This window comes from Maribacter litopenaei (genome assembly GCF_025244665.1).
Classification (GTDB): Bacteria; Bacteroidota; Bacteroidia; order Flavobacteriales; family Flavobacteriaceae; genus Maribacter; species Maribacter litopenaei.
Map to the genome: position 1 here is coordinate 806,908 of NZ_CP104205.1, position 115,343 is coordinate 922,250.

Consider the following 115,343-nt stretch of genomic DNA (forward strand, 5'->3'; position numbering starts at 1 on the left):
AACTGAACATCCTCAACGGGCTGTACCGTACCAGTGGCTACGATTACCGGCTCAAAGGTTCCTTGCTCCACTTCAGTGACATCGACCAACATAGCCGTTTCTACGGTGGCACCCTCCGTCCGGGCTTCAGGTTCGGTAGAAAAAATGAGCATTGTTACTGCCACCCCTGCCAGCAATATTCCCAAACATATCCACAGTATTTTTTTATTAGTCATATCTATCTCGTTTTTTCCATTTCAATTTCACGGTATGTTTCAAACCCGCCGGCCAAAGCGCGGTATAAGTCTATTCTAATCTGTATCTGTTGTAATTGTGCTGCCGAGATAATCCCTTCTCAGTTGCTGCTCCGCATCCAAGCCCAGCAGGACGTCCAAATAGGGACTAAAACCATTAAGGAACTCCACGCGTAACTGTTTGTTACTTTTCTCTGCCAATTCCAACTGCCTTGCTATGTTTTCTAAGCGTTGTTTTTGCATAATGTCCCTAGTGACCCCATTTTCTACTTCTTGGAATGCAGTTAAGGTAGTTTGACCATATTCATATAGTCTTTGGCGTTTGATGGCTTCGGTTCTGTCTACCTCGGCACTTAATTGACCACCATAAAATAGGGGACCAGTAAATTTCCGGCGATGGAGTAGGCCCAATTCTCAAAGAGATTGTCAAAGTTGTTGGAACGTAATTGCCCACGTGCACTTAGGGAAAGTCTTGGGTATTTGCTTTTGACCGCTGAAGCCATATCACGATCCGCGGCTAACAGTAGGGCATACGACCTCTGTATATCGGGACGGCGTCTTATTAATTCCAGTGGCAATCCTGTTTCAGGTAAATCAGTGAGTTTTGGTAAAGAGGAGGTTTCTAGTTCAAGGTTTTCTTGTGGTTGTCTACCTAGGAGCACGGCCAATTGATTTTCGAGCAATTCTACATTGGTCTGAAAAATGATGCGCTGCTCCTTGGTGCTTTCCAATAATTGCGCCTGCCGTAGTATATCCACAGCCCTAATTTGACCCCCAACAAATCTGGAACGAATCAACTTAATAATGTCTTCATTAACTGCTATCTGTTCTTCCGTAATCTGCAATTGTTTTTTGGCTATTACCAGCTGATACCACGTAGAGGCGATTTGGGAGGACAATGTTATGGCTGCTGTCCGATAATCGAATAAACTGGCATCCGCTCTAAGTTTTTCTGCCTGCACAGCGGTACGTATCCTTCCCCATAAATCCACTTCATAGGAAGTGGAAAGTCCTAATTGGGTATTTTCACCACCCACAAAATCAGGCTCCGGGAAGTTTCTTGCCGTTTGTGCGGAGGCGTCGATTTGGGGCCATTTATTGGAAGCCTGTCTGCGAACGACAGCTTTGGAAGCCATAAACTGCTCCCAAACTGCCGCCAAATTCATATTGGACTGTAGTGCACTGTCAATTAATGTATTCAGTTGTTCATCCTCAAAAGTCGTCCACCACTTTTCCTCTATAGCCAAGTTGCCGGAGGAGGAAAATTCCTGGACATTTTCAATAGGGAGGGAAACATTCGTATACTTGGGCGAACATCCAAAAAAAAGAAGTAAAGTAAATAGTAAATATGCAATGGTTTTCCCTTTACTGCTTACTAGTTTTAAGGGTATATTTTTAAGGAATTTTTGGATAGTTGGTTGAGGTATTTTTACCATATCCCATAAAATACCCCATTTTCACGAATTTGTCTATTAACAAAAACTTAAAAATCAATCCTATACGCAGATGGATTTTGAAAGAGCTAAAGATTAAATTAATATAGCACCATTTGTCTTTTCTTAACGCTCTTGAGGGTTTGTATTCTATTCATAAACCCTAATCATAATAACTGATGCGGTCACGAATCTCTCCGTTCTCACGATGAATGATCACATCGGAACTATATCTCTTTGCCAATGTGGTTGCTTTGTTTATGGCCGTGCTTTGTTTTCTGTGTTTACTGGTTATCCTTTTATTGCCTTCACGACGAACGGCCCACCCATCTTTATACGGAACTACATGTTGATGCCAGGTCCGTCCTCGGTTTTGGCTTCGGAACTCCTAAAAAAGACTTCTAGAAGTTCGATTATAGTACGTACAATGGATTTATTGATGGCTACTACTTTTCTATATGATACTCCAATATAGTACTTATCCTTATAATTTAATTGACGAAATACAAGAAAAAAGAAAGCCATCTTGACAGATGGCTTTTAAAAAAATGGAGGTCAGCTATTATTTTTTTGCTAATACAAAAACTAAAGTTGCCGTTCCATTGACTAAATTGTTACTTCTTCGTAGACTTTGTTTATTAAAGACTTATGAACCTTTTGATTATCTTTTAAAGTAGATACCAATTGCTCAGGCTTCCATAGGGTTTCCAAATTTGTTTCTGGATCCATGATGATGAGATGAAGCCATTCATTTGAAATCAGGGATATAAGCGACTCATTAGAATCCAAAATTTTGGTTACTATATTAATTGGTGCGTTGATGACCACTGTCAATCGTAGGGGTGGATGATACGGAGTATCTTTTTCATTGTAAAGTGACTCCCAGGGAAGCCCTCTTTTTAGGTCACCACCATTACCCTGCACCACACCAAATTTACCAGTAATATTATGGGTTGTTTTGGTTCCTGCACCAAAGGCGTCATTATCTACGGTGGCGAAATAATAGTGACTATTGATCCATTGGGTCACTACCATGGGCCCTTGCATAATGGCTTCCAAAGCCTTTCCACTCGTATCCTTTTCCCAATTATATGAATGTAGGAAACAACGACCATTGAGGTTATGGTTTTGTGTCAGTTTTCGAGGGCCTATTACAAAACTGGCGTTTTTGGCAAGACCCCATTCCGGTCTTGTTTCGCCCCAATTGCTTGCATTCAATTGTGCCAGGGCAACACTGTTCTTGGTACGTCCCAATCGTTCCTGTGTTGCGGAAATTTGGGCTTTTTTCAGATTGGCTTTCAGTTTGGAAAGGGCCATTTTGTGCGATGACGGTGTATCGGCTTCAAAAAGTATGATTTCATCCGTTGTTGTATTGTGTTCAGCTCCTATAAATAAGGTCGATTCTCGGAATGATGATATCATGCTCTTTAAGAAGTATATTCCTCACCTCTTTTTCATTGGCCATATTGGCCAACATTCGGGCATTATGACGTCCTGGAGTCGCTGCGCAGGCACCACAATCGAGACTAGATCCGAATGGGTTATTGGCTGAATGACTTCCATGACCGGTAAAAACAATGATCGGCGCAAAATCCTTCCATCCCATAAGGTCAAAGGCGGATTTTACGATAGCTACTTTTTCGGATAAAGTAATGGACACATTCTGAGGTTCCTTATTTTTTGTGTTATTAATATAAGGACTACATGCTGCTTCATACACATTATTATTTTTATTTCTCCATTGATAAAGCCTTCTTGAAAATAGCGTCCGTGCCGTTATGTTTAACCCGTAGAGGAACCCCGAACCCTCTACAAAACCAAAAGTGGAAGGCAGCATATTTTTCATCCGTTTTAGGAAGTAGTTCCAAAAGCTCTTCACTTCATTTTTTTTATCCAGCTTACTTTTGAAATTCTCTTTATCCTCTTTAGCCCTTTCTGATACCACATAGCAGGATTCTACAATTGGCGGACAGGCCTTTTGCAACAAACCGTTCCTTGGGTTTTCGTAATCCATGGCTATTCCAAAAAAACCTGCATAGCCAAAGGTTTCATAATTTCCCTGGGATTCCACATGCCTGCGTATGAGTTCTGATCGCGTGTCTATACAGAAGACCATCTGTACATCGGGTGAGGTATTTTTATTTTCTACAATATCGATGGAAGATTTTTTTAAGGTCTGTAATAGTTTCTTTTGCCAACTTTTCTCCCAGGCCAAGAGCCATATATAGTGTAGTTCTGCTGAATGGTCCAAGGACTTATCGGGCCTATCTTTTATAACAAGTGGGTATCCCATTTTTTTGCTGGCCCAAAGTCTAACGGCCGAGATAATCCTTAAGGTCTATTGGAGCCTCCCTTTGCCAAGCGTGAAGTTTTTCACTTCTGTGCTTTATGTAGCCTGTCCAACCTGGTAGGGCGGCCAAATGTTGATCAAGCACCATCAAGATTGTTTCTTCCGATTGCCCTTTTAGCAAAATTTCCAATGCTTCTTCGCTGGTTTTGGGAATCATGTTCATACCAATCTTTCCTAAACTATCATCGTATGGTGCCAAGTATCTCCAGGCCATGTAAAACCCCTCTGTCTTGAAAGGCATTTGCCATTCGGCCAAACCTTCGTCCAAAAAGGAGGAGAGCCATTTTACCATGTACTGGTCCAAAGCGCATTCCTTATGGCCAGTTTTATTGGCCGTCCTAGTTGCCATAAGTTCCAAAGAAACCTCCGGGGTATGGGCATATCCCTTTTTCTTTAATAGTTTCTGTATTTCAAAGTGATCAATTTCCCCTCTTTCCAAGGCTTTCCTATAGACAGAGGCCTTTGGAAACATGTCCGCTTCTAAAAGACTTTCCGCCTTTTTTACGGCCTGGAAAAAATGTCTTTCCTCGTAACCACTAAGAGGGTTGGAGGTTACAAACGAATATAGTGGCCAAGTGTCTCCCACATATTTGGATGCTTTCTCTATTAGTCTTTCTATTTCCGAATGGTTCATTATATTAATTTTTGGATGTTGAAAAGGTTTTTTTATGAGGCTGGGACAAGCTCAAAAGCTTCATATATAACCAGGGTATCTTTCTATATGTGCCCAATTTCATGATGAAGAAACCGATTAGAAACACGACTCCAAAAGCAACTTGAAATGGGTTTATTGACGTTGGGAATGCAATTACTTCCATACCGGTCATGAAGGTGGTGACTATTTGATAGAAAAGTGCATAGATTGAAATTCCCGTAATAAAAAGTACTGGGGGCAGAATTATTTTCTGCCATCCTTTTAGTGGATTAAGCTTAATAAGATTATAAGTCATTTGTCCGACCGTGATAGCGGCAATGAGTGTCAAAAAGATTCCACTATCCCAATTCATACCTTTTCCAGTAAGTCTCGAGAACAAAAAGGCTCCCACCAAACTAAAACTAGCTACTATTACTGATTGAAACCATTTTATCCTAATGGACGGTGGTGCCTTTGGATGAAGTTTTTCTATTTCCTCACCGCTGGATAGAAAAAGGGAGGCTTTGTAAAATCCATGAAGTATGAGATGGGTAATGGCCGCGTTGAAATAGCCCAATCCACATTGCATAATCATAAATCCCATCCGGGCAATAGTGGAACATGCCAAGCGTTGCTTAACATTTACTTGAATGAGTTTGGTGAACTGGGCCGTAAGGGCCGTAAGCCCACCAATAATCAAAAGAATATCTAGAGTGTTTGAGGCTATCACTATAGGTGCCAATAGCGTTAATATGATTCCGGAGCCGTTCACAAATCCTGCATGCATGAGGGCAGAAGCTGGGGTGGGAGCGGTCATGGAAGAAAGTAACCATTTATGGAAAGGGAAGATGGCAGACTGTATCAAGGCGGCCCCAATAATGCAAAGTGCCGAAATGAGAAGTGCATAGTTTGGTATTTGGTCAAGAGTGGCTATCCACCTACTAAGCGCAGTACTGTTGGAGTAAACCGCAGGTATCAAAAGCCCGATGCCTAATAGAAAACTACCTGATAAAAAATACTTTCTCGGAAAGTATTTTGGCCTCTCTTGCTTCACTCCAATCCATATGGAATCCAATAAGTTTGGACATTACCCATCCCATTAGTAACCAGCCAATAAGAAGTAATACTAAATGTTCGGAAATCAGGAAGAATTGTACGGAAAAGGTGAATGCAAGGCACAATAGCATAAATTTTGATCGTTGTCCCCGCTCTTTAAAATAGAACTTCGCGTATGTTCCAATAATTGCACTGAAAAAGAAAACCGTGGTCGTCAGAAGCAAGGTGAAACCATTGGTTCTCAGTAAATTTTCCCATTGCCATTCCGGAATATTTGGAAAATAGCTGATAGCAAAAATCAAGTTAATAGTGAACATGATCCAAAATAAAACCGGGATCGTCCCGGTTAGGCCTGCCATGCCAAATTTTAGGCTCAAATCTTTTGTATTCATTGTTTGCAGTCTTGTCATTTTTTTGAAGAATTATAGTTTCTCTTTGACCTGTTCTTTATTCTTTTCAGAACCTTTTATGCTTCCCATTGAATGAACAAGGGTCGTTAAACCAATAATGAAGGCACAAATCAATATTTGATCCATGAAGATGGACTCATTGAGATAGGAAAAGCCTATAAGAATGATCATTGCTAGGGTGCATAGTAGGGTGGGAATTGCTTTTCTTGGTATTTGCATGTTTTGTTATTTTGAATAAGATTATTAAGTGTGCCGTTTATTGATTGATCCAATAGGCTGTGCTCTTTAATCCAAGAACTTCAGGCTAAGAGTACCGTTGATTGAAATGTTGACCCCTTTGGTTCGGGCTTCGCTGATAATGTCCTTGGCCAATTGCTTTTCTTTTAACAGTTCCTGAATTCTACTATCCAAACCACTGGTGCTGCTTCTGTGGTTTCCTTCCCAAATCTGTAATCTTTGAATTTTATGAAAATTGATTTTTTCGTCGATTAGGGCGGTAATGACGTCCGATGCTTCACTTGGCGTAAAGGTCCCATCTACTAGTTGAATTGTTTTTTTTGCTTTTTTGGTTTTTGACAGTTCTTGAGTTTCCATGAATATGTTTTTAGGATTTACGATGCAAAGATTAGCTATATTTATCATTAAATTTTATTTATATTTATAATGATAAACATTAAAATATTTTATGAATTATACGTTGCACCAACTTCAGATATTTCTTAAAATATCTGAATTACAGAGTATTACAAAGGCTTCGGAAGAATTACATCTTACCCAGCCTGCGGTATCGATTCAACTAAAAAATTTTCAAGATCAGTTTCCAATTCCCCTGACCGAAGTGGTTGGAAGGCGACTTTTTATAACTGATTTTGGGATCGAAATTGCCCAGGCGGCAGAAAAAATTTTAGGGCAGGTACAGGAAATAAATCACAAGACGGTCGCTTATCAAGGTAAGTTGTCAGGTAGACTTAAGATATCGGTTGTATCCACGGGAAAATATGTGATGCCCTACTTTTTGTCAGACTTTATGAAGGAGCATGATGGTGTAGAACTTAGTATGGACGTTACCAATAAAACTAAAGTGGTACGAAGCCTGGAACGAAACGAGGTCGATTTTGCCCTAGTGTCCGTGCTTCCCGAAAAATTACAAGTTTACGGAGTGGAACTGATGCCCAATAAATTGTTCTATGTGAGCAATTACCAACGAAATTTTCCCAAAAGTTTTTCTAAAAGACATCTATTTGAAAAAATTCCGTTGATTTATAGAGAGCAAGGTTCTGCAACCCGAAATGCCATGGAGAGTTTCATTTCCCATCACCATTTTACAGTGAACAAAAAAATGGAACTTACTTCCAATGAAGCCGTTAAACAAGCCGTAATCTCCGGATTGGGCTGTTCCATAATGCCCTTGATAGGGATAAAGAATGCATTAAAAAACCAAGAGCTTAAGATTGTTCCGATACGAGGACTTCCCATTATCACCAATTGGAACCTGATCTGGCTAAAATCAAAAAATCTTTCACCGGCCGCACTGGCTTTTTTGGATTATGTGTCCCGGAACAAAGAGAATATAATCAAGGAGAAGTTTAATTGGATAAAAGACTTTTAAAAAACAAAAAAGCCACCTAAGAAGGTGGCTTTTATAGTGGAGCCGGAGGGATTAACTTCGTTCCTCACTTCTATCCAATGTTGCAAATAAGAAACCACGAAGCCGAAGCTGCTAGTTTTGTCTTTTATTCATTTACAAAACTTCGTTTTGACATTCCATAAAAAACAAAACCACGCCAAGGCGTGGTTTCTTGAGTGTCGTGGAGCCGGAGGGATTCGAACCCTCGTCCAAACAAGCAACGTCAGTGCTTTCTACATGCTTAGTATCTGCTTGGTTTTCGATGTACACCTGACCGAGAAACCGCCTAATGTACACTTATCTTCTTAAAGTTTTAGAGGCACCGCCAAAGCGAGCGGATACCCTTGTGTTGACTTTTCCGGTGCTCCTAAATGAATCGCCGTCAACAAGGGCTATTCAGGAACATCTCGCTTCCCTACCTTGTAGGGACGAGGCAAATCTTACTATAATTCAGATTATGCGGCAAGAGCGTAATTATTTTCGCCAATTAAAAGTGTGAAGTATGATATTAACGAGCTGTACCCCAGCGCTCGGCATGCTTACAATGCCATTGGTCTCGCTGTCAAAACCAGTCGGCCCCTTCAATGAGTTAGATTAGCAATGCTAATCGTAAACGAATTGAACTCTGAGTACTTCGTCCATGCTCAGCATAAACTGCGCCGAAGGGACTAACTCAAATCTGCAATTCTCCCATGATTTTTTTCAAAGAACTTTTTTGCGTTCCCTTTTTTCAAAAGGTCGGGCTATCGGTGGTACACGGTACCTGCCTCTATCCCTAACCCGGGTAGCAAAGCTAACAAAAGTTTGCGCACCGCTACAAATCCCTTTACATTTATGCAATATTTATACCAAAGCCAATATGAAGTTCGGAATCATCAGAGAGCGTAAGAATCCCCCTGATCGCCGGGTAGTTTTGTCACCGGAAGCCTGCCAAAAAGTCGTGGGTACCTTCCCCAAGGCTCAGATTATTGTTGAACCTTCGCCCATCAGGGCATTTGATGATGCATCGTACAGACAATTGGGGATACCGGTGGAAAATTCCATGGAATTGTGTGATGTACTTTTGGGGGTCAAGGAAGTCCCAATTGATGCACTCATTCCCAACAAGAAATACTTTTTCTTTTCCCATACCATTAAAAAACAGCCTTATAACCGGGATTTGTTGCGGGCAATTCTAGAAAAGAATATTGAGTTATATGATCATGAAGTTATAACCAATCCCAAAGAACAACGTTTGGTGGCATTTGGCCGCTATGCAGGTATTGTTGGAGCCTACAACGGATTCAGGGCATACGGACTAAAATATGATCTGTATGACTTGCCCAAAGCAAACTCATTACCTGACCAAAAAGCCTTGATTCATGAATTGAAAAATATCAAACTCCCCAATATTAAAGTATTGCTTACCGGAAGGGGCAGGGTAGGGAATGGGTCTCGCGAAATGTTGGATGGAATGGGGATGCGAAGGGTGAACGTTTCCGAATACTTGGAGGAAGATTTTAACGAACCGGTCTATTGCCAAATAGATGCGGGCGAGTATAATAAGCGAAAGGATGGGGTACGTGGAAATAAGGCCAATTTTTTTGCCCATCCCGAAGAGTATAAATCCAACTTTTTCCGTTTCGCAAAGGTAACCGATTTCTACATTGCCGGACATTTTTATGGTCAAGGAGCCCCTTATTTATACACAAGGGAAGATGCCAAACATCCTGATTTTAAAATCAAGGTCGTAGCGGATGTTAGCTGTGATATTGACGGTCCAGTTGCTTCCACTATAAAACCTTCGACTATTGCAGACCCCATTTACGGTTACGACCCAAAAACGGAAAAGGAAACCGATTATCAAAATCCGAATGCCATTGCAGTCATGGCGGTAGATAACCTACCCTGTGAGTTACCAAGGGATGCCAGTGAAGGTTTCGGTGAGGCCTTTGTGAAAAACGTCATTCCTGCCTTTTTTAATGGTGATCAAGATGGGATTCTACAAAGGGCGCGCATGACTCAAGATGGGAAGCTAACGGAGCGATATAGTTATTTACAGGACTATGTGGATTGGAATTAATTATCAGGATTTACCATCCAAGTAACTACTGGTTGTGTTTCAGGGGCCACAAAACAGCCCAAGGCCCTTAGTTTTAGTTCCACAGATGTCTTTCTTTGCAATGTTTTTAGGTGCAGGGTTTTCGTTTGTCCCGCTTCAATTTCAAAAACCGGAGAACTATCATAGAATGTGTACTCCGAATCATTTTGAAATAAAAGGTCGCTACTGGTGACATTTTTTAGGGTAATTTGTAATACATTACTTTCCTCTGCATACTTTGCCGATTCCACCTTGATACTTGCCTCCAAAAGTGGCATCATATACATCGCTTTACCGACCCATAAATCGTTGTAAATGGCCACGGTCCTACCGGCGAAAAGGGCTTCCTTTATGGAGGGAAGGCTCTTTTCCTTGGCAAAAACTAAGGTAATAGGGCGGTGATTCCCTTTTTCAGTATAGTCCCAATCAATAAGCCCATGGACATCGCTGGTTCCCATAATGGTTAGGTTTTTTGAGAGGGCCAAGGCTAAGGATTCCTCCGCGTAATCGGTAAAGTTAATAACCTCGATACCATGAAGTTCGCCATTTTTAATGCGTTCTTTTTGAAAGTCGCTGAGAATAGGGTTTCCATCAGGGTTTTGGGCGTACCAGGCAGGATGATTCCGAATACAAAGGCTCCTTGTTTTTTTGCTTCCGTAAAGGCATCGGCTGCCTTTTCTTGTAAGATAGGATTGGCATCGTCTATAAAAACAGCGTTATTATGGCCCATGGGAGCACTACGTGTAATTTCGGAACCATGTACGATCAAGAGATCATAGTCCGCAGCCTCCTTTAAGGCTATTTCATAGGAACGGTTTCTATCCGGATGCGGAATATCCTGTGAATGTGGTTGGTATTCCAAATGTTCCGTAAGGGAAATTACATCCAGATTATCCCTAAGGGCTTCCTGAACCCGGATGTTGGGCCATACATTGCCATCGGAAAATACGGTATGCATATGCAAGTCGGTCTTGATGCTTTTATATCCAGGAATATCCGGAAAAGTCAAGGGTCTAGAACTACGATGTGTGTGCTCTTGTCCGACTAATAAAATGGTGAAAAATAAAAAAAAGAAAGGGATGATACTTTTCATAATCAAGGAGTTTGCTCAAATGTACGTGTTGGTCACATTAAAAATAATATTCTAAATTTAAGAAAAAGTAAAATCAGGTTTTAATAAGCTATGAATCCGGCCGAGAATTATATTTTGAACCAACCCGAAACATTCCGAAGCATTTTGCTCCACGTAAAGGCTGTGGTTGAACATACTATACCAGATGCCTCCATGAAGTATAAATGGCGCATCCCTTGTTTTTATATCGATAAAACCCCTCTGTGCTATTTAAACGTTTCTCATAAAAAAGGATATGTAGATGTTGGGTTTTGGAACTCTGCCCATTTGACGAAACACCTCGATAAAATGGTTTCCGAAAAAAGAAAAGTTGTTAAATCCCTTAGATATACCTCTCTAGAAGAAATTGATGACATAATCCTATGTCAGGTATTGCTAGAGGCCCAATCCTTAAAAAGTAAAGGCTTTTATAGAAAAGAGGATATTGCTTAAAACGAATTCACCACCTTTCTCAGGGCCACTAAGTCCGTCAATAATTTTTCCATCAAGCTTAAATCAAGCATATTGGCACCATCACTTTTGGCATTGGCAGGGTCAAAATGGGTTTCAATAAAAAGACCGTCAACTCCAGCGGCTATTCCCGCACGGGCCATGGTACTTATCAAGGCGGGTCTTCCACCGGTAACCCCTGAGGATTGGTTGGGCTGTTGAAGCGAGTGGGTGACGTCCAATACCACCGGTGCATATTGTTTCATAGTTGGTACTCCCCTAAAATCTACGATCATATCCTGGTATCCGAACATAGTACCACGATCGGTGATGATGGCTTGTTCATTGCCAGTTTCAGTAACCTTGTTAACGGCATGTTTCATACTTTCCGGACTCATAAACTGTCCCTTTTTAATATTGACCGTTTTTCCGGTTTCCGCCGCTGCAACGACCAAATCGGTTTGCCGAGCCAAGAAAGCAGGGATTTGTAAAACGTCCACATATTCGGCTGCCATAGCGGCATCCTGTTCCGTATGAATGTCCGTAATAGTAGGAATCTTAAAAGTTTCCGATACCTTTCTCAGAATTTTAAGTGCCTTTTCGTCCCCAATTCCGGTAAAGGAATCCAATCTGCTGCGGTTCGCTTTTTTAAAGCTCCCCTTAAAAACGTAGGGAATTTTAAGGCTATCGGTTATTTTTACGATATGTTCCGCGATACGCAGGGCCATTTCTTCTCCTTCAATTGCACAAGGCCCTGAGAGCAAAAAGAAATTATTGGAATCTGTATGTTTTATTTGGGAAATCTTGGACAAATCCATCTTATAAATTTTTCCTAAAGATAGTACTATTCCTTGGTTTTGTTTTTAGATTTAGTCACAACAACCATCAATCAACATGAACAAAATTATCTTTCTATTCCTAATTTTAGTGGGCCTAACGGCGCAATCGCAAAGTTACGGGGTCACTGAGAAGGGTTTCGGTATCGTCAATCCGGAACGGCATCAATTTAAGTTTGATTTGTTTTCCCCGGGAATATCCTATGAACTGGGAATCATTAAAAATGTAAGCGCCTCGGGAGGATTGGGATTGGGCTATGCTACCTATGAAGAAGGGTATGCGGTTGGGGTAACCTTACATACAAGGGTTAGATATTACCATAATTTTAATAGAAGGATACGAAATAATAAAAATGTTTCGGGAAACTCCGGAGATTATTTCGCCGCTGCCCGAAGCATCTTTTTCTCTCAAGGCAGACTGGCCACCAATATTGAGGGACCGAACGATTTTAATTTGGGAGTGTACGGTCCGGTGTACGGCATCCAACGGACCTACCCCAAAGGTTTTAATTTCAATGTAGAGCTGGGGGCAGTTTATTATAGGGGAGATGGGGTTCCCAATGGTTATGGGCCTTTGGTGAACTTTACATTCGGTTGGGTGGCCACTAAAAGAAAATCTAGTAAACCTGTTTTTGATTAATTCCTGTTCTTATTCCTGGTAATTAGAATAATTAATGTAATCTGAAAAATATTCTTTGGATTTTTCCAGGGTAAAACCTCCTCAAAATCAATAAGATAAAAATAACATTTGTTTGGTCATAGCAAAGGAAATTAAGACTATCTTTGCGCGCTTAAAATAAGGCCTTATGTCCAACACAAAAAATATTGCGATTATCGCACACGTAGACCACGGTAAGACCACCTTGGTAGATAAGATCATGTATCACTGTAGTTTATTTCGTGAAAACGAAAATGCTGGTGATTTAATTTTGGATAACAATGATCTAGAAAGGGAACGTGGTATTACCATTGTTTCCAAAAACGTTTCCGTTGTGTATAAGGACACAAAAATCAACATCATTGACACTCCTGGCCACGCAGATTTTGGAGGGGAAGTAGAACGCGTATTGAACATGGCAGATGGTGTGTTGTTGTTGGTTGATGCCTTTGAGGGGCCTATGCCGCAGACCCGTTTCGTACTACAAAAGGCCATTGATTTAGGATTAAAACCATGTGTAGTCATTAATAAGGTGGATAAGGAAAACTGTACACCAGAAGAGGTTCATGAAAAGGTTTTTGACTTGATGTTCGAATTGGGGGCCGAAGAATGGCAGTTAGATTTTCCAACAGTTTATGGTTCGGCCAAACAGAATTGGATGAGCGAGGATTGGCAGCAACAAACAGATTCTATTGAGCCATTATTAGATATGGTTATAGAGCATATACCTTCATTTGATCCAAAAGAAGGAAATACACAGATGTTGATTACCTCCTTGGATTTTTCCTCCTTTACAGGGAGAATTGCTATTGGTAGATTGCAGCGCGGAACATTGAAAGAAGGTCAACCTGTATCTTTGGTCAAAAGAAATGGTAATATCGTAAAATCTAGGATAAAGGAGCTTTTTACATTTGAAGGCTTGGGCCGTAAAAAGGTACAGACAGTTGAAGCTGGCGATATTTGTGCTGTGGTAGGAGTGGAAGGATTTGAAATAGGTGATACTGTGGCAGACTTTGAAAATCCGGAAGGATTGAAAACCATTGCCATAGATGAACCTACTATGAGCATGCTCTTCACCATTAACGATAGTCCGTTTTTTGGAAAGGATGGTAAGTTCGTTACCTCTCGCCATATAAAGGAGCGTTTGGAGCGCGAGTTGGAGAAAAACTTGGCATTGCGCGTAAATGAAACGGATAGTGCAGATAAGTTTTTGGTTTTTGGTCGTGGGGTACTTCATTTATCCGTGTTGATAGAGACCATGAGAAGGGAAGGATACGAACTTCAAATAGGACAGCCACAGGTAATCATAAAGGAGATTGATGGTGTAAAATGTGAGCCTATTGAATATTTGACCATAGATTTGCCGAGAGGAAGTTTCAGGTAAGGCCGTTGAGATGGTTTCTATCCGTAAGGGAGAAATGACCAGTATGGAGGCCAAAGGGGACAGAATGATCTGTGAGTTCCAAATACCTTCAAGGGGAATCATCGGTTTGCGAAATCAATTGTTGACGGCAACTGCAGGTGAGGCGATTATGGCACACCGGTTTTTGGAATATCAGCCTATGAAGGGGGATATACCTCAGCGTCAGAATGGTTCTTTGGTTTCTATGGAAACAGGTAAAGCAATACCCTATTCAATTGATAAATTACAGGAGCGTGGTAAGTTCTTTGTGGATCCGGGAGAGGATATATATGAAGGCCAAGTTATTGGTGAAAACTCCGAGAGGGGATGATATGACGGTTAACATTACCAAGACTAAAAAACTGTCCAACGTTCGTTCTTCCGGAGCCGATGAGAAGGCGAAAATAGTTCCGGCCATTAAATTCTCCTTGGAGGAGGCATTGGAATACATTCAAAAAGACGAGTATGTAGAGGTGACTCCAAAACACCTTAGATTACGGAAAATTTTCTTAACAGAAAATGATCGTAAGCGTAATAAAATAGCTTAATTGAAGGTCCTGATTTTTTCAGGGCTTTTTTATTTCGTTTTGTCAAAGTCGGAAAAACCCAAAATTTCTCTTTGAAGTGGGATTTCTAATTGATTGCACTTTATTTCCCATTGCCAAACTATTAATTTTTTAATAGGTTTTTTTCTATTCATGAATATAATGAACTTGATAAATATCAGTTTCACAATTATTTGTTGAACCTTAACTTTCCTTTAAGCCTACCTAGTTTTTTTTCCTAATTTGAAGTCTCATAATGACTTAAACTAACTAACAAACTCAACGAGAACCAATATGCAATTAAAAGGAAAAAGAGTACTCATTACAGGGGGTACAAGGGGGATAGGTAGATGTATGATACAAGAACTGATTGATCAGGGCGTATCGCACATAGGCATTATTGCAAGAGATAAAAAAAGTCTTAAGGAATTGTCCGAAGGGTATCCTGAAGTTAAATTCATTCGTATTGCAGGGGATGTGGCCAATATTGACATTCTTAGGGAGGCGGCAGCCAGGATTGAGGATAAATGGGGTTATTTGGACGTGTTGATCAATAATGCTGGAATAGTATCGGCCGGACCAACTGAAGAGTTGCTAGACGAGGATATTTATGACCAGGTCGCGGTGAATTATACTGCGATTTTACTCTTGACCAAATACTGTATTCCTTTATTGAAAAATGCTGAAGAAAGTGCTATACTCAATATTTCATCGGGATTAGGATTAATAGGAATGCCGTTCTATTCTGTTTACGGAAGTACCAAAGCAGCCGTTCGGCAGTTTTCAGATTCTATGAGAAGGGAGTTAGCTCCTTTTAATATATCTGTTACCTGCTCCTTTCCAACTGCAACGGATACGGATATGATGCAAAAATTTGAGGGTGTGGAAATGGACACTCCAGAGTATGTTGCCAAAAAATCAATCGAGGGACTTGTCAACAAAGAGCTCCATGTTATTTTTGGTGGTGAACAACGGATTAAGGATGTGGAGATGAATTTTTCTGACCCTAAAAAGTTTGACGCCCAGGTTGCCAAAACCTATGACCAATTTAAACAATCAAGTGAGGGACATAAAGCCATGTAGTGCCACGGCCCTTTTTTATATTTGTCGTCCTACTTTTTTACACTTTGGGTGCCTTATGCATACTTGCCACGGCCGCTCCAATAATACCGGCATGGTTTTGTAATTCTGCAGGTATTACGGGAGTTTCAATTGTAATTTTTTTCTTGAATTGTTTAAAGTCTTTGGAAGCGCCCCCTCCAAGAATAATGAGGTCCGGGAAATGATGAGCTCCACATATTTCAAAAAAGTATTGAAGCGTTTCCCCCATTTTTTATAGGAAAGACCTTCTCGTTCCATGGCGCTGCCCGCTGCCCAAAGTTCTATCTTACTGTATTTCTTATAAGGAATTTGACCGAGCTCAAAATTGGGAATCAATTTTCCATTAAAAAAAGCCCCGCTACCCAAACCGGTTCCAATCGTGATCATGACCACAAGTCCCTCTTTTTCTCGACCAACTCCATAGTTCATGGTGGCATAACCAGCAGCATCGGCATCATTGATGACCGTAAAATCCGAGACCTGTTTTTTTCTCCAGCAGCTCTTCCACATTAACACCTAACCAGCTAGGGTCTAAATTTCCGGGGGACTTACAAATACCTTTTTTTATAATGGTAGGAAAGCCACAGCCTACTTTGCCCTTATAGTCGAAATGTTGCACTATTTCGGCAATGACATCGGACATGGCTTCAGGTGTTCTTGGTTTTGGAGTGGGGATACGAAACCTTTCGGTCAGCATTTCGCCAGTTTCCGAGTTCACCAATGCGCCTTTTATTCCAGAGCCACCTACATCAATACCTAGTAAAGTCATGTCGAAAATTTATAAGAGACCACAAAGAAACAAAAAAGATTCTTTTCCTAGAATTTTAGAGTCTACTACATTGTTTTGGCGAGAATTAGGGCCATAAAAAAAGGATCGAAGTCCTTTTCCAATTGAACCAAAATTTAGGTTATTCCAGTAATTTAAGGCTAATGATGGTGTTGTACTCTATGTCATCATCCTCTCCCGTTTCAGAAGAAAATGTAATGCTAAAAAGTTTTCCAACAAGTGCTTCGTCCATTAAGTCAAAAGCCTCAGAGGCTTCTTCGGAAATGTCATGAAACTCTAAAATTTCCCCATTATCTCCAGTAAAATAATAGATACCGTCCTCATGCCTGTCATAGGTTCCACTTACGCGAACGGTATCTTGAAATACCTTTCCGCTCAGGGTGGTTGCAAACATGATGAAAGTGATTAAAAGTGTTTTCATTATGTATTTTCTTTTAGTTTTTTTCTAATTATTTTGATTTTTCCCATTTCTATGGAAGGTTTTAAATCAACACAAATGAATATATTTTTTTTGAATAACTAATTTTTAAAGAGTATTATTTTTAAATTTTCTTCAAGCATTTAAAATGCTGCTTTTTAGTTTAATAATTATGATTTAGTTCAACTGAAACCTTTTAGGTATTTTACTATGGAATTACTTTTGATACTACCTTTACGGTAGAAAAACTTAAATATTCTTTATGGGATTAAAGAGGTTTCTTTTAGCTAGTTTCTTGATTGCTTTGGGGTTTCTAAATGTCTTTGGGCAAAATCAAAGTTCGGATCCAATAAAAGTGATTGTCGAAAGGTATAAAAATGACATTAGGGGACCTTATAAGGATATACGCTGGTTCTGTACCGATGGAAGTATAAGGGGCCCTAAGGATCCTTGCCCGGATAACATAGGACCTGGAGTTCAGCATGCCAGGTATAAGGATGAAGTAGTGTCCTTGGGAAAGACGGATGGTATTTATTTAGGCCAAATTTTAGCGTATACGGACATTTCGGATTTACGGGACAAAGCAAACAATCACTCAAGATTAAAACAATATCAGCTGGACAAATATTTAAGGCTGGTTGATGATGGTTGGATCAATAGGAAAGGACAGTTTTATAGAGGTTCTGTTCAGGTGGAAGATGAAGAGGCTTGGGGGTTGGATTTTTATAAGAGAATATTGGTACGCAGTGAAGTTCGGAGGAGAATTTCTACTTAATAAGACAGTCCTTAAAGGATATTCCACACAATGGGGATGATAATATTGCGCAATTGATGCGAAGTCAATCCAAGGTGATTTCTGATTTATACCAACCTTTTATGGATTTAAGAACCAAGATCCACAGTCAGCCTCAGAAAACGGATATTCAAAAAGTAATTGATTTCAAAAGCAAGCATAATTCAATGTTGAGCAATGACATAGCTTTAAGGTTGGATGAATTGGTAGGGACGATGAGAGCTTTTTTTAAACCAGTGGATCTAGGGCAGCAGTTAAACCGGTCAAAAGCCATCAAGGACTTAGACATAACAGCCAAAATAAAATCGTTTTCCGAACAAATGAACAATGATTCAAAAGCTGATATAATTGTAAAAGAAGCATCAGAGCTTCTTTTTGATATACGCACTGGTATTTTGGATGTAAAATCACCTTTTGCCGGATTGGAGCTTCTAGACATGTCACTCAAATTGGAGGAATTATTGTTTCAAACAGCACCCAGTTGGGAACCAAAAACCCTGAGCGGGCAATTAGAAAAAATATGTGCTTTGACCACAGCTTCTGCTGGATCAGGCTATCTAGAGCTTTGGGAATGGAACCGGATTTCAGGTGTTCTTAATAAAGGGGATGAAGCATCTTTATCACTGCAAGAGCTATCCTTATTATTGGACACTGCCCGCGCTGCTGTGGAATGGAGTGCTTCAATGGTGAAAGCAAATTATCAAGAAATAGTAATTAGGTATGCTGATTTTGAACCAAAGACATATGGTTTTATAGATGACCGCATAAGAGGATCCATAGCATTGCATTTAGGAAAAACAGTTGGAGAATTAGGGAACTTTATAGCTCGGGAGTCTGCATTGTCGAATAAAGTTCTAGATCTTCCCAACCAAAGTTCTGTAAGGGGCCTTAATCCAGGATATGCATTTGGAGAGCTGGTCGTAATAGATGGCTCGTCGGAAGATATTGAGGTCTCGTCTGACAAGATTTATATTTTTCAAAGATCACCGTCAGATTTAAAACCTGTGGCCGGAATAGCTACTGTGGCGGAGGGAAATATGGTTTCCCATGTTCAACTTTTGGCACGTAATCTTGGAATACCAAATGCCGCATTATCCGATGAAAATTTACAAGACCTAAAAAAGTTTGATGGGGAAATGGTCTTTTATGCGGTTTCTAATAAAGGGAATGTGATATTGAAACTGGCCGGTGATATGACGGAAACCGAAACAAAACTTTTTGAAAAAAAGGAGCGAAATACGGACAAGGTTGCCGTACCCATTGAGAAAATTCGGTTAAACAATACAAAAGTGCTGGATATGCGTACGGTAGATGCCTCTGATTACGGGCAACTTTGTGGATCCAAAGCTGCCAATTTAGGGCAATTGAAAAAAATGTTTCCGAACAGGTTGTGGAGGGTCTAGTAATACCTTTTGGAATATTTAGGGAACATATGGGCCAAAATATGCCGGGGCAGGAGCTCTCCTATTGGGACTATCTCAATAAAATGTTCAAAGAGGCCGAAGAAATGCGAAAGCAGGGTATATTGGAAGAAGAAGTGGAGAATTATCAGCTACGGGAGTTAGAGACTTTACGAAAGGCCATAAAGGAGATGCCTCTGAAAGATGGATTTCTAAATCAATTGAAAGAAAAGTTTAAGTCCGTATTGGGAAAGGATTTAGGTGCTATTCCTGTATTCCTGAGGAGCGATACCAATATGGAAGACCTTAAGGATTTTACTGGAGCCGGTCTAAACCTAACCTTGTTCAATGTTCTTGATGATGAAAAAATACTCAATGGGATTAAAGAAGTTTGGGCATCGCCCTATACTGAGCGTAGTTTTAAATGGCGGCAGAGGTACTTATTGAATCCTGAAAATGTATTTCCATCCATTTTGGTCATCCCTAGTGTAGATGTGGAATATTCGGGGGTCTTGATTACTAAGGGTATAAATTCAGGAAATGAAGACGATCTTACAATAGCGTTTAGTAGAGGTGCAGGTGGAGCGGTAGATGGGCAATCTGCAGAATCCTATACCATTTTTAATAAAGGGGGATATCGTCTGCTAGCGCCGGCACGAGAGCCAAAATATAATACCTTGCCACAAACGGGCGGTACTGGTAAGAAAATGGCAACCTTCGAAAATCGTGTTGTCAAGGAGAAAAATATTTCCGCTATTCGAAATCTTGCCAAGGACATTAGGGAAACCCTTCCTAAAGAAACAGACCCTGATTATAAGGGGGCCTATGATGTAGAATTAGGGTTCCAAAACGATAAATTATGGCTGTTCCGAGATAAGACCTTTTGTTGAAAACAAAAATGCGATTAGCTCAGACTATTTGGAATCGATAACCCCGAAAATTGATTTACAAAAACAAATATTCCTAAATAGAAGTTTATGATTAAATACGGAATAGGATTACTGGCAATTTTACTGTTAACATCTGCTTTCGCGACATTTTCATTTTACCCAATTGATGGCTATGAGCGTACAGGAATTAAGAGGCTTAAAAGGTTGGAACAGGTAAAGAATGGAGAGGTCAAGGAATCCACCTCGATACCATCCGGCGCTTTGAAATCCTATATGGATATTGAGCTAAATTTAGTTTCCGAGAAAAACGGATAGTGTAAATCTTCTAATGACCGTTGATTCTGATTTTCAAAAGGAAATCAATTCGCTTTTTAGGGGTTTGGATAAAAGTTACTCCCTAACTATACTGGATATTTCTGACGACGAAAATATAAGATATGCAGAGCGCAATGCAACGGCCGGTTACCAGCCTGGGAGTGTAGGGAAGTTAGCAGTGTTGACGGCGCTATTTGATCAGCTGGCAAAGATATATCCGAGACTCTTTTGAAAAGCGTTTGGAACTACTTAAAAACAAGAAGGTAAAGGCTGGAGTATGGGGATTGACCGATGAGCATACGATACCTGTTTATAATTTGGAAAAGAATACATTGGTTAAAAGACAGGTAGTGGCCAGTGACGTTTTTAGTCTTTTTGAGTGGGCAGATCACATGCTATCAGTAAGTAATAACGGGGCCGCAAGTGTAGTATGGCGGGAAGCTTTACTTATGGCCGCTTTTGGGGAGAAATATCCGGAACTTTCACAAGAAGAGACAGATGCTTATTTTAAGGAAACTCCCCGCAAGGAGCTGACAGATCTTAGTAATGATGTAGTAAACCTTCCCTTGAGAGATTTGGATATCACTTCAGATGAATGGCGCTTGGGAAGTTTTTTTACAAAAGGGGCGAATACATATGTCGGGGATAAAGGTGGGAGTATAGGAACTCCTTTCGGTTTAATGAAATTTCTGATTCAGTTGGAACAGGGCAATGTAATAGATGAAGATTCAAGTTTAGAGATGAAGAGGCTAATGTACATGACCGATAGGCGCATCCGTTACGCACAATCCCCATTATTAAAGGATGCCGCGGTTTATTTTAAATCAGGTTCGCTCTACAAATGCGATCGCTCCAAAGGAGAGGAGTGCGGAAAATATATGGGCAACGTAACCAACTTTATGAACTCTGTAATTATCGTAGAACATCCGGATAATTGTAAATATATGGTCGTCTTAATGACCAATGTGCTTAGAAAGAATTCTGCAAGTGACCACATGTATCTCGCCGGTAATATTAATAGGATGATCAGAAAACAATGAAAAGACGGACTTTGATAGTATCGACTAAGGATGTTTAATAAATCACCCAATTCAACATATACCAGATTAATAATTAAAATAGTGTTTTTTAATGGAGTAGTGAAAAGTTCCCCTGATTGGGTAATAAATGCATAATTGTATTTCTACCTCTTCTTTCTTTGTTAAAATTTGTCTTAATTTTAAATTTCAACCTTTTCGTTGGGCTTTCCAAGGCTTTGACGGATGGACTAAGAAAAGAGTACAATATCTTATGACGGAGAAAAATGCTGAAGAGCAGCGCTTGGCCACGGAGGATAACTATAAGAACTGGAAACGATGGGGGCCATATCTCGCCGAAAGACAATGGGGAACGGTTCGCGAGGACTACAGTGTAAATGGTCATGCATGGGATTTTGTGGATCATGACAAAGCTAGAAGCAATGCCTACAGATGGGGTGAGGAAGGAATTGGCGGGTTCTGTGACTCCCGTGAAATTTTATGTATGGCACCGGCTTTTTGGAACGGCAAGGATACTATATTAAAGGAACGCTTATTTGGCCTCACCAATGGGGAAGGAAATCATGGGGAGGATGTAAAGGAGCTCTATTTTCATCAAGTTTCTACACCTACCCACTCCTATAATAAATACCTTTATAAGTATCCCCAAAAAAAGTTTCCATATGCAGACCTTGTAAAGAAGAATAAATCCAGGAATCGCGAACAACCTGAATACGAAATTCGGATACAAAGGCCTTTAAGAACAATACTTATTTTGATTGCTTTATAGAATATGCCAAGGCGGACGTAGGGGATATCCTTATGAAAATTACCGTTGTAAATAGGGGGTCAAAAAAGGCATCGATTCACGTGCTTCCGCACCTATGGTTCCGTAACTTTTGGAAACACAATAAACGTTTTGAAAGGCCTGTTATGAAGGCCATTTCAGATACCTGTGTGCAATCTAGAAGTACAAGAAATGGGCGTTATTACTTGTATCATGAAAAGGGAAAGCAACTCTTTTGCGAAAATGAGACCAACAATAAGCGAATTTATAATGTGGACAATGAGGTGCCCTATGTAAAGGACGGAATTAATGATCATGTGGTCAATGGAATGGATAGCATAAACCCTGAAAAAACGGGTTCCAAGTTTGCAGTTTGGCACAAGTTTACATTAAAGGCCGGGGAGGAAAAATCGGTTAAAATTCGCTTGAGCAAACAAAGGCTCGAAGATCCTTGGTCCGGATTTGATACCATTTTTAATACCCGAGTGAGGGAATGCGAGGAGTTTTACAACAAAATTCTGTCCAAGAAGGATTTACCAAAGGCTCACAAGGAAATTGCCGAAAGAGCTTTTTCAGGATTACTTTGGATCAAACAATTCTATTATTACGATGTTTTTAAATGGTTGTTTGGAGGTCCTGGGGAGCCCCAGCCCTACAGGGAAAATGCTAGAAACTTCAGTTGGCAACATTTGACCAATAGGCATGTCATCTCCATGCCTGACAAATGGGAATACCCTTGGTATGCTGCCTGGGATCTAGCCTTTCACATGGCTTCCTTTGTTGAGATAGATCCCTATTTTGCCAAAGAACAACTTCTATTGGTCTTAAGGGAAAGCTATATGCACCCTAATGGGCAAATTCCCGCATACGAATGGAATTTTAGCGATGTAAATCCGCCAGTACATTCTTGGGCTGTTTGGAATGTGTACGATAAGGATAAGCAAAAAACAGGTAAAGGTGACATATCTTTTTTGGAAAAGGCATTCCAAAAGTTGTTGATCAATTTTACTTGGTGGGTAAACCAAAAGGATAAAAGTGGTACGGATTTATTTGAAGGTGGCTTTTTAGGACTGGACAATATTGGCGTGTTCGATAGGAACCATATGCCTCCTGGTATCACTCGTATGCAGCAAGCTGATGCTACCAGTTGGATGGCCATGTTCACATTGAACATGTTGCGTATGAGTCTCGGAGCTTTCCAAAAACAATAGATCCTATGAAGATTTGGTTGCCAAGTTTTTCAGACATTTCTTGAATATTGCCTGGGCCATGCACCACATAGGTAAAAAGGATATCTCCTTATGGGATGACGAGGACAACTTTTACTATGATGTGGTAGAAATGGATAGTGGTATGACCAATCGGTTAAAGGTTAGGTCCCTGGTCGGCATTATACCATTATTCGCTGTCGAAATTATCCATAAAGACCTTTTCGAGGAACTTAAGGATTTCAGACGTAGGGCGGCGGATATTGTAAGGACAAGACCTGATTTGGCTTCCCTAATATCCAATATTGAGGAAACCAACGAGGACGGTAATTACCTATTTTCCATTATGAGGGGTTTTAGGCTGGAGCGATTGTTACGACGTATGTTGGACGAGGATGAATTTCTATCAGATTATGGGATACGTTCACTTTCAAAGTACCATGAGGAACATCCCTTTATATTTAAGCATCATGGACATCATCAAATACAATATGAACCTGGCGAAAGTCGCTCCAATATGTTTGGAGGTAACTCCAACTGGCGCGGTCCTATTTGGTTACCATTGAACTATATGATTATTCAATCCTTACGGAAGTACTATTTGTTCTATGGGGACGAATATCAATATGAATTCCCGTTTGGTTCAGGAAGGAAGCTTAACCTTAAGCAAATTGCCAACGAACTTAGCAGACGTTTGTTAAAATTGTTTGAAAGGAATGAGGTTGGGAAATTCCAATACCATGCCGATGACGAAAATAAATTCTTTACAAAGGACGAACATTTTAGAAATCAGCATTTCTTTTATGAATTTTTTGATGGGGATAATGGTAGAGGCCTTGGAGCTTCCCATCAGACAGGTTGGACTGCCTTGATTGCCAATTTAATTATGGAGATGGACTAATTATCCGGGAAAGTAGATTTGTCAATAGCTTCAAAAGCTTGCTTTGCAAATGTGCTAATCTTGGAATCTTCATCCTCTAAATAGTTTTGGACAAGTTTTATATACCTAGGATCCCTTTGTTGCTGAATCAAAAAAAGAACGGCCAGTTTTATTTTCAAGTCGTAACCCTCCAAAAGCCACTGGAAGCATTCCATTTCAGTAGGTATTTTATGCTTTATTTTTTGTAATTCCTCCTCAGATGAAATGTCCAGGGCAGAGTCCTCAATAATGGGCAATAGTTTTCTTTTAAGTTCCCCTGTCAAAAGATTATCCGAGAAATTCAATGGCATTGATCTGTGCTTCCTGTTTTTCACTCCTAAGTCCTTCATAGGCTATATCTATGTCTTTTTGTGGAAAGCGCAGTCCCGAAGCTTAAAGATACGCTCCAGTCCTGCATCCAGTCTTCGCTCTAATAGCTCCAATAAACTTGCGCGGGCCTCCCGTTCACTATCGGAGATTTCCTTTTTGGTTTTTTTTCTATTTCGATACGATATTATTATTTGAGAATGCATTGCTGCCAATGTCTCGGTGGTATAATTTGCATTCGGAAAAAATGGTCTCAATGACCCTGTATCGGTTAAATTTTAGGCGTGGATGGGAATTTCTAAGCTCACTTAATGATTTAATAACCTCCAACCTCACTGTAAGGTCTTTGTCTCCCAATAGGGCCAACAAATGATGTATCGCCTGTTTTGAGTAAAACTCTCGAATTACCGACGGAATAAAGCGCACTACGCTCATTGGTTGTGTCCTTTGCTCAACTACCCTTCTTAATATATGGAGTATCGAGGGACCAAAGTTGACCAAGGCAATAGTGGCATTTTTACGGTATGGTTTTTCTGCGAGTAGGGGAAGAAGGTGGTTTGCTATCGGAATGTATCTGGTTTCGCCAATCGCGTGAATAGTGGACTGAACGATTTCTTCGTTATTATCATTTAGAAGATAAATGAGTTCTGAATAATATTCAGGGAAATTTGCAATTCCGAGAATTTCAATTAGAATTTTTGTTTCATGAATATTGGTTTTACCATCTCGTTGATGGTCTATTAACCTTAGTATTCTCGATTCAATTCCATATTTTTTTCTTAGCTTTTCATTAGTCCTTGACTCACGGGCCAAGCAGTACAAGGCTGACAAGGCAATCCGGGGTTCTTGGTCCTCCAAATATTTATCAAACACAAATGAGCTATCATTTTCTGCAAACCTAAGAACATAGCTTAAAGTAGCTATAGTCAATTCAGGATTGTCCTCTACCAAAAGCAATGGCACATTGGCCGTCATGCTCTTCACATTTAAAAAATATAGGTTTCTTATAGCCGAGGTTTTAACCAAATTGGATGGATGGTCCAATAATTCCTCTACTGCATCGGCGAATCGAACGTCATTTATTTCCATTAGTTTGTCCAACATAAAAAGTAGTTGCTTCTCAGAACCACTTTTGAGAACGCTGCGCATACCGTGAATTACAGACTCCTTTTTATCGAAGACTTTGGCTCGTACTTCGCCTTTATTTGTAAGAGTTTCTAAGTTAGAACGAAATGTTTTATAATACTCTATCCGTACTTTATATATAAAGTAGATCCAAAGACAGACTAGTAAAAGAACCAAGCTAGCAATGTAATAGGATGGCCACTCTAAGCCACTTACAAGGAATATCAGCAAGCAGCCGGCAATGCCCGTAGCAATACTGTCCACAACCACATCAATAAAGGATTTTGTGCGATTTTTTAAATCAAAAGGTAGGGGAAGTGACAATAATTCCGTTGCACTTTTATGGATGGACTGTTTGAGAATGCCATCCATGGCCTTTATTACGACAACAGCTGAAAGTTACGGTAAGATCAAAAAGAAAACACTACCTCCAAAAATTCCTAAAGGCAGTAGCAATAGTGAAAATCCTACACCCCAAATACCTACTATTCTTTGTGTCAAAAATAATTGAACAACCAATGAAAGTAAGTTGAATGTAGAGAACCAAAAACCAAAAAAAGAGGTTAGTTCATCCGCATCTTTAAATGCAGCTGCGGCGAAATCACTGAACATGTAATCCACCAATTTTGCGACCAAAACACTAACGGCAAGAATACATGCTATATAGGTTAAATGTTTTGAATTGAAGATTAATTTAAAGGGTTTGTCCAGGGTTGATGGAGTGTTTTTTGGTCTTCGGTAAGTGCCAATTTTTAATTCCTTGAATCCCCAAATGTTGCCCAATAGTATAAGACATGGAATAAGGAACAATGCGGCAATAAAAATTAGGTTTTCGTTTCCTATCCAAGGTGCTAGAATAGACGCTAGATAACCGCCGACGATTCCGCCTAAAATTGCACCAGCCCCAATAAAACCGAACACTCTTTTGGCTTCCCTTACATTATAAATAAGATTGGCCAAGACCCAAAATTGGGAAGCGGACAGCACAGCATAAATGGCCACCCAACAATAGAAAAAATACAGGAGGAATCCATTATAAAGTTTAAAGGACAGTAATGCGCCAATAAGAGTAAGGACAGCAATGGAACTTAGTAAAGTGACTTTGATTACTTGATTTAAGGCAAAACGTTCAACAGCTTTTGTATATAAAAAAGAGGTGGCCGTGGCAAGCACGGCAACAAGTAAAAAAGCAAAAGGCAGTTGTTTTACCCCCAGTTCAGAAAGAAATAGAGAGTTTACCGTGGGCTTAACAATTAATAGTACAGCAATAACGAAGAAGATGTATAAAAGCATCCAAAAGGAAACTTTGAATTCACCTTCCCGTACGTCAAAAATTCGTTTTACAAGCTCTTTAAACATTGATAAAGCATGCTTTGACACGATACTAAATTACGGGCTTTTGCAGTACTTTTTCTATTGGTTTTACCAAATCCCTGATAATTTGTTCCCCGTTTTCATCATCTATCAAAGCAACAAGGATATAACGCCTTTGAGAAGTTTCTCCCCAAACCAAAATGGAATCTGAATGGTATGACTTCCAAGAACCGGACTTTCTGTATAGCCTTGCCTTTGGCGCTATTTGATCTAGAGTGTTTACAAATTTGTGGTGTAATTCAGGATCAACCATTATGTTCAACATTTGCTTAGACCTTTTTTCATTGACCAACTTTCCATTTGCCAGTAAATAGTAATAACGACAAACTTGGGTAACCGTAGCAGCATGGCTTAAGTTTTTCAAGGGTTCCCTATTGGTTTCCCCACCACTGCCATATCGTTTGCCAACCCAAAGACCACCGCCGTTTTCTTCATCATAAAAAGCATATTTTGGGTCGGTCATAACAGATTCTAATTTGCTATATCCTATACGGTCAATCATTACGGTAGAAGCCTCATTGTCAGATTTACTGATCATGAGCCGCATGTCTTTTTTAATTTCGGCAGTTTCCTTTAACTCTCCTTTTTCTATGGCATCCATTGCCGCCAATAGTATGGCGATTTTAGGTAGGCTGGCAGCGTACATCATATGATTGCCATTGATTCTAGCAAACCTAGGCCTTTCGGGGTCGCTCAAATCCACTAAGCCAACGGCCATTCTTTTTTCCTGAATAAGTTTGTTCCAATCCGAGTGGGATTTTAGTTCATTTTCAAAATTGGTCTGTAAAGAGCTATCCAATAATTTACGGAGTGGCTTTATTTTAGAGTCATCCATTTTTAAAGGAAGTTCATTTTGCCCTTGGGCAAGAGTATAAACCAAAAATGAACAAATGAATACGAAAAAAGTTTTTTGCATTAACGCCAACTATTTAAAAATTAGTCAAAATTAGATAAAGTATAAACGTTCTATTTGTTAATATTTATATGCCGTAGTTTATCGACAATATCTTGTAAAACGAATTACCCCAGCTAAAAACTAAATTTCATTTGTTAAAATTTAAATTTATCCCTTCAAATAAGTTACTTATGCAGTGAGTTAAATTGTACTTTTTAGAGCAAAGAGATTTAGTACTTTTAAATTAAATTGGAGCAAATTTGGGAAGCAATGGATCTTAAGGACGGGGTAAAAACTGCCGAGAACAAAGTTTCTTCGGAAGCCGAGAAAATTAAGTGCTTTTGTATGTGACCATACCAATTCACTTGTGGACCGTTTAGAATCCTATGAGGATATCATTAGCCTAGAGGTTGGCGATACAGGTCCCGGCAGGGCCAAAACCCTGGAAAGGGAGTTTGATCTTAGGCAGTTGTACATCAAGTATGAAGGTGATAATCCAACAGGTACCCGAAGGATAGAATAGCATTTGCCCAATTGTACGATGCATTAAGAAGGGAGTACGATACCGTTTCCTTGGCTACTTGCGGCAATTATGGCGTGGCTATGGCGTTGGCATCAAATCGGCCGGGATAAAGTGTAAAATATTCATTCCGGAATCCTACCATACGGATAGAATTACTGAGATGGAACGGTTAAATGCAGAAATTATTCGATTGCCGGGTAGTTATGAAGATGTTGTTGTTGAAAGTTCCAAATTGGCCAGTGGAAGCGGCTGGTATGATGCCAATCCCGGTGGTTCCAATACTCCTTTACAGATAAGTGCCTATTCCCAAATAGCTGTAGAAATCTTTGAAGATTTGGGGGATGCCCCAAAATTTTGTGCATTCCCGTATCCAACGGGACACTTATAGCAGGTATTTTTAGGGGTTTTGTAACGCTATATAAAAGAGGAAAGACTTCTAGAATTCCAAAAATGATAGCGGCCTCTTCCTCCAATAAAAATCCAATCGTATATTCATTTCTTCAAGGTTGGGACCAGTGTAGAGATCTTAGTCCGGATTTAATCAAGGAAACCAAATTCAACGAGCCTTTAATCAACTGGCATAGTTTTGATGGGGAAGAGGCCCTTTACGCATTAAGGGAGTCTAATGGAGAGGCCTTTAACATCAGTGATAAGAAATTACGTGAAATGACCACTATATTGAACAAAAAGGAAGGTTATAAGATTCTCCCCGCTGCAACTGCTGGCTTGATCGGACTTTTGGAACTTAATGAAAAAATGAATTTTGAGGCGGACTGCTTCGTGGCCGTTCTCACCGCTAAAAATTAATATAAGAATGAAAAATGTTATCGATGGCAAAGCCTTAGTCTATTGCGAGGGAGCCTTTAATACCCCAAATGGGAAGACGGGTCATGGGTTGGTACGTTTTACCGAACGATATAAAATTCTTGGTGTTTTGGATTCCAACTATGCAGGGCAGGATGCGGGTGAAGTATTGGATGGAAAACCTAATGGGGTATCCGTTTATAAGGATTTGAAAACGGCTTTGGAAAACGTAGCCGAGCGCCCACAGTATTTGGTCATTGGCTTGGCACCGGATGGAGGACGATTACCCATAGAAGCCAAAAGCGCGATTAAAAACGCGTTGGAACTAGGAATGAACGTGGATAGTGGTTTGCATGATTTTTTAAGTAATGATCAAGAATTGGTACAGCTAGCCAAAGAAAAGGGTGTAACCATCCGTGATATTCGAAAAACACCAGATCGAGACAAATTACATTTTTTTACCGGGGATATAGAAAAGGTGGATTGCCTTAAACTGGCCGTGCTGGGAACGGATTCCGCTTTAGGTAAAAGAACTACGGCGTGGATTTTAGTGCACGCTTTTAGAGATGCTGGTAAGAAGGCGGAAATGATCGGTACGGGCCGGACCGCCTGGATGCAGGGAGCCAAATATAGTATGGTCATGGACAGCTGTATCAATGATTTTGTTTCCGGAGAAATAGAGCATGCAGTGGTAAGTGCTTGGAAAAATGAAGATCCCGATGTAATTGTAATAGAAGGTCAAGGAAGTTTAATGAATCCAGCATACCCAGGTGGTTTTGAAATTTTGGCCGCAGGTAGACCGGACTTTGTAATTCTGCAACACGCTCCAAAAAGATTGGAGTACGATGGCTTCCCTGGATATCGACTTCATTCCTTGGAAGAGCAGATCAAAGCAATAGAAGTTATTTCGGGAAGAGAGGTCATTGCGATTACGGTAAATCATGAGGGTATGACCAAGGAAGAAATTCCTGAAATATGTAAAAAAATTACCCTGGAAACCAAGTTGCCGGCGTATGATGTATTGGAATATGGGGCAAAGGAGCTTGTGGACTTACTAAGGGAAAAATTGAAATGAAAATTACGAAGGTAAGCTATGAACGGTTGGATCTTACGCTTGCCGTACCTTATACGATTGCGTACGAGACCATTGATGCCACCACAAATTTTATCCTAAAAATTGAAACCGATGGTAATTTGGTCGGTTATGGTTGTTCCGTACCCGATAAGGAAGTTACGAATGAGATACCAAGAGATGTGATAAATGCCCTGGATTCCATTATAATACCTTATTTAAAAAATAAGGATACTTTTACATTTGCCCTTCTTCTTTCTGAACTAAGAACACTTTTAGGAAAAAAATCAAGTTGTTTGGCCATGGTGGATCTGGCTCTTTTTGACTTGATATCCAAAAAGGCGGAAGTACCCTTATATAAGTTTTTGGGAGGATATCGTTCCAGTATTCCAACTAGTATTACGATAGGAATAATGGACTTGGTAGATACTTTGGCCTTGGCCAAGGAATTTGTAACCCAAGGTTTCAATATTTTAAAAATTAAGGGAGGTTCTGACTTGGACGAAGACATTGCTAAAATGATCAGATTGCATGAAATATATCCCCATGTAAAATTTCGATTTGATGGAAATCAGGGATATTCAGTTCAAGAATCCATAGCTTTTGTAAAGGCTACTTCGGCCATAGGTATTGAAATCTTTGAACAGCCAACTAAACATGAATCTGAGGAACATTTAGGGCAAGTGACAGGACAGGTAGACGTACCCGTAATGGCTGATGAAAGTATAAAGACATTGACCGATGCTTTTCGTTTGGCACAAAACGAGCGGGTTGACATGGTTAATATCAAACTGCAAAAGGTGGGCGGTATTCTTTCCGCAACCCATATTAGTTCGGTAGCAAAGGCAGCAAAAATGGAAACCATGGTGGGATGTATAGATGAGTGTGGTTTGGGCATTTCCGCGGGGTTACATTTTGCTCTGTCAATACCCAATATCATGTATGCGGATTTGGATGGCCATTTGGATTTGATGGAAGACCCGTTCACTAATTTGTTCCGATTAGAAAAAGGAATACTCTACCCTACGGACACATATGGTTTGGGCTATAGGGAATAAAAAAGCTGAGGTTAAACGGCCTTCTGCACAACTTCGAATACTTTATTGGAGTCGCACTTTATGGTTTTGGAAGGATATTTAAGTATAAGGGCGTAATCATGGGTGGCCATTAAAATTGTACGGCCGGATTTGTTGATTTCCTGCAATACTTTCATAACCTCCACGCTGGTCTGTGGATCCAAGTTTCCCGTAGGTTCGTCCGCCAATATAAGTTCGGGATCGTTCAGTAGGGCCCTAGCGATGGCAACTCGCTGTTGTTCCCCGCCGGAAAGTTCATGGGGAAACTTAAAACCTTTGGTCTTCATGCCCACTTTTTCCAAAACCTCTACCACTTGGGCGTCCATTTTGGCCTGATCCTTCCAACCGGTGGCTTTAAGCACAAAAAGCATGTTTTGGTTGATATTTCTATCAGGCAAAAGCTTGAAATCCTGAAAAACGATTCCTAATTTACGTCTAAGAAAGGGAATGTCGTTTTCCTTCAGGTTCTTTAAATTAAAGTCGACAATTTTACCCTCTCCTTTTTGTAAAGGAAGATCTCCGTATAGGGTTTTCATAAAGCTACTTTTTCCACTACCCGTCTTACCTATTAGATATACAAACTCTCCTTTGGTCACTTGTATATTCACTTCGCTAAGCACCAAACTCTCTTTTTGAAAAATAGATGCGTCCTTTAATTCTAAAACGGTCTCTTCCATATGTCCTATGTTAATATAAAAGTAATAAGTTCCTATCGATAACAGCGTACCCTTTTTCAAATTCTTTTCCTTTGTAACAACAACCCACATACTTAGGTACAATATTTGCCGTTATCCTTTTTAACACAACGGTAATTCAAAATAGTAAGAGAACGCTATGCTTCATAAAATCACCGCCTTTCTTCCATTGGCAGTGGGAGTTTTTTGGATGGGTACTGCCCAGGAGTCCAAAATCTACACGCATGAGAACAAGGACTTTCAGGAAGCCCTGACACTTTATAACAACGAACAGTTCCAAGCTGCACAAACAATCTTCGAGAAGGTAAAATCAACAACTAAGGACGAGGAGATTGCGGCCAATAGTGCCTATTACGCGGCAAACGCGGCGGTACGACTGAACCAGCCCGGTGCGGACAGAATGATGGAAGATTTTGTTGAAAATTATCCAACTTCCACAAAAAGGAATTCCGCTTTTGCGGACGTGGCCGAGTATTATTTTGATACCGGAAAATATCCCTATGCCCTTAAATGGTATAAGAAGGTGGACCAAGGGGCCCTGTCTAGGGGTGAAATGGAAAAATTCAACTTTAATTATGGATATTCTTTGTTTTCCTCGAATAAACCAAAGGAGGCCGAGCGTTATTTGGAAAAGGTCACCACTTCCCCCGTATATGGTTCTCAGGCGAAGTATTACTTAGGGTATATTTCCTATCAGCAGGACGATTATGAGGCTGCAAATGAGCGTTTTGACCGGATTACTGATCAAAATGTTTTGGAGGAAAAACTAAGTTACTATCAGGCAGATATGAACTTTAAACTTGGTAAGTTCGAAGAGGCTATCGCCCTTGCAAAAAAACAACTTCCCAAATCTGATAGAACTGAGGTATCAGAACTAAACAAAATCATTGGGGAAAGTTACTTCAATTTAGGTCAATATGAGAATGCCATTCCTTACTTAAAGGAATATAATGGTAAACGCGGAAAATGGAACAATACAGACTACTACCTTCTAGGATATTGCTATTATAAGCAGGGTGACTTTACCAATGCGATTGCCCAATTCAATAAAATAATTGGGGGTACGAATAGTGTTTCCCAAAATGCCTATTACCATTTGGCGGAATGTTATTTAAAGCAGGACCAAAAGCAAGAAGCATTGAACGCATTCAGAAATGCCTCCCAAATGGATTTTAATCCGAGATATAAAGAAGGATGCCTTTCTAAATTACGCCCGTTTGAGCTATGAAGTTGGAAATGCCTATGAGCCAGTTCCCCAGGTAATCACCAATTATTTGGATACTTATCCCAACGATGAGCATAAAGAGGAAATGCAGACCTTGTTGGTGGATTCCTTTATTACCTCCAAGAATTTTGCCGGTGCGATGGAGCTTTTGGAAAAAAACCGAACTATGCCAGTAAGGAAACCTACCAAAAAGTAGCTTATTACAGGGGTATAGAATTATTCATGGAAGGTGATTACAATGCATCTTCAGAAGTCTTGGGGAAATCCTTGGCCAGTGCGGCCAACGATTCATTTAAAGCCAGGGCGTGCTATTGGAAGGCGGAAGCCGATTACTTGCTAAATCGGTTTGATGAGGCGGCGGCAGGTTTTAGGTCATTTAAACAAAACCCGGTCTCCGGAAGCATTACTGAAGGCAATGATGTGGATTATGACTTGGCATACTCCTATTTTAAACAAAAGGACTACGGTAATGCCATTACCTATTTTAATGCATTTACCGATGCCCAAAAAGATGATGTTCAAAAGCTGCACGATGGATATTTACGGTTGGGCGACAGTTATTTTGCCACCAGTAAATATTGGCCAGCGATAGAAACATATAACAAGGCCCTGGCACTAACAGGACCGGAAAAGGACTATGCTGCCTATCAAAAAGCCATGAGTTATGGTTTTGTGGATAGGACGGCCAGCAAAATTGAGAGCCTTGAGAATTTCGTAGCTCAGTATGCGAGATCAACATTTAAGGACGATGCCTTGTTCGAGTTGGGTAACACCTATGTTTCGGCTGGGCAGGAGAATAAGGGACTGCAAGCCTATGACCGATTGATTAATGAATACAAGGGAAGTTCCCTAGTGCCACAAGCTCTAATGAGACAGGGGCTCGTTTATTATAATTCCAGCAGGAACAATGAGGCGCTTGCCAAATTTAAAACGGTTGTTAGGGACTTTCCGAACACACAGGAGGCAATACAAGCTGTTTCAACTGCCAAATTGGTATATGTAGATTTGGGTAGGGTAGATGAGTATGCCAGTTGGGTGAACGGATTGGATTTTGTGGAGGTAACCGATACGGAATTGGATAATGCCACTTTTGAATCGGCCCAAAAGCAAAATATGGAGGGAAAGACAGATGCGGCCATTCGCGCGTATAAAAAGTACATCCAGGAATTCCCGAACGGACTTCATGCGTTGGACGCTAATTTTAGTTTGGCCCAACTCTATTTCGGTGAGGGCAATAAGGATTCAGCTTTGCCGTATTACAAATATGTGGCCGATAAGACCACCAGCGAATATGCAGAGCAAGCCTTGACCAGGGTTTGTGAAGTGTATATTGGAAAACAAGATTATGCCACTGCACTTCCGTATCTATTGAAATTGGAAGATCAGGCAAATATCCAGCAGAACAGGACCTTTGCACAGTCCAATTTGATGAAGGGGTATTACGAACAGAAGAATTATACTAAAACTTTGGAATATGCAGACAAAGTTTTGAGTACACCCAGTATCGACGACCGTATAAAAAGCGATGCCCAGATCATGATAGCGAGATCGGCCATTGCCACGGGGAATGAATCAAAGGCAAAATCTGCCTACGCCCAAGTATTGGGTATAGCATCAGGCGCTACTGCAGCCGAGGCATTATATTACGATGCCTATTTTAAGAATCAGGAAGGGGATTTTGAATCGTCCAATATTTCCGTACAAAAATTGGCCAAAGACTATGCAACCTACAAAGAATGGGGTGGTAAGGGACTGGTTTTGATGGCAAAAAACTTTTATGCCTTGGGAGACTCCTATCAGGCTACCTATATTTTGGACAGCGTTATTTCCAATTTTGGTCAATACCCGGAAATAGTGGCTGATGCCCAAGGAGAGCTATCTATCATTAAATCGAAGGAATCCCGGAGAAATTCTTCCGTAGATCCAAATCAAGAGTAAACTCGCATAGCAATAGAACACATATGTATAAAAGCATTAAAATAGTACTAGGATTTATATTATTGATGGGCCTACAAATGGTCCATTCACAGGATGAAACTGATGACCTAGGTACAGAAACGGTTACGGTCACCAAGGCCTATACCCCAACGGTATCGGATGCCTTCAAAATTAAGTCCATGCCCAATATCAACGATTCTATAGTATTACAGAAAAAGAAAATTAACTATAGTATTTTTTCGGTTCCCGTGGCATCCACCTTTACTCCCTCAAAAGGGACTGCTTCCCGTGTGGAAAGAATTCCGCCCCCGGAATTGTTCAATACATATGCGTCAGCAGGGGGAGGTAATTACGGCAACGCAACCGCAGAATTTTACACAACTAGGGAAGTGGATAGGGACGCGACCTTTGATTTGGGTTTCAACCATAATTCCTCTAGAGGTAAAATAGAAGGCGTTCAATTGGATAATATTTTTACCGACAGTCGCTTGGATGCTTCCTTTAAAAAGCGGGATCGTGACTTTGATTGGGGTGCCGATATCGGACTACAACATCAGTTGTATAATTGGTATGGGCTTCCGGAAGGGGTTTATGACGAGGCTACCGTTAATGGAATCAATGAACGACAAAATTATTACATGGGCGAAGTTGGGGGACATGTCAACGTAGAGGAGTCCTTTTTTAAGCGCCTGGATTTGAAATATAGGAGATTCGGGATGCGGTTAAATCCGGTGAGAATAGAGCTGTACTCAATGCTGCATTTGAGGCTCCTTTGAGCGATGAAGCATTCGCCATAGGTGCAAAAGTGGATTATGTAGGTGGTGAATTTGAAAATGCCAGTGTCAATGACCCTACCAACGACCAAGGGATTTCATATGGTCACCTACAAGTAGGACTCAGCCCTGGATTGGTCATGCGCAGGGATGATTTTTCACTTAATCTGGGAGTAAATTTGGTATATGGAATGAATTTGGAAGCTAGTGAGGGTAATTTCTATATCTATCCTGCCATAAAGGCATCCTATAGAGTACTCGATGAAACTGTCATTGCCTATGGTGGCGTGGAAGGGGAGTTGCGGCAAAACTCCTATTATGATTTTGTGGAGGAAAATACCTTTGTGTCCCCTACCTTGTCCATTGCTCCAACAGATAGTCAGTACAATGCTTATATTGGCTTGAGAGGACAATTACTGCCTAACTTGAGCTATAACCTAAAAGGATCCTATACTGCTGAAAATAATTCACCATTATTTAAACTCAATCCCCAAAATAATTTCAGGGATGATGAAAAAGGATATTACTATGGAAATTCCTTTGAGGTCTTTTATGATGATATTAAAACCATTGGTGTTTTCGGAGAGCTGAATGTGGATGTAAATAGGAATTTTACTCTAGGTATTAATGCTGAGGTGTATGATTATAATACAGAGACCGATAATCCTGCTTGGAATCTTCCCAATCTGAAGGGGTCTCTGTTTATGGACTATCAGATTGGTGAAAAATGGTTTGCCGGCGCCAATTTGTTCTATGTGGGAGAAAGGGAGGACTTTACTACCGTTGTAGTACAGAATGTTCCGGTATCTGAGTATCCTGCAACCTTAATCAACTTGGATAGCTTTTTTGACGCCAATGCCCATTTGGGATATAGGGTGGACAATCAATTGTCCATCTTTGTGAAGGCTGCTAACATTGCCAATAACAACTACCAGCGTTGGGCAAATTACCCAGTTCAAGGTTTTCAGATTTTGGCAGGTGCTACCTATAAATTCGATTTATAATACCCATTATCGATAATTAATACTAAAAAGCACCTTATTTTCTAACTTAGGGGAGTGAGGTGTTTTTTGAAAAGTTATCTAGAGTATTTGTTTCCAATTTGCTTTTTGGTATTTGGAACCCACCTATTGGTTGGGCAAAATCTCATTAAAAACTCAAGTTTTGAACTTTTCGAGAATTGTCCTATAAAATTGGGAAATCTCAAGGATGATTTAATTGACTGGGACACACCTACTCTTGGTTCTACGGATTATTTTAATGCATGTAGTCAAGCCATGGGGACGCCCAAAAATTTCAACGGGGAACAGCCTGCAGAATTTGGTGTGGGTTATGTGGGACTCTATCTATATGCTCCTGATGATTATAGGGAATATATTCAGGCCCAGCTCATCTCTACACTCCAAAAGGATAAAAAGTATAAACTTTCCTTTTACGTAAGTTTGGCAGAAAAGTCGGATTTCGCCGTGAAGGAATTCGGAATTCTTTTTACGGAAACCCCAATTCAAATAGAGACCAGAAAAGTGCTCTCTAAAATGCATTTGTCAAAAGTACAGGGCGATGTTTCCAATCATTTTGAAATTCGATATTCCGATTTTTACTCAGATGATGTCGCTTGGGTCAAGGTAGAAAAGGAATTTGTGGCGAACGGTACGGAGCAGTATCTCATTATTGGAAATTTTAAGGATAACAAAAGGACAAATATTTCCGAGACCAAACGCCGAGCTACCCAAGGCTCGTATTACTATCTTGACATGGTATCTTTGGTTTCTCAAGAAGGTGAAAAGAATATGCAAGTCACAAAAACAAAATTATCGGAAAAGGATTTTTCCTTAAATACGGTAAATACATTTAAAAGCTTGCTTTTTGAATTTGACAGATTTGAAATATCTCAAAATTCGAAATCGGAATTGATGGAGATTGTTTCCTATTTAAACTCAAATTCCGCCGTATCGATTTCAATCACTGGCCATACGGACAATGTTGGTGAAATATCCTATAATCTTGAACTTTCAAAAAAAAGAGCGGCTGCCGTGGCCAAATTTCTTTTGGAACAAGGTGTTGAAGCTAATAGGATTGCCCATGACGGTTATGGCAGTTCCGGACCATTGAAAACAAATAAAACAATCGATGGCCGACATGAAAATAGACGGGTAGAGTTTATTTTGACCAATAACGATTAGTAATCTGAATATTCGGTTGGGTAGAGAAGCCAAATATCGGCCTTGTTCACATTGTTCTTGTATTTCTCTTCACTTATGAGCTCCTGCCACTTTTCAGAAGCTCCAAATGCTTTCCAAAGGGCATCCCTTTTTTCCATGTTTTCATAGGTGGTCATATACATAAGATTGGGCATTCTGTCTCCCGACAATACTTCGCCATAAAAAACGGCATTAGCATTTAGACTCTCGAATAACTCAACCTCTTCGCCTTCATTGAACATGGAAACCTTATTTACGTAAAATGCTTCTGTTGGGGACTCATAACTTCTTAATTCATATACCCTATCCTCCCTTGCAGATGATAAAGGACTTGGTTTCATTTTTGGCATTTTGGTGAATGAACGCATTAATGTGGAACTTATTCGCTCGTATGGAGGGTTGTTGTGTTTTGCGGTAATATATTCTTCTCCAGCGGATAAATGGGATTTATCCACGGCCAAGGAAGCTTCCATTTTTTCAAATTTGTCCAAAGAAGAAAACGGAATAAGTACAAAAATTTTGTCGGCCATAACAAACTTTCCAGGCTGAATTTTAAAAACCCCGATGTTGTTTATTCCCATTCTCTTAAGCGCCGGTAAGAAGGCATTCTTTAAGTAGTTGTCCACGATTTTTTCTTGTGCTTCGTTTTTTATAGTATACGTTTTAAGTTCGTAAAACTCCCTTTTGGATTCTTGGGCCATGCCTTTTCCAATGGTAATAAACAATAGTATAATAGAAATTGCTAGAGATGAGATTTTATTTTTCATGAGTATGGTCTCGGTTCGTTAATTTATTGGGGTAAGGTACTAATTCTATAATTTCTATTTAGTTCCCATGCTGGTTGAGGTAAAATTTTTATAATTTCAGAATTATAATGTCAAACATGTCCAATAACAAAAGGTTCCTTTTCACAGTTTTTATAATATTCCATGTCAGTATTTTTTCCCAAAAAGTAACGCTGAGTATTACCGATAATTCTGCAGTATTTATGGAAGGTAGGGATAGTGTTATGCGATATCAGATAGAGCCAAAGTCATGGGACGGGAAGTATAAGAGAGCGAATTACATACATCCGCTTTTTTCTTTGGACGGTATTCCCATTACAGAGGATTTCCCGTTAGATCATTTGCATCATAGGGGAATTTTTTGGGCTTGGCATCAATTGTATATCAATGGTAGAAGAATAGGTGATGGTTGGGAAATTAAGGATTTTGAATGGAATGTAATAGGTGCAAGGGAAGAACAGGAAAGAAATGGAGAAGTAACCTTAAAATCTCAAGTTCTCTGGGAATCGGTTTTGAATGTCGACAAAAATGGCACCCGTATTCCGCTTGTGAATGAAACCAATTGGATAACGGTCTATCCCGAATGGCAAATTTTAGGGTGGTGGACATTAAGATTCAGCTTCAAGGTTTATTTGAAGGCATGACAATAGGGGGTTCTGAGGATGAAAAGGGATATGGTGGATTTTCGGCTAGGTTACAATTATCTGATATTGTGGTGTTTAAGGATTCCAAAGGAAATGTTGCTCCGGAAAATACTCCGATTCCTGGTAATGATTGGATAAACATCATAAGTAAAACGGGTGAAAGGAATAAACCATATGGTTTGGCAATAATTCCATCAAGTGACAATCCTGGTTATCCAAATACTTGGATTCTTCGTTCAAAGGCGAGTATGCAAAATGCAGTTTATCCTTTTCCGGGTGCTGTACCCGCTACTTTGTCAAATAAAACTCCACTAGTACTAAAATATCGTTTGGTCGTTCATGATGGTCTTATAGACAAGGCCGCCTTAGTGGAACTACAACAAAATTACTTCAACAAATCTGACTAGTATTCAAGTTAAAATTGAACCAATTCTCATTTAGGAAATAAAACCCTGTAACTTTACTGAAAACTATTCGGATGGATTTAAACTTGGCCGTACTTATTGATGGTGACAATATACCTGCAGGGTACGTAAAGGAAATGATGGAGGAAATCGCCAAATATGGCAACCCGACAATTAAAAGGATTTATGGGGATTGGACCAATCCTAGATTAGGGAAGTGGAAAAATGTCCTCTTGGAAAACGCCATTACACCGGTACAACAGTATGGTTATACACAGGGAAAGAATGCCACGGATTCTGCAATGATCATAGATGCCATGGATATTTTGTATTACGGGAAAGTGAGCGGTTTCTGCTTGGTAAGCAGTGATAGCGATTTTACAAGATTGGCTACAAGGCTTCGGGAAGCCGGGATGCAGGTTTTTGGAATTGGTGAACGAAAAACGCCCAACCCTTTTATTGTGGCCTGTGATAGGTTTATCTATTTGGAAATTTTACAAAGCCAATCTGAGGATACTGCTTCGGTCAAAAACAATTCAAAAACGGAAAAGAGCGGTATCGATAAAATCACTCCCAAGGATTTGAGGTTTATAGCAACTACCATAGATGATGTTGCGGACGATGATGGCTGGGCTTTTTTAGGGGACGTGGGGAGTTTGTTGCAAAAAAAGCAGCCAAATTTTGATTCTAGGAATTATGGTTTTCAAAAGTTGACCCCATTGATAAACTCCATTCCACATTTTGAAATTGAGCGTCGTGAAGATTCCAAGGGAAGAAACAAATTAATATATGTTCGAATCAAGGAAAAGAAGCATAAAAATTCCAAATAAAGGAGTGTAAAATCCTATTGTATAGGTCAAAAGATATTTCTTATTCCGTTCTATTGGCGATTCATCTTCATTTAAAGGTAAACAAATAAAAAACCCCGGTTATTCCGGGGTTCATATATTTAAAGATAAATGTAGTTTAAAAAGTAATGGGGACAGCTACTCTTGTTTTGTCCCACCCCATAATCATATGGGCCCCATCCTCAACTTCTTTAAAAGCTATTGAAAACTCTTCCAAGCTAGAAGAATCAGATCCATTGGGTACGGTTACTCTTGCTACATCGGCACTTTCATCATAAAAATACGACCCCCATTGGTTCAAGTTTTTATTTAGAATAACGGTCCATTCCTCTTCTCCAGGTATAGTGAACAAAGAATAGCTGCCGGCTTTAATATCTTTTCCGCCAAAATTTACGTCCTTGTAAAAGGTTACCTCAGTGGCTTCATTAGCACCAGTTCTCCGGACTTCTCCAGTGGGAGCCAGTTCTGCCAAAGAGCGATTCTTAAGTTGGGGCCTGCCATAGATAATTCTGACCATTTTTTCAGAAACTTTATAGTCCGTTGGAAAAGAGGCCATGTCCATTGGACTTTTGTCCAATCCAGGAGAATTTTTGGGCTTTTACTTCATTGCAGAAAGCAACTGCAATGAACAGCAAGGAGATTGAAAGTAATTTCTTCATAATTAAGTTAAATTTTTAGTATTTCAAAGCTAAGTACTTCATTGAGCTTATTCTTATAAAAAGTCGTTAAATTTTAACATACTTACAGAATGGTTCTTATATTTTCATTTTAAAATGATATGATTTATATTTTATATAAATAGATGTTTTATAGTATAAATATGTAATCATATAATACGAATGTGTTTTATATTATAAACTATAAACTCATTTTTGTATCGAAATTATTATAAAAATAATAGTATGTGTGGAATTGTTTGTGCATTTGATGTTAAGGAAAGTACGGATGTACTAAGACCTCAATTGCTTGAAATGTCTAAAAAAGTTAGGCATAGAGGCCCGGACTGGAGTGGTATTTATGCGGATGAGAAGGCCATTTTGGCCCACGAGCGTTTGGCAATTGTGGATCCAGCTTCGGAAAACAACCTCTTTTAAGTGAAGATGGAAAGTTGATATTGGCCGCAAACGGCGAAATTTATAACCACAGGGAATTGCGTAAGCAATTCGAGGGCAAATATAATTTTAAGACCGAATCAGATTGTGAGGTCATTCGCGCCCTTTATCAAGAGAAAGCGACCTCATTTCATTGATGAAATGAACGGAATTTTTGGTTTTGCCATCTATGATTCTGAAAAGGATGAATATTTTGTGGCACGTGACCACATGGGGATAATACCTTTATACATGGGGTGGGACCAGAATGGAACCTTTTATGTGGCCTCTGAACTCAAGGCATTGGAAGGTACATGTACCAAGATTGAATTATTTCCTCCGGGCCATTATTTGCATAGTGCTGATGGTGAGTTGAAAAGATGGTACAAACGAGATTGGATGGAGTATGAGGCCGTTAAGGAAAATCAAACCAGCATTCAAGCTATTAAAGAAGCATTGGAAGCAGCCGTACATCGTCAGTTGATGTCCGATGTACCCTATGGAGTATTGCTATCTCGGGGATTGGATTCCTCGGTTACATCGGCCATTGCGAAAAAGTATGCTCAAAAGAGAATAGAGTCGGGTGACACCGTTGACGCTTGGTGGCCACAGCTACATTCGTTTTCCGTAGGTCCGGAAGGCTCTCCGGATTTAGCTGCAGCTCAAAAGGTAGCGGACCATATCGGAACCGTGCATCATGAAATCAAGTTTACGATTCAGGAAGGTCTCGGATGCCATTAGGGATGTAATATATAACCTGGAAACCTATGATATAACTACGATTCGCGCCTCTACGCCTATGTATCTAATGGCACGTGTCATCAAGTCCATGGGAATAAAGATGGTTCTTTACGGGGAAGGAGCCGATGAGCTTTTCGGTGGATATTTATATTTCCACAAGGCGCCAAGTCCAAAGGATTTTCATGAAGAGACTGTTCGTAAGTTGGAAAAACTTCATATGTACGATTGTCTTAGGGCAAATAAATCTTTGGCCGCTTGGGGAATCGAGGGCCGGGTACCATTTTTGGACAAGGAGTTTATGGACGTGGCCATGCGAATCAATCCAAAAGATAAAATGATCAACGGGGAGCGCATGGAAAAATGGGTGGTTCGTAAAGCTTTTGAGGACATGCTGCCTGAAAGTGTGGCTTGGAGGCAAAAAGAACAATTTTCAGATGGTGTAGGTTATAGTTGGATCGATACCCTAAAGGAATTAGTGGCGACGGAGGTAACCGACGATCAATTGGCAAATGCTAGATTTAGGTTCCCTATTCAAACACCTACCACCAAAGAAGAATTTTATTATAGATCCATATTTGAGGAGCATTTTCCTTCGGATGCCGCTGCATTGTGCGTACCCCAGGAACCTTCTGTTGCGTGTAGTACCAAGATAGCGTTGGAATGGGACGAGGCGTTTAAAAACATGAACGACCCTTCGGGCGTGCTGTGGCCAAAGTACATGCGGATGCTTATGTGAAGTAAGTATATGGCAAGGTAATTCTGTTTACCTGTTTCAGAAGAACAGGGCAGTTTTTATTTTTTAATTAGTCCTTGAGAGGTGCCACATGTTGGCACCTCTTTTGTTATACACATACCAATTGCCAAACCCAATTAAGTCAATAGTACAACTAAGGTGGACGTCATTTGTTAAGTCGGTAATTTTCCACAATTTTTGTTGATAACTTGATTGTGCCCAATATGGAGAAAGAGCTTATTTCATGGGGTATTCCGTATATTTGTAAGATTGCAATTTTTGAAGTAAAAACAACTTTTAACTTATGAGCGAAGAAGCAAATAAAAAGCAATATTCAGCGGATAGTATACAGGCGTTAGAGGGAATGGAGCACGTAAGGATGCGTCCATCCATGTACATTGGTGACGTAGGTGTCCGAGGATTGCATCACTTGGTTTATGAGGTGGTGGACAACTCCATAGATGAGGCCATGGGTGGTTATTGCGATACTATCAGTGTGACCATAAACGAGGATAATTCCATCACAACCAAGGATAATGGTAGGGGTATACCGGTTGATTTACATAAAAAGGAAGGTGTATCCGCCCTTGAGGTTGTAATGACCAAAATAGGTGCAGGTGGTAAGTTTGATAAGGATTCCTATAAAGTTTCCGGTGGTTTGCACGGTGTGGGTGTTTCTTGTGTCAATGCGCTGTCCAATCATTTGAAGGCAACAGTCCATAGGGATGGAAAAATATGGGAGCAGGAATATGAAAGGGGAAAGGCCCTTTACCCTGTTAAAAGTGTTGGTGAAACTGACTACAGAGGTACTATAGTGACCTTTAAACCGGATGATACCATTTTCACTCAGACCATCGAATATAGCTATGAAACGCTTTCCAATAGAATGCGTGAACTTTCTTTCCTTAACAAAGGCGTGACCATTACCATTACGGATAGAAGGCGCAAGGATGACAAAGGAGAGTTTGTTTCTGAAACGTTTTTCTCCAATGAGGGTCTTAAGGAATTTGTTAAATTTTTGGACGGTAACCGGGAGCCCCTGATACAGAATGTGATTTCCATGGAAGGGGAAAAAAATGATATTCCCGTGGAAGTTGCCATGATTTACAATACTAGTTATACAGAGAATCTTCATTCTTATGTGAATAATATAAATACACATGAAGGAGGTACGCACTTATCTCGGTTTTAGGAGAGGTTTGACCACTACATTGAAGAAGTATGCGGATTCGTCGGGAATGCTGGACAAGCTAAAGTTTGAGATTCAAGGGGATGATTTTAGGGAAGGCCTAACGGCAATCGTTTCCGTTAAAGTGGCAGAACCTCAGTTTGAGGGCCGAGACAAAAACAAAATTAGGGAACCGAGAAGTTTCCTCGGCCGTTAGTCAGGCTGTTTCTGAAATGTTGACGGACTATTTAGAAGAACATCCCGACGATGCCAAGGTAATCGTACAAAAAGTAATCCTAGCCGCTCAGGCCGGACATGCAGCAACCAAGGCTAGGGAGATGGTGCAGCGAAAGACCGTAATGAGCGTTGGCGGATTGCCAGGGAAGTTATCCGATTGTTCTGAGCAGGATCCTACACAATGTGAAGTGTTCCTCGTTGAGGGGGATTCCGCAGGTGGAACGGCCAAGCAAGGTCGTGATAGGAATTTCCAGGCCATTCTTCCATTGAGGGGTAAGATTCTGAATGTTGAAAAGGCTATGCAGCATAAGGTTTTTGAGAATGAGGAAATCAAAAATATTTATACGGCTCTTGGAGTAACCATTGGAACTGAAGAAGACAGCAAGGCTTTGAACTTGGAAAAACTTCGTTATCATAAAGTGGTTATCATGTGTGATGCGGATGTGGATGGTAGCCACATTGAAACCTTGATTCTTACCTTCTTCTTTAGGTATATGCGGGAGCTGATTGAAGGTGGTCACGTTTATATTGCGACGCCGCCATTGTATTTGGTAAAAAAAGGTCAAAAGAAGCAATATGCCTGGATCGATAAAGAACGTGATGAAATAGCCGCAAGTTATAGTGGAGGTGTTAGTATACAGCGATATAAAGGTCTTGGAGAGATGAATGCCGAGCAACTTTGGGATACTACTATGAATCCTGAGTTTAGGACCTTACGTCAAATTACTATTGAAAATGCCACGGAGACCGATAGAATCTTCTCTATGTTAATGGGTGATGAGGTTCCCCCAAGACGGGAATTCATTGAGAAAAATGCTGTTTATGCGAACATTGACACATAGAAAAGACCTATTACACAACAAAAACCTGCGCCAAAAACGCAGGTTTTTTAGTTTTAGGAAAAATTAAAAAAATGAAGAATTTACTTACATGTTTTTTGTTATGTAGTTTTAGTGCCGTTGTAGCACAGGATTTTAATGATATTTTCGCCGCCGGTGTGGAGGATGCGGAACAATTTACAACGGATTATCTAGAGCCCCTTTCAGAAAGTGCCATTTATAATTTTTCCACTGGATGGTATAATACGGCAGATGCCAAGCCTCTAGGGGGCTTCGAAATTTCAATCGTTGGAAATATTACAGGTTTTAAAAATAAATCTGACAAAAAGGTTTTTGTTCTAGATCCCAACGATTATCAAAATCTGGATTTTGTAAATAACCCAGGAGTCGCTAGGGAAGTTTCCACCGCCCTTGGTGATATAAGTGGTGTTGAGGTTTATGTGGAAGGCCAAGTTGCCGGTACCACCGTCCGACAAACCTTTGAACTACCATCTGGACTTTCCGGTGAAGGAGTTGACTTTGTACCCTCTCGGATATTTACAGGGTAGTGTCGGACTCATAAAGGGAACCGAAATAAAAGCACGTTTTTTACCTAAAATGGAATTTGAGGGGGCTTCTGTCGGTTTAATAGGTTTTGGATTGCAGCATGATTTCACAAAACTTCTACCAGCGGATAAGATTTTACCTGTGGCCATTTCCGCAGTCATCGGCTATACAAAGGTTAACGGTGATTATGACCTTGAAGACTTCAATTTGGTACAAGGTAACGACCAAAGAATCGAGGCAAATATCAGTACTTGGGCATTTAACGCTGTGGTTTCTACAAAGCTTCCAATAATCAATTTTTATGGAGGTCTCGGGTTATGTAACAGGTAAATCCGTTACGGATGTTTTGGGGATCTATGAGGTAAGTGCTGATCCTTTTGCTTCGGAATCCTATGAAGATCCTTTTTCCATCACTAAAAAGGTGAACGGAGTTACCGGAAATGTCGGCGCTAAGCTCAAGTTGGGTTTCTTTAGATTGAATGCAGATTATACTTTAGGGGAGTTCAATACATTGACATTTGGTGTTAATTTTGGGTTTAGATAATATTTAATTGCATTACGATATAAAAAGCCCGGCAACTTGCCGGGCTTTCTAATTTCATGAAGAGCCTGCCCAGATTGCTCCGAACAGGCTCTTTCCCATGGCCCTGTGAAAACTTTCTATTCCCTAATGGCTACGTATTCGCCATCTATCTTTTCCAAAATTGAGCCTTTGTCGGTTCTGCTAATTTTTAACCTGTCAATGGGCACATTTTCCGGACCTCTATACTCTATGGTATATATGTCCCCTTCCTTGGATCACTTAAAATCTGTTTGTAGGGTAATGTCATTTCCGTTGATTTCGTGATATCTACCTAAGTAAACATCATTGAAAATCCATTCTTTACGGAGGGTGCTTTTGGAAGAGTTACTGATGATTTCAGTTCCGGACTGAAACCAAATGCCAATAATAGGATCGTTGTTCTGCTCAATCCGAGAACAATTCGCAGAAAAGATAATGGCGCAAATGGCCATTAGCGAGAGGAACTTTTTCATTAGTAAGTAGGTTTTGTTTGGATTTGGGATCCATAGGTATTAACGGGGCTTCTTTTGTGTTATTACTAAAAATCGATGTACGGTAGCTTTTTTGTAATTTCTTCGTTGAAAAGTATCTTTTTTTAACGAAAGCTGTAGTTCGTCGATATTTTCTATGTCGAATGCATTGATGTTATTACCTGTTTCATTCCTGAAAAATTGTTAAGAATTGAGTATTTTTGGCAAGCAAAAAATGTAAAATAGAACCTTAGGTTTTATAATAAATAAATTAATTCATAAAAATATAATAACATGAAAGTTACAGTAGTTGGAGCTGGAGCGGTTGGAGCCAGTTGTGCGGAGTATATCGCTATTAAGGATTTTGCATCAGAAGTGGTCATCTTGGATATTAAAGAGGGGTATGCAGAAGGTAAGGCAATGGATTTAATGCAGACTGCATCCTTAAATGGCTTCGATACCAAAATCACGGGAAGCACAAATGATTATTCGAAAACAGCCAACAGCGATATTGCCGTAATTACTTCGGAATTCCTAGAAAACCAGGGATGACCCGTGAAGAATTGATAGGAATCAATGCCGGTATCGTAAAGACTGTTTCGAGCAATCTTATCCAGCATTCACCTAATGTAATTATTATAGTGGTAAGTAATCCAATGGACACGATGACCTATTTGGTACACAAAACGACCGACCTACCAAAGAACAGAATTATTGGAATGGGAGGAGCATTGGATAGTGCCCGTTTCAAGTATAGATTAGCAGAGGCTATGGACGCCCCAATTTCTGATGTTGACGGAATGGTCATTGGTGGTCATAGTGATACAGGAATGGTTCCTTTGACATCACATGCCACAAGAAACAGTATTAAAGTGTCGGAATTTTTATCCGATGATAGGTTACAACAAGTAGCTGAGGATACGAAGGTAGGTGGAGCTACTTTAACTAAATTGTTGGGTACCAGTGCATGGTACGCTCCTGGTGCAGCCGTTTCTGCTTTGGTACAGGCCATTGCCTGTGACCAAAAGAAAATGTTCCCATGCTCTACATTCTTGGAGGGTGAATATGGTCTAAATGACATCTGTATAGGAGTGCCAGTTATTTTAGGTAAGAATGGTATCGAGCAAATAGTGGATATTCCATTGAGCGATGCCGAGAAAGCCAAAATGAAGGAAAGTGCCGAGGGTGTTTCCAAAACCAATGGCTTGTTGGAGTTATAGTTTTTTAAGTCTTAAACAAATATGAAAACCTTTGGAGATTAAATCCAAAGGTTTTCTTTTTTAAGGAATGTGGTCTCCTAAGTATACGTATTCTCAATAATTTACTTTCAACAATAATCTTTCTTTTTATATTTGCGCCATGAATGCAAAATGGTGCGTTAGTACTTTAATTATTATCCTAGTCCTATTAGGGCTTAGCCAACCGCATAAAAAAGCCTCCAATCAGCAGATTTCACTAGAGTTTACAGATGTGGAAATAGCTTCGGAAAGTGCGCGTGAAGAGGCTTTATCCACCATTACCAAAAGGTTGTTGTTCCTTGGTGTTGAGGTGGTCGAGATAATTGATAATGACGGTAACCATCTAAATATCCGATATTATAGTGATATTGATGCGAAGGATGTAAAGGAATTTCTTTCTAATGACAATCCCTTGACATTTGAATATGATGATGAGGTTCCGTCTGATTTTCCAAAAGAAAAGTTTCCTGAAAATTATAGCTTAGTTGTAACTGATTTACATCAACAGGCCAATAATGGTTTGAATATTACAGGAAATCTGATTCCAACCCAAAAAGAGTATCAAATTGGATTTTCTAGTCCGGTAATATTACGTTATGATTATCCACTGGTTTTAAGACCAAATGATAATGAAAAAATTGCCCTTAGGATTTATAAAAATATTGCAATTGCAATAGACAATACTTCACAGAGCATCCCGTAAGTCAGGGCAGGACCTTACTTGGTATAGGAAAGGCATATTTCCAAATGAAAATATTATTCTAAAGGCATCATTACTTTTTCATAAGGTAATCTGTCTTGTTTCTAAATCACGTTTAATCATAATCGACATAATTTAAATTAACTGTTAAAATGCAAAATAAAGGACTTATAAAGCTTTTTGCTTTATTATTTGGGTTGGTTAGTATCTATCAACTATCCTACACGTTTATCACCAATAAGGTGGAGAAGGAGGCAGAGGTATTTGCCGCGAGTCGTATTTCTGAGGCGGAAGACGACTATATTTCCAAGAGGGAAGTCTTGGAAGCCAGTTATTTGGACTCTATTGGGAACAATACCATTTTAGGATATACCAACTACGACGAGGCCAAAAAGAAAGAGCTTAACAAAGGACTTGACCTTAAAGGGGGAATCAACGTTACGCTTCAGATTTCCGTGAAGGACATATTGAAAGGGTTGGCGAACAATACCAAGAACCCTGTTTTTAATAAGGCTTTGGCCGATGCAGACGCTGCATCAAAAAATAGTGATGATACCTATTTGAACTTGTTTTTTGAGGCTTTTGACGAAATCAAAGGAGAGACCAAATTGGCGAATCCTTCTATTTTTGCGAACAAAGGTCTAAGTGATGAAATCAACTTTCAAATGTCAGACGATGAGGTAAAACCCATTATCAGAAGAAAAATAGACGAATCTGTAGTTTCTGCATTCGAGGTATTGCGTGAGCGTATCGATGGCTTTGGTGTTACACAGCCAAACATTCAACGAGAAGGAAATTCAGGTAGGATTTTAGTGGAATTGCCAGGTGCTAGGGATATCAACCGTGCTCAGGATTTGTTATCCAGTACTGCACAATTGGAGTTTTGGGAAACCTATAAACAAAGCAACACTTCATTTAGTACTTTTCTGATTCAGGCGAATGAGAAATTAAAGGAAATTGTGGACGTGGACAAACCGGAACCGGTAAAGGAAGAGTCGGAATTGGATTCTTTATTATCCGATGTTGCAGCAGATTCTTTGGATTTGGCCACTCAAGTAAATCCGCTTTATGAGTTATTGATTCCTGCAAACCCTGGAACCCATGCCATGTTCAGGGCGGCAATTAAAGATACGGCTACCATTGGTTCCTACTTTAGAATGCCGAGAAATTAGAAGGTTGTTGCCATCTGATATTCAATTCGTGAAATTCGTTTGGGAAAGACCTTCAACGGAAGATACGGAAGTAATCGATTTGTATGCCCTAAAGTCGAATCGAGAAGGAACTCCAAGAATTAGCGGTGACGTGGTAAGCGATGCCCGTGCTGATTTTGACCAATTCAGCAAGCCTGCAGTTTCCATGACCATGAACACCAAGGGAGCCAAGGAATGGGAACAATTGACCGGTGACGCCTATAACAATCAAACCGGGATTGCCATTGTTTTGGATAATAAAGTGTATACCGCTCCTGGTGTTTCCAGTGATTCAATTTCAGGTGGTCGTTCTGAAATCACGGGTAACTTTACTGTAAACGAAACTAAGGATATCGCCAATGTATTAAGGGCTGGTAAATTACCGGCATCCGCTGAAATTATTCAATCTGAAATTGTTGGTCCATCATTGGGTCAGGAAGCGATTGATAGTGGTTTTATGTCTTTCTTGATCGCCATGGCAATCGTATTACTTTGGATGATTGCCTACTATGGAAAAGCAGGTGCTTTTGCCGATGTAGCGTTGTTGTTAAACATACTATTGATTTTTGGTGTTCTTACTAGTTTGAATGCGGTATTGACGTTGCCCGGTATCGCTGGTATCGTGTTGACGATAGGTATGTCCGTGGATGCCAACGTGCTTATTTTTGAAAGGATAAAAGAGGAATTGGCAAAAGGCAAAGGAAAGGGTCTTGCTGTTTCCGACGGTTTTGGAAACGCTTTATCCTCAATTTTGGATGCCAATATTACCACAGGTCTTACGGCAATCATCTTATTTGTATTTGGTTCGGGTCCAATTAAAGGATTTGCCACTACCTTATTGATTGGTATTCTTACTTCATTGTTTACAGCCATTTTCATTACCCGCTTGTTGATCGATTGGTACATAAGCGGAAAGAACAGAAGTTTGGACTTTTCGACTAGTTTTACAAAAGGCTTGTTCCAGAACCTTTCCATCGATTTCTTGGTAAAAAGAAAGATTTCGTATGTGTTGTCAGGTATTTTGGTATTGGTAGGATTAGCTTCCTTGTTCTTTGGTCCCGGATTGCAGCAAGGTGTGGATTTCGTGGGAGGACGTTCCTATACGGTACGATTTGAGCAACCTGTTAATCCTTCTGAAATTGCATCAGAACTGAATGATGTTTTTGGTAGTGGAACCAATGTGAAGACGTATGGTGAAGCCAATCAAATTAAAATCACGACTCCTTACAAAGTAGACGTTGAAGGGATTGAGGTGGATACGGAGATTCAGGATAAGTTGTATACCTCTTTACAAAAGTATCTACCGGATGGTACTTCCAAGGAGTCCTTTGCCATTGGTAGTGAAGGAAAGTCCATAGGTATTTTACAATCTGTAAAAGTAGGTCCTACCATTGCGGATGACATTAAGAACAATGCCTTCTTGGCAATTTTGGGATCGCTAGCCGTTGTTTTCCTATATATCTTAATACGCTTCCGTAGATGGCAATTCTCGCTTGGAGCGGTTGTTGCCGTATTCCATGATGTATTGATTGTACTGGGAGTATTCTCAATTTTCGGTAAGATAATGCCTTTTAACATGGAAATCGACCAGGCATTCATTGCGGCCATTCTTACGGTAATTGGGTATTCTTTGAACGATACCGTGGTAGTGTTTGACCGAATTCGTGAAATCATCTCGGAGAGAGGCTGGAAAGGTGGTGAGAATATCAATTCAGCTATCAACAGCACCCTTGGAAGAACATTGAATACTTCACTAACAACATTAGTGGTGTTATTGGCCATCTTTATTTTTGGAGGTGAATCTCTGAGAGGATTTATGTTTGCAATGATTGTGGGTGTGGTAGTTGGTACCTATTCCTCGGTTTTTATTGCAACTCCAGTGATGTTCGATGCATTGAGCAAGAAAATTACAAAGAGTCTGAAATAAGACTTAGAATTAATTAACTCTAGAAAAGCCGCTATACATATAGTGGCTTTTACTTTTTTAAGAAACGTGAATATTACCGATGGAGCCTTTTTTGGATGGTTTTAGTTCAAGAATTTTTCTTGGGTTCAAACCCGGCTCTTTTCTGTGGCTCACAAATACGATGGCGGTATGTGTTTCTTCCGCTATTTTATTGACCAAATTTACAAGCATCTTGGCGGAGGTATCGTCCATGCCACTGGTAGGTTCGTCCAGTATTAATAATGGCGGATGTTTTACCATAGCTCGTACGGTCATTACCAAACGTTGATCTCCTAAGGACAGCTCATTGAATTGTACGTCTCTTTTGATCCACAAATGAATAAGTATCAACCAATCCTTAATAATTCTCTTTTGGGATTCGGTTGGTTTCACATAAAGCCCAATGGAATCCAATAACCCGGAAATGAGCATATTTTCGACAGAATGCCTACCGCGGAACTTATCGGTCATGGCGGGGGAGAAGTACCCTATTTTTTGTTTGATGTCCCAAACACTTTCGCGAGAACCTTTCTTATTTCCAAAAAGATAAATTTCTTGACCATAGGCTTTTGGGTTATCCCCGGTTATCATGGAAAGTATGGTCGTCTTCCCAGTTCCGTTATTTCCGATTAGCTGCCAAAACTCTCCTTGTGTAACTTCCCAATGAATATCATTTAGTATATGTTTTTCTCCATAAGAGATGGTAACGTTCTTAAATAAAATCAATTGATCCTGCTCAAATTCTATGGGTTCAATGGGTGGAGGAATTTTACCCTGTAGTTGTGAAAATTTTTCTACAGTATTGAAAGCCTCTTTATTAACTGGATATAACTCGGAGTCTCGTGCTTCGGCAAAATTATGTATGATAGGTAACATATCCGATTTTCTACTTGCCAATTGTATAAGCAAGGTTTTATCCGCCTGTGTCAACAGGAGCTGCTTTAAAACCTTTTGAAACGAAATATCTAGATTGTCAAAAGGATTGTCCAAAATAATATAGTCCGGCTGTTGATCGAGGATATAAAACAACAACGCCTTTTTCTGCTCCCCGCTGGACATGGTCTTTAAGGCCTGGCCTTCATTGGATAAATACTTGGTACCATGTTTTTCTTCTTCTTCCATGAACATCTTCAAAGCTAGTTGGGAAAACAGCCTACCGTTCTTACCACTTAAGTTTAGGACATTGGGATAGGCATTCCCCTCAAGCTTTCGAACAAGCTCTTTTTTATTGGTTTTGTTATCTGTGAAAATTCCCCAATGTTTCATGCTATCGGTCTATTCTAAAGATAAATACAGGGTTGTTCTTATACTCCGTTCTTTTTTCTATGTGCATGCCATTTTTATGGCCACCTTTTTAGAAGGTTCATTATCAATATGGATTATAGAAACAAGATGATCGGCCCATCCATTTTTAAAAGCTGTTTCCTTACATCTTTGGGCGGCTTCAGAAGCATAGCCTTGTCCCTGTAATTTTGGAAGTATAGAATATCCTATTTCCAGCTCTTCTTGGAGATCTACAATTTGGACTAACAAACCACACAAACCAATAAGTTCATTGGTGATTTTATCTACTAAGGCGAACATCCCTCCAAGACCTTCTTCATAGCGCTCAAAAACACGTTCAAATTGCTCAGCACAAGCTTTAAAAGGGTCCTTGGGAAGCCCCGACCAATATAGTGAAGATTTAGGTTCTTTATGGAAAGGTAGCCAATCCTCGAAATCATCCATTGTTAATTTTCTAAACAATAGCCTTTCGGTTTCCACACCTTCCATGGAATAAATCATGGGTTATATTCTTTCGAATGAGACGGTATCACCTATTTCGAGGGACCAAGAATCGGACAATCCTGCATTTAATTCCAGTACATATTTCACAGGAACTTTTGAAGAAAGACCGTCCTCCTTAAAAGGTTTAGCGTTTTTTTGAATGCTGGCAATTTTTAGATTCTCATCTATGAAGACAATATCCAAAGGGAACTCCGTGTTCTTCATGTAAAACGAATGCATGGCAACATCGGGAAAAATGAACAACATGCCTTGATTTGTTTCCATGCCTTTACGATACATTAATCCGGTTTGGGTTTCGTAATCCGTTTCGGCAATTTCAATGTCCAATGATGATATTAGAGAATCGGTTTCCTGTTTATAGATATGCAACGAGCCCTCCTTAGTAAAGGTAACAGGTGTTGTTCGAATAACTTTCTTTGTCTCTTCTTTGCATGAGGATAATCCTATGAAGAAAATGACTGTTATAACAAATAGGTATCTGTAAATTTTCATTAACCAAGCCAGTTTAATTTGTTTTGACAGGTCTGAGCATAAAATACAGGCCTAACAGAATAAATGGAATGCTCAACCATTGTCCGGTGGACAATATACCAAGGGACTCTTCAAAACCACCTTGGCTTTTCTTTACAAATTCCACAAAGAAACGTACGATTCATAATAAGATCAAAAACAAGCCGAACAAGTATCCCGGTTTGTTCTTTTTATCCGTTTTCCAATAGAGGTAATACAATAGTATAAACACAAAAATATAGCAAACCCCTTCGTAAAGCTGTGCAGGATGTCGATAAGGTATTTCTGCTAAATATTGGGAAAATTGTGGATTGTTTTCAATGGCATCATATGCGGCATTCAAACTTCTCTCTTTGGTTACGCCTAATGCTTTGGAGGGATGTAGGTCATCAGAATCCCGTATAAATTTGGTCGCAAAAATGAAGGATTTATCAACTGTTTTTCCATTGATTTCAGAATTAAAAAAATTTCCTAAACGCACACAGAATGCTCCAATTGCCACGGGAATAGTTAGTCTATCAAAAATCCATAACATGCTGAAACCCTTATGCTTTTTTGTAAATAAATAGGTGGCAACAATGATACCGATAGTCGCTCCGTGACTGGCAAGTCCTGTAAAGCCGGTAAATTCATACCCATCGATAAGGCCAAAAAGAAGACTGCCCGTGTCACTCTCCCTTACTGGCAAAAGGATTTCCAATAAATGGTTTTTATAATAGGGCCAATCGTAAAAGAAGACATGTCCCAATCTTGCCCCTAGCATGGTACCTAAAACGGTATATACAAATAGGGAGTCCAATTGCTCCACTGATTTTTTCTCATTGATAAATATCTTTTTCATAAGATACCAACCAATGGCAAATGCAATGATCCAAAGCAAGTTGTAATATTTTATTTGGATGGATTCAATATTAAAGAGTGTCTCGTTGGGATTCCAAATAATACCTAAGAAGTACATGAGAAATGTTTTTTGAAGGGCTAAGATACACAAATAGGCGCTATTACATCTTACAAAATAACCCTTGATATCGGTAATTCACACAATTTTAGGGTACAGGGTCATAGCCTTTTCCTCCCCAAGGATTGCAACTGAATATTCTTTTGATAGATAACCAACCTCCCTTAAAAAGACCATGTTTTTTTAAGGCTTCAAGGGTATATTGAGAACACGTTGGAGAATATCGACAAGTTGCTGGAGTGTAGGGGGAAATAGCAACTTGGTAAAAACGGACCAAGAGGACAAAAGGTGCTATTATTATTTTTTTGAAGGTAAGATTCAATGTTCCATTATAATGGACAAAGTTACACATTAAATCAGGTAGTAAATTAAAAAGGCCTGTAGAATACAGGCCTTCATTTAAAACAACATAACAACTAAATTACTCACCCACACGGACAGGCTCCAAGTTTTTGGCCTCTTCCGGTGAATAGAGTCTCGATTTTATGACAAAACGTATTCCCATAGGTATTTCCAAGGAAAAGCTGGCCCCTCTTCCAGGGGTTACGTCGACAGTAAGCTGGGTATGTTTCCAATATTCAAATTGGTCTTTGGAAATATAAAATTCACATCCTTCAATGGTACCCAACCAAATATCATTTTCGTCGATCATCAGTTCCCCCTTCGGAAAGCACATGGGGGAGGAGCCATCACAACAGCCCCCACTTTGGTGAAACATTAGTTCACCGTGCTTTTCCCTGAGCTCCTGAATTACTTGAGCGGCTTTTTCACTTACCAATACCCTTTTGGTTTCCATTTTATTTTTGTTAAAAGAATCCCATCGGCTTCTTATCGTAAGAGATAAGCATGTTCTTAGTTTGTCTATAATGGGATAGCATCATTTTATGGTTTTCCCTGCCAATTCCGGATTTTTTATAACCTCCAAATGGGGCATGAGCTGGATATAGGTGATAACAGTTTACCCAAACCCTACCGGCTTTGATAGCTCGCGAGATGGTGTAGGCTTGATGGGTGTCTCGAGTCCAAACCCCTGCACCTAAACCATATAAGGTGTCGTTAGCGATTTCAATGGCTTCGGCCTCGTCCTTAAAAGTAGTAACGCAAACTACGGGATCAAAGATCTCTTCCTGAAATACTCTCATCTTATTATTTCCTTTAAGTACTGTGGGTTGAATATAAAATCCACCTTCAAGTCCTTCGTTATAGGCTTGTTCACCTCCGGTCAACACTTCACAACCTTCTTCTTTACCTATTTGTATATAGTTTAGGATTTTTTCAAATTGGTCACTGGAGGCCTGTGCTCCCATCATGGTATTGGGATCTAAAGGATGGCCCATCTTTATGGCTTTGGTTCTTTCGATTACACGTTCCATAAAGGCATCGAAAATGCTTTCCTGGACAAGCATTCGTGAAGGACACGTACAAACTTCCCCTTGATTTAGGGCAAACATATTCGCACCCTCGATACACTTGTCAAAGAATTCATCGTCCGCATCCATGATATTCTCAAAGAATATATTGGGGGATTTACCACCTAACTCCAAGGTTACGGGGGTAATATTTTTTGATGCATATTGCATAATCAACTGTCCCGTTGTGGTTTCCCCGGTAAATGCCACTTTATTGATTCGGGACTCGAAGCCAACGGTTTTCCTGCTTCTGCTCCAAAACCATTCACAACATTAAGAACCCCAGCTGGTAAGATATCCTCTATTAGCTCAACAAGTATCAAAATGCCTACTGGAGTTTGTTCAGCTGGTTTTAATACTACGCAATTACCAGCTGCCAAAGCCGGTGCTAATTTCCAAACAGCCATCAGAATAGGAAAGTTCCAAGGTATTATTTGACCTACCACTCCTAAAGGCTCGGTGACGTTCAGAGCTACCGTATTACTGTCCAACTCGCTTACGGAACCCTCTTCGGCCCGAATAACGCCAGCAAAATATCTAAAATGATCAATGGCCAGCGGTAAATCTGCAGCCCTGGTTTCACGTATGGCCTTACCATTGTCCCAGGTCTCCGCTCTTGCCAAGACTTCGAGATTTTTCTCCATCACATCAGCTATTTTTAAAAGCATATTGCTACGCTCCGTTGCTGAGGAAGTGTTCCAACTTGGTGCCGCATCCCATGCCGCATCGATAGCTTTGTCAATATCCTCAGCCGTGGATCTAGGAATTTTGGTAAAGGACTTTCCATCAACTGGAGAGGTATTTTCAAAGTATTCCCCTTTTACGGGAGAAGTCCATTTTCCACCAATAAAATTCTCATATTGATTTTTGAATGTCGGTTTTTGTAGCACGTCCTGCGCTACAGTTGCTGTATTGCTCATATCCTAAATGTTTTAAAAATTAAAAATCCGTTAAATGCTTTTCGAATCTTGATTATAGATTCCATTAAAATTACATTAGACAAAATGTAATTGTCTGAAGGATTCTATGAATAACATGAACAATCCTATCATAATTTATCATTATGATTTTTTTAAGGGTTAATTTTTGTAAATTCAGTAATGATTGTTTGATAAATATTAAGGAATGTTAAAGTTGCACGATAAATTTTTGGAAGGTAGAAGATTGGAAACCATGGTTGAGAACCAAACTTCCTACACATTGAAAAATGCAGCTATGCATGTTTTTGAAACCCATGAACAAGCCGAGAAAGTTCTTTTAGAATTTAATCAGCCTGTTTTGGCCAGTATGATAGAAGGTAAAAAAGTAATGCACCTACGGGATTATGAGTCTTTTGATTTTTTACCGGGTGAATCCTTGGTGCTTCCGGCCAATGAAACCATGTGTATAGACTTTCCGGAGGCAAAGTCCAAGAATCCAACTCGTTGTCCGGCCATGGCCATTTCAGAAGAGAAAATAAAAAGCGTACTTCAGTTTATGAATGAAAGTATGACCAAGGACGATGAGAAGGAGTGGGGTTTAATGGATTATAATTTTCATTTTGTCAACGATCAAGGGATTTTTCAAATTCTACAAAGACTTTTGTTTCTATTTTCAGAAAATCATCCTTCCAAAGATTTCTTTGTAGATAACATGTTACGGGAACTCATCATAAGGATATTGCAGACCAACGAACGAAAAATCTATACCAATTCGCAGATTGCCATAAATAGCAATAACCGACTTTCCTATGTCATTAGATACATACGTGAGCATCTGCATGAGCCACTGAATGTGGATGATTTAAGCAAAAAGGCCTATATGAGTCCATCACACTTTTACAGGGTTTTTAAAAACGAATTAGGAATTTCACCAATTGAATTCATCAATAACGAGCGAATAAAATTAGCTACCGGATTATTGCAAAATCCCAAGTTGAACATTAAAGATGTTTATATGCAATGTGGATTCGAGAGCAGGTCTTACTTCAACCGGGTATTTAAGCATAGACAGCAACTGTCTCCCGGCGAATATCAGACTAAAGTCAAAAACATCAAGTATAAAGTGTAGCCCAGATTATAGACTATAGGTAGTTCCTTCCTTACCGTCTTTTAATTGAATACCCAGGTTAGATAATTGGTCCCGTATTTTATCGGAAGTTGCAAAATCCTTGTTTTCCCTTGCCTCCTTTCTAAGCTGAATCAACAACTCTACAACACCGCTTAATTTTTCAGAATCCGCATTTGAACTTTGTTTGTCCTCAAGTCCCAGTATGTCAAAAATAAAATTGTGCATTGTTTCTTGTAGCAACTCCTTGTCTTCTTGAGTAAGCGTTTCCGATCCTTCTTTAATTAGATTGATGTGCTTGACGGCGTCGAATAATCTTGCAATGAGAATAGGGGTGTTGAAGTCGTCATTCATGGCATCATAACAGCCCTGTCTCCAATCAACAATGTTAAAATCTGACTTGCTTCCCGTGGGTAATGATTTTATGGAGTTGATGGAATCCATCAATTTATTGAAACCCTTTTCTGACGCTAACAAGGCATCATTGCTTATATCCAATATGCTTGCGTAGTGGGCCTGCATCATGAAAAAACGTATCATCGAAGGGGAAAAAGGCTTGCTTAGAATATCGTTCTCGCCTGAAAAAATTTCCCCAGGAAGAATACTGTTTCCTGTGGATTTTGCCATTTTTTTTCCATTCAAGGTTAGCATATTGGCATGCATCCAATACTTTACCGGAGACTTTCCATTACTGGCTTCTGCCTGTGCGATTTCACATTCATGATGCGGAAATTTTAAATCCATTCCACCTCCATGAATATCAAAGGTTTCCCCAAGATATTTGGTGCTCATGGCGGTACATTCCAAATGCCATCCAGGAAATCCGTCCCCCCAAGGGGAAGGCCATCTCATAATATGTTCGGGTTCCGCTTTTTTCCAAAGTGCGAAATCCTGAGGGCTTTTTTTGTCGTCTTGAGCCGTAAGTTCGCGTGTATTGGCGATCATATCCTCCAATTTTCGACCGCTTAACTTTCCATATTCATTCGATTCGTTGAATTTTACAACATCAAAATAGACGGATCCATTTACCTCATAGGCATATCCTTTTTCAAGGATATCTTTAATAATTTCAATTTGTTCAATAATATGACCTGTTGCCGTTGGTTCTATACTTGGAGGAAGAAAATTGAATTTTTCCAAAATATTATGGAAGTCTACGGTATATCGTTGAACCACTTCCATAGGCTCCAATTGTTCCAACCGCGCCTTCTTTGCAATTTTATCCTCGCCATCCTCTGCATCATCTACCAAGTGTCCGGCATCTGTGATGTTACGCACATAGCGTACTATATAGCCTAAATGACGGAAATATCTAAAAATCATATCGAATGACATGAAGGTCCTGCAATTTCCAAGATGCACGTTGCTATATACCGTAGGGCCACAAACGTACATCCCAATATGCCCCTCATTTATGGGAGTGAAAGTTTCTTTTTTACCTGTAAGTGAATTATGAACTTTTATTGTTTGTTCTTGGTACAATTGCATTTTTTAAGGAAGGAATTAAAATTGCGTATCCATATTAATATATTCCGGAAACTCGTTGCGGATCGCCTCTTCCTTGAATTTGCCACCATATTCAGCGGTTACCGTACTACTTTCAATATCGCGAATGCCACGGGAGTTTACGCAAAGATGTTTGGCATCTATAACACATGCCACATCTTCTGTTCCTAAAACTTTTTGCAATTCCCTTACTATTTGGATATTAAGTCTTTCTTGTACCTGAGGTCTTTTGGCGTAATAATCTACGATGCGGTTCATTTTTGAAAGTCCAACCACTGAACCATTTGATATATAGGCAACATGAGCCCTTCCAACAATAGGCAACAAATGATGTTCACAGGTAGAGTAAAGAGTAATGTTTTTTTCAACTAACATTTCCCCATATTTATACTTGTTCTCAAAAGTGGAAGAATTTGGTTTTCTATCAGGATGCAAGCCTCCAAAAATCTCCTTCACGAACATTTTGGCAACCCTATTTGGAGTGCCTTTAAGGCTATCGTCCTCCAAATCCATTCCCAAAGTGAGCAATATTTCACGAACGCTTCCTTTGATTCTTTCAATTTTTTCGTCATCACTTAGGATGAAGGCATCCTTGCGCAACGGGGTTTCTTCCGATGAGGAAATGTGGTCATCCCCCAATTGTTCAAAATGCTCCTCCAATGTACCCTCTGTTTTCATGTAAAACGAACTTTAACAAGACGCAAAGATATACATTATATAACACTTTATGTCATTTGATAGACGTTACATAGCATAAAACGGTGTTAAGGTCAACAAACTATTTTTTTTATTTTCGGGACTTGTTTTTAGAGCCTTTGACTACCGTTTATCGATTAACTGCCTAAAAAATCCGTCAAAAAATACTAAACCTTTTATAACCTAGTTATTATATACGTTATATATTACTAGCCCCTTTGAAATATGCGAACACTTCTGTTTGTAACCTGCTCTTTGCTCTTTTTTTGTATGGATGGCAATGCGCAGAACTCCCGGACTGTAGAACAGCTATTCCTGTTTGTGCCGATGCCCCAATAATGGGATTGGCAGATGGAGGTGGCGATATAGATGATTTTGACCCCGAGGTGGTTCGGCAAACTGGTTGTTTGGAAAAAGGTAGTGTTAGTTCTGCCAATATTGAGAACAATACATCCTGGTTTGTTTTTAGGGCCGGTACCGGTGGTCAGGTAGGATTTGATATAGAAGCTCTTCCCACTGGTGGAAATTCTACCCCTACAGCAGAATGGGACTTTGCGGTTTACGATCCTTATGACCAATTAAGTGGTCAAAATTTTTGCTCGATTATTGGTGATGGAACTTCAGAACCCATTAGGTGTAATTACGAGGTGAACAATACCAATTTTACCGGTATTGGTGTTAATCCTGAAACTGGACAGGAAGGAGCTCCCTTTTTAGTGGGAAGTCAAAACACATATGATGAATGGTTGGATGTACAGCCAGGGGAAATCTATTATATTCTTATAAATAATTTCAATACTAATTTTGATGGGAATCCTGAACCTTTTATGCTAACCTTTACTGGTAATTCGGTAAATGAAAATCAAAATACCGCCTTGGATTGCACCCTTAGGGACGAGTTTTTAGGTTTGGACATAACAGCTTGTGAAGGTGATCCGGATATTGTGTTAAGTGCATTAAACTCTCCAGCTGGTTCCGATATTGCCAGTGTGGAATGGACAGTGGATTATGAAGACGATGGTATTATAGACGGTACTTTGGCTGGCTCCGATCCTTTTGGGGCAGAATTGATAGTGACCAGTCCAAACTCCGGACGTTACTTTGCTTCCATAACCACAGCCTCAGGTACTCCACCAACAGTGGCCGATGTCGGGGGGATATTAATAACATTTTATGGCATTCCCATTTTGGATAGGGTAGAGGTATTGGATACCAATTTGTCAATTGATCCAGATGCAAATAATGTGGAGATATTTGTTGATGGGGATGGGGATTACGAATATGCAATCAATAATGGCGCCTTTCAGGATGATCCTATATTCTTGGATATCCCACCAGGAATAAACACGGTAATCATCAATGATAAAAATGGTTGCGGGACTACAGAACCTGTTGAGTTTTTGGTAGTAGGCTACCCTAAGTTTTTTACGCCCAATGGAGATTCCATCAACGATGAATGGAATATAAAAGGTATAGAGACACTAACCAATCCTATTGTATTTATTTTCGATAGATACGGAAAGCTCTTAAAACAGTTGGGAGCTGTGGATGGATGGGATGGCACTTATAATGGCAGGCCAATGCCATCGACCGATTATTGGTTTCGATTTGAGTACCAAGAAGACGATGAAGGAGTGGTTGTGGCCAAAACAAGGCAATCGCATTTTACGTTAAAGAGATGAAAAAAGGACCGAGTAACTCGGTCCTTTTTATTTTATCCTTGTAGGTTGTCTTAAAAATTTAAGGTGTAACTCAAAGTGGCGTTGGTATTTGTTCTCGTTATCATAGCCGGGGTAGCCGAGACCAGTATCAAAGAGTTTTTCGTTCATGTCCTGTTCAGTTCTACTAAGCGCAAAATCCAATCTACTACCGCCAAAATTTAACCCGATACCTGTTGAGAAACCATTAAGATCATCGATGGTATTTCCATTGGCGTAAGGGCTTTGCTCAAATCTATATCCCCCTCTAAGACTTACCATGCCCAGTCTATATTCACCACCAAGTCTAAAAGTGGAAACGCCACCCAATTCATTGGTAATTTGATTGTTTATAGTTTGAAAACTACCGTCATTTTCAGGTCTCAACTCAGACTGGGAGAAATCTTGATACCCGTAATCAAAACTTAACAATCCATTTTTTCCAAAAACCAGGGCCAAACTTCCATTTAATTTTGCTGGTGTCTTAACGGTATAGGTGTCAAATAAGTTTACAATATTGAAATCTATAAAATTGATGTCGTCATCAGCCAGATCTGAATTAATTCTTTGGGAGAAATCATCCGTTAATCTATACCATGTAGGGGATTGATAACTTCCACCCAAACGTACATAATCATTTAATTTTGCAATAGCTCCCAAACTAAAGGAAAACCCATTTCCCTCGGTATGCAAAAGATTGTCAAAGGTCGTACTTTGTATTGGAGAGTCGGCGTCATAGCCATTTTCGGTAAACTCCGAATACTGATCGTAAAGAACATTATGAAAATTTAAGGAAGCTCCTATATATAGATTGTCCCTAAACTGGCTTGCAGCGTTAACCGTAAACTTGCTGTTATATCCTGTGGTGGTTTTTAAAAATTCCTGGTTCACGGACGAATATCCGGTATTGCTAATGTAATTAGTGGTAGCATCATCTTGATTTTCTGGATCTAAAATACCACCGTAATAACCTAGAAAAGCCTGTTGGTCACGAAAACCTTGAACCGCGCCAATATCAAGATAGGCATCTTCAATAAATTCATCCTCCTGAATAAGAATGGAACCAAATGGCACTCCTTGGGCAAAATTCAAAAAGTAATTATCTATTCCTTGATTGCTATTTCCGGAGATATAGATTTCGTTTTCAAAACTTTTGACCATATCATAATTAAATGCTAAGGCGAATTTTTTCCAATCGGAATTGTCATCCGTATTATTAAAGACAAATGCACCTCCTATTTGGTTTAAATCAATATCGTTTAGGTTCGTATTATTGGAAGTTCCAAAATAACGTGTATCGTTGTCCTTTATAAAGTGAGACCCGAAAGCGTCAAAAGACTATTGTTGAATACAGCGGAACCGGCAGGATTGATATTTAAGGCCGACATATCACCGCCCAGTGCGCCAAAAGCGCCTCCCATTGCTTGGAATCTTGCCGTACCCAATAGGTCTTCCTGACCATATCTAAGGACATCATTTATGTTCTGCGAACTACCAATTAGGCATAGGAATAATGTTATGAAAGTGAATATTCTTTTCATCGTTGCAATTTTTTAAATATTGAATTGATTAGTTGCTACGCCCACCGGATGACCTACCACCTCCGGATGACCTGCCGCCACCGGATGATCTACCGCCTCCCGAAGACCTTGAGGAACTACCTCCGAACTTCTGTAACTACCACCGGAACTACTTCTGCCGGAGCTATAATTACCACCGCGAACTACTTCTGCCCGAGCTATAACTTCTACCGGAACTGTAGCCCCTACTTGTTCCCATGCTTCTAGATGTTCCATAGGAAGAACTACTTCGGCCGGTACTGGACCCTCTATACGTAGATGTTCTAGGTGTTACGGCCCTACTTGTCCTTCCGGACATACCACTTCTGTTATAAGTGGATGATGACCTTGTGGTACCATTGTAGTATCCGTTTCTTCTTGTATTGCTATAATATCTAGGGGTAGACCTAGTACTTCTGCTAGTCCTGTAAGCCCTGTTTTGGTCTACGCTAACAGTTCTTCTACTTAAAGAGCTACTTCTTGTATTGGAAGAACTCCTTGCGGAAACTGCCCTAGAATCTGAAGTTCTGTACCTAGGGGAAGTGCCCCTGGTATTTACATTGGATCTACCTCTTAAAGCAGTCGTACCAGTATTGTTGGGATTATAATAACCTCTTCTTGATCTATTGTGGGAATAAGCATAATTATTTCTACCAAAATTTCTATTATAATAACCATAGCCGTAGCCATAAGGGTAACCGTAATAGCCTCCCCAGCCCCAATTACCGGCCCAGCCCCAACGATTCCATCGGTTCCATCTCCAAGGATTGTTCCAGCCCCAGCCGTAGTAACCACCCCAGCCCCAATTGTTCCAACCCCAGTTGTTCCAGCCATAGCCATAGTATCCGCCCCATCCCCAGTTGTTCCAACCCCAATTACCGGCCCATCCTGTGAAGGGATAATTATATCCCCATCCGTTACTGTATACATTGACTACTACATTTTGAGCGTTGTCTCCCCATCCACCATAACCTTGGTAGTCATTAGGGTTATCGTAATAATCTGTTAATTGGTCTTGTGGGATGCTATCGTTTAAACTGGAACTTGAATAGGAATCTACATCCGTGAAAATTTCACTATCCAATATTTGATCGTATTGATCTGCTTTCTGTCCGAAGTAGTCTGTGAAGGTATCTGACTCCTCTGAACGGGTCGTAGGATTGTATTGCCTATCAGGTCTACGTTCAACGGTTCTAGGGGCATCATCGGCATAGATTCCGTCATTGTCGTAATAAGAGGCTTGCTGGTATGAACCACAGGAAGCCACTAGTATTGCCAGTGAAGCAACCATCAGTCCGTATAAATATTTGGTGTGGGATGTGGAATATATCATCGTTCTAAAATTATATTGTTGAACATACTAAAAATAACTAGTTTTACCGGATTATTTTCTTTAATAAGCACAAGATTTGTGCCAAACTCCGAACAATGGGTAAAAATTTGACTACTAGAAGCGAGGATTATTCCAAATGGTATAATGAATTGGTTGTAAGGGCTGATTTGGCCGAAAACTCCGGTGTAAGAGGATGTATGGTCATTAAACCGTATGGATACGCCATTTGGGAAAAGATGCAAGCAGGTTTAGATAAAATGTTCAAGGATACGGGACATGAGAACGCGTATTTTCCACTTTTTATTCCCAAATCCTATTTGAGCAAGGAGGCTAGTCATGTGGAAGGTTTTGCCAAGGAATGTGCTGTTGTGACCCATTATCGGCTCAAAAATAATGAGGATGGCACGGGCATTATTGTGGATCCCGATGCAAAACTGGAAGAAGAATTGATTGTTAGGCCTACATCTGAAACCATTATCTCGGGATACTTACAGAAAATGGATCCAATCCTATAGGGATTTGCCTTTGTTGATCAACCAATGGGCCAATGTTGTCCGATGGGAAATGAGAACCCGTCTTTTTTTAAGAACCGCCGAATTTTTGTGGCAGGAAGGGCATACGGCCCATGCAACAGAAAAGGAAGCAATTGAAGAAGCGGAACAGATGATGCACATTTATGCCGAATTTGCCGAGGAGCATATGGCTGTACCTGTGGTGAAAGGGGTTAAAACACCAAGTGAACGATTTGCTGGTGCCGTAGAGACTTATTGTATAGAGGCGTTGATGCAAGATGGTAAAGCCTTACAAGCCGGGACCTCACATTTTCTAGGTCAAAATTTTGCCAAGGCGTTTGATGTAAAGTTTGCAAGCAAAGAGGGAAACAAAGAGTATGTATGGGCCACTTCTTGGGGAGTTTCTACGCGATTAATGGGAGCTTTAATTATGACGCATTCTGATGATAACGGACTGGTCCTTCCCCCTAAACTAGCACCTATTCAAGTAGTAATTGTTCCCATTTACAAAGGCCTTGATCAATTGGATGAAATTTCGGAAAAAGTAAAGCCACTTGTGGCCGAATTAAGATCCAAAGGAATATCAGTGAAATATGATGATAGGGATACTCAGAAACCAGGGTTCAAATTCAATGAGTATGAACTGAAAGGAGTGCCGATTCGCTTAGCCATCGGGCAGCGCGACTTGGCCAATGGAACCTATGAAGTGGCTAGAAGGGACACGCTGGAAAAAACAACGGTACCTGCTGATGAAGTTGTTGAAAAAATAGAGTTTTTATTGGAAGACATACAAAGTACTATTTATAATAGGGCTTTTGATTATAGAAATGAGCATATCACATCAGTGGATAGCTATGATGAATTCAAGGAAGTATTGGAGGTCAAAGGAGGGTTTGTATCTGCTCACTGGGATGGAACCGCCGAGACCGAAGAACGAATTAAGGAAGAAACCAAAGCTACCATTCGTTGCATTCCATTAGATGCTAAGGATGAGGCCGGTAGTTGTATTTTGACAGGAAAACCATCCTCAAAAAGAGTATTGTTTGCAAAGGCCTATTAAAAGATTTCAAAAAAAAATATCAGGGTGTTGTGATAGTAAAAAATAATTGTATTTTTGCATCCGCAATTACGTAAAGTAATGGCCCGTTCGTCTAGGGGTTAGGACGCCAGGTTTTCATCCTGGTAACAGGGGTTCGATTCCCCTACGGGCTACTGAATAAGGAGAACTTCGGTTCTAATTGGGTTAATGGCCCGTTCGTCTAGGGGTTAGGACGCCAGGTTTTCATCCTGGTAACAGGGGTTCGATTCCCCTACGGGCTACTAGAATAAAATGGATTTTAAAGTCCAAATAAAATATAATTAGGAAATAAGATGGCAAACCATAAGTCGGCATTAAAGAGAATTAGAAGAAACGAGGCTGTTCGTCTACGTAATAGGTATCAGCACAAGACTACACGTAATGCAATTAAAAAGTTACGTACAGAAGAAAACAAGAAGGATGCCGAGGCTCTTTTGCCAAGTGTAGTAAGTATGATAGATCGTTTGGCAAAACGTAATATTATTCATAGTAATAAAGCTGCCAACTTAAAAAGTAAATTGGCAAAACACGTAGCCGCTCTTTAAATTTTTGGTTAACAAATTTTAAAACCCTCTTGATCAAGAGGGTTTTTTTATGCTTGTTATCCAAAGGCTTTTTTTCTACAGATAAAAAAACCAATACAAAAGCTTAGATACATTAGTATGATTAGAATATGAAGGATTGTTCTTAAATCATAGGCTAGCCATATTTGATATTCCATATACCCTATTAAAAAGAGAAATGGGGCGAATAGATGAAATATAAATAATCCGATACTCACCCAAAATACTAAGTTATATGGTTGTGTGAAGGGTAAAGCACGTTCACGTTTATCTTTGAAATACAAGATAACTATGAACAAAAGAACCCAAGAAGCCAAGGCATTGGCATAATATAAAGTGGTGTGCGTTGGATTTTGGAAAAAGCAGGATATCAAATAGCTCAGCATCGCTAAAATACTTGCATTTCGTATCCATTTTTTGTGCTTCTTATCTTTTACCAAATTCCAATAGGCGTAAAAGAAAAAGGGAAAAAAGATCAAATCGTAAATATTGTAGATAATTTCATTTACCCTAGTATCCTGTAAATTTGGAAAAAATGAAAAATCTGGATAATAGCGTATAAAATATCCCAAAATTTCATTCAGCAAGGTATACGCAATTATTGCAGGTAAGTACTTGAAATGTGTATCAAAGTATTTTGGATAGGCGATTATGGATAGAACCAAGGTAATACCATAGGCAAAGACAAAATAGCTCCTTTGAACAAAGTCTATAATTTCTTGCATCCCTATTTAGAAGTCCGTTTTAGGCGGAGGTCCTCCATTCCCCCTGTTTAAAGTAAGACTTGTTTCATCTTGCATAATTGGTGAAGCAGAAAATGTTGGTATTAATGCGGCTTCTGCTTTTTGTCTTCCGTCTATTGAATTGGCGCCTTGTTGCGCGCTAATCCAATCCCTAACTAGTTTGGCCTTACCTTCGCTATCAATAAAAATTGCTCCATAGTTACCGTTCACTTCTGCCGTAGGTATCAAAAAGACCGTATTTTTATTTGGATATTTTCTGCTTGTCGCCCCATAATTGCCTAGGTAAACTCGGAGGCTATCGGCAGTAGTACCTCCTTTTTTTGCCTCTTGCTCCACGTAACCTATATATTCTTTAAGTACCTTAATGTCAAAAGAAATGAATTGGGTAGGTGAAAACGGTTTTCCATCAGGCTGGGATGCCATTTCAGTCTTTTCAATAATTGAAGCCCTTCTATTCTGATAATTTACATAAAGAGAATCTGCTTCTGATAACGATATGATTTGTTTGGGTGCCTCAAACACTTCCTCAGTTACTTCCCTTGTTGCTTTCTCTGGATCTTGTTTGCACGAAATCAATGGAATCAATAAGGCAAAAAACAACAGGGGTTTACATAAATTTTTCATAAGCATGATTTTTAGGTAGTAGTTATGGGGAAACTTCTTTAAAGATATAGTTTTATTTCAAAAAGGTCATAAAAAAGCTCCAATGGGTTGACCATTGGAGCTTTATAATAGTTGGTAGGAGTGCTTACTGGTTCATGGTCATTAAGAACTCCTCATTATTCTTGGTTTGCTTAAAACGCTGTTCTATAAACTCCATGGCCTCAACAGGGTTCATATCAGCAAGGTATTTTCGCATAATCCACATTCGTTGTAACGTATTTTCGTCCAATAAGAGATCATCACGTCTTGTGCTGGAAGAGGTGAGGTCAATAGCAGGGAAAATTCTTCTATTGGCAATCTTACGGTCTAATTGAAGTTCCATGTTACCGGTACCTTTGAATTCCTCAAAGATAACCTCGTCCATTTTAGAACCGGTTTCTGTAAGTGCGGTAGCAATGATAGAAAGGGAACCTCCGTTTTCTATATTCCTTGCGGCTCCAAAGAATCTTTTTGGCTTGTGAAGGGCATTCGCATCAACACCACCACTCAAGACTTTCCCGGAAGCAGGTTGTACAGTATTGTACGCTCTTGCCAATCTGGTAATGGAATCTAGAAGGATTACAACGTCATGCCCACATTCCACCAATCTTTTTGCTTTTTCAAGCACTATATTGGCTACCCTAACATGTTCGGAAGCTTCCTTATCAAATGTTGAGGCTACCACCTCACCACGAACATTACGTTGCATATCCGTAACTTCTTCAGGGCGCTCATCAATCAAAAGGATGATTTGGTATACTTCAGGGTGGTTTGCAGCTATGCCGTTTGCAATGTCCTTTAAAAGCATAGTTTTACCGGTCTTTGGTTGCGAAACGATCATTCCTCTCTGTCCCTTACCTATCGGTGAGAACAAATCTATAATTCTTGTGGAAATGGTACTTTGCTTTTCGGCAAGGTTGAATTTTTCCCTAGGGAATAATGGAGTAAGGTGCTCAAAGGAAACACGATCCCTAACAACTTGAGGGTCTATTCCGTTAATTTTATTGACTTTGATTAACGGAAAATATTTTTCACCCTCCTTTGGAGGCCTTACATTTCCTAGAACCGTATCACCTGGTTTTAGGCCAAATAGGCGTATTTGGGATTGTGATACATAAATATCATCCGGTGAGGATAAATAATTATAATCCGAAGACCTAAGAAAACCATAACCGTCCTGCATAATATCCAGCACACCTTCACTGGTTATAATGCTATCAAACTCGTACTCCGGCTCTTTGTAGCGGTTTTTTAAATCTTTGTCAAAATTACTTTTGTCGTGATTATTGCTGCGAGAGTTATTTTGTTTTCTGTTATTCTGATTTTTATTCGGGACGAATTTTTTTGATGGTCCCTTTTATTGTCAGTATCGTTTGACCTTGGTCTAGGTTTGGACTTCCTTTGGTCATTGTTGGTGGAGTCCGACTTTGGAGAATCGTTATTTTGGGAATCGGTTTTTTCAGATGTTTTTACGGAGGTATCCTTTTCATCTTGATTTTGGATCTTATTCCTGGAAATTCGGGTTTTTTGGCTTTTGGTTTTTCGGTTTCCGTTGGTGCCACTGAAGCAGCAGCTTTAGGGTTTGCTGCCTGTAAGTCTAAAATTTGATAGACCAAATCCAGTTTTTTTAAGGTCTTAAATTTGGGAACATTTAGTTCTTTGGCAATTTCCTGAAGTTCAGGAAGCTTTTTTGATTTTAAATCTGAAATCTCAAACATTAAGTATATAAATAAGTTATATGTATTTTAAAAGTATAAGAAGTAATCTGACTCTTAAATTAATAGGATAATGAGGGGAAAGGTTTCCCTTTGGTAAGTGTTAATTTTATTAACTTCACAATATTACAAATTATTTTCAATATTTGGTGGATAATTCTTAAAAAGACCATTATTTTTGTGCTTCCAAGGACAACAAGTAGCATGATTCAAAGAATCCGGACCGTTTATTTAATCGCTGTAACACTTTTATCCGGTGTTTTGCCGTTCTTTGTAAATCTATGGTCAGATGCTCAAGGTGAAGAGATTTATGCTAGCAATGAAATTTTGGTTTCTGTACTCTTTTATGCAAGTGGAGCATTGGCCTTGTGCACCATTTTTTTGTTTAAGAAAAGAAAGAACCAGTTTGTTATGAACCGGTTGAATATGATATTGAATCTTTTTTTACTAGGACTTTTCGTTTATCGATCCCTAAATCTATCCGGAGAGACTACCGTTTCTGAGAAGGGTATTGGGATGCTGATTCCTGTATTTTCTATCGTTTTTTTAGCCCTTGCCAATAGGGCGATTAAAAAGGATGAAGATCTTGTAAAATCTGTGGATCGTCTACGTTAAACCTAACATCTTAGTAGTATTAGTGCGAAAACCCGGGGTAGTTCCCGGGTTTTTATTTTACACAGCTAAAAGCTTCCTTTTCTAGGGCTTTACTCTTAATTGATGCTAAAGTTTCCCGATCAATACTTACTGGTCAAGCTTAATGAAGGTCACCTTTTTCCAAGTTCTATTACCTCTAAATCTTTTATTTCTTTTCCGTCTATGGTAAATCTTAGCATTGTCCTCATTTGGTGAAAACCGTGCTTGCCGCAGGCTCCGGGATTCATATGCAATACCTCTAGATTTTTGTCCCACATAACTTTGAGTATATGGGAATGCCCACAGATAAACAATTTTGGGGGATTTTTTTTGATTTCTTCCCTTGTATTAATGTTGTACTTTGGGGGGTAGCCACCAATATGGGTAATCCAAACATCCACCTCTTCACACAAGAACCTATTATTCAAAGGAAATTCTTTTTGAATTTGATGATCGTCAATATTTCCATAGACCGCCCGTAAAGGTTTTAAGGAAGAAAGGGAATCCGAAACCTTTAGGGAACCAATGTCCCCTGCATGCCAAATTTCATCTGCCATGGCGGCATATTTTAAAATGGTTTGATCCAAGTGGGAATGCGTGTCGGATAAGAGTAGGATTTTGGTCATGTAAGCAACTTCGGCTTAAATAGCCTTTTAAACTATTTTTTCGTTTTAATATCTTTGTGAATGCACAAAACTAACATATCCCTTTGAGATATTTCATTCAGTTCTCCTACTTCGGAAAGATGTACCATGGTTGGCAAAATCAACCGAATGCCATTACCATACAAGAGGTTTTGGAGGGTGTATTATCAAAGCTCTTGAGAAGTTCCATTGAAATTGTGGGTGCTGGAAGAACGGATACTGGTGTGCATGCCAAGGAAATGTTCGGTCATTTTGATTTTGAAGCCATTGATGATATTGAAAATTTAGTTTACCGAATCAATGCCTTTCTTCCCGATGATATTGCGGTGAAAGGTATTCGAAGGGCAAAAGAAAGTTCACATGCTAGGTTTGATGCGGTAGAGCGTTCCTATGAATATTGGGTCTGTCAGGAAAAAAGTCCATTTTTCAAGGATACCGCCCATTATGTGAAAGCTTCTTTGAATATCGATTTGATGAATCAAGCGGCAGATATATTGTTGGGTAGGCAGGATTTTGAATGTTTCTCCAAATCAAAAACGGACGTAAAGACCTATTTATGTGATATCCGCTTTGCCAAATGGGTACAAGAAGGGGAGAAACTGGTCTTTAAAATTAAGGCCGATCGCTTTCTACGGAATATGGTAAGGGCCATAGTGGGAACATTATTGGACGTAGGTTTGGGGAAATATCCCCCAAGCCATGTTAAGGCTATCTTAAAAAGTAAGGATCGGTCTGAAGCTGGTGTTTCTGTACCCGCAAAAGGACTATATTTGACCTCGATTAGCTATCCCTACACTGTTTTTGAGCATGAGCAATAATACTGGAAACGCTTTTGATACACGTCTTTTTAAGCGCTTGATGAGGTATACCAGGCCTTACCGCCTTACCTTTTATGGTGTTGCATTGGCGGCTGTATTGTTATCTGTCTTTGCGGTTCTTACTCCTATACTTCTAAAACAAATCATTGATGATGCCATTAAAGGGAGTGACGCCGATAAATTGTTTTATCTAACTATAGCGATGCTTGCCGTTTTATTGGGTCAGGTTATTTTCCAACTCCTTTTTAATTATTACGCCAATTGGCTGGGAGAATCTGTAATTAGGGATATACGGATTAAACTATTCCGAGAAGATGCTTAGCTTCAGGATGAAGTATTTCGACAACTCATCTTTGGGAGTGTTGGTTACAAGGGCCGTTGCGGATATGCAACGAATTGGTGAAATTTTCAGTCAGGGTTTTTTTGTTATAGTGGCCGATATGTTGAAGATGTTCGTTGCAGCAGGTGTCATGATATACATCAATTGGAAATTGGCGTTATTGGTCTTTTCCCTACTTCCTTTAATTCTATATGCCACTAGGTTGTTTCAAAAGGCCATGAAAGTGGCATTTACGGAAGTTCGTGCAGAGGTTTCCAACTTGAATTCCTTTGTACAGGAGCGTATTACAGGGATGAAAATTGTTCAATTGTTCACCAGGGAAAGTATTGAGAGTGAAAAATTTAGAGAAATCAATGAAAAGCATCAAAATGCTTGGTTGAAGACGGTTTGGTACAACTCCATCTTTTTTCCCATCGCTGAAATAGTTTCGTCCATCACTATTGGTTTGGTAGTGTGGTACGGTGGTTTGCAGAATGTCGCCAATATCACCAATGATGTGGCCGGTACGGTATTCGCTTTCATTATGCTGATAGATATGCTTTTTAGGCCCCTTAGGCAAATCGCGGATAAGTTTAATACTTTGCAGATGGGTATGGTGGCTGCGAATAGGGTATTTAATATTTTGGATACCGATAGTTCTATTGAGGACAATGGACAGATTGAAAAACCTGAGGTCAAAGGAACTATTGAATTTAAGGATGTTCGCTTTGGATACTTAGAGGGTGAGGAAGTCCTACATGGAATTTCCTTCAATGTGAAAGCGGGTGAGACCATTGCTATTGTAGGGGCCACCGGTGCCGGAAAGTCAACAATCATTAATTTACTAAATAGGTTTTACGAAATCAATTCCGGTACCATTTTGGTAGATGGTGTTGATATTAAGGATTTTAAACTATCCTCTTTAAGGTCCCATATAGCCATTGTATTACAGGATGTTTTTCTGTTTGCCGATACTATAGCCAATAACATTTCCCTAAGGAATCCTAATATATCCGTGGAGGATATTGAGGCAGCGGCTAGGGCCATTGGTGTAGACGAATTCATCTCAAGCTTACCAGGTGGATACGAATACAATGTGAAGGAGCGAGGCACTATGTTGTCCAGTGGTCAGCGTCAACTCATCGCCTTTCTAAGGGCCTATGTAAGTAAACCTAGTATTTTAGTGTTGGATGAAGCCACTTCCTCCATTGATACCTATTCGGAACGGTTGATTCAACAGGCCACTGAAAAAATAACCCAGGGTAGAACCTCTATTGTGATTGCTCACAGACTAGCCACCATTAAAAAGGCAGATAAAATCATCGTGATGGATGCTGGAAAAATAGTGGAAATGGGGATCCACAAGGAATTATTGAAAAAGGACGGGTATTATCGAAATCTCTACGAAGCACAATTCTTGGCCGAGGAAGTGGCGTAGATTCAAATCTAAGTTACTGGTCTAAAATCTTCTACCTGGACATTTCCTGTCACTAAAAGAATTATTGGGATTATTATTGAAAGGCTCATGTAAAAAATGGTAAAAAAAAACCAAAATATGAAGACTTTTGACCATAACTCGATTCCTTTTTCGTTGGAAATCCTTTTAATTACATAGGCCGAATATAAATACATAAAAAGTAATGCAATAAAGCTGAATTTCATATAGAAATTAGGAAGGAAGATTAAAAGCAAAAGGGAGGGTATAAAAATCCCTAAGGAATACTGCGCCAGGGTATACATGAATATTACTACCCTCTCGGAGAAGTTATATTTTTTGGCTTGAAAATTGAGCCACCCTGATATGGCCATCATCGGAATATAGAGTACAAAAAAAATAGCTTGGTAGTCTAGGACTACATCCCGAATTTATCCTGAAAAGGTTGGGATTGGCCGGTTCCCAAGATATCCATGTCAAATTGTCCACTATTCTTCCTCATGAAAAATACCAAAAGACCTGAAAGCGTGATGGCAATTCCCAAATAACTTATGGGATTGAGGTACTTCTTGCGTATTCCATCTATATATCCTACAATAACAACTTCGGGTTTTGAGAAAAGACGGATGAATGTCCTTAAAAAGGTATTGTCTATATTAAAATACCTTTCAATGGCATCGTACCAAAGATTTTTTACAGTAAGTCTGTTTCGTATTACTTTCGCCCCGCAGTCCGGACAATAACTGTAATCCGTTCTTAAGGTACTGTCACAATTCTTACATTGCATTATACAAGGTCTTTTTTCAAGAGTGTTATTAATTGGGCACTGGATTCGAATAAAATAAATTCTCCATTTTTTATATAGGAAATCTGCCCAGTTTCTTCACTCACAACCAAACAAAGAGCGTCGGTTTTTTCAGTTATTCCAATGGCGGCCCTATGCCTAAGGCCATATCTTAAAGGAATACTTCTTTCATTGGTAACGGGTAGAATTACACGCGTGGCCACTATATAATTATCTACGATAACTGCAGCCCCGTCGTGTAGGGGACTATTCTTGTAAAAAATGCTTTCAATAATGGGTTGGGTAACCTCAATGTTCATTCGATCCCCGGTACTTTTTATAAAATCCAGGGAGTTTCCCCTTTCAATGACCAGAATGGCCCCTGTCTTTGAAGCAGACATCTTTTCGCAGGCCTTTACAATGGCCTCTACATCTATACTCGTGGTATCGCCCTCTTGTTTTAGAAATTTAAAATGTTTTACGAAGTTCCTTTTATTGGCAAAATTGGTGAATCCTATCATCAATAGAAACTTTCGTATTTCTTGTTGGAACACAATTATTAAAGCAATAAGTCCTACCTGCATGAAGGCGCCAACAATGGTGCTGATCATTTGCATTCCCAATAGTTCGGTAAGTTTCCAAAAGGCCCAAACAATAACGATTCCAATAAAAATATTGATGGCCGCCGAACCGCGTACCAACTTGTAAACATAATATAGAAGTACGGCTACCAATACGATATCCAAGATATCCGTAATCTTAAAGTCGATAAAATTTAAAAAATCCAACTAGTGCCGTTTCTGTAAAATTAACAAAAATAGATAAACAAGTATAGGTAAAATTAAGCGGTTAATTGCTCGTGAATCCTGATACATTCTATGGCTTCGCGCACATCATGCACTCTTAAGATGGATGCTCCTTTTTGCAAAGCGATCATATTTAAAGCGGTGATCCCATTCAATGCATTTTGTGCATCCGTACCCAATAATTTGTAAATCATTGATTTGCGACTTACACCCGCCAATATAGGTTTATCAATTATCTCTAATGCATCCAGATGGTTTAATAGTTTATAGTTTTGTTCCAAAGTCTTGGAGAAACCGAAACCAGGGTCTATTATAATATCTGAGATTCCTTTTGACCTGGCAACGGACAATCTTTCGGAAAAGTAATAGATGATTTCCTGTAGCAAATCTTCATAGGCAGTATTCTGCTGCATTGTCTTTGGATTGCCCTTCATATGCATCATTACATAGGGAACTTTGTATTCGGCGATGACATCCAACATTGCGTCGTCCATTAATCCCGCGGAAATGTCATTGATAATGGTCGTACCATAATCAAGGGCCTCTTTGGCTACAAAAGCCCTAAATGTATCCACGGAAACTAATGCCTCAGGAAATTTGTTAAGCACAAGTTCGAGGACAGGTAATAGACGCTTACATTCTTCATCGGCGCTAACATCTTCAGCCCCAGGTCCGGTGCTTTGAGCGCCCATATCAATAAAAGAAGCTCCGGAGGATAACATTTTTTCGACCTGTTCCAAAATATCCCTTTCATTTTTATATTTGCCCCCGTCATAGAAAGAGTCGGGGGTAAGGTTTAAAATGCCCATCACTTTTGGATTGGTCAAATCAAGAAGTTTTCCTTTACAGTTTATCGTCATACCCTCGGTTTGGCGATTGGGACAACTTTAAGTTTGAACTCCCAATCTTGATGGTTACAAAATTTTAAGCGAAATTTACACAAATTACTACAAGCACATGCAAAAAACGGAAACGCAGTATAATGCGGTAATCAAGGTTTGTCAGGATCTTTACGAAAAAAAAATGCTTGATTATGGATGTGCTTGGAGAATACTTCGTTTACCTTCTCTCACAGACCAAATTTTCATTAAGGCCCAGCGGATAAGGGGTCTACAAGAAAATGAGGTCCGCAAAGTGGATGAAGGGGAGATACCTGAGTTTATAGGGATAATCAATTATGCTGTTATGGCTTTGATTCAACTGGAGTTAGGAGTTGCGGAACAGCCGGACCTTGAGCCTCAAAAGGCCGTATCGCTGTATAAAAAACACGTAGATAAAACCAAAAAGCTCATGCTTGACAAAAACCATGACTATGGAGAGGCATGGCGTGATATGCGGGTTAGTTCCCTTACCGATTTGATACTACAAAAATTGTTAAGGGTAAAATCAATAGAAAACAATAAAGGAAAAACTTTAGTGAGTGAAGGTATCGACGCCAACTATCAGGATATGATCAATTATGCGGTCTTTGCATTAATTCACCTAGGTTTGTCTGAAAATTAATTAGGGATTATGAAATATTTAATTGGGGTAGTACGAATATTTGTTGGGGTACTTTTTATCATCAGTGGATTTATCAAACTGAACGACCCTGTAGGTTTTTCTTTTAAACTTGAGGAATATTTTAGTCCCGGTGTACTCAACATGCCATTTTTTGAACCCCATGCCCTTATCATTTCATTAGTAGTGGTCATTTTTGAAGTGCTTTTGGGAGTGCTACTCATATTGGGTTATAAAAGAAAATTCACTCTTTGGAGTCTTTTGTTGATGATTGTATTCTTTACATTCTTAACCTTTTATTCTGCCTATTTCAATAAAGTAACAGATTGCGGTTGTTTTGGGGACGCCATTAAGTTGACGCCATGGGAATCCTTTTCCAAGGATGTAGTGCTGTTGATATTGATACTTCTTTTATTTTATGGGAAAAATTATATTACACCACTTTTTAGGCCATTTGTGACCAAAGTGCTAACGGCCATTTCCCTGGTTGCCTGTATCCTGTATGCATACTATGTTTTGAATCACTTGCCGGTAATTGATTTTAGACCGTATGAAATTGGAAAAAATATTGAGGAAGGTATGAGCATTCCTGAGGATGCACCCAAACCTATTTACGAATATGCCTGGAAATTCAAGGTAAATGGGGAAGAGCAAGTGATTGTAACCAATGGAGACTATCCTACTGTAGATGGAGAGTTTATTGGTGTGGAAACCGAGGAGATACAGAAGGGATACGAACCTCCTGTGCACGATTTTACTATTGAACAAGAGGGGGAGGATTTTGCTGGAAGCTTATTACAGGAACCTAAATTGGTGATGGTCATAGCCTATGATTTAAGAAAGGCGAATATGGAGGTATTTTCAGAGGTTAAGGCGATAACGGATAAAGCCGTTGAAGGGGGATACAAGGTTATAGGAATGTCCGCTTCTGGTCCGGAACAAACAAAAGTTCTAATAGAGCAATTTAATCTAGGATTTGAATTCTACTTTACCGATCAGACGACATTAAAGACCATTGTAAGATCCAATCCGGGTGTATTGGTCTTAGAAAGCGGCACGATAACCCAAAAAGTTCATTACAATGACATGGATGAGCTAAAGTTTGAATAATTAGACATAGAAGACATTAATTAAACAAGAATAAACTTTATAAAATGAGAAGTAAAATAGTAGCTGGAAATTGGAAAATGAATAAAAACATGGAAGAAACCGAGGCGTTGTTGGTAGAATTGGCCGCCAAACTTCCTGATACAAACGCAGAGGTGATGGTGGCCCCTACTTTTGTAAACTTGGCTGCGGCTGTTCGAAGTCTACAAACTTCTCGTATTGAAGTGATAGCCCGAATATGCATTTCGCTGAAAGTGGGGCGTATACAGGTGAGATTTCTGCCGACATGCTTTTGAATATTGGTGTGGATACTTGTATTATTGGCCACTCTGAAAGAAGGGCCTATTTTGGTGAAACCGACGAAATTTTGGCTAAAAAGGTAAAAACAGCATTGGAAAAGGGTATCCGAGTTATGTTCTGTTTTGGAGAAGAGTTGGAAGACCGTAAGTCTCGGCAATCATTTTAAGGTGGTAGAAAGTCAATTGAGTAATGCATTGTTCTCTTTGGATAGTTCTAATTGGAATAAGATTATTTTGGCCTACGAACCCGTTTGGGCCATTGGAACTGGTGAAACTGCTTCTCCGGAACAGGCACAGGAAATGCATGCGTTTATTAGAAAGGTTATTTCTGAGGCATATGTTAGTGCCGTGGCCAATAATGTTTCCATTCTATATGGAGGTAGTGTGAAACCAGGCAACGCAGAAGAGATTTTTTCAAAACCTGATGTAGACGGTGGGCTTATCGGTGGTGCCTCACTGGTATCGGATGATTTTGTGGCCATTATAAACGCAATTTAAAATTCACTAAATATCGTTGAACAACAAAAGGGTATCTTGGATACCCTTTTTAAATGCTTTGATATGGACGAAATCATCTACATTGAATACAAATTCTTGGTGGAGCCACTCCAACCAGCTTCGGATATACTTATTGCCGAGTTGGGAGAAGTTGGCTTTGAAAGTTTTGTGGAGGAAGAAACAGGCATTTTGGCGTACATTCAAAAGGAACACTGGTCAAAGAATATTTTGGATGGGTCGTATATTCCGGAAAATCAAAACTTTAATATTTCATATAGTGTGAAAGAGATAGTACAGGAAAATTGGAACGCCACCTGGGAGCAGAATTTCCAACCCATAATGGTCGATAATATTTGTAGGGTAAGGGCGCCATTTCATGAAAAGACCAATGTTGATTATGACATCATCATTGAACCTAAGATGAGTTTTGGTACCGGACATCATGAAACTACTCATATGATGTTGCAGTTGATTCTAAACTTGGATGTAAAAAACAAGTATGTATTGGATATGGGCTGTGGAACAGGAGTATTGGCCATTTTGGCTTCAAAAAGAGGGGCAAATAAAATAGATGCCATAGATATAGATAATTGGTGCTACTTAAATTCCTTGGAGAATGCGGAGCGAAACGAGGTTGATAACCTCAACGTTTTCGAAGGGGATGCAAGTCTATTAAAAGACCAAAAATATGATGTCATCATTGCGAATATCAATAGAAATATCCTTATGGTGGATATCCCAAAATATAAGACTTGTTTACATAAAGGAGGTATACTTTTAGTAAGCGGTTTTTATCTCGGAAGATTTAAAATTGATTACTGAAAAATGTAAAGAAGTAGGCCTTCAGTTCGAAAAAAACCTGGAAAAGAACAATTGGGTTGCCGCAAAATATGTATTTTAGGGAACAGTTAAATTAATACCAATGAGCACTAAAGAAAAAATTTCCGAAGAGCTCCTGTTAGAGGAAGAGACGGTCAAACAAAACGAAATCGTTCTTTTTAATGATGATGTGAATACATTTGACCATGTAATAGAAACTCTGATTGCGGTCTGTGATCACACTCCCGAACAAGCCGAGCAGTGTTCGCTAATTGTACATTATAAAGGGAAATGTACCGTGAAGACGGGTGAGTACGAAGATTTAGAGCCTCAATGCTCGGACTATTGAACGCAGGATTGAGTGCCGAGATAGTGTAGTGAAAAGTGAGGCAATTTTCCTAGGACTTCTAAAATACCTTTTTAAATAGAATTACAATTCCCATTGTAAAACATAAAATCACGACCAGTGGTAAAATGTATTTCACTGCAAAGTCAGCTAGTTTGTTTGGTTTTTTAGAGGTTTCCTCAGAAGATAAGCGATTATTTTTCATTTTTTTAGAAAATAGACTTGCAAAGATGAATTCCAAATACAATCTAGTTTAAAAATTTTGTCAAGCAGCAACATAAATTAGATAATTTGTTGATTTATTGGGGAATGACTTCATATTTTGAAAAATTAGACAATAAAAAACCCCTTATAAAAAGGGGTTTAAATAAGAGTTTTATACAAAAAGTTTAGACCTGTGGAACACCGTTTAAACGCTTTTCTATTTTTTTCTTTTTCTCGGTCAATCGTTTCATGACATCCATAAGATTGGGATCTTTGGTTTCTTTATAAACTTCGTTTATACTTAATATTAAGGCTTTTGCCTCCCTGGATGCTTCCACTCTGTCACTGGTGGACATATTGCTCATTTTCCTATTTTCAAATTCATGAGCTTTTTCAAGTAAATCCATGTACGTTTTTTTTCAAAGTTAACATAAATGTCAAATTAAGCAATTCTTTGGTAATAGTATGTAATTATGATACAATTAGAATGTCGTATTTATGATGAATTTAACTAAAAGAAGAATATGTAGGTAAGAACTTAAATCTTAAAGTTGAAACCCTCCTCTACCTTCCGATTATATTTTTCCTCATTGAATTTATAGAGAAAAGCCCCTTTCTTGGAGGAGCTCATATCTTTCTCATCCAACTTTATGAGAATATCAAATGAGTTGAACTTACTAATAAAATTTCGCTTATCCAGTTTTTTTCCCAATATGGCTTCGTAAAGCTTCTGTAATTGCCGCATAGTAAATTTCTGCTGGAGAAGCTCAAACCCTATTGGTTTGCTTAATGCTCTTCTGCGCAATCTTGCCATGGCCCTCTCCACCATTTCGTTATGGTCAAATATTAACGTAGGTGTAGATTTAATTGGAAACCATTTCGCAGAATTTTGTTCTATAAGTTCTCTATCGTGTTTTGCAATATCTATTAAAGCGTAATATGCCACGGACAAGGTTCGATCAGCTGGATCCCTATCTACTTTGCTATATGTGTATAGCTGCTCCATATAGATATTATTAAGGCCGGTTAAATGATGAAGGACCCTTATGGCGGCAACGTCGAGGTCTTCTTCTTTTTTAAGAAAACCTCCAATTAGAGACCATTTTCCTTTTTCGGGTTCAAAACTTCTTTTTACTAAAAGTATTTTAAGTTCTTCCAGATCAAAGCCAAAAATGATGCAGTCTACGGCAAGTAAGACTTTATCTTCATTGGTATAAGAATTTATTATCATAAAAGGATAAATAGTAAATAGTGCCTGTTAATCTACTTATTTTATATCAAATTTTTATCCATGGAATAAAATAAATATTTTTAAGTGTTCTTTAGACACGTTTTTTGTTTATAATTGCTATAAGATTAAAATTCAACAAGAAGAACTTAAGTCTTGTTGATAATGCCATTTGTTCAACCAAAAAGATTACCCAATGATAAGGTCTTTTTTTCTTTTTTAATGATACTGGTTTTAATGATTTGTCCAATAACCTTTTCACGGTCAAACCACTACTAATATACGACTGTCAAAAGTCGAGAATGCCCCTGTTATAAGTAAACACATTTATGGTCATTTTGCAGAGCATTTAGGGAGATGCATCTACGAAGGGTTATATGTAGGTGAGGAGAATAAAATAATACCTAACACAGATGGTGTTCGCAATGACATTATCGAGGCTCTAAAAGAGCTTGATATACCTAACCTTAGATGGCCAGGTGGTTGTTTTGCCGATACGTATCACTGGAAGGACGGTGTAGGACCACAGTCCGAAAGACCTACTATTGTTAATAGGTGGTGGGGTGGTACTACCGAGGATAATAGCTTTGGTACCCATAACTTTTTGAATCTTTGCGAGTTGTTAGATGCAGAACCCTATTTGTCCGCAAATGTTGGAAGTGGTACCGTACAAGAGTTGGCCGATTGGATTCAGTATACCAATCATGATGGCGTAAGTCCCATGGCCGATTGGCGTCGTGAAAATGGAAGAGAAGAGCCTTGGAACGTTACCTATTGGGGAGTAGGTAACGAAACTTGGGGCTGTGGCGGCAACATGACCGCAGAATATTATGCCAATATTTATAGACAATATGCCACGTTTATGACGGATTGGGGCAATGGTGAAGGTATTTACCGGATAGCCTCCGGTGCATCTGAAGATGATTATCATTGGACAGAAACTTTAATGAAAAATGTTCCTTACAGTTTAATGGAGGCTGTTGCACTTCATGATTATGCCGTTTTCGATTGGTCGGATAAAGGACCATCCGTAAATTTTGATGAGGAGATTTATTTTAAGACGATGAAACAGGCCTTAAATATGGAAGAATATGTAACCAAGCATATCGCCATAATGGATAAGTATGACCCTGAGGGAGAGGTTGATTTATTCGTGGACGAGTGGGGAGGATGGTACGATGCCGAACCGAGGTTAAAAACGGAGTACTTTATCAACAGAATACCATAAGGGACGTAATGATTGCTGGTACCGTCTTAAATACCTTTAACAACCATGCCCGTCGTGTAAAAATGGCCAATCTTGCCCAAATGGTCAATGTATTACAGGCCGTCATTCTTACCGATGAGGAGAAGATGATTAAAACACCGACCTATCATGTAATGCACATGTACAAGGTACACCATGATGCCACTTTATTGCCAAGTAGCATTACAAACAATCCGAATACAGGGGGTTACCTGTGATTTCCATTTCCGCTTCTACGAATGACGACCTTAGCAACCATATCTCTTTAGTGAATATCGACCCGGAAAACTCGCATAAAGTTGAAATTGATCTTAGCGCCTTCGTAGTAAAAAAGGCTTCGGCGACAGTATTGACATCGGAAAGATTGCAAGACCATAATTCTTTTGAGAATCCCAACAAGGTAGAACCTCAAGAATTCAAGGAATTTAAATTAAAAAACGGTATGTTGAGTTTAGATGTTCCTAAGCATTCCCTGGTCGTTTTTGAAATAAAATAAGTGAGGCTCCATGCACACCTATGTAATTGGACTTGATTACGGAACAGATTCGGTACGAGCGGTCTTGATAGATACCTCGAACGGCCGTGAAATGGCATCCGATATAAGCTGGTACAAAAGATGGAAGGAACAAAAATATTGTAACCCATCCATTAATCAATTTAGACAACACCCTTTAGACCATATAGAGGGATTGAAGCAAACCATTAAGGGTATAATGTCCAAAAGTGGCATAGACCCCAAAGAAGTCAAGGGTATCTGTATCGATACTACGGGGTCATCCCCTGTTCCAGTATCTATGGATGGTACACCTTTGGCTTTGGTCGAAGGTTTTGAGGAAAACCCAAATGCCATGATGGTGTTGTGGAAAGACCACATGGCGATAAAGGAAGCGGAACAAATCAATGAACTAGGAGCCAATTGGGGAGGAGAAAACTTCACCAAGTATGTAGGGGGGATTTATTCATCGGAATGGTTCCGGGCTAAAATTGCCCATGTCGTCAAGGAAGACAAGGAGGTCCAAAGGCATGCCCATACTTGGATGGAGCATTGTGATCTAATGACCTATTTATTAATTGAAAATAAGGACCTAAAAATATTCAAAAGAAGTAGATGCGCAGCCGGTCATAAGGCCATGTGGCACGAAAGCTGGGGTGGACTTCCGCCTAAAGAATTTTTGGGCAAGTTACATCCCTATTTGGCAGATTTGAGGGACAATCTTTATGAAGAGACCTTCACCTCGAATGAGGTGGCTGGTCATTTGAGCAAAGAATGGGCACAAAAGTTGGGATTGACGACAGATACAGTTGTAGCCGTGGGTACTTTTGATGCACATTCGGTGCCGTAGGGGTTAAAATAGATGAGCATGCCTTGGTTCGAGTTATGGGTACTTCCACATGCGATATCATGGTGGCCACCGACACCGAAATAGGTGGAAATACTATTAAGGGAATTTGTGGCCAGGTAGACGGTTCGGTGATTCCGGGCTTGGTGGGTCCGGAAGCGGGTCAGTCCGCTTTTGGGGATTTACTGGCATGGTTCAAGGACGTACTTTCATGGCCCATTGACAATTTGGTAATGACTTCCAATATCTTATCGGAACAGCAAAAAAAGGAACTAAAGGAGGAGTTGGAGCGCAATTTTATCAAAAAACTATCGGAAGCTGCGGAGGTAATTCCTTTATCCGAAAGTATTCCTACAGCGTTGGATTGGATAAATGGCAGACGCACCCCGGATGCCGATCAAAATTTAAAAAGTGCCATCTCCCATTTATCTTTGGGCAGTAAAGCGCCTCATATTTTTAAGGCCTTGGTAAATGCCATTTGTTTTGGTTCCAAAAAGATAGCGGATCGTTTTCAAGAAGAGGGCGTGCAGATAAATTCGGTAATTGGAATTGGAGGTGTGGCCGGAAAATCACCTTTTATCATGCAGACCTTGGCAAATGTAATGAACATGCCCATTAAAGTAGCTGCATCCGATCAGGCGCCAGCTTTAGGGGCTGCTATCTATGCCGCTGTTGCCTCCGGCATTTATTCCAATGTGGTGGAAGCTAGCAAATATATGGGGAGCGAGTTCGAAGCGGAATATTATCCTCAGGAGGATACTGTGGAAACGTATAAAGAATTGATGGAATCGTACAACCAATTGGGTGGTTTCATTGAAAGTATTACTAAAAAATAGAAGGGATGAGTTCAAAGTATCAGGCGCTTAAGCAGGAATGTTTTGAAGCCAATATAGAATTAAACGACCTTGGATTGGTGATTTATACCTTTGGGAATGTGAGTGCCGTAGATAGGGAAAAAGGCATTTTTGCCATCAAACCAAGTGGTGTGCCGTATGAAAAGCTAAAACCGGAGGATATTGTTGTCTTGGATTTTGACAACACAATTGTCGAGGGAACTATGCGACCTTCTTCTGACACCAAGACCCATGCCTACCTCTATAAAAATTGGGATCATATCGGAGGTATTGCACACACCCATGCCACATACTCCGTTGCTTGGGCTCAAGCTCAAAAGGACATTCCGGTATTCGGTACTACACATGCAGATCATTTAACAAAGGATATTCCCTGTGCGGAACCCATGCACGATGACCTTATAGAAGGGAATTATGAACACAATACAGGCATACAAATCATAGATTGTTTTAAGGATAGGGGACTATCTCCGGAAGAAGTTGAAATGGTCCTATTAGGAAACCATGATCCCTTTGCCTGGGGAAAGACTGCCGCCAAGGCGGTATATAATAGTAAGGTGCTGGAAACGGTGGCTCAAATGGCGTACTTGACCTTACAGATAAACCCATCAGCACCTAGACTCAAGGATTCATTGATCAAAAAACATTACGAAAGAAAGCATGGTAAGGATGCTTACTATGGACAATAATAATTAAGAATATTTACTTTAGTACATATGGCAGAAAAGGAAATTTGGTTTGTGACGGGCAGCCAGCATTTATACGGATCTGAAACGTTGAAGCAGGTCGCTAATAATTCTCAAGAAATCGTTAAAGGCCTTAATAGTAGCGAAGCTATACCGGTGCAAATCATATATAAACCTACCGTGAAGACCCCACAGGAGATTACGGATGTTTGCCTAGAGGCTAGCTCCAACAAAAACTGTATTGGCATTATTACCTGGATGCATACGTTTTCACCAGCAAAGATGTGGATAAAGGGACTTAGTGTTTTGAACAAACCTTTGTGTCATTTACACACCCAGTTCAATGCTGAGGTGCCCTGGGACACTATCGATATGGATTTTATGAACTTGAACCAGTCCGCGCACGGTGATAGGGAATTTGGTCATATCATGACTCGTATGCGAAAAAATAGAAAAGTGGTAGTGGGCCATTGGAAAACAGATAGGGTACAACAAAAGCTTGGTAACTGGAGCCGAGTGGCCTTGGGTTGGGATGAGTTTCAAAATTTGAAGGTGGCTAGGTTGGGTGACAATATGCGCGAAGTTGCCGTTACGGACGGTGACAAGGTAGAGGCGCAATATCGATTCGGGTTTTCGGTCAACGGATATGATTCCTCAGATATTGTAAAACATATCAAGAGCCTTAGTCAGGAAGAGATTGAAGCCTTAGTGAGGGAATATGAGGATAGCTATGTATTGAGTGACAAACTTCAAAAAGATGGTTCGCAACGGGAATCGCTCTACGATGCCGCAAAAATTGAATTGGGATTACGTAAATTTTTAGAGGAAGGTGGGTTCAAGGCTTTTACGGATACTTTTGAAAACCTGGGTGAATTAAAGCAGTTGCCAGGTATTGCTACCCAACGACTGATGGGTGACGGTTATGGCTTTGGGGGAGAAGGAGACTGGAAGACATCGGCGTTATTGAGGGCCCTAAAAGTAATGTCCAATGGTCTACAGGGAGGTACTTCCTTTATGGAAGATTACACCTATCATTTCACCCCGGAAAAATCGTATGTTATGGGGTCTCACATGTTGGAAATTTGCCCTTCCATTTCCGAAGGAAAACCTTCATGCGAAATACATCCTTTGGGAATAGGAGGAAAAGAGGACCCTGTTCGATTGGTATTCAATTCACCTGCAGATCCAGCTTTGAACGTTTCTCTCGGTAGATTTGGGAAATCGATTCAGATTGATTGTCAACGAAGTGGAGGCGGTAGAACCTATGGGTAAATTGCCTAACTTACCTGTGGCAAGGGTTCTTTGGGATGCACAGCCCAATTTGGAGGTAGCCGCTACCTGCTGGATTTTGGCCGGTGGCGCACACCATACGGTGTATACGCAAGCCTTGACAACGGAGTTTATAGAAGATTTTGCAGAAATGGCTGGTATTGAATTGGTGGTAATTGATAGGAATACGACCATTAGAAGTTTCAAAGACCAATTGAACGCTAATGAGGCCTATTTTCATATGTTTAAAAACAATTTATAAAAGGATTTGACCATGAAACGATTTACCAACGCCTTGTATGTATTCGGACTTTCACTTTTTGTGATGGCCCATGTGAATTGCAAAGGGAAAACAGAAAAAAATATGAATCAAGAAAGCATGGAAGAACCTGTTAAATCAGTTTCCATTTCTAAAAGTGAATACGGTACCACCAAGGATGGAAAAAAAGTAGATCAATTCATTTTAAAGAACGATGGTGGAATAGAGGTCGATATTATTACTTATGGAGGTCGGATTACCTCTTTGCGAACTCCTGATAAAGGTGGCAACCTGAAGAATATAACCTTAGGGTTTGACAATTTGGAACTATACGAAGGCGAAAATCCTTTTTTTGGAGCCCTTGTAGGTAGGTATGGGAATCGTATTGCAAAAGGAAAGTTCAGCATCGGAGAGGAGCAATACACTTTGGCACAAAACAATGGCGAGAATAGTTTGCACGGAGGATTGCAAGGATTCGATAAAAAAGTTTGGAGTGCGGAGACTTCTGAAAATGAGAATTCGGTATCCTTGATTTTAACCTATTTAAGTGAGGATATGGAAGAAGGCTTTCCTGGAAACTTGAATACGAAAGTGACTTATACCCTTTCTGATGATAACTCTTTGGAAGTACGTTACGAAGCAACGACTGATAAGGCTACGGTTGTGAACCTTACGCAACATGCGTATTTCAATTTATCGGGAGATTTTTCAACATCCATTCTGGACCATATAGTGGAAATAGAAGCCGATACATATCTTCCCGTGGATGGCGGTTTGATTCCTAATGGAGAGCTAAGGTCGGTTAAAGGTACACCTTTTGATTTTAGGGAAGCAAAACCGGTTGGACAGGATATTTCAACGGAAAATGAACAATTACAATTAGGAGGAGGATATGACCACTGTTGGGTATTGAATGGGGAAGGTTTTAGGAAGATAGCTAGTGCCTACCATCCCGGAACCGGAAGATATTTAGAGGTTTTTTCCGATGAGCCGGGAGTTCAGTTTTACACGGGAAATTTCTTGGACGGAACACTTCCGGCACCCAACAACGGGACGTATGGTAAAAGAAGCGGGCTTTGTTTGGAGACCCAACATTATCCTGACTCTCCCAATCAGCCCGATTTTCCTTCCGTGGTACTGAATCCGGGAGAAAAATATGAGACAAGAACAACCTTTAAACTATCGACCAAATAATCAACTAAACAAAACTAACCGAACATGCAAACTCTAGATACTTTTGACTGGATAGCCATTGTTTTCTACTTTTTAATACTCCTCGGAATCGCTGTTTGGGTGATTCGGAAAAAAGAAGATAATACAGAGGATTACTTTTTGGCAGGCCGTAATGTGGGTTGGTTTGTAGTAGGGGCTTCCATTTTCGCATCCAACATCGGTTCTGAACATGTGGTAGGTCTCGCAGGCGCAGGGGCAAGCGATAAGCTTCCCATGTTGATTTACGAAATTCATGCATGGATCGTCCTTATCTTGGGATGGGTTTTTCTACCCTTTTACGCCCGTAGTGGTGTATTTACGATGCCTGAATTTTTGGAAAAACGATTTGACGCACGATCTCGTTGGGTTCTTTCCATTTTCTCCATAGTTGCTTATGTGCTAACAAAAATCTCCGTAACTATTTATGCCGGAGGTGTGGTAGTGTCGGCTTTGTTGGGCATTGATTTTTGGACAGGAGCCATTGCCACCGTAATCCTTACCGGAATATATACCGTTTTGGGAGGTATGAGGGCCGTTGTGTATACGGAAACCTTACAAGCAGTTCTATTGGTATTGGGAGCAGCCGTTTTAACATATCTAGGATTGGAAAAAGTAGGGGGATGGGGCAGTTTGGTAGAAACCGTAAAGCCGTAGTACCTAAATATGTGGAGGCCGCCCAGCGACCCCGATTTTCCATGGCCATCTTTGGTGATTTCGAGTACCATTGTAGGTATTTGGTACTGGTGTACGGACCAATACATTGTGCAAAGGGCTTTGACCGCAAAAAATATAAAAGAGGGTAGAAGGGGAACTATTTTTGGTGCCGTCATGAAATTGATGCCCGTGTTTCTATTCCTTATTCCCGGAGTGATTGCCTTAGCTTTGAAGATGCGCGGTGAACTTCAATGGGACTCTCCGGACGAAGCCTTTCCCGTATTAATGAGCAATGTATTGCCATCGGGATTACGTGGTCTTGTAGCAGCGGGCTTGCTTGCAGCTTTAATGAGTTCTTTAGCTTCGGTCTTTAATTCGGTATCGACCCTTTTTACAGTGGATATTTATAAAAAGCTAAGACCAAATACACCTGAAAAGAAATTGGTACGTACGGGCCAGTTTGCGACAGTGGTAGTAGTCATTATTGGTATTATTTGGATTCCTATCATGGCCAATATTTACGGAGTATTGTATGAGTATTTACAGAGTGTACAATCCTATATAGCCCCGCCAATAACCGCTGTATTCCTGCTAGGTATTTTCCATAAGAGAATTAACGGTTTGGGTGCATACGCTACTTTGATTATGGGAATCATAGTGGCCGCTATCCGTATTGTTTTGGAGCTAATTAAGGGCGATTTGGATTTCAATGGATTCCTGTTCAAAATGGGGGATATGAACTTTTTGACCTTCGGGGCATGGTTTTTCCTTGTTTGCGTAATATTCGCAGTGGTGGCCAGTCTTTTTGCTCCTGCACCATCGGCAGAGAAAGTAGCCAACTTGACCTTTGGTACCATCAGTGAAGAGGAGAAAAGTAAAAATAAAAGTAGTTATAATTGGAAGGATATCGTGATTTCCATTCTTGTTTTGGCAGTCGTCATTGGCGTCATGGTATTTTTCAATGGAAAGTAAACCATAATTATTGAGTTAGTTTAATTAAGAATGGTGAGTTTAAGCCAGGCTGGAGAGCCTGGCTTTTTCATTGGTTTGTTAGCGTTATCTATGACAAACAACATAGAATACCGAGACTATTTCTTATTATTTTTAAAATATCAAAGACGTATCTAAATCGAATATTATGAAAACACTATTTTCAACCCTTTTTATCGCTTTTTTATTTTTTGCAGGTACTAATCAAATACAAGCTCAAAAAAGTTAGATCCACAGACCATTACAGATTTACAAACAACTCCAAAATACGCTTTTGTATTGACCACGGAACGACATTTTAAGGGAGTTTTGGAAATGTATGATTTGTTAATTGAGAACGCACTTAAAATCGAGGCCTATGAAATTGTGGTAAAGGGTATGGTGGTGAAAGAGTTGACCAAGGGTTCAGAATTGGAAACCTTTTTTGAAAAGTATAAGGGCAAGGTGAAAGTGAGTGTGTGCAGTGTGGCCATGGAAAAATTGGGAGTGCCAGCGGAAACACTTTTTGAAGGTTTGGACATCACACCCACTGCTTCTGTCCGTATGCTTCAATTACAGGCACAGGGTTATAATACATTGACGTATTAATTCCTGACCAAATACCCATACCATTATGGGAGTTTGAATTCAATTTTGTTACATGCCTTCTAAAGTCGTCAAGGTTTAATCGTTAGGATAATCCGTTCGTACCTGGAAAGGGGAGGAGTACCCTTATCGGTCACTTTTAAAATAAAATGGGTGGTAACTTCTTTTTCTACCTCAGGTGCAGTAAAGAATATCTTATGGATGTTCTCCGCGGCCCCATGATTAATAACCTTTTTATAAGTTCCCAATTCCGGATATTGAAACCATAAAAAACTGAGGTTGTCCCCATCAGGGTCGTAGGAATTAAAGGCTTCAAAAGTAACCAGTTCCCCTGATTTTACCGAAACTTCATTCGGATGGGATAAAACAGGTACCGGTGGGTGGTTCGCTTCTTCAAAGGATAATGTGCACCAGTCCATTCTTCCCGCAAAATCGTTTTGAAAATCGTCTCGCCACCTCCATAAGGTCACTTTATCTCCTTCAAAGGAAGTAGTGTCTTTTCTGATAGTCCTGCCATATTCATTGGGTATAAATGGGATATAGGTGTCTGACGCATTTGTCCAGATTTCCCGGGTTTCGGGAGCAATAGGTACGATGGACCTCCCGTCTTTAACTTTTGAAAAATCAGGTTCGTAAAGTTCATATCGACCTCCCCAACCGCCCCATTCCGGACGTTCGCTATTGTTCAATCCGTTAGGTATCAAGGAAAGGAAGGCTGGCGTGTCTCCCTCCATGCCCCAGGCTACATCGGGATAAAGAGCACCCAAAGGACCATGGTTCGTTTGAATGTTCTTGGCTATCCAGCTATTTGAAATTGTAGTGTTGTCGATGCCATCAACTTTACTCATAATAGCGGTCCAAGTAGCTGCAAAGTAATCGTCGCCTGGGCTTACGATATAAAAAAGGTCTCGGAAATTCGTTTCGTATCCGGATGCCACTATCGTCTTGATCGGAAATCGTATATACCCTGAGTTTGGAAACCAATTTTTTAAGTTCATTTTTACTTTTGGTTTCACGCATGGTGTAAAGTGCTTGAGCCAGTGTATTCACACCTCCCCAAGTCGAAATCCAAAGGGGTCTGTCATCATCTTCCTCCAGGACTTTAATGATCCAATCTGATCCTTCCGAATCCATTCCTTTTCCAACCCCTTCCATACCATAGATTGGTAAACCATCCTTTATAAGACTATTCAGTTTTTCCGCTTCGGGAAAATTAGGGTCATGCTTAATCAGATTGGGATGTATTTTTTCATATCCTTGAATGATTCTTTCAATGGATTCCGGATGTATCGCATCGGTTTGCCAACAAGAGGTGGTTGCCACAATGCCCTTAATGTCTATTTCATTTGAGTACAAAAGTAACCTCACCAATGATTGTGAATCATCTCGGATCCGCCTCGATATCGGTTAGAATAATAGTGCGGTTTTTGTTCGCTTCTTGGGAAAATAGGCTCAAAGGCAAAAAGCAAAGCAGCAGTAAAATTGTATTTTTCACGTGTTTATTTTTTATTGTTTTTGATATGGACACATATAACCTTTGATGATTAAAATAATAATTTCTCTGTGTGTTTAAAGATTATTTTAATCAAGCCGGTTTCATTTTTATGATTGTCGGTTTTTGATATTTATTCTTTAAGAAGGAAAGGCACAGTTTAGCTGAGCCTTCCAAGTTAAACTAAATTGGCGTAACTCATCTTAAAGCTAACTCAAAACAAGTTTTTAATATTGTTGGATTAAGTGTTCCGGTCCTCGTTCTTCCAAAAGATCACGACCGGGTGTCATATTATCCTGATGCTTTTTCATGGACTCCTTAATTTGCACGATCACCTCTCGGATGTTTTTCAGCTATATCAAATCGTTCCGATGGATCTTCCTCAACATTGTATAGCAAAGGTGGGTCATGTTGAACAGGGCCCTCGCCGCTATAAGCATCTTGGGTGATGAAATGGGCTTTGTAAGCACCTACCCTCACAGCAAAAAGGTCTCTGCCACGGTAATAGAACATTTCATTTCTTGGGCTATTGGCATCGCCGAACAAAACAGGGGTAAGATCCATACCGTCCATTTCCCTATCATCCGGATTGGGGACACCTGCCAAATTACTGAATGTCGTAAAAACATCCATAGTGGTGCCCATGTCCATTACCACTCGTGGGGTTACGTTTCCGGGGCCCCAAAAGATACTGGGTTCCCTAAAACCACCTTCCCAAGTTGACCCTTTACCGTCTCTTAGTAGTCCCGCACTTCCACCGGAAATCTCAGTCGGTAACCAGGACCATTATCCGAAGTGAAAAATACGATAGTGTTTTCCTCCGGACCCTGTTCTTTCAACATGTTCATTATCTGCCCCACGCTATGGTCTATTTCTTCTACAACATCCCCATAAAGCCCTCTTTTACTTTTTCCCGTAAAATCATCGGATGCAAATAAGGGAACATGCGGCAGGTTGTAAGCCAAATACATAAAAAATGGTTTTTCTTTGTTTTCCCCCATCCATTTTAGTGCCTCTTCCGTGTATCTTTTGGTAATGGTGGTCCGGTCTGCCGGGCGTTCCACTTGTTCTGTCCCCCGCAATAAAGGCACGTTAAAATCTTCAGGGGTAAGATTTTCGTACTCTTTTGTCCATAAGTTCCAATAATCCTGAAAGGAACTTAGTTGACGGGTAATATCCATATCATTGGAATAGGGTATTCCAAAATAGTAGTCAAAACCTTGGGTGGTAGGTAGGTACTCTTTTTTGTGGCCCAAATGCCATTTTCCAACCATTGCAGTGGCATAACCAGCACTCTTTAGTTGTTCGGCCAAGGTAATTTCAGAGTGTGGAAGCCCATTGGCCGAGTTGGGGTGCAAAACCCGCACCACATTACTGGCCATACCGCTTCTAAGAGGTAGTCTACCAGTGAGCAGAGCAGCCCTACTAGGGGTGCAAACACTAGCGCCCACATAGAAATTGGTCCATTTCTGACCCTCAATGGCCATTCGGTCCAAATTAGGGGTGTTAATAGTCGGGTGACCAAAAATGCCCAAGTCTCCGTAGCCAAGATCATCGGCAAAGATGACAACAAAGTTTAACGGCTTCTTTTCTACTCTTTCTGCTGCATTGTCGTTGTCATTTGAATTATTAGTATTGCAAGAGGTAGCGACTAGTATGGCCCCCATTGTAAATAGGAAACCGCTAATTATTTTTTTAATCATGGCTCGGTTAAGGTTGGTTATTTTAAATTAGGTATTAACATTTCTTAAATTTTGTTGAAAATATCAAACTTTAGACTGTGTTTAAAATCCGCATTAAGTTACTTATCAAAAAAGGATTCTAATTATATATTTTTTTCTTTTCCGTGTTAGATAATATTGCTTTCAGTTTTTCAATTTGTTTTAGATCCTGGCAATATTGATTTCTTTATAAACTTCACCTCTTATTTACATGTTCAGGATGTGTCGCTAATCTATAAAGTCCCAAATATCTCCTTAAATAGTGTCCCATAAAAAAAACTAGAATTGAAAAAGATAAGTACTCCGGAGGATTCGAATCTGATCTTCAACCCAAATGGTAATGCTTGTTCGTAAAAGGATTTCGTTAATATAATTTTTATGTCCATGGAATATATTTCCAAATTAGATCCATAAAATTATATAGACATGGTTATCATAGAATCAAAGTTCGGAATTGCTCTTTGTGAATTTTAACAAAAAGTTGGGTTTTGGAATGGGGACTATTAAGCAATCCAATCTTATATTTGTATATACAAATGTTGTATATACGTTAGTAACTAAATTATTATTAAATCAATAACAATTTCTATGGAAAAGACAAACAAATGGGTGATTGACCCATCGCATTCTGAAGTAAGCTTTAAGGTAAAACATATGATGATTTCAACGGTTACAGGGCATTTTGAAAAATTTGATGCCACTATCGATACCGAGAATGATGATTTTGACGATGCTTCTTTGTCAGTGGAAATCAGTATAGATTCGATAAATACAAAAAATAAAGATCGGGATGGTCATCTTATGTCTGAGGATTTCTTTAAAGCTGACGAATATCCTAAAATGACTTTTACCTCCAAGTCTTTTACTAAAGACAAAATTGTTGGTGATTTGACCATACGTGACGTAACTAAGGAAGTTGCACTGGATGTTGATTTTAACGGTATAGCTGTAGATCCTTATGGTCAGACCAAAGCAGGTTTTGAAATTAGGGGAAGTATCAACAGAAAAGAGTTCAACTTAACTTGGAGCGCGGTAACGGAAGCTGGTAATGTAGTAGTATCCGATCAAGTTAAGATGGTCATCGACGCACAGTTCATTAAGCAGTAGTTTTTTAATGCAGGCTTCGTTACAATTTTGATGGAGGTATTTACCATCAGAGTTTAACTAATAGGGAGCTATCAAAAGTTCTAAAAAAAAATGTAAGATCAATCCCCGTTAACTCGTTTGGGGATTGATTTTTGAATTTCATTTACTAGTAAACTTCCTTTGTTAATCCTCCTGAAAATAGAAAGTCCAATTGTGGGGCAATTGTTTTCTTTGATTTTGAAACTTCAAAGCTTCGCTTCAAGTTCTCCGTAAAACAAAAAAACCATCGCTTATACGATGTACTTTCTCTTTAAATGACCTCGGCGGAATTGGCTGACGCCCTTCCAGCAAAGCTCCGCTTTGAAAATAGTTCAAACAAAAAAACGCTCAAGCGAGTTTGGCGTTTTTCCTTATTAAACTATTTATTCGTGACCTCGGCAGGATTATCTTTGATTTTCCTTTGCGTTCCTTTTTGAAAACCACAAAAGGAAACATTTCGTCTTTTTCAAAAAAAGAAGCGAGCTTCATTTTTGAAACTCGCTCATATTTCCACTTTTTAGTGGTTTATCCGTGACCTCGGCAGGAGTACTTATGATTTAAAATTTATTGAAGCCCCCTTTAGTGTCCATATACTGGTAATATTGAGTTAATCGAATTGGAGTGAATCTCTTTTTTTAGTAATTTAATCCTGATTTTGCCCCCCTTTTTGCCCCCTCTTTTATCTACTTATATTCAATTGAAAAAAGATGCAACTAACATTTCATTTAAGAAAGGATAAAGCCAATAAAGCTGGACAGATGCCCGTTCGTATGGTTTTGACATTTAACGGAGAACGTATAAGAGTCAATATGAAGGGAATCAGGGTCTTACAAAAGGATTGGAAGGAAAGAGAGCAAAGGGTCAAAGCCAACGGGAAGCGAGAGCCTTATAACTACCATATCGAATACAACATGCAACTTGATGAACTAGATACAAAGGTCAAGAAGCTATTCAGATATATGATGTTGAACGCTATCCATCCTTCCAAGGACTATGTGACAAATAAATTAAGTTTTGATTCTGAAATAAACCTTTCTCACGAATTTTTTCCCTCATTCCATGAATTTATTCAAAAAGGGAAAAATGTAAAGACGGACGGTACACTACGTAGATATGGAACGGCTTTGAATTTTTATAAAGATTTTTCGGAATTTACGGGGTATGAGTTAACCTTTGATGAAATCAATTTAGATTTTTTCGAAAAATTCAGGGATTACGCCTTTGAGGAAAAACAAACGCTAAATAATTATTTTTCAAAGTTGATATCGGTACTGAAGACGTTTATGAGTTGGTCACATGAGCGAGGTTATCATGATAATCTATTGTATAAAAAATTTAAAGCCCCCGAGCAGGAAATTGAGGTGGTGTATCTTACAATGGATGAACTTATGAGATTGTATCAACACGAATTTCACAATCGAAGACTGGAGCATACAAGGGATACGTATTGTTTTGGTTGTTTTACAGGCTTACGCTATTCAGATTTAAGTCAGTTGAGAGTGTCCCATATTCACGAGGATTATCTTCTAATGAACATTAAGAAAACAAAAACTATAGCGCATAAAATACCATTAAATCGTTTCGCTAAGGAAATTCGGATAAATACAAAGACACCGTTTATGAGCCTCTACCTATTATTTCGGATGTCCGATTCAATTTACATTTAAAAGAATGTTGTCGATTTGCAAAAATCAACGAGCCCACGTCGATCACAAGATTTATAGGAAAAAAACGTTTGGATAAGACATTACCCAAGTGGAAGCTTATAACGAGTCATACGGCGCGTAAGACCTTTGTTACAAATAGTCTGGTGCTGGGCATGAAAGAAATGGTGGTTAGGAATATTACGGGCCATCGAAAAGAGGAAAGTTTTAGGCGTTATGTCAAAATAGCTGAGGATTTAAAGAAAAGTGAGATGGACAACACCTGGGGCAAGGTGGAAATAAATGAATCATAGCCTAAATATAGAAGAATCCTTCGATTCGATTATTCTGTTCTTTTTCAGTGACTTCCAAACGAAAGAGTTCAAGGAGTTCACCAAAATAAAGATTAAAAATCTAAGTCCCTATCAGTACTATCATTTGTTAGGATGGTTACTGGAAAATATCAAGGATGATATACTCTTGGCCAACTTGGACATAATATTTGATTTTTCTGCCTTGAAACCTAAAAAGTACCTCCCAACGGAACCTGGGGAAGTTACAGCTTTCAATGAACCAGTAGAGGGACCGGTGCTGCCCAACAGATTTGGAAAGGATTGTATTAAATTCTTCCGAATGGGTTATGGAACAATAAAAAATTTAAAGGATGAGGTAGACTCTTTTGAGTCGATTAATCGGTTTATTCTTTATTACAAAGCCGAAAAATGCCTCATTGAACCCCAAGTGGATTATGAACGTTTGTTGCATTTGATGTCCATGGAGGAACGGCTTTGCTTTCCTGTCTACGACTTTCCCAATGAGAATTCGGCTCCCTTCTATGGTCATGCCATCAATTACCTTCGTAGGAATGTAGAACAGGAAGTAAAATCCCTAAAACAGTCTTTGGAGGAGTGTCTTTGTAAGGAAGGGGAGAAAATTAAAAAGATGTTTTTGGGTAAATCGAAACAGTCCCTCCCAATGGCATTTATGACAAAGGAAGCAATGGTATTGCCCATATTGATGGGATTTGAGCAATGGAAACGACTGGTCTTGGACTCGCTTTATTACAAAAAGTATTTTACGCTTTTAAAGGCTAGGATATTGTTTTTGTTGGATCAACTTCAAGAAGTAATCAAGAATCGTTATTTTCAGGATTTAACCTCCTATGCTAAAAGAAGGGGATTGATTGTCGAGGATAAGGAAACAGGCATTAGAACATTGAAATCGTTATCACCTCCAATGGTCAATTCATATGAATATAGAAAGTGGTTAAAAAACCTCAAATTATCGGATTTAAACAGAGAGGTAAAAGTAGAAGTAGAGAAACCTTCTAAAAATCAAATCATAATTTCGAAAACGGGGTCGCAATTAAAACTTAAAAAGGCTTTACTCGAATTTTTCGCACATATAAAATTAAGAATCGACGAAGAGAGGGATAGGGCATTAGAGAGTTTCGTATATCGTAACTTTTCCTATGAGTATGATGAAAAAACGGATTATTCCAAGCGAACAGTGAACAATTTTGGATATAAACCAATGACCTTTATACCTTCGGAACATGCCAAGGACTTTACGAAATTATTGCTCTACCTATCGGATAAGGATTATTTGGTAAGCAACAAGACCCAAATTATCCGTATGCTTGATGATGATATCCACGAAAAGAATGGCAAGGATGGTTTTAGTTACAGTTCTTTGATACGAATTCCAAGTGATGAACACCACCTATTTCCCGATGATACCATTAGAAGGCGGGTTCGTTCCATCCTAAGGATTGACAATTAAGTGCACCAACAAAAATTAGATTCCCGCCAAGTATCCCTGTGTATCGGGCGTTTGAAAGGGTTAATGCACTAAGTCTTGTAGTGCAACCCATTTTTTCCAATTTGTTCCCAATTTAGGTATCAGGCTTTTTAACCCGATTAAAATTCAATACACATGGGAAATGTACTTTTTTACACGCACACAAAAGAAGATTTGAAAAGAACCGTAAAAATGGTCTTGGAAGAACTTCTCAAAACGGAATTAATAAATGAGACCTCTATCAACCCGGAGGACGATAGGCTCACCCAACAGGAAGCGGCAAAATTTACGGGAATCTCCGTGACCTCATTAATTAGTTGGAAGAAGAAAAAAATAGTGCCCTATTATCAAATCGGCCGTGCCATTTTCTTCTCCAAAAAGGAGTTATTGGATTTGGCTCGAAAAAATGCTTTTATCAGGAGGTCTAGATAAAGAATTGGAATAACAGGTTTCTATATTTTCTTTTATCTAGTCTATGCCTTGTTGTGACTTCGTTTTCTATTTTTCATGAATCATTAAGTGAATTTTGCGTGCAACTTCAAGACTTTTTTTCACGTCAATACCAAAGGCCTGCGCTAAAACAATATTTATCATTTTTGATATTTGATCAACCGAATTTTTTTATTGATATGAAAGAGTATGTCCGTCGCCTCAATTTCATAATTTTCCAAATCGCTGATCAGGCTTGATTGTTCACTAAGCGGATTCCATTCGCTTAGAATATCTTTGAGTCTTTCAACATGTTTTTTGTTCATGTTTTGTTGGATACAAATTGGGACCTTGTCTTTCCAATGTTTTTCAATCCATTTTCTCGACAATAGTGGTCAAGTTTAACTAAGTCCACTTCAACGTCATAGACCTTTAGTCCCTTGTTGGAAAGCTGTTTCTTTGCCATAAGGTATGATTTGTGCCATTCCTTCCAAGTGTCGAACATACTCTCTCTGTCATCAATCATGGACAAGAATTTTTTCCAGTCCTTTTTTCTATAATAGGCAAGATTTACCTCCATTTTCACTTTTTAATTTTATACATAATGTTTGAAATTATGTAGCCTTTATTCAGGACGGGTCAATATTGGTTACAACGTTGAGTATAAGAATAGTAGCCGAATGCGTGGCACTTTCCTGTCAAGTTACAAGAATGTTGGAGCGGGCTACAACTCTTGAATTTACTACTGACTCGGCTATTATTTTTATACATTGTTGTAGGGCGTTTTTATTTATCATCTAACAATCTTAGCGATAGAAGGCTCATCAACTCTGAGCCACCTCAAAATTTCTTTTGCTCTCATTTTATCTTTCTTCTTTGCTTTATCAAACTCTTCCATTAATCCACTTTCCCGAGTCTTTCATTTACAGTCATTCCTGATAATCCAGTCATATTTTGAATCCGCATAAAAGTCTGTTCATCATTTAGTTTCTTATAAATGAATTCACAAGCTTTATTTTCTGTTTGAAAGATTCTCACTGAGTGCTTTTCTCCTCTTTCTTTGTAGTACGTCTCATACTTAATTCCCGACGGTTCATTTCTGATTGTTAAAGCGATTTTATCATTATCGTTTTTAGAACCAAAAAGTCCGTGAAGATAATATTGGTCTTCCGGAATTCCACTGTCTTTAAGTTTATTATGTAATTCGGAAATTGTCATATTAATCAATCGTAATACTAGCAATTATTATATAGTCAAACTCATCTGAATCCTCTTTTACTAGAGCACCACCAACTGTCACAGAGTAATGCTGTGATAGGGGCTTAAATGTTTCTTTCTCATATCTTGGTCGAAGCTCAAGTAAATCACTTGTCAACGTTTTGCCTTTTATAGGTTTTGTCAACTTGACCAATAATTTATCTCCCCCTCGGTCAGACAAAATTGTTCCGAAAAGATTTTCTTCCCAATCCCAAGGTTCGCTTACAATTATTCTAACTGTCTGTCCTTTTAAACTCATACTAAACTTTTAAAAAGTATCCGCGAAACGAATAATCAGGGTCTTTCATTTTCCAAATTTGTTCACAAGTTAAGCACTCATAAAAATATTCTCCGTCATCCTTATCTCTTTTTCCATCCGCTTTAAATTCTGTATATCTCATCTCCCCATTCCCAAGTTTCTTTGTCAATTCAAGGTCAAAATCCAGCCAATCTTTTTCGGTTGGAAATGAACTATATTCTTTTTTGAAACAATCGTCACACATTTGTATTTTCATTTATGCACTGCCGCTCTGTCAAATGCCCTACAACGGTTTGGCTATGATTTTTGGCGGCGTTGGAAATCGTTAGATTTCCAGCCGTGGCAAATCCAGCCGTTGATGGTTTTCAAGTTAACGAATTGCAGCTATAAATTATAGCCTTTGTGCCTGTTGCACAAGTTATAAAAAAAGGGGCATTTCGATCTTGCCGATCCGTAAAAGGATGGTAACTTTAGGTATGCAGGGAAAAAAGGATTATCAAGAGAAGCTTTTCAATAATTTCCAATTAAGTGATCGGGTACCGGAGACGAATTTCTACCGTCGTTTAAAAGGCGTTTTGGATCTGCGTTTCCTTTACATGCTTACCCGTCCGTATTATGGTGAGAGCGGGCAGAAGAGCATCGACCCCGTGGTGTTCTTCAAGCTTTGTCTTGTGGGCTATCTCGGAGAACATCATCAGTGACCGTAAGCTTATCGACCATTGTTCGATGCGCTTGGACATCCTGTATTTCATTGGCTATGATATCGACGAGGAGCTGCCATGGCATTCCACGATAAGCCGTACCCGGCAACTCTACCCGGAGTCGGTCTTCGAGGAAGTCTTTACAAAGGTGCTGGCCATGTGCGTGGATGCGGGCATGGTGAGCGGCCATACCCAGGCCATAGATTCGGCCCCCGTTAAGGCCAATGCCAGTATGGACACCTTGGAGCTCAAGGTGCCGGAAGATGAACTTGACGAGCACCTGAGAAAGGTACGTGCGCTCAGTTCGATGGACAAAGGGGAACCGCACAGAAAGAGCAAGGGCGACAGGTCCGACAAGGGCCAGCGCACTATTTCGGCCAACAAGAACGAACTCGATACGATAAAGGGCCGCAACAGGAAGTGGGCCAGGAATGGGACCAAAGGCCGGGAGCCGGGAACAAGGTGGCCAAGTATACCAGTAACAAGACCCATTATAGCCCTACGGACCCCGATGCGCGCATCAGCGTAAAACCGGGCAAGGCAAGAAAGCTGAACTACCTCTCCCAACTGAGCGTGGATACGGCCCACCACGTGATAACGGATATCAGGGCCTACCACGCCGACGGAAAGGACAACCAACAGTTGCCCGATATCGTCGACAGGCTCAGGAAACGGTTGTGGCAACAGGGCCTTGTGTGGGAGAACTGTGTGGCCGATACCGGCTACAGTAGCGGCGAGAACTATGCCTTTCTCGGAGGAAAGGGGACTTAAAAGCTTCATACCGCCCCATGGCACCTACAAGGGCGGGCCCGATGGGTTCCAATACATCGGGGAACACGACCATTACCTATGCCCAAAGGGAAAGGTAATACCGTTCACCAAGGTGTTCGACGACTATCGCACGGGAACGAAAAAGAAGGAATATAGGGCAAGAAAGCATGTCTGTACCGATTGCCCACTGCGCAGGAGCTGTCTTGGTAAAAGTGCCCAGGAGAAGAAGTTCAGCGTCACCTATTACCGCGAGGAATACGAACGCAACATCGCAAGGGTGGAGAGCCCACAGGGCCGTTACATGAAGGGCAAAAGGCAGGGCACCGTGGAGCCCGTGTTCGGGACCCTGACCCAGTTCATGGGGCTAAGGAAGATAAATACGATAGGGCTAGGGCAGGCCAACAAGGTGATGCACCTATCCGCCATCGCATATAATTTGAAGAAGTACCTGAAATTCGACCAAAAACGGGCAGAAAGCGGGGTAATGACACCAGCTTTGGCAAGATGGGCCAAAAGTGCCCTTGAACCGTTGTTCGGTGCTTTTGTAAAGCATCGGAATTTGGACTTCCGTTTCTGACCGGACAAGAAAAAAGCCCCTTAGAGGGGCTTGTACGGATCCATTTTTTCACGGATTAATATCTTGTGCAACGGTTACCGGTGTTAGCCATAGTATTTTATTTTCCATTCAGCATATTATAAATCAACGCAGTCACTATAATATCACTTTCGGCATTATGTTCTTTCAAATTCGGTTTAAGTGCTTGCCATTCCTTTTTATTTCCAAACAGTTTGTCAGCTGAATTATATAATGAAATTTTAAATCCATATTTATGTCCAAGTTGTTTTCCTGTCAATTTCATTGTGTCAACTTTGTTCTTTTTCTTTAATGGAAATGGAATTCCAGCTTTTACAAATTCAGCGTGCAATACTTTGTAGTCAAACGCAATATTGTGTCCAACAATGTCATCTACTTTTGATGATGCAACAGTCAAAGCTGATAGAGCTTTTTCTAATTCCACACCTTCTTTTTCACATTTTTCGTTGGTAATTCCGTGAATTTTTATAGCTTGTTTTGGAATATCCTCTTTCTGTTTTATATAAAAAGTTTCTCCATCGTAATTTCCATTTATATCAACTAACATAAAAGCGAGTTGAACAATTCTTGGGAAGTTGTCTGAATGGTCAATAACATTTTGTTTTGTAACTCTAATCGAATTGTCAGTTATTAATCCAGTCGTTTCTGTGTCGAGAATTAATGCAATTGGTTTGAATGTACTTTTATTCTTTACTGGTTGTAACGCAACTTCTTTCTTAATTGTTTTTGTTACAACTTGTTTTTTTCCGAATTAGTTGTCGAAGTGTTTTTATTCGACTTTTTCATTCTGCTAAATCCGACTATAATTAATACGATTGCAATTATGATTATTAAAAAGTCCATTCGTTGGTTTTATATTATGGCTAACGGTCTAGTATAACCGTCAGTTACGGGTTAATATGCGTTAATTTTCGGTTAAGCACTGACCTTAGCAATTCCGAGTGGATTCGGACGTAGTCGAATCCGCCGTAATTGCGGTTATACATTGTTAGCCACTGGCTTTTTTTCAGTTCCATATTTCTTTAATTCTGTCAATCCAATTTTTTTTAGTTTGTTCAGTTTTCATTCTCAACTTTTTAATCGGATTAAAGTCAACTTCGTAAGCGGTTTCAATAATTCGCTTTTTCGGTTTATAAATTTTTCCATTTTCGTCCTCAATAAATGGATAGCAATAAACTGTATTTTTAAATCTCGGATTGTCAATTGGTATTTCAAATTTCATAACAGCCTTTTTAATAAAGTCCATTTCAAATCCGTTATTCGATAGTTCCTTTTCAAGTATTCCACGCAATTTTTTCAAATCCGCTTTTAATGGTCTGATATCCGTTTCTACAGGTTCAATTCCGCTATTCAGAATGTCAATCTCAATTTCTTTTACGTTTTTGTCACGAGCTATGTAATTCAACCAGTCAGCCATATATCCACCATCATAGTATCCGAGTGTACTCAAGTAGCTCAACGCTAAATTTCCTGGTATTCCATTTAAGTTTCTCGTTTTTCCCATCGTAGGTTTTAGCTTGTGGCTAACGGTTTTGGCTATGGTTTCGTTGCGGAATGGTTCGGCAGAACTATTCCGCCGTAAACCAAAGTTAGCAAATACACTGGAATTTCCGGCAGGAAATTCCGCCGCAATGAACTATAGCCGGTGTTGGCAATAGTGTTTTTATTTTCGGTCAAAATGGCCATCCGTTTATCATTTTATAATTCGTTTTTGGGTCAAATTCAATTCCGATTTCTTTTTTCGGATTCCACTGTTGGTTTATAAATTCAGCTGGATTTTTGGTTATGTCAGTCCAATTAGTGTTCGGGAAAACATAAAGTTTCCAATGGTCAGAATCCCAAGTTCCGTAAAGTTTTTCATTCGGCAAGTAGAGCAGGATGTATTCAGGGTCATAATGTTCGCATTGGTCAGTCAGATTGATTGCAGGAATTTCGTAATAAGATTTTCCGCTAATGTTTCCCTCAATCCATACTTTACCGAGTTCCAGTTTGTCAAAGTCAATAATTCCGACAAAGTCAGGTTCCACAGTTTTGTGGTCGTAAATCAATTCCGATTTTGCTTTTAGAAATTCAGTCAAATCTTTTGGTAAATCCATATTCTGTCCAAAGATTGGGAAGGCAATTAAATAAACTAAAATTATTATTCCTCTTTGCATTTCCGACATTATTGCCAACGGTTGGGCTATGAGTAGTTGCGTGGTTTAGCACCTAACTTTGCAAGTACACACCAAACTGAAAATCCGCGAGGATTTTCAGAAGTAGGCGAGAACCAGCAATTACTTATAGCCAATGTAACCGTTGCACAAGATATTAATCCGTGAAAAAATGGATCCGTACAAGCCCCTCTAAGGGGCTTTTTTCTTGTCCGGTCAGAAACGGAAGTCCAAATTCCGATGCTTTACAAAAGCACCGAACAACGGTTCAAGGGCACTTTTGGCCCATCTTGCCAAAGCTGGTGTCATTACCCCGCTTTCTGCCCGTTTTTGGTCGAATTTCAGGTACTTCTTCAAATTATATGCGATGGCGGATAGGTGCATCACCTTGTTGGCCTGCCCTAGCCCTATCGTATTTATCTTCCTTAGCCCCATGAACTGGGTCAGGGTCCCGAACACGGGCTCCACGGTGCCCTGCCTTTTGCCCTTCATGTAACGGCCCTGTGGGCTCTCCACCCTTGCGATGTTGCGTTCGTATTCCTCGCGGTAATAGGTGACGCTGAACTTCTTCTCCTGGGCACTTTTACCAAGACAGCTCCTGCGCAGTGGGCAATCGGTACAGACATGCTTTCTTGCCCTATATTCCTTCTTTTTCGTTCCCGTGCGATAGTCGTCGAACACCTTGGTGAACGGTATTACCTTTCCCTTTGGGCATAGGTAATGGTCGTGTTCCCCGATGTATTGGAACCCATCGGGCCCGCCCTTGTAGGTGCCATGGGGCGGTATGAAGCTTTTAAGTCCCCTTTCCTCCGAGAAAGGCATAGTTCTCGCCGCTACTGTAGCCGGTATCGGCCACACAGTTCTCCCACACAAGGCCCTGTTGCCACAACCGTTTCCTGAGCCTGTCGACGATATCGGGCAACTGTTGGTTGTCCTTTCCGTCGGCGTGGTAGGCCCTGATATCCGTTATCACGTGGTGGGCCGTATCCACGCTCAGTTGGGAGAGGTAGTTCAGCTTTCTTGCCTTGCCCGGTTTTACGCTGATGCGCGCATCGGAGTCCGTAGGGCTATAATGGGTCTTGTTACTGGTATACTTGGCCACCTTGTTCCCGGCTCCCGGCCTTTGGTCCCATTCCTGGCCCACTTCCTGTTGCGGCCCTTTATCGTATCGAGTTCGTTCTTGTTGGCCGAAATAGTGCGCTGGCCCTTGTCGGACCTGTCGCCCTTGCTCTTTCTGTGCGGTTCCCCTTTGTCCATCGAACTGAGCGCACGTACCTTTCTCAGGTGCTCGTCAAGTTCATCTTCCGGCACCTTGAGCTCCAAGGTGTCCATACTGGCATTGGCCTTAACGGGGGCCGAATCTATGGCCTGGGTATGGCCGCTCACCATGCCCGCATCCACGCACATGGCCAGCACCTTTGTAAAGACTTCCTCGAAGACCGACTCCGGGTAGAGTTGCCGGGTACGGCTTATCGTGGAATGCCATGGCAGCTCCTCGTCGATATCATAGCCAATGAAATACAGGATGTCCAAGCGCATCGAACAATGGTCGATAAGCTTACGGTCACTGATGATGTTCTCCGAGATAGCCCACAAGACAAAGCTTGAAGAACACCACGGGGTCGATGCTCTTCTGCCCGCTCTCACCATAATACGGACGGGTAAGCATGTAAAGGAAACGCAGATCCAAAACGCCTTTTAAACGACGGTAGAAATTCGTCTCCGGTACCCGATCACTTAATTGGAAATTATTGAAAAGCTTCTCTTGATAATCCTTTTTTCCCTGCATACCTAAAGTTACCATCCTTTTACGGATCGGCAAGATCGAAATGCCCCTTTTTTTATAACTTGTGCAACAGGCACCAATGTTGGCAATAGTTATAGTTTAATCTAGGCACATAGTAATTCTATAAACCAAATTACATCTTTCTTAAAGAAAAAAAGTTGCGCCTACTCTCATTGTATTGATATCATTTGTAAAGTTTGGATACCAGCCAGCGTTGACTTTAAATTTGTTAGGGGTAATTATGTAATTAAAATTAACTTCAGCTTGCCAAATAGTGTCAAAATCAAACATTGTAACAATAGGATTTAAAAAAACAAATGCTTGTTTGCTAAATTTCAAGCTCATATTTGTTTGAAACCCGAAACCACTTTCTTTAGGTTCTGTTAAATACACGTAATTAACCCCTGGGAATAGTGATATATTCTTATTTAATACTATACCAACTACTGCACCAGCTGCTAAAGACCAAGTGTCTGAACCAAGTCCATTGTCGACAGAACCTGTTGGGATACTAATGTCTGCAAAAGGTGCAATGGCGATAACAGTTTTTGATATATTCCGCTTGACTGCATTAAAGTAACGCACTCTTACATCCGAAAGCCCAAACTTATTAGTTGCATCATTATACAAAAGTGGAACTTCTGCTAATAAAAGGTTATCAGGGTTGAAGGCATATTGAAAATTAATTCTCGTGCCATAGGTAGCAAAACCATCATAGGCATTGTACTCACCTAAGGTATTTATTTGCGTGTATAGATTGGTAGGCTTAGAAGGGTCTATTTCTACCGAAGTATCTTGTGCCTGTGTGTATTGAAGGCATAAAGAAAATAACAAGCATATTAAATATATATTTTTCATCTCTAACTAATTTTTTTTGTAAATGGTTTCTCCTTCTTTAATGGTTTCAAGGACTTTGATTTCTTTAATTTTCATAGGGTCTACTTTCAAGGGGTTATTGTCCGGAATAACTAAATCTGCTAGCTTACCATTTTCTAAAGTCCCTTTTTTAGCTTCTTCAAAATACTGATAAGCCGCATTGATGGTAATTGCTTTTAAGGCTTGATATGGCGAAATCCTTTCGTCCGCACCTATAACTTCACCATTTCTTGAAACTCTGTTTACAGCCGTCCAAACAACCATCATTTGGTCTATGGGTGCTACATTGAAATCTGTGTGGTTGGTAGGTTTCAATCCTTTTGAAATTGCCGTTTTCATTGGGCTTATAAAAGACGCTTGCTCCAAACCTCTATTTTTTATATGGGCATCCGCAAAAAAGAAAGTATGCTCAGTGTAGAGCGATGGAATCATATTATACTCCACATATTTATCTAATTGGTCTCGGACGTACAAATTGAGAATGGATAATTGTAGTTCTGCGTTCTTTGGTTGGATTTCCATTGCTAGCGAATTCGTGAGCTTTTATACACATATCTATGGCACCATCACCATTAGCGTGAAAAGTTGATTGTAAACCTTTATCATACACGTTTTTTAGCATTTGGTTGACTTCGTCCTGCGAAAATGTAGATTCTCCTAACCAGTTTTCTTCACCACTAGGGCCACCAGTTAAATAAGGTGTTGTAAACAATGCTGTTCGTCCTTGAGGCGAGCCATCTATGGTTATTTTAATACCACCTAGTTTAAATCGATTATTGTATTTACCAAAATCATCAGCACTATAAAGTTTAAAAATTGTATCGAATTCGGTTATAAAAGGATAGGAAACAACATCAATGAATAAAGACTTATTATCTGCACCTTTTTGAACGATTTGTATATCTCCTAAATGAGCCGCTCCATCTTGTGCAGTTGTAACTCCAGCCGCTGCATAAATCATTTGCCCATCTTTAATTTGTTGTAACAGCTCTTCTTCAGTTGGCTTAGGTAATTGAGAAAAAATGGGTAAAAATGCGGTTTCCATTATCAAGCCATAAGGTTTATTGGTTCCAGGTTTTCTTACGATAATTCCTCCGGGTGGTGTTTCGGTTTTTTCAGAAAACCCAAATTGTTCTAAAGCTTTAGAGTTTAAAACAGCTCCGTGCAAAGAAACGTGCATCACCATTACAGGATTATTTGGAAAGGCTTCATCTAAGTCGTCCCGATTTAATAATTTACCTTCGGCATCACGGTATCGTCATAGCCATAGCCCATTATTAATTTACCATCTCGGTATGTTTTTTTCTGATTGAAGGTTTTGTAAAGCTTTTACTACACCAGCTACATTATCAGCTTCTCCAACAGGTGAGGGCGAACAATTGGCCTGAGTGCTCATTCCTAATGAATTAATAAAATGAGAATGTGGGTCGATAAAGCTAGGCATTAAGGTTTTACCATTTAAGTCTATCATTTGATGACCGTTTCCTGCTATTTCCATAGCTTCACTTGAGTCACCTACAAATAATATTCTACCGTCCCTAACTACAATCGCTTCGGCATATTCGGGATTTTCTCCTGTCATAGTAATAATGTCTCCACCATAATAGACAACAGCATTATTTTCTACTCGTTGTTTTTCATTTTTTTTACAAGAGAATAATAGACATATTCCCAAAATCAGTAACAAGGTTTTTTTTGTTTTCATATTCTTTGGTTTTAATTATTGCCAACGGTTTTGTATAAGATTAGTGGCGTGTTTAAGCACCTAATTTAGCAAATAAACACCGGATAGAAAATCCGCGAGGATTTTCGTAAGTAGGCGAGGACTAGCCATTAATTTTATACGGTGTTGTAACCAGTTATTTTTTGTTCAGTTTTTGTTTAAATTCCATTATTTCAAAACTATAAATTTCGTTAAGAAACTCGTTGTAAACATCATCTCTTTTGTAGTGAATATTATTTTCTGCTTTTAAAATATTTTCTTTTGCCTTTTCGATTTGCCCTAGTTTTAGGTAAGCTTTTGCTATTCCAAAATACGATTCAGGAACATTTTCGGTTTGCTTTAAAGCTCTTTGAAATTCGGAAATCGCTTTTTCGTAATTCCCAAGTTCATACTCACAAAGTCCGAGATAAACGAAACTATAAATATCAGCCCAATCCTCTTTTTGGTTCTTGATATTACGATTAAATAACTCAATCGCTTTTGGATAGTCTTTTTTTCCGAAATAACATTCTCCTCGCAAGAAGTCAATATCTTCTCCCCAAGGTGCGTCTACAAATTTTGGTGTTAAACTGTCTAATGTATTAAAATCATTTAAGGCATTGTCAAAGTCTCGTAATTTTCTCAATTTCATCCAACCTCGATATCCTAAATGTAATTTTGGGTCAAGTTCTACAGCTTTATCTAAAAGTTCAAAGCCTTTTGCGTATTCGCCTCTTTTGTTGAAAGCTACGGATTGTTCAAAATACACATCTGAATAATCCGGGTTTTGTAATTTTAAAATGTCAAACATACTTTGTGAAAAGTAAAGACCTTGAGAATGTTCAGCAATTTTGAATCTTCTTTCTTTTGGTGCTAGAGCTATAAAGTATAGAATGACTATTGAAAATGCAAAAAGCAAAATTGTAAAAACCACTTTAATTATTTTTATAAAAATTTTCATAACCTCTAGAATATATCAACGATTTTACCATTTTCTATTTTAAAGTTTAATACATAATAACTATCAAGAGATTCATCTTTCCATTTGCCTGCTTGCCAACCTTTCAACCTTTTAATAGATTCTTGAATTTGTTTAATATTATTAGATTTAAAACTATTTTCTTTTAAGTCTGAATTAACCATTTTTACTCGAAATCTACCTACGCTATTTTCACAATTAACTATAAATCTGAAAGTTATGAATCCTGATTCATTAAAACTCAGATTATTTATAAGTTTGTTTAGTTCATTTTTTATAGTTTTTTCTCCGCCTTGATAATATGTTTCAACCGAGTAGTATTGTGTAATTCTGTCTTCATTACAAACTATAAATTCAGAATTGTCAATATTTTCATCAAATGCAATATCTCCTATTCTATGAGTTGTTTGGTAATAAACCCAAACAGCAAGAGTCAAAGCTAATACAAAGCTAGAAAGTAAGAGTATGTTCAGTTTGTTTTTCAATTCAGATTTTCGTTTTGAGTGGTAATTGGTTACAACGGTTTTGTGTATGATTAGTTGCGGGAAAATCAGCAGGATTTTTCCGCCATAAACGAAAGATAATTAATAAGATTGAATTTCCGAGAGGAAATTCAGCCGCAATTAATTATACACGTTGTTGTAGCACGTTATTTATTCAGTCGCAAAGTGTTTTCGCAATTCCGATTTGTCTACCTCACGTTCTATTCTTGCGCTGTCGATTGCTTCTTTCAAGTCAGTCCATTCGGAATATGCGTTACTATTCGCAAAAGAACCATCGTAAAAGTAGTCGTTCATTTTTTCAGTCAAATTTTCATAATAATCTTTTTGGAAAAATAATCGGCATCCACCAGTTCGCAATGTCTCAACCAATAATTCCTCATTCTTTGGTTTTGGAAATAAGTTTTTCATTAGCCCATTTGTCAACATTGCAAGTTGTCCGCCATCAAGTTCTTTTGATTTGTACTCATAACTTTCGGATTGGTTTTCTGCCGAATTTGAGAATAAATTCACAGAACTATGGAAATAAACTTTTTCAACCATTCCATTCCGTTTTTCATTACGAGTAGTAAATTCAGATAAATCTAATGAAACGATTTCCTCATTATGTGCTGCTTGAGTTATTTCTTTACTTAAACTTGAATTGAATTCAAACACATATTTTTCTCCGTTCATTCCAAAGTTATAACTCTTTCGTCCGAAGGAAGAGTATAGCTGCTCCATTCAACTTCTGCTAAATCAAATACCAAAACTCTCTGATTAGATGCTTTTATGTGAGATTCTGTTATTCCAATTACTCTAAAGTCTTTCATTTTATTGGTTGGTTTTAATGTGCTACAACGGTTCGTGTATGATTAGTGCGGGTTGAAACCCGTAGGATTTCGGCCAGTACCATCGCTTTTAAATATACGTAGATTTTCCGTTAGGAAAATCGGCCAGCATTAATTATATATATTGTTAGCGTAATTGTGGCGTTGCCCTTTTCATGGGCAGAAAGCGGACATTTTCTTTTGTCCCAGTGCCCTTTTTGCCCTTTTCATCCACCACGGAGTGGGAAGTCTGAGTTCTGCTTGCGTACCCCTTGCGAACAGATTGGAAAGCCTTTTACACGTCCGAGTCGGATCCTTTCTGCGTACTCCTTGCGTACCGGGGCAAAAAAGGGAAGGCCCCGAACCGATAATTATTTTTTTAAGAACACCGAAACCAAAACAGGGGAGTACGGACCGGAGAACAAGAGACCCTTAAATTCCAAAAATAACCCCGACCAATAAATTTGAACGGCATTTACGCTAACGGTTGGGCTATGATTTCGTTGCGGACATTTCCAACGGAAATTGTCCGGGAGAAATCGGGCCCTGTTAATGGTTTATAGTTTTAAATTTAGCGAAAATGCAGCAATGAATTATAGCCGGTGTTAGAGAACGGTTTTATTATTTATTTTTTACTGCCTGAACTTGATAAAAAGGGAGCGAACATTTTTCGATGGCCTCGCTTTACCTCCAAATACAAAATGGGTTTTCTTTTTTTATTTTTTCGTCCGAGTGGGAGGTCGGACTGGGTATTAATGGCGACCGAGTAAAAGGTCGGTTCAGGTTTTGTTAACGGTTCGTCCGTGCCATGTTTGGTCGGGCTTTGCCCCACTGTTCTCTAACGTGTTTGTATATGATTAGTGGCGTGTTTAAGCACCTAATTTAACAAATAAAAACTGAATAGAAAATCCGCGAGGATTTTCATAAGTAGGCGAGGACTAGCCATTAATTATATACGCTGTTGCCAGTAGTTTTTATATCATAATATACTCCAACTTTATTTTGAAAGTCAGAAGTCAACAGTTTTTTAGTCGGATAGAAATAAGTCGATTTAGTCATTATCTGCGGAAGATTTTCAGTTACTGAACCATCCGGATTTCGGTATTGACCATTCATTGATGTTTTCACTTCGTTAAAAACTATTTTTGAGATTGTATCGTTTTTTGATTCAATCTCAATATTTCCTAATTCCAATTCAATAGGAACTCCTATTATTGGATCTAATTTCCGTTTCAGTCCATTGAGTTTAACTTTTTTTGAGTCAATATTAATTTCATTAAAATAGTATTCGTTTAGAAATCCACCAGTTATTCTATCGTAGTTGATGACTTTTAAAGTCAAATCATAGGCTTTTTCGTAAGTTATAGTTGAAAGAGTGTCTTTAGGTCTTTCCAAATCTGCATTGCTCTTAAAACGATAAATTTCTAACGTGTCTTTGCCAATCCATTTAGATATTTTTCCATTTAGTTCAATTCCTGCTCGTTCTTTAAATTCAGATTCCTTTTTTTGGATTTGTGTTCCACAAATGTCACTACTAAAAGCCATCATTCCGCTTCTACAATAATTGTATATTTTATATTTCCCGTTTGGGGATTCCTGTTTTAAGATATAATAGTAATCGGAAATTTTTACGTCTTGTTTTAAATCAGGCAAACAAGAAGATGCTAAAATCAATAATAAAATCCCTAAAGTTTGTTTCATTTTCAAATTACTGGCAACGGTCTTGTGTATGGCTCGTTGCGGAAAATCAGCTATGATTTTCCGCCGTAACCGAAAGATAGCAAATTGCAATGAATTCCGATTAGTCCCGACGCATCGGGACAGCCGCAATGAGCTATACACGTTGTTGCCATTTCGTTGTTTTTTTGAGGTCAGATTATTCTATTCAGTTCTATTTCCGCCAAATATTAAAATTTCCTGCTCCTCAACATCTCTGTCTCCAACAGGATTTGTAATTCCAACATATAATTCGGTCGTAGCATTTTCAGTATCAGCAACTATTTCAGTTTCGTTAGTATAATTTTCAAGTAATTTCTTTAATTCGCCAACTGTATTCAGTTGTTTAATATTCTTGATAAATATTGATTCTTTCATTCTATTATCTTTTGTTTTATATTTTTTAAATAATTTATTCTTTGCCCATTTTTAAAACATCTTCGCCATCTTTTCTGAATACAGAACCAGTTCGTCTATATTTCATTTTCTTTCCGTCCACACACAAAACATAAACAGCATTTCCGAGTTGTTCAGAAAGTTGCAAAAGAGTAATTTGATTTTCGGAAACTCCCAAGTCAACTGAAATATGCTTTTTTAAATCGTCAACTCTCGTTCCCATTCTCTTCCAAGCACCACTTTTATTCCATTTGGGTTCTTTAAATCCATCTTCGACAATACAAGAGTTTGTAGATTTGGTTTCAGGGTTTAGATATTCCCAAGTTTTGTCGTCTTTCAACAGAACCTTTTTTCCGTCTTCGGTTGTGGCAATTTTTGTCTGTCCAAATGACAATGATGTAATCAGAAGTAGATTAATAAAAATTAGTTTTTTCATAATTAATTCGGTTTTGAGTTTGAGTGAGCCACAATGAATGGCAACGGTTGGGCTATGAGTAGTTGCGTGGTTTAGCACCTAACTTTGCAAGTACACACCAAACTGAAAATCCGCGAGGATTTTCAGAAGTAGGCGAGAACCAGCAATTACTTATAGCCAATGTGCCTGTTGCACAAGTTATAAAAAAAGGGGCATTTCGATCTTGCCGATCCGTAAAAGGATGGTAACTTTAGGTATGCAGGGAAAAAAGGATTATCAAGAGAAGCTTTTCAATAATTT

General features: G+C 39.5%; 111 protein-coding genes, 2 tRNA genes, 1 other RNA gene and 23 pseudogenes (2 of these 137 only partly in view). 67 read left to right on the forward strand and 70 right to left on the reverse strand.

Features of this window, described 5'->3' with window-relative positions; translation table 11 throughout:
* From NYZ99_RS04215 to NYZ99_RS04270, 12 genes are all read right to left on the reverse strand, one after another.
* Window positions 1-215 carry the beginning of an efflux RND transporter periplasmic adaptor subunit gene (locus tag NYZ99_RS04215; protein ID WP_260573747.1) on the reverse strand. It extends 697 nt beyond the left edge of the window, so only the first 215 of its 912 coding nucleotides appear in the window; its start codon is at window positions 213-215; its stop codon lies beyond the left edge, outside the window.
* Between the two features lie 75 nt (window positions 216-290).
* Window positions 291-644 (reverse strand): TolC family protein, encoded by a 354-nt coding sequence (locus NYZ99_RS04220; RefSeq protein ID WP_260573749.1) that lies wholly within the window; start codon window positions 642-644, stop codon window positions 291-293.
* On the reverse strand, window positions 587-1,669 hold the full coding sequence (locus NYZ99_RS04225; RefSeq protein ID WP_260573751.1) for a TolC family protein: 1,083 nt from the start codon (window positions 1,667-1,669) through the stop codon (window positions 587-589). Before NYZ99_RS04225 ends, NYZ99_RS04220 begins: the two co-directional genes overlap by 58 nt.
* A 160-nt stretch (window positions 1,670-1,829) precedes the next feature.
* A complete protein-coding gene (locus NYZ99_RS04230; RefSeq protein WP_260575328.1) occupies window positions 1,830-1,961 on the reverse strand; it encodes a DUF2188 domain-containing protein in 132 nt (43 codons plus the stop codon).
* A gap of 47 nt (window positions 1,962-2,008) precedes the next feature.
* Window positions 2,009-2,191, reverse strand: a complete 183-nt coding sequence (locus tag NYZ99_RS04235) for a hypothetical protein (protein ID WP_260573753.1) — start codon at window positions 2,189-2,191, stop codon at window positions 2,009-2,011.
* 81 nt (window positions 2,192-2,272) lie between these two features.
* Window positions 2,273-3,088: a DUF2309 domain-containing protein gene (locus tag NYZ99_RS04240; RefSeq protein WP_260573755.1), complete on the reverse strand. Its 816-nt coding sequence runs from the start codon at window positions 3,086-3,088 to the stop codon at window positions 2,273-2,275.
* On the reverse strand, window positions 3,045-3,959 hold the full coding sequence (locus tag NYZ99_RS04245; RefSeq protein ID WP_260573758.1) for a putative inorganic carbon transporter subunit DabA: 915 nt from the start codon (window positions 3,957-3,959) through the stop codon (window positions 3,045-3,047). The genes NYZ99_RS04240 and NYZ99_RS04245 overlap by 44 nt, the downstream gene beginning before the upstream one ends.
* A gap of 19 nt (window positions 3,960-3,978) precedes the next feature.
* Window positions 3,979-4,650: a DUF2309 domain-containing protein gene (locus tag NYZ99_RS04250; RefSeq protein WP_260573760.1), complete on the reverse strand. Its 672-nt coding sequence runs from the start codon at window positions 4,648-4,650 to the stop codon at window positions 3,979-3,981.
* Window positions 4,651-4,654: 4 nt separating this feature from the next.
* On the reverse strand, window positions 4,655-5,704 hold the full coding sequence (locus tag NYZ99_RS04255) for a proton-conducting transporter transmembrane domain-containing protein (protein ID WP_260573767.1): 1,050 nt from the start codon (window positions 5,702-5,704) through the stop codon (window positions 4,655-4,657).
* Entirely contained in the window at window positions 5,652-6,098 is a 447-nt protein-coding gene (locus NYZ99_RS04260) for a hypothetical protein (protein WP_260573769.1), read from the reverse strand. The genes NYZ99_RS04255 and NYZ99_RS04260 overlap by 53 nt, the downstream gene beginning before the upstream one ends.
* A gap of 30 nt (window positions 6,099-6,128) precedes the next feature.
* A complete protein-coding gene (locus NYZ99_RS04265; RefSeq protein WP_260573771.1) occupies window positions 6,129-6,335 on the reverse strand; it encodes a hypothetical protein in 207 nt (68 codons plus the stop codon).
* A gap of 66 nt (window positions 6,336-6,401) precedes the next feature.
* The gene (locus tag NYZ99_RS04270) at window positions 6,402-6,710 is read right to left on the reverse strand and encodes a hypothetical protein (RefSeq protein WP_260573773.1); all 309 of its coding nucleotides are present in this window, start codon (window positions 6,708-6,710) and stop codon (window positions 6,402-6,404) included.
* Window positions 6,711-6,801: 91 nt separating this feature from the next.
* Here NYZ99_RS04270 and NYZ99_RS04275 point away from each other — a divergent pair, with 91 nt between their 5' ends.
* Entirely contained in the window at window positions 6,802-7,725 is a 924-nt protein-coding gene (locus tag NYZ99_RS04275; protein WP_260573776.1) for a LysR family transcriptional regulator, read from the forward strand.
* A gap of 197 nt (window positions 7,726-7,922) precedes the next feature.
* Here NYZ99_RS04275 and ssrA read toward each other — a convergent pair.
* Window positions 7,923-8,323, reverse strand: a transfer-messenger RNA (tmRNA) gene (ssrA, locus tag NYZ99_RS04280).
* Window positions 8,324-8,602: 279 nt separating this feature from the next.
* Here ssrA and NYZ99_RS04285 point away from each other — a divergent pair.
* Window positions 8,603-9,805 carry an NAD(P)-dependent oxidoreductase gene (locus NYZ99_RS04285; protein ID WP_260573778.1) on the forward strand — a complete coding sequence of 401 codons (1,203 nt, stop codon included), beginning with the start codon at window positions 8,603-8,605 and terminating at the stop codon, window positions 9,803-9,805.
* Here NYZ99_RS04285 and NYZ99_RS04290 read toward each other — a convergent pair.
* Complete coding sequence (locus NYZ99_RS04290) at window positions 9,802-10,281, reverse strand: Sb-PDE family phosphodiesterase (protein ID WP_260573779.1); 480 nt, start codon at window positions 10,279-10,281, stop codon at window positions 9,802-9,804. The two genes, NYZ99_RS04285 and NYZ99_RS04290, sit on opposite strands and share 4 nt — an antisense overlap.
* 29 nt (window positions 10,282-10,310) lie before the next feature.
* Entirely contained in the window at window positions 10,311-10,916 is a 606-nt protein-coding gene (locus NYZ99_RS04295; protein ID WP_260573781.1) for a PHP domain-containing protein, read from the reverse strand.
* A 90-nt stretch (window positions 10,917-11,006) separates the two neighbouring features.
* Between NYZ99_RS04295 and NYZ99_RS04300 the strand changes: the two genes are divergently transcribed.
* The gene (locus NYZ99_RS04300; protein ID WP_260573784.1) at window positions 11,007-11,387 is read left to right on the forward strand and encodes a DUF1801 domain-containing protein; all 381 of its coding nucleotides are present in this window, start codon (window positions 11,007-11,009) and stop codon (window positions 11,385-11,387) included.
* Here the strand turns inward: NYZ99_RS04300 and kdsA are convergent.
* Complete coding sequence (gene kdsA / locus NYZ99_RS04305) at window positions 11,384-12,202, reverse strand: 3-deoxy-8-phosphooctulonate synthase (protein WP_260573787.1); 819 nt, start codon at window positions 12,200-12,202, stop codon at window positions 11,384-11,386. The genes NYZ99_RS04300 and kdsA overlap by 4 nt on opposite strands.
* Before the next feature lie 76 nt (window positions 12,203-12,278).
* Between kdsA and NYZ99_RS04310 the strand changes: the two genes are divergently transcribed.
* The 3 genes and pseudogenes from NYZ99_RS04310 (at window position 12,279) to NYZ99_RS04320 (ending at window position 15,908) form a co-directional block, all read left to right on the forward strand.
* Window positions 12,279-12,860, forward strand: a complete 582-nt coding sequence (locus NYZ99_RS04310) for a hypothetical protein (protein ID WP_260573789.1) — start codon at window positions 12,279-12,281, stop codon at window positions 12,858-12,860.
* A gap of 166 nt (window positions 12,861-13,026) precedes the next feature.
* Window positions 13,027-14,828 (forward strand): annotated as a pseudogene (typA, locus tag NYZ99_RS04315) (translational GTPase TypA).
* Window positions 14,829-15,119: 291 nt separating this feature from the next.
* Window positions 15,120-15,908 carry an SDR family NAD(P)-dependent oxidoreductase gene (locus NYZ99_RS04320; protein WP_260573792.1) on the forward strand — a complete coding sequence of 263 codons (789 nt, stop codon included), beginning with the start codon at window positions 15,120-15,122 and terminating at the stop codon, window positions 15,906-15,908.
* Between the two features lie 37 nt (window positions 15,909-15,945).
* Here NYZ99_RS04320 and ppgK read toward each other — a convergent pair.
* Window positions 15,946-16,695: pseudogene (ppgK, locus tag NYZ99_RS04325) on the reverse strand (polyphosphate--glucose phosphotransferase).
* A 139-nt stretch (window positions 16,696-16,834) separates the two neighbouring features.
* Window positions 16,835-17,134: a hypothetical protein gene (locus NYZ99_RS04330; protein ID WP_260573794.1), complete on the reverse strand. Its 300-nt coding sequence runs from the start codon at window positions 17,132-17,134 to the stop codon at window positions 16,835-16,837.
* Window positions 17,135-17,393: 259 nt separating this feature from the next.
* Here NYZ99_RS04330 and NYZ99_RS21290 point away from each other — a divergent pair, with 259 nt between their 5' ends.
* The 9 genes from NYZ99_RS21290 to NYZ99_RS21330 all read left to right on the forward strand — a co-directional run bounded on the left by NYZ99_RS21290 (window position 17,394) and on the right by NYZ99_RS21330 (window position 24,441).
* The gene (locus NYZ99_RS21290; protein WP_338039301.1) at window positions 17,394-17,906 is read left to right on the forward strand and encodes a hypothetical protein; all 513 of its coding nucleotides are present in this window, start codon (window positions 17,394-17,396) and stop codon (window positions 17,904-17,906) included.
* 56 nt (window positions 17,907-17,962) lie between these two features.
* Window positions 17,963-19,327: a hypothetical protein gene (locus tag NYZ99_RS21295; protein WP_338039302.1), complete on the forward strand. Its 1,365-nt coding sequence runs from the start codon at window positions 17,963-17,965 to the stop codon at window positions 19,325-19,327.
* Window positions 19,315-20,214 carry a PEP/pyruvate-binding domain-containing protein gene (locus NYZ99_RS21300; protein ID WP_338039303.1) on the forward strand — a complete coding sequence of 300 codons (900 nt, stop codon included), beginning with the start codon at window positions 19,315-19,317 and terminating at the stop codon, window positions 20,212-20,214. The genes NYZ99_RS21295 and NYZ99_RS21300 overlap by 13 nt, the downstream gene beginning before the upstream one ends.
* 87 nt (window positions 20,215-20,301) lie before the next feature.
* Window positions 20,302-20,529, forward strand: a complete 228-nt coding sequence (locus tag NYZ99_RS21305) for a hypothetical protein (RefSeq protein ID WP_338039304.1) — start codon at window positions 20,302-20,304, stop codon at window positions 20,527-20,529.
* Between the two features lie 13 nt (window positions 20,530-20,542).
* A complete protein-coding gene (locus NYZ99_RS21310) occupies window positions 20,543-20,761 on the forward strand; it encodes a serine hydrolase (protein ID WP_338039305.1) in 219 nt (72 codons plus the stop codon).
* Window positions 20,762-20,768: 7 nt separating this feature from the next.
* On the forward strand, window positions 20,769-21,569 hold the full coding sequence (locus NYZ99_RS21315; RefSeq protein ID WP_338039306.1) for a serine hydrolase: 801 nt from the start codon (window positions 20,769-20,771) through the stop codon (window positions 21,567-21,569).
* A gap of 250 nt (window positions 21,570-21,819) precedes the next feature.
* Complete coding sequence (locus tag NYZ99_RS21320) at window positions 21,820-22,335, forward strand: hypothetical protein (protein ID WP_338039307.1); 516 nt, start codon at window positions 21,820-21,822, stop codon at window positions 22,333-22,335.
* A 143-nt stretch (window positions 22,336-22,478) separates the two neighbouring features.
* Window positions 22,479-23,543: an MGH1-like glycoside hydrolase domain-containing protein gene (locus tag NYZ99_RS21325; protein ID WP_338039308.1), complete on the forward strand. Its 1,065-nt coding sequence runs from the start codon at window positions 22,479-22,481 to the stop codon at window positions 23,541-23,543.
* 13 nt (window positions 23,544-23,556) lie between these two features.
* The gene (locus NYZ99_RS21330; protein WP_338039309.1) at window positions 23,557-24,441 is read left to right on the forward strand and encodes an MGH1-like glycoside hydrolase domain-containing protein; all 885 of its coding nucleotides are present in this window, start codon (window positions 23,557-23,559) and stop codon (window positions 24,439-24,441) included.
* Here the strand turns inward: NYZ99_RS21330 and NYZ99_RS04350 are convergent.
* The 4 genes from NYZ99_RS04350 to NYZ99_RS04365 form a co-directional block, all read right to left on the reverse strand.
* Window positions 24,438-24,809, reverse strand: coding sequence for a hypothetical protein (locus NYZ99_RS04350; RefSeq protein ID WP_260573797.1), 372 nt, complete (start codon window positions 24,807-24,809; stop codon window positions 24,438-24,440). The genes NYZ99_RS21330 and NYZ99_RS04350 overlap by 4 nt on opposite strands.
* Window positions 24,810-24,957: 148 nt before the next feature.
* Window positions 24,958-26,283, reverse strand: a complete 1,326-nt coding sequence (locus NYZ99_RS04355) for a hypothetical protein (RefSeq protein ID WP_260573799.1) — start codon at window positions 26,281-26,283, stop codon at window positions 24,958-24,960.
* A 27-nt stretch (window positions 26,284-26,310) separates the two neighbouring features.
* Window positions 26,311-27,270 carry an NTP/NDP exchange transporter gene (locus NYZ99_RS04360; RefSeq protein WP_260573800.1) on the reverse strand — a complete coding sequence of 320 codons (960 nt, stop codon included), beginning with the start codon at window positions 27,268-27,270 and terminating at the stop codon, window positions 26,311-26,313.
* 25 nt (window positions 27,271-27,295) lie between these two features.
* Window positions 27,296-28,201, reverse strand: a complete 906-nt coding sequence (locus NYZ99_RS04365) for a serine hydrolase (RefSeq protein WP_260573802.1) — start codon at window positions 28,199-28,201, stop codon at window positions 27,296-27,298.
* 346 nt (window positions 28,202-28,547) lie between these two features.
* Here NYZ99_RS04365 and NYZ99_RS04370 point away from each other — a divergent pair, with 346 nt between their 5' ends.
* The 4 genes and pseudogenes from NYZ99_RS04370 to NYZ99_RS04385 all read left to right on the forward strand — a co-directional run bounded on the left by NYZ99_RS04370 (window position 28,548) and on the right by NYZ99_RS04385 (window position 31,637).
* On the forward strand, window positions 28,548-28,703 hold the full coding sequence (locus tag NYZ99_RS04370) for a hypothetical protein (protein WP_260573804.1): 156 nt from the start codon (window positions 28,548-28,550) through the stop codon (window positions 28,701-28,703).
* Between the two features lie 160 nt (window positions 28,704-28,863).
* Window positions 28,864-29,510, forward strand: a pseudogene (locus NYZ99_RS04375) (pyridoxal-phosphate dependent enzyme).
* A 7-nt stretch (window positions 29,511-29,517) separates the two neighbouring features.
* Complete coding sequence (locus tag NYZ99_RS04380) at window positions 29,518-30,582, forward strand: N-acetyltransferase DgcN family protein (protein ID WP_260573807.1); 1,065 nt, start codon at window positions 29,518-29,520, stop codon at window positions 30,580-30,582.
* Window positions 30,579-31,637, forward strand: a complete 1,059-nt coding sequence (locus tag NYZ99_RS04385; RefSeq protein WP_260573810.1) for a mandelate racemase/muconate lactonizing enzyme family protein — start codon at window positions 30,579-30,581, stop codon at window positions 31,635-31,637. Before NYZ99_RS04380 ends, NYZ99_RS04385 begins: the two co-directional genes overlap by 4 nt.
* Window positions 31,638-31,648: 11 nt before the next feature.
* Here the strand turns inward: NYZ99_RS04385 and NYZ99_RS04390 are convergent, their stop codons facing one another.
* Window positions 31,649-32,332 (reverse strand): cell division ATP-binding protein FtsE, encoded by a 684-nt coding sequence (locus tag NYZ99_RS04390; protein ID WP_260573830.1) that lies wholly within the window; start codon window positions 32,330-32,332, stop codon window positions 31,649-31,651.
* Between the two features lie 157 nt (window positions 32,333-32,489).
* Between NYZ99_RS04390 and NYZ99_RS04395 the strand changes: the two are divergent.
* The 4 genes and pseudogenes from NYZ99_RS04395 (at window position 32,490) to NYZ99_RS04405 (ending at window position 38,469) form a co-directional block, all read left to right on the forward strand.
* Window positions 32,490-35,513: pseudogene (locus tag NYZ99_RS04395) on the forward strand (tetratricopeptide repeat protein).
* 23 nt (window positions 35,514-35,536) lie between these two features.
* Complete coding sequence (locus tag NYZ99_RS21335; protein WP_338039310.1) at window positions 35,537-36,289, forward strand: hypothetical protein; 753 nt, start codon at window positions 35,537-35,539, stop codon at window positions 36,287-36,289.
* A complete protein-coding gene (locus NYZ99_RS21340; RefSeq protein WP_338039311.1) occupies window positions 36,286-37,290 on the forward strand; it encodes a porin family protein in 1,005 nt (334 codons plus the stop codon). The genes NYZ99_RS21335 and NYZ99_RS21340 overlap by 4 nt, the downstream gene beginning before the upstream one ends.
* A gap of 105 nt (window positions 37,291-37,395) precedes the next feature.
* Window positions 37,396-38,469, forward strand: a complete 1,074-nt coding sequence (locus NYZ99_RS04405) for an OmpA family protein (RefSeq protein WP_260573832.1) — start codon at window positions 37,396-37,398, stop codon at window positions 38,467-38,469.
* On the opposite strand, the gene NYZ99_RS04410 is transcribed toward NYZ99_RS04405, so the two are convergent.
* On the reverse strand, window positions 38,466-39,254 hold the full coding sequence (locus tag NYZ99_RS04410) for an NIPSNAP family protein (protein WP_260573841.1): 789 nt from the start codon (window positions 39,252-39,254) through the stop codon (window positions 38,466-38,468). The two genes, NYZ99_RS04405 and NYZ99_RS04410, sit on opposite strands and share 4 nt — an antisense overlap.
* 242 nt (window positions 39,255-39,496) lie before the next feature.
* Between NYZ99_RS04410 and NYZ99_RS04415 the strand changes: the two are divergent.
* Both NYZ99_RS04415 and NYZ99_RS04420 read left to right on the forward strand, forming a co-directional pair.
* Window positions 39,497-40,323: pseudogene (locus tag NYZ99_RS04415) on the forward strand (DUF6807 family protein).
* A 71-nt stretch (window positions 40,324-40,394) separates the two neighbouring features.
* Window positions 40,395-41,150 (forward strand): NYN domain-containing protein, encoded by a 756-nt coding sequence (locus NYZ99_RS04420; RefSeq protein WP_260573843.1) that lies wholly within the window; start codon window positions 40,395-40,397, stop codon window positions 41,148-41,150.
* 136 nt (window positions 41,151-41,286) lie between these two features.
* Here the strand turns inward: NYZ99_RS04420 and NYZ99_RS04425 are convergent, their stop codons facing one another.
* Window positions 41,287-41,745 (reverse strand): DUF2911 domain-containing protein, encoded by a 459-nt coding sequence (locus NYZ99_RS04425; protein WP_260573844.1) that lies wholly within the window; start codon window positions 41,743-41,745, stop codon window positions 41,287-41,289.
* Window positions 41,746-42,070: 325 nt separating this feature from the next.
* Between NYZ99_RS04425 and NYZ99_RS04430 the strand changes: the two genes are divergently transcribed.
* The 8 genes and pseudogenes from NYZ99_RS04430 to NYZ99_RS04465 all read left to right on the forward strand — a co-directional run bounded on the left by NYZ99_RS04430 (window position 42,071) and on the right by NYZ99_RS04465 (window position 47,067).
* A complete protein-coding gene (locus tag NYZ99_RS04430; protein ID WP_260573846.1) occupies window positions 42,071-42,262 on the forward strand; it encodes a hypothetical protein in 192 nt (63 codons plus the stop codon).
* Window positions 42,263-42,282: 20 nt separating this feature from the next.
* Window positions 42,283-42,417, forward strand: coding sequence for a hypothetical protein (locus NYZ99_RS22775; RefSeq protein ID WP_420845182.1), 135 nt, complete (start codon window positions 42,283-42,285; stop codon window positions 42,415-42,417).
* Window positions 42,368-43,000, forward strand: coding sequence for an asparagine synthase-related protein (locus tag NYZ99_RS04440; protein WP_420845183.1), 633 nt, complete (start codon window positions 42,368-42,370; stop codon window positions 42,998-43,000). The genes NYZ99_RS22775 and NYZ99_RS04440 overlap by 50 nt, the downstream gene beginning before the upstream one ends.
* Complete coding sequence (locus tag NYZ99_RS04445) at window positions 42,957-43,736, forward strand: asparagine synthase-related protein (RefSeq protein ID WP_260573853.1); 780 nt, start codon at window positions 42,957-42,959, stop codon at window positions 43,734-43,736. The genes NYZ99_RS04440 and NYZ99_RS04445 overlap by 44 nt, the downstream gene beginning before the upstream one ends.
* Window positions 43,737-44,037: 301 nt before the next feature.
* A pseudogene (gene gyrB, locus NYZ99_RS04450) lies at window positions 44,038-45,980 on the forward strand (DNA topoisomerase (ATP-hydrolyzing) subunit B).
* Window positions 45,981-46,051: 71 nt separating this feature from the next.
* Window positions 46,052-46,525: a DUF6588 family protein gene (locus tag NYZ99_RS04455; protein WP_260573855.1), complete on the forward strand. Its 474-nt coding sequence runs from the start codon at window positions 46,052-46,054 to the stop codon at window positions 46,523-46,525.
* Window positions 46,416-46,853, forward strand: coding sequence for a DUF6588 family protein (locus tag NYZ99_RS21345; protein ID WP_338039312.1), 438 nt, complete (start codon window positions 46,416-46,418; stop codon window positions 46,851-46,853). Before NYZ99_RS04455 ends, NYZ99_RS21345 begins: the two co-directional genes overlap by 110 nt.
* A complete protein-coding gene (locus NYZ99_RS04465) occupies window positions 46,825-47,067 on the forward strand; it encodes a DUF6588 family protein (RefSeq protein WP_260573865.1) in 243 nt (80 codons plus the stop codon). The genes NYZ99_RS21345 and NYZ99_RS04465 overlap by 29 nt, the downstream gene beginning before the upstream one ends.
* A 254-nt stretch (window positions 47,068-47,321) precedes the next feature.
* On the opposite strand, the gene NYZ99_RS04470 is transcribed toward NYZ99_RS04465, so the two are convergent.
* Window positions 47,322-47,558 (reverse strand): hypothetical protein, encoded by a 237-nt coding sequence (locus NYZ99_RS04470; RefSeq protein ID WP_260573873.1) that lies wholly within the window; start codon window positions 47,556-47,558, stop codon window positions 47,322-47,324.
* Window positions 47,559-47,849: 291 nt separating this feature from the next.
* Between NYZ99_RS04470 and mdh the strand changes: the two are divergent.
* The 3 genes and pseudogenes from mdh (at window position 47,850) to secDF (ending at window position 52,610) form a co-directional block, all read left to right on the forward strand.
* Window positions 47,850-48,775, forward strand: a pseudogene (gene mdh / locus NYZ99_RS04475) (malate dehydrogenase).
* Between the two features lie 139 nt (window positions 48,776-48,914).
* Window positions 48,915-49,496 (forward strand): hypothetical protein, encoded by a 582-nt coding sequence (locus NYZ99_RS04480; RefSeq protein ID WP_260573875.1) that lies wholly within the window; start codon window positions 48,915-48,917, stop codon window positions 49,494-49,496.
* 149 nt (window positions 49,497-49,645) lie between these two features.
* Window positions 49,646-52,610 (forward strand): annotated as a pseudogene (gene secDF, locus NYZ99_RS04485) (protein translocase subunit SecDF).
* A 57-nt stretch (window positions 52,611-52,667) separates the two neighbouring features.
* Here secDF and NYZ99_RS04490 read toward each other — a convergent pair.
* From NYZ99_RS04490 to exaC, 7 genes and pseudogenes are all read right to left on the reverse strand, one after another.
* Window positions 52,668-53,894, reverse strand: coding sequence for an ATP-binding cassette domain-containing protein (locus NYZ99_RS04490; RefSeq protein WP_260573877.1), 1,227 nt, complete (start codon window positions 53,892-53,894; stop codon window positions 52,668-52,670).
* Window positions 53,895-53,951: 57 nt separating this feature from the next.
* On the reverse strand, window positions 53,952-54,413 hold the full coding sequence (locus NYZ99_RS04495; RefSeq protein ID WP_260573882.1) for a GNAT family N-acetyltransferase: 462 nt from the start codon (window positions 54,411-54,413) through the stop codon (window positions 53,952-53,954).
* Window positions 54,414-54,416: 3 nt separating this feature from the next.
* Window positions 54,417-54,908 (reverse strand): DUF192 domain-containing protein, encoded by a 492-nt coding sequence (locus tag NYZ99_RS04500; RefSeq protein ID WP_260573889.1) that lies wholly within the window; start codon window positions 54,906-54,908, stop codon window positions 54,417-54,419.
* Between the two features lie 13 nt (window positions 54,909-54,921).
* Window positions 54,922-55,884 (reverse strand): annotated as a pseudogene (gene lgt / locus NYZ99_RS04505) (prolipoprotein diacylglyceryl transferase).
* An 88-nt stretch (window positions 55,885-55,972) separates the two neighbouring features.
* Window positions 55,973-56,236, reverse strand: a complete 264-nt coding sequence (gene yidD / locus NYZ99_RS04510; RefSeq protein ID WP_260573890.1) for a membrane protein insertion efficiency factor YidD — start codon at window positions 56,234-56,236, stop codon at window positions 55,973-55,975.
* Between the two features lie 69 nt (window positions 56,237-56,305).
* On the reverse strand, window positions 56,306-56,680 hold the full coding sequence (locus NYZ99_RS04515; protein WP_260573891.1) for a DUF779 domain-containing protein: 375 nt from the start codon (window positions 56,678-56,680) through the stop codon (window positions 56,306-56,308).
* A 10-nt stretch (window positions 56,681-56,690) separates the two neighbouring features.
* A pseudogene (gene exaC, locus NYZ99_RS04520) lies at window positions 56,691-58,213 on the reverse strand (acetaldehyde dehydrogenase ExaC).
* A gap of 205 nt (window positions 58,214-58,418) precedes the next feature.
* Between exaC and NYZ99_RS04525 the strand changes: the two are divergent.
* Window positions 58,419-59,342 carry an AraC family transcriptional regulator gene (locus NYZ99_RS04525; RefSeq protein WP_260573893.1) on the forward strand — a complete coding sequence of 308 codons (924 nt, stop codon included), beginning with the start codon at window positions 58,419-58,421 and terminating at the stop codon, window positions 59,340-59,342.
* A 6-nt stretch (window positions 59,343-59,348) separates the two neighbouring features.
* On the opposite strand, the gene cysS is transcribed toward NYZ99_RS04525, so the two are convergent.
* Both cysS and folE read right to left on the reverse strand, forming a co-directional pair.
* Window positions 59,349-60,827 carry a cysteine--tRNA ligase gene (gene cysS / locus NYZ99_RS04530; RefSeq protein ID WP_260573903.1) on the reverse strand — a complete coding sequence of 493 codons (1,479 nt, stop codon included), beginning with the start codon at window positions 60,825-60,827 and terminating at the stop codon, window positions 59,349-59,351.
* A 15-nt stretch (window positions 60,828-60,842) separates the two neighbouring features.
* Window positions 60,843-61,523 (reverse strand): GTP cyclohydrolase I FolE, encoded by a 681-nt coding sequence (gene folE, locus NYZ99_RS04535; protein ID WP_260573905.1) that lies wholly within the window; start codon window positions 61,521-61,523, stop codon window positions 60,843-60,845.
* A gap of 236 nt (window positions 61,524-61,759) precedes the next feature.
* Here folE and NYZ99_RS04540 point away from each other — a divergent pair, with 236 nt between their 5' ends.
* Window positions 61,760-63,223: a T9SS type B sorting domain-containing protein gene (locus NYZ99_RS04540; RefSeq protein ID WP_260573906.1), complete on the forward strand. Its 1,464-nt coding sequence runs from the start codon at window positions 61,760-61,762 to the stop codon at window positions 63,221-63,223.
* Between the two features lie 27 nt (window positions 63,224-63,250).
* Here the strand turns inward: NYZ99_RS04540 and NYZ99_RS04545 are convergent, their stop codons facing one another.
* From NYZ99_RS04545 to NYZ99_RS04560, 4 genes are all read right to left on the reverse strand, one after another.
* Window positions 63,251-64,399 (reverse strand): OmpP1/FadL family transporter, encoded by a 1,149-nt coding sequence (locus NYZ99_RS04545; protein WP_260573908.1) that lies wholly within the window; start codon window positions 64,397-64,399, stop codon window positions 63,251-63,253.
* A gap of 146 nt (window positions 64,400-64,545) precedes the next feature.
* Window positions 64,546-64,779, reverse strand: coding sequence for a UPF0164 family protein (locus NYZ99_RS04550; protein WP_260573909.1), 234 nt, complete (start codon window positions 64,777-64,779; stop codon window positions 64,546-64,548).
* A gap of 12 nt (window positions 64,780-64,791) precedes the next feature.
* On the reverse strand, window positions 64,792-65,034 hold the full coding sequence (locus tag NYZ99_RS04555; RefSeq protein ID WP_260573911.1) for a hypothetical protein: 243 nt from the start codon (window positions 65,032-65,034) through the stop codon (window positions 64,792-64,794).
* Window positions 64,949-66,088: a hypothetical protein gene (locus NYZ99_RS04560; protein WP_260573917.1), complete on the reverse strand. Its 1,140-nt coding sequence runs from the start codon at window positions 66,086-66,088 to the stop codon at window positions 64,949-64,951. Before NYZ99_RS04560 ends, NYZ99_RS04555 begins: the two co-directional genes overlap by 86 nt.
* Before the next feature lie 137 nt (window positions 66,089-66,225).
* Between NYZ99_RS04560 and proS the strand changes: the two are divergent.
* The 4 genes and pseudogenes from proS to rpsT all read left to right on the forward strand — a co-directional run bounded on the left by proS (window position 66,226) and on the right by rpsT (window position 68,265).
* Window positions 66,226-67,702: pseudogene (proS, locus tag NYZ99_RS04565) on the forward strand (proline--tRNA ligase).
* Window positions 67,703-67,782: 80 nt separating this feature from the next.
* A tRNA-Glu gene (locus tag NYZ99_RS04570) sits at window positions 67,783-67,854 on the forward strand.
* A 36-nt stretch (window positions 67,855-67,890) separates the two neighbouring features.
* Window positions 67,891-67,962 (forward strand) — tRNA-Glu (locus NYZ99_RS04575).
* 51 nt (window positions 67,963-68,013) lie between these two features.
* The gene (gene rpsT / locus NYZ99_RS04580; RefSeq protein WP_100869334.1) at window positions 68,014-68,265 is read left to right on the forward strand and encodes a 30S ribosomal protein S20; all 252 of its coding nucleotides are present in this window, start codon (window positions 68,014-68,016) and stop codon (window positions 68,263-68,265) included.
* 56 nt (window positions 68,266-68,321) lie between these two features.
* On the opposite strand, the gene NYZ99_RS04585 is transcribed toward rpsT, so the two are convergent.
* The 3 genes and pseudogenes from NYZ99_RS04585 to rho all read right to left on the reverse strand — a co-directional run bounded on the left by NYZ99_RS04585 (window position 68,322) and on the right by rho (window position 71,386).
* Complete coding sequence (locus NYZ99_RS04585; protein WP_260573919.1) at window positions 68,322-69,008, reverse strand: hypothetical protein; 687 nt, start codon at window positions 69,006-69,008, stop codon at window positions 68,322-68,324.
* Between the two features lie 6 nt (window positions 69,009-69,014).
* Window positions 69,015-69,650 carry a hypothetical protein gene (locus tag NYZ99_RS04590; protein ID WP_260573921.1) on the reverse strand — a complete coding sequence of 212 codons (636 nt, stop codon included), beginning with the start codon at window positions 69,648-69,650 and terminating at the stop codon, window positions 69,015-69,017.
* Window positions 69,651-69,774: 124 nt separating this feature from the next.
* A pseudogene (gene rho, locus NYZ99_RS04595) lies at window positions 69,775-71,386 on the reverse strand (transcription termination factor Rho).
* Between the two features lie 201 nt (window positions 71,387-71,587).
* Here rho and NYZ99_RS04600 point away from each other — a divergent pair.
* Window positions 71,588-71,998 carry a DUF4293 domain-containing protein gene (locus NYZ99_RS04600; RefSeq protein WP_260573923.1) on the forward strand — a complete coding sequence of 137 codons (411 nt, stop codon included), beginning with the start codon at window positions 71,588-71,590 and terminating at the stop codon, window positions 71,996-71,998.
* A gap of 149 nt (window positions 71,999-72,147) precedes the next feature.
* Here NYZ99_RS04600 and NYZ99_RS04605 read toward each other — a convergent pair whose 3' ends face one another.
* Window positions 72,148-72,642 carry a metallophosphoesterase family protein gene (locus tag NYZ99_RS04605; protein WP_260573929.1) on the reverse strand — a complete coding sequence of 165 codons (495 nt, stop codon included), beginning with the start codon at window positions 72,640-72,642 and terminating at the stop codon, window positions 72,148-72,150.
* 83 nt (window positions 72,643-72,725) lie between these two features.
* Between NYZ99_RS04605 and truA the strand changes: the two genes are divergently transcribed.
* Window positions 72,726-73,478, forward strand: coding sequence for a tRNA pseudouridine(38-40) synthase TruA (gene truA, locus NYZ99_RS04610; protein WP_260573938.1), 753 nt, complete (start codon window positions 72,726-72,728; stop codon window positions 73,476-73,478).
* Window positions 73,468-75,235 (forward strand): annotated as a pseudogene (locus tag NYZ99_RS04615) (ABC transporter ATP-binding protein). The gene truA and the pseudogene NYZ99_RS04615 overlap by 11 nt, the downstream one beginning before the upstream one ends.
* A gap of 415 nt (window positions 75,236-75,650) precedes the next feature.
* On the opposite strand, the gene NYZ99_RS04620 reads toward NYZ99_RS04615, so the two are convergent.
* Genes NYZ99_RS04620 through folP form a run of 3 tightly spaced genes read right to left on the reverse strand, consistent with a single transcriptional unit; the run spans window position 75,651 to window position 77,682 of the window.
* Complete coding sequence (locus NYZ99_RS04620; protein ID WP_260573940.1) at window positions 75,651-76,019, reverse strand: DUF3667 domain-containing protein; 369 nt, start codon at window positions 76,017-76,019, stop codon at window positions 75,651-75,653.
* Window positions 76,019-76,804, reverse strand: a complete 786-nt coding sequence (cdaA, locus tag NYZ99_RS04625; protein ID WP_260573942.1) for a diadenylate cyclase CdaA — start codon at window positions 76,802-76,804, stop codon at window positions 76,019-76,021. Before cdaA ends, NYZ99_RS04620 begins: the two co-directional genes overlap by 1 nt.
* 53 nt (window positions 76,805-76,857) lie before the next feature.
* A complete protein-coding gene (folP, locus tag NYZ99_RS04630) occupies window positions 76,858-77,682 on the reverse strand; it encodes a dihydropteroate synthase (RefSeq protein ID WP_260573944.1) in 825 nt (274 codons plus the stop codon).
* 97 nt (window positions 77,683-77,779) lie between these two features.
* On the opposite strand from folP, the gene NYZ99_RS04635 reads away from it, so the two are divergent.
* The 5 genes and pseudogenes from NYZ99_RS04635 (at window position 77,780) to NYZ99_RS04655 (ending at window position 81,423) form a co-directional block, all read left to right on the forward strand.
* Window positions 77,780-78,325 carry a DUF1599 domain-containing protein gene (locus NYZ99_RS04635; RefSeq protein WP_260573946.1) on the forward strand — a complete coding sequence of 182 codons (546 nt, stop codon included), beginning with the start codon at window positions 77,780-77,782 and terminating at the stop codon, window positions 78,323-78,325.
* A gap of 9 nt (window positions 78,326-78,334) precedes the next feature.
* The gene (locus NYZ99_RS04640) at window positions 78,335-79,432 is read left to right on the forward strand and encodes a BT_3928 family protein (RefSeq protein ID WP_260573948.1); all 1,098 of its coding nucleotides are present in this window, start codon (window positions 78,335-78,337) and stop codon (window positions 79,430-79,432) included.
* A gap of 44 nt (window positions 79,433-79,476) precedes the next feature.
* Window positions 79,477-80,226 (forward strand): annotated as a pseudogene (gene tpiA / locus NYZ99_RS04645) (triose-phosphate isomerase).
* A gap of 63 nt (window positions 80,227-80,289) precedes the next feature.
* Window positions 80,290-81,127 (forward strand): annotated as a pseudogene (gene prmA / locus NYZ99_RS04650) (50S ribosomal protein L11 methyltransferase).
* A 21-nt stretch (window positions 81,128-81,148) separates the two neighbouring features.
* Window positions 81,149-81,423: pseudogene (locus tag NYZ99_RS04655) on the forward strand (ATP-dependent Clp protease adaptor ClpS).
* A 357-nt stretch (window positions 81,424-81,780) separates the two neighbouring features.
* On the opposite strand, the gene NYZ99_RS04660 reads toward NYZ99_RS04655, so the two are convergent.
* Both NYZ99_RS04660 and NYZ99_RS04665 read right to left on the reverse strand, forming a co-directional pair.
* Window positions 81,781-82,002 (reverse strand): hypothetical protein, encoded by a 222-nt coding sequence (locus tag NYZ99_RS04660; RefSeq protein ID WP_260573950.1) that lies wholly within the window; start codon window positions 82,000-82,002, stop codon window positions 81,781-81,783.
* Between the two features lie 131 nt (window positions 82,003-82,133).
* On the reverse strand, window positions 82,134-82,826 hold the full coding sequence (locus NYZ99_RS04665; protein ID WP_260573951.1) for an NUDIX hydrolase: 693 nt from the start codon (window positions 82,824-82,826) through the stop codon (window positions 82,134-82,136).
* 274 nt (window positions 82,827-83,100) lie between these two features.
* Here NYZ99_RS04665 and NYZ99_RS04670 point away from each other — a divergent pair.
* The 7 genes and pseudogenes from NYZ99_RS04670 to NYZ99_RS04700 form a co-directional block, all read left to right on the forward strand.
* A pseudogene (locus NYZ99_RS04670) lies at window positions 83,101-84,565 on the forward strand (alpha-N-arabinofuranosidase); the annotation flags it as partial.
* Window positions 84,566-84,575: 10 nt separating this feature from the next.
* A pseudogene (locus tag NYZ99_RS04675) lies at window positions 84,576-86,245 on the forward strand (ribulokinase).
* A gap of 5 nt (window positions 86,246-86,250) precedes the next feature.
* Window positions 86,251-86,952, forward strand: a complete 702-nt coding sequence (locus NYZ99_RS04680) for an L-ribulose-5-phosphate 4-epimerase (RefSeq protein WP_260573959.1) — start codon at window positions 86,251-86,253, stop codon at window positions 86,950-86,952.
* Between the two features lie 27 nt (window positions 86,953-86,979).
* A pseudogene (araA, locus tag NYZ99_RS04685) lies at window positions 86,980-88,480 on the forward strand (L-arabinose isomerase).
* Between the two features lie 12 nt (window positions 88,481-88,492).
* Window positions 88,493-89,671 carry an aldose epimerase family protein gene (locus NYZ99_RS04690; RefSeq protein WP_260573961.1) on the forward strand — a complete coding sequence of 393 codons (1,179 nt, stop codon included), beginning with the start codon at window positions 88,493-88,495 and terminating at the stop codon, window positions 89,669-89,671.
* Between the two features lie 24 nt (window positions 89,672-89,695).
* Window positions 89,696-91,315 (forward strand): annotated as a pseudogene (locus NYZ99_RS04695) (sodium:solute symporter).
* Window positions 91,316-91,612: 297 nt separating this feature from the next.
* Window positions 91,613-91,921, forward strand: coding sequence for a DsrE family protein (locus NYZ99_RS04700; protein WP_260573962.1), 309 nt, complete (start codon window positions 91,613-91,615; stop codon window positions 91,919-91,921).
* Between the two features lie 68 nt (window positions 91,922-91,989).
* Here the strand turns inward: NYZ99_RS04700 and NYZ99_RS04705 are convergent, their stop codons facing one another.
* The 4 genes from NYZ99_RS04705 to NYZ99_RS04720 form a co-directional block, all read right to left on the reverse strand.
* The gene (locus NYZ99_RS04705; RefSeq protein WP_420845184.1) at window positions 91,990-92,766 is read right to left on the reverse strand and encodes a nucleoside hydrolase-like domain-containing protein; all 777 of its coding nucleotides are present in this window, start codon (window positions 92,764-92,766) and stop codon (window positions 91,990-91,992) included.
* Window positions 92,759-93,286, reverse strand: coding sequence for a DUF1593 domain-containing protein (locus NYZ99_RS04710; protein ID WP_260573975.1), 528 nt, complete (start codon window positions 93,284-93,286; stop codon window positions 92,759-92,761). Before NYZ99_RS04710 ends, NYZ99_RS04705 begins: the two co-directional genes overlap by 8 nt.
* Before the next feature lie 442 nt (window positions 93,287-93,728).
* The gene (locus NYZ99_RS04715) at window positions 93,729-94,061 is read right to left on the reverse strand and encodes an alkaline phosphatase family protein (RefSeq protein WP_338039432.1); all 333 of its coding nucleotides are present in this window, start codon (window positions 94,059-94,061) and stop codon (window positions 93,729-93,731) included.
* A gap of 86 nt (window positions 94,062-94,147) precedes the next feature.
* Entirely contained in the window at window positions 94,148-95,113 is a 966-nt protein-coding gene (locus NYZ99_RS04720; RefSeq protein WP_260573987.1) for a sulfatase-like hydrolase/transferase, read from the reverse strand.
* Between the two features lie 606 nt (window positions 95,114-95,719).
* Between NYZ99_RS04720 and NYZ99_RS04725 the strand changes: the two genes are divergently transcribed.
* From NYZ99_RS04725 to NYZ99_RS04745, 5 genes are all read left to right on the forward strand, one after another.
* The gene (locus tag NYZ99_RS04725; RefSeq protein WP_260573989.1) at window positions 95,720-96,238 is read left to right on the forward strand and encodes a YceI family protein; all 519 of its coding nucleotides are present in this window, start codon (window positions 95,720-95,722) and stop codon (window positions 96,236-96,238) included.
* A 725-nt stretch (window positions 96,239-96,963) separates the two neighbouring features.
* Window positions 96,964-97,923, forward strand: coding sequence for a site-specific integrase (locus NYZ99_RS04730; protein ID WP_260573991.1), 960 nt, complete (start codon window positions 96,964-96,966; stop codon window positions 97,921-97,923).
* A gap of 68 nt (window positions 97,924-97,991) precedes the next feature.
* Complete coding sequence (locus NYZ99_RS04735) at window positions 97,992-98,213, forward strand: site-specific integrase (protein WP_260573993.1); 222 nt, start codon at window positions 97,992-97,994, stop codon at window positions 98,211-98,213.
* Window positions 98,203-99,681, forward strand: coding sequence for a hypothetical protein (locus NYZ99_RS04740; RefSeq protein ID WP_260573998.1), 1,479 nt, complete (start codon window positions 98,203-98,205; stop codon window positions 99,679-99,681). Before NYZ99_RS04735 ends, NYZ99_RS04740 begins: the two co-directional genes overlap by 11 nt.
* 153 nt (window positions 99,682-99,834) lie before the next feature.
* Entirely contained in the window at window positions 99,835-100,131 is a 297-nt protein-coding gene (locus NYZ99_RS04745; protein WP_260574000.1) for a helix-turn-helix domain-containing protein, read from the forward strand.
* A gap of 158 nt (window positions 100,132-100,289) precedes the next feature.
* Here NYZ99_RS04745 and NYZ99_RS04750 read toward each other — a convergent pair whose 3' ends face one another.
* From NYZ99_RS04750 to NYZ99_RS04770, 5 genes are all read right to left on the reverse strand, one after another.
* Window positions 100,290-100,454 (reverse strand): hypothetical protein, encoded by a 165-nt coding sequence (locus tag NYZ99_RS04750; protein ID WP_260574007.1) that lies wholly within the window; start codon window positions 100,452-100,454, stop codon window positions 100,290-100,292.
* Entirely contained in the window at window positions 100,451-100,708 is a 258-nt protein-coding gene (locus NYZ99_RS04755; RefSeq protein ID WP_260574009.1) for a hypothetical protein, read from the reverse strand. Before NYZ99_RS04755 ends, NYZ99_RS04750 begins: the two co-directional genes overlap by 4 nt.
* A 317-nt stretch (window positions 100,709-101,025) precedes the next feature.
* A complete protein-coding gene (locus NYZ99_RS04760; RefSeq protein ID WP_260574010.1) occupies window positions 101,026-101,346 on the reverse strand; it encodes a hypothetical protein in 321 nt (106 codons plus the stop codon).
* A 1-nt stretch (window position 101,347) separates the two neighbouring features.
* Window positions 101,348-101,644 carry a hypothetical protein gene (locus NYZ99_RS04765; protein WP_260574012.1) on the reverse strand — a complete coding sequence of 99 codons (297 nt, stop codon included), beginning with the start codon at window positions 101,642-101,644 and terminating at the stop codon, window positions 101,348-101,350.
* 1 nt (window position 101,645) lies between these two features.
* Window positions 101,646-101,900, reverse strand: coding sequence for a hypothetical protein (locus tag NYZ99_RS04770; RefSeq protein WP_260574013.1), 255 nt, complete (start codon window positions 101,898-101,900; stop codon window positions 101,646-101,648).
* Window positions 101,901-102,105: 205 nt separating this feature from the next.
* Here NYZ99_RS04770 and NYZ99_RS23160 point away from each other — a divergent pair, with 205 nt between their 5' ends.
* The 4 genes from NYZ99_RS23160 to NYZ99_RS23175 all read left to right on the forward strand — a co-directional run bounded on the left by NYZ99_RS23160 (window position 102,106) and on the right by NYZ99_RS23175 (window position 103,693).
* Entirely contained in the window at window positions 102,106-102,345 is a 240-nt protein-coding gene (locus NYZ99_RS23160; protein ID WP_260575334.1) for a transposase, read from the forward strand.
* The gene (locus tag NYZ99_RS23165) at window positions 102,260-102,874 is read left to right on the forward strand and encodes a transposase (protein ID WP_260574014.1); all 615 of its coding nucleotides are present in this window, start codon (window positions 102,260-102,262) and stop codon (window positions 102,872-102,874) included. Before NYZ99_RS23160 ends, NYZ99_RS23165 begins: the two co-directional genes overlap by 86 nt.
* A 62-nt stretch (window positions 102,875-102,936) precedes the next feature.
* Complete coding sequence (locus NYZ99_RS23170) at window positions 102,937-103,116, forward strand: hypothetical protein (protein ID WP_338039433.1); 180 nt, start codon at window positions 102,937-102,939, stop codon at window positions 103,114-103,116.
* A complete protein-coding gene (locus tag NYZ99_RS23175; protein WP_260574024.1) occupies window positions 103,088-103,693 on the forward strand; it encodes a transposase in 606 nt (201 codons plus the stop codon). The genes NYZ99_RS23170 and NYZ99_RS23175 overlap by 29 nt, the downstream gene beginning before the upstream one ends.
* Window positions 103,694-103,790: 97 nt before the next feature.
* Here NYZ99_RS23175 and NYZ99_RS04795 read toward each other — a convergent pair whose 3' ends face one another.
* From NYZ99_RS04795 to NYZ99_RS04870, 13 genes and pseudogenes are all read right to left on the reverse strand, one after another.
* A complete protein-coding gene (locus NYZ99_RS04795; protein ID WP_338039434.1) occupies window positions 103,791-104,432 on the reverse strand; it encodes a 3'-5' exonuclease in 642 nt (213 codons plus the stop codon).
* 285 nt (window positions 104,433-104,717) lie between these two features.
* Window positions 104,718-105,215 (reverse strand): hypothetical protein, encoded by a 498-nt coding sequence (locus NYZ99_RS04800; protein ID WP_260574025.1) that lies wholly within the window; start codon window positions 105,213-105,215, stop codon window positions 104,718-104,720.
* Between the two features lie 169 nt (window positions 105,216-105,384).
* Window positions 105,385-105,876, reverse strand: coding sequence for a hypothetical protein (locus NYZ99_RS04805; protein ID WP_260574027.1), 492 nt, complete (start codon window positions 105,874-105,876; stop codon window positions 105,385-105,387).
* Between the two features lie 297 nt (window positions 105,877-106,173).
* Window positions 106,174-107,653, reverse strand: a pseudogene (locus tag NYZ99_RS22785) (IS1182 family transposase); the annotation flags it as partial.
* Between the two features lie 141 nt (window positions 107,654-107,794).
* The gene (locus tag NYZ99_RS04830) at window positions 107,795-108,508 is read right to left on the reverse strand and encodes a hypothetical protein (protein WP_260574034.1); all 714 of its coding nucleotides are present in this window, start codon (window positions 108,506-108,508) and stop codon (window positions 107,795-107,797) included.
* A gap of 6 nt (window positions 108,509-108,514) precedes the next feature.
* Window positions 108,515-109,048, reverse strand: a complete 534-nt coding sequence (locus NYZ99_RS04835; RefSeq protein WP_260574048.1) for an amidohydrolase family protein — start codon at window positions 109,046-109,048, stop codon at window positions 108,515-108,517.
* Window positions 108,975-110,231, reverse strand: a pseudogene (locus NYZ99_RS04840) (amidohydrolase). Before NYZ99_RS04840 ends, NYZ99_RS04835 begins: the two are co-directional and overlap by 74 nt.
* A gap of 154 nt (window positions 110,232-110,385) precedes the next feature.
* Window positions 110,386-111,189 carry a tetratricopeptide repeat protein gene (locus NYZ99_RS04845; RefSeq protein ID WP_260574050.1) on the reverse strand — a complete coding sequence of 268 codons (804 nt, stop codon included), beginning with the start codon at window positions 111,187-111,189 and terminating at the stop codon, window positions 110,386-110,388.
* 5 nt (window positions 111,190-111,194) lie between these two features.
* Window positions 111,195-111,692 carry a hypothetical protein gene (locus NYZ99_RS04850; protein WP_260574052.1) on the reverse strand — a complete coding sequence of 166 codons (498 nt, stop codon included), beginning with the start codon at window positions 111,690-111,692 and terminating at the stop codon, window positions 111,195-111,197.
* Window positions 111,693-111,860: 168 nt separating this feature from the next.
* Complete coding sequence (locus NYZ99_RS04855) at window positions 111,861-112,382, reverse strand: hypothetical protein (RefSeq protein WP_260574054.1); 522 nt, start codon at window positions 112,380-112,382, stop codon at window positions 111,861-111,863.
* Window positions 112,383-113,461: 1,079 nt separating this feature from the next.
* A complete protein-coding gene (locus NYZ99_RS04860) occupies window positions 113,462-114,217 on the reverse strand; it encodes a hypothetical protein (RefSeq protein WP_260574056.1) in 756 nt (251 codons plus the stop codon).
* 180 nt (window positions 114,218-114,397) lie between these two features.
* Window positions 114,398-114,610, reverse strand: a complete 213-nt coding sequence (locus NYZ99_RS04865; protein WP_260574058.1) for a hypothetical protein — start codon at window positions 114,608-114,610, stop codon at window positions 114,398-114,400.
* Window positions 114,611-114,644: 34 nt separating this feature from the next.
* A complete protein-coding gene (locus tag NYZ99_RS04870) occupies window positions 114,645-115,064 on the reverse strand; it encodes a DUF3157 family protein (protein ID WP_260574073.1) in 420 nt (139 codons plus the stop codon).
* A 235-nt stretch (window positions 115,065-115,299) separates the two neighbouring features.
* Between NYZ99_RS04870 and NYZ99_RS22790 the strand changes: the two are divergent.
* Window positions 115,300-115,343: pseudogene (locus NYZ99_RS22790) on the forward strand (IS1182 family transposase) (its annotated part continues 1,435 nt past the right edge of the window); the annotation flags it as partial.

Coding starts and splice junctions, on each gene's coding strand:
- NYZ99_RS04225 (WP_260573751.1), bottom strand. CDS start 1,669: ATGGTAAAAATACCTCAACCAACTATCCAAAAATTCCTTAAAAATATA.
- NYZ99_RS04235 (WP_260573753.1), bottom strand. CDS start 2,191: ATGGCTTTCTTTTTTCTTGTATTTCGTCAATTAAATTATAAGGATAAG.
- NYZ99_RS04240 (WP_260573755.1), bottom strand. CDS start 3,088: ATGATATCATCATTCCGAGAATCGACCTTATTTATAGGAGCTGAACAC.
- NYZ99_RS04245 (WP_260573758.1), bottom strand. CDS start 3,959: ATGGGATACCCACTTGTTATAAAAGATAGGCCCGATAAGTCCTTGGAC.
- NYZ99_RS04250 (WP_260573760.1), bottom strand. CDS start 4,650: ATGAACCATTCGGAAATAGAAAGACTAATAGAGAAAGCATCCAAATAT.
- NYZ99_RS04260 (WP_260573769.1), bottom strand. CDS start 6,098: ATGAATACAAAAGATTTGAGCCTAAAATTTGGCATGGCAGGCCTAACC.
- NYZ99_RS04265 (WP_260573771.1), bottom strand. CDS start 6,335: ATGCAAATACCAAGAAAAGCAATTCCCACCCTACTATGCACCCTAGCA.
- NYZ99_RS04270 (WP_260573773.1), bottom strand. CDS start 6,710: ATGGAAACTCAAGAACTGTCAAAAACCAAAAAAGCAAAAAAAACAATT.
- NYZ99_RS04275 (WP_260573776.1), top strand. CDS start 6,802: ATGAATTATACGTTGCACCAACTTCAGATATTTCTTAAAATATCTGAA.
- NYZ99_RS04285 (WP_260573778.1), top strand. CDS start 8,603: ATGAAGTTCGGAATCATCAGAGAGCGTAAGAATCCCCCTGATCGCCGG.
- NYZ99_RS04290 (WP_260573779.1), bottom strand. CDS start 10,281: ATGGGAACCAGCGATGTCCATGGGCTTATTGATTGGGACTATACTGAA.
- NYZ99_RS04295 (WP_260573781.1), bottom strand. CDS start 10,916: ATGAAAAGTATCATCCCTTTCTTTTTTTTATTTTTCACCATTTTATTA.
- NYZ99_RS04300 (WP_260573784.1), top strand. CDS start 11,007: ATGAATCCGGCCGAGAATTATATTTTGAACCAACCCGAAACATTCCGA.
- kdsA (WP_260573787.1), bottom strand. CDS start 12,202: ATGGATTTGTCCAAGATTTCCCAAATAAAACATACAGATTCCAATAAT.
- NYZ99_RS04310 (WP_260573789.1), top strand. CDS start 12,279: ATGAACAAAATTATCTTTCTATTCCTAATTTTAGTGGGCCTAACGGCG.
- NYZ99_RS04320 (WP_260573792.1), top strand. CDS start 15,120: ATGCAATTAAAAGGAAAAAGAGTACTCATTACAGGGGGTACAAGGGGG.
- NYZ99_RS04330 (WP_260573794.1), bottom strand. CDS start 17,134: ATGAAAACACTTTTAATCACTTTCATCATGTTTGCAACCACCCTGAGC.
- NYZ99_RS21290 (WP_338039301.1), top strand. CDS start 17,394: ATGGGATTAAAGAGGTTTCTTTTAGCTAGTTTCTTGATTGCTTTGGGG.
- NYZ99_RS21295 (WP_338039302.1), top strand. CDS start 17,963: ATGCGAAGTCAATCCAAGGTGATTTCTGATTTATACCAACCTTTTATG.
- NYZ99_RS21305 (WP_338039304.1), top strand. CDS start 20,302: ATGATTAAATACGGAATAGGATTACTGGCAATTTTACTGTTAACATCT.
- NYZ99_RS21310 (WP_338039305.1), top strand. CDS start 20,543: ATGACCGTTGATTCTGATTTTCAAAAGGAAATCAATTCGCTTTTTAGG.
- NYZ99_RS21320 (WP_338039307.1), top strand. CDS start 21,820: ATGACGGAGAAAAATGCTGAAGAGCAGCGCTTGGCCACGGAGGATAAC.
- NYZ99_RS21325 (WP_338039308.1), top strand. CDS start 22,479: ATGAAGGCCATTTCAGATACCTGTGTGCAATCTAGAAGTACAAGAAAT.
- NYZ99_RS04350 (WP_260573797.1), bottom strand. CDS start 24,809: ATGAAGGACTTAGGAGTGAAAAACAGGAAGCACAGATCAATGCCATTG.
- NYZ99_RS04355 (WP_260573799.1), bottom strand. CDS start 26,283: ATGGATGGCATTCTCAAACAGTCCATCCATAAAAGTGCAACGGAATTA.
- NYZ99_RS04360 (WP_260573800.1), bottom strand. CDS start 27,270: ATGTTTAAAGAGCTTGTAAAACGAATTTTTGACGTACGGGAAGGTGAA.
- NYZ99_RS04365 (WP_260573802.1), bottom strand. CDS start 28,201: ATGCAAAAAACTTTTTTCGTATTCATTTGTTCATTTTTGGTTTATACT.
- NYZ99_RS04380 (WP_260573807.1), top strand. CDS start 29,518: ATGAAAAATGTTATCGATGGCAAAGCCTTAGTCTATTGCGAGGGAGCC.
- NYZ99_RS04385 (WP_260573810.1), top strand. CDS start 30,579: ATGAAAATTACGAAGGTAAGCTATGAACGGTTGGATCTTACGCTTGCC.
- NYZ99_RS04390 (WP_260573830.1), bottom strand. CDS start 32,332: ATGGAAGAGACCGTTTTAGAATTAAAGGACGCATCTATTTTTCAAAAA.
- NYZ99_RS21335 (WP_338039310.1), top strand. CDS start 35,537: ATGTATAAAAGCATTAAAATAGTACTAGGATTTATATTATTGATGGGC.
- NYZ99_RS04410 (WP_260573841.1), bottom strand. CDS start 39,254: ATGAAAAATAAAATCTCATCTCTAGCAATTTCTATTATACTATTGTTT.
- NYZ99_RS04420 (WP_260573843.1), top strand. CDS start 40,395: ATGGATTTAAACTTGGCCGTACTTATTGATGGTGACAATATACCTGCA.
- NYZ99_RS04430 (WP_260573846.1), top strand. CDS start 42,071: ATGTGTGGAATTGTTTGTGCATTTGATGTTAAGGAAAGTACGGATGTA.
- NYZ99_RS04445 (WP_260573853.1), top strand. CDS start 42,957: ATGAAATCAAGTTTACGATTCAGGAAGGTCTCGGATGCCATTAGGGAT.
- NYZ99_RS04455 (WP_260573855.1), top strand. CDS start 46,052: ATGAAGAATTTACTTACATGTTTTTTGTTATGTAGTTTTAGTGCCGTT.
- NYZ99_RS21345 (WP_338039312.1), top strand. CDS start 46,416: ATGTGGAAGGCCAAGTTGCCGGTACCACCGTCCGACAAACCTTTGAAC.
- NYZ99_RS04465 (WP_260573865.1), top strand. CDS start 46,825: ATGGAGGTCTCGGGTTATGTAACAGGTAAATCCGTTACGGATGTTTTG.
- NYZ99_RS04470 (WP_260573873.1), bottom strand. CDS start 47,558: ATGAAAAAGTTCCTCTCGCTAATGGCCATTTGCGCCATTATCTTTTCT.
- NYZ99_RS04480 (WP_260573875.1), top strand. CDS start 48,915: ATGAATGCAAAATGGTGCGTTAGTACTTTAATTATTATCCTAGTCCTA.
- NYZ99_RS04490 (WP_260573877.1), bottom strand. CDS start 53,894: ATGAAACATTGGGGAATTTTCACAGATAACAAAACCAATAAAAAAGAG.
- NYZ99_RS04495 (WP_260573882.1), bottom strand. CDS start 54,413: ATGATTTATTCCATGGAAGGTGTGGAAACCGAAAGGCTATTGTTTAGA.
- NYZ99_RS04500 (WP_260573889.1), bottom strand. CDS start 54,908: ATGAAAATTTACAGATACCTATTTGTTATAACAGTCATTTTCTTCATA.
- yidD (WP_260573890.1), bottom strand. CDS start 56,236: ATGTGTAACTTTGTCCATTATAATGGAACATTGAATCTTACCTTCAAA.
- NYZ99_RS04515 (WP_260573891.1), bottom strand. CDS start 56,680: ATGGAAACCAAAAGGGTATTGGTAAGTGAAAAAGCCGCTCAAGTAATT.
- NYZ99_RS04525 (WP_260573893.1), top strand. CDS start 58,419: ATGTTAAAGTTGCACGATAAATTTTTGGAAGGTAGAAGATTGGAAACC.
- cysS (WP_260573903.1), bottom strand. CDS start 60,827: ATGCAATTGTACCAAGAACAAACAATAAAAGTTCATAATTCACTTACA.
- folE (WP_260573905.1), bottom strand. CDS start 61,523: ATGAAAACAGAGGGTACATTGGAGGAGCATTTTGAACAATTGGGGGAT.
- NYZ99_RS04545 (WP_260573908.1), bottom strand. CDS start 64,399: ATGGTCAAAAGTTTTGAAAACGAAATCTATATCTCCGGAAATAGCAAT.
- NYZ99_RS04550 (WP_260573909.1), bottom strand. CDS start 64,779: ATGAAAAGAATATTCACTTTCATAACATTATTCCTATGCCTAATTGGT.
- NYZ99_RS04555 (WP_260573911.1), bottom strand. CDS start 65,034: ATGGAACATCTAGAAGCATGGGAACAAGTAGGGGCTACAGTTCCGGTA.
- NYZ99_RS04560 (WP_260573917.1), bottom strand. CDS start 66,088: ATGGTTGCTTCACTGGCAATACTAGTGGCTTCCTGTGGTTCATACCAG.
- rpsT (WP_100869334.1), top strand. CDS start 68,014: ATGGCAAACCATAAGTCGGCATTAAAGAGAATTAGAAGAAACGAGGCT.
- NYZ99_RS04585 (WP_260573919.1), bottom strand. CDS start 69,008: ATGCAAGAAATTATAGACTTTGTTCAAAGGAGCTATTTTGTCTTTGCC.
- NYZ99_RS04590 (WP_260573921.1), bottom strand. CDS start 69,650: ATGAAAAATTTATGTAAACCCCTGTTGTTTTTTGCCTTATTGATTCCA.
- NYZ99_RS04600 (WP_260573923.1), top strand. CDS start 71,588: ATGATTCAAAGAATCCGGACCGTTTATTTAATCGCTGTAACACTTTTA.
- NYZ99_RS04605 (WP_260573929.1), bottom strand. CDS start 72,642: ATGACCAAAATCCTACTCTTATCCGACACGCATTCCCACTTGGATCAA.
- NYZ99_RS04620 (WP_260573940.1), bottom strand. CDS start 76,019: ATGCAATGTAAGAATTGTGACAGTACCTTAAGAACGGATTACAGTTAT.
- folP (WP_260573944.1), bottom strand. CDS start 77,682: ATGACGATAAACTGTAAAGGAAAACTTCTTGATTTGACCAATCCAAAA.
- NYZ99_RS04635 (WP_260573946.1), top strand. CDS start 77,780: ATGCAAAAAACGGAAACGCAGTATAATGCGGTAATCAAGGTTTGTCAG.
- NYZ99_RS04640 (WP_260573948.1), top strand. CDS start 78,335: ATGAAATATTTAATTGGGGTAGTACGAATATTTGTTGGGGTACTTTTT.
- NYZ99_RS04660 (WP_260573950.1), bottom strand. CDS start 82,002: ATGGATTTACTTGAAAAAGCTCATGAATTTGAAAATAGGAAAATGAGC.
- NYZ99_RS04665 (WP_260573951.1), bottom strand. CDS start 82,826: ATGATAATAAATTCTTATACCAATGAAGATAAAGTCTTACTTGCCGTA.
- NYZ99_RS04680 (WP_260573959.1), top strand. CDS start 86,251: ATGAGTTCAAAGTATCAGGCGCTTAAGCAGGAATGTTTTGAAGCCAAT.
- NYZ99_RS04690 (WP_260573961.1), top strand. CDS start 88,493: ATGAAACGATTTACCAACGCCTTGTATGTATTCGGACTTTCACTTTTT.
- NYZ99_RS04705 (WP_420845184.1), bottom strand. CDS start 92,766: ATGAGTAAAGTTGATGGCATCGACAACACTACAATTTCAAATAGCTGG.
- NYZ99_RS04715 (WP_338039432.1), bottom strand. CDS start 94,061: ATGGACATGGGCACCACTATGGATGTTTTTACGACATTCAGTAATTTG.
- NYZ99_RS04720 (WP_260573987.1), bottom strand. CDS start 95,113: ATGATTAAAAAAATAATTAGCGGTTTCCTATTTACAATGGGGGCCATA.
- NYZ99_RS04725 (WP_260573989.1), top strand. CDS start 95,720: ATGGAAAAGACAAACAAATGGGTGATTGACCCATCGCATTCTGAAGTA.
- NYZ99_RS04730 (WP_260573991.1), top strand. CDS start 96,964: ATGCAACTAACATTTCATTTAAGAAAGGATAAAGCCAATAAAGCTGGA.
- NYZ99_RS04740 (WP_260573998.1), top strand. CDS start 98,203: ATGAATCATAGCCTAAATATAGAAGAATCCTTCGATTCGATTATTCTG.
- NYZ99_RS04745 (WP_260574000.1), top strand. CDS start 99,835: ATGGGAAATGTACTTTTTTACACGCACACAAAAGAAGATTTGAAAAGA.
- NYZ99_RS04750 (WP_260574007.1), bottom strand. CDS start 100,454: ATGAACAAAAAACATGTTGAAAGACTCAAAGATATTCTAAGCGAATGG.
- NYZ99_RS04755 (WP_260574009.1), bottom strand. CDS start 100,708: ATGGAGGTAAATCTTGCCTATTATAGAAAAAAGGACTGGAAAAAATTC.
- NYZ99_RS04760 (WP_260574010.1), bottom strand. CDS start 101,346: ATGACAATTTCCGAATTACATAATAAACTTAAAGACAGTGGAATTCCG.
- NYZ99_RS04765 (WP_260574012.1), bottom strand. CDS start 101,644: ATGAGTTTAAAAGGACAGACAGTTAGAATAATTGTAAGCGAACCTTGG.
- NYZ99_RS04770 (WP_260574013.1), bottom strand. CDS start 101,900: ATGAAAATACAAATGTGTGACGATTGTTTCAAAAAAGAATATAGTTCA.
- NYZ99_RS23160 (WP_260575334.1), top strand. CDS start 102,106: ATGGTAACTTTAGGTATGCAGGGAAAAAAGGATTATCAAGAGAAGCTT.
- NYZ99_RS23165 (WP_260574014.1), top strand. CDS start 102,260: ATGGTGAGAGCGGGCAGAAGAGCATCGACCCCGTGGTGTTCTTCAAGC.
- NYZ99_RS23175 (WP_260574024.1), top strand. CDS start 103,088: ATGCCTTTCTCGGAGGAAAGGGGACTTAAAAGCTTCATACCGCCCCAT.
- NYZ99_RS04800 (WP_260574025.1), bottom strand. CDS start 105,215: ATGGGAAAAACGAGAAACTTAAATGGAATACCAGGAAATTTAGCGTTG.
- NYZ99_RS04805 (WP_260574027.1), bottom strand. CDS start 105,876: ATGTCGGAAATGCAAAGAGGAATAATAATTTTAGTTTATTTAATTGCC.
- NYZ99_RS04830 (WP_260574034.1), bottom strand. CDS start 108,508: ATGAAAAATATATATTTAATATGCTTGTTATTTTCTTTATGCCTTCAA.
- NYZ99_RS04835 (WP_260574048.1), bottom strand. CDS start 109,048: ATGGAAATCCAACCAAAGAACGCAGAACTACAATTATCCATTCTCAAT.
- NYZ99_RS04845 (WP_260574050.1), bottom strand. CDS start 111,189: ATGAAAATTTTTATAAAAATAATTAAAGTGGTTTTTACAATTTTGCTT.
- NYZ99_RS04855 (WP_260574054.1), bottom strand. CDS start 112,382: ATGAACGGAGAAAAATATGTGTTTGAATTCAATTCAAGTTTAAGTAAA.
- NYZ99_RS04860 (WP_260574056.1), bottom strand. CDS start 114,217: ATGAAACAAACTTTAGGGATTTTATTATTGATTTTAGCATCTTCTTGT.
- NYZ99_RS04865 (WP_260574058.1), bottom strand. CDS start 114,610: ATGAAAGAATCAATATTTATCAAGAATATTAAACAACTGAATACAGTT.
- NYZ99_RS04870 (WP_260574073.1), bottom strand. CDS start 115,064: ATGAAAAAACTAATTTTTATTAATCTACTTCTGATTACATCATTGTCA.